This window comes from Streptomyces sp. R35, from assembly GCF_041053035.1.
Classification (GTDB): Bacteria; Actinomycetota; Actinomycetes; order Streptomycetales; family Streptomycetaceae; genus Streptomyces; species Streptomyces lutosisoli.
Genome location: NZ_CP163440.1, coordinates 1 through 115,343, shown reverse-complemented (window position 1 = coordinate 115,343; position 115,343 = coordinate 1). Strand labels below are relative to the sequence as shown.

Below are 115,343 nucleotides of genomic sequence, written 5' to 3'. Positions count from 1 at the left end.
GCCTCTGAGGCTCTCCACGGGATCTGATGTCCTTGTGTGCGTAGACCGCGACAGACTCATGTGGCGATGGGATGCGGCGACCGGCGAGTTGCTCGGAGCGCCTGTGCGGCTGGGGTCGGAGTCGGAGTATCCGACGTTGACGGCGGCAGTCGTGGAGGGTGTCTCGCGCCTGTTCGTCTCGGGGACGAGCGATGACATGGTGTGGGAGTGGGATCCTGTGACAGGGATGGCGGTCGACGCGATTCTGCCGGGGATCAGTTTTGACGTGCTGGTCCGTTCGGATGGCGCCGCGGTGTTCGCGGCAGGGACGCGTGAGGGCGATATCTCCCTGTATTCCTGAGCTGCGAGTTCATCTGTCGGCCATTTCAAACGGCTTCAGGAACTCCCAGCCTGCGTCGGAGGGCGAGGAGTTCGCCGTGCGCTGCAGCGAGGGCGTCCTGCAGTTGCTCAAGCTGCTCGCGGTGTTTGCGACGCTCTGTGGCGAGTTGGTGGGTGAGTCGGCGGACCAGGGTACTGGCCGCAGCTTCGGACTCGGCGTCGGGAGCCGTACTGGTTGAGCTGGTGTTGCGTCGTGCGCGCCGGAGGTCTTCGACTTGGGGGCGGAGGGTGGGGTGCCGGTAGATGAAATCGGTGGACACGCCGGCTGCCCGAGCGATGGAGGCGACGCTCACGGGTTGCTGTGACGTGCGGGCGTGTCGCAGTGCTTTCTCGACGGCGGTCTCGGCTTGCTTGTGACGCCGTTTGGTGGCCTTCGCAAGGGCCTCGATGCTGCGGCTCATGGCACCTCCGGGGTGTCGTCGTCGGAGTCCTGTTGAAGGCGTTTTTGCGGGGCGCCGGCGCCCCGGACGGTGGTGGTGGTGCCGTCGCTGTGGCGGATGCACTCGATCGCCAGCAGGACACCGTCCAGGGCGGCGATCTCTTCGCCGCGGCCGCGGAGCCAGATGTTGTCGTTGGTCATCGGCTGGCCGAAGCGCTGGGTGTGGGCCTGCTGGCGCCGGTCGATGAGTTCGACGGTCTGCTTGCGCTGTTGTTGGAGTACGTCGGTGAAGGTGGCGTCGGTGACGAACTTTATGCAGGACAGGCAGGCGTTTCCCTTGCCGCAGGACTGGCGGGGCGGCAGGGTGCAGTACCCGTTGGGAAGGATCCGGTCGGTGCGCTGGTCCAGAGCGAGGGCTTCGAACATCTCTCGCGGGTCACGGTCGTAGGCTCGGCCGTCGGCAGTGACCTTCTGGTAGCGCAGGAATTCCCGCTCGGCCGTCGCGGACAGGGTCCGGGCGTAGTGCAGGAACATCGCGGGGGTCTTGTGGCCCATGTAGCGCATGGCCACGTGCAGGGGGACGCCGGCGTTGAGGAGGCTGGTGGCCTTGGTGTGTCGGAAAGTGTGGGTCTTGGAGATCTTGATCAGGTGGCCCTGGTCGTCGCGCAGGTCGATGGCCGCGGCGAACGCGGTCAGGCGCGGGCGGGCTGTGGTCGCGGGGTAGGAGTGATCGCCGATGCGGTTGTTCCGCTCGCCCAGGAACAGGTACTTCGGGGCGATGCCGGCTCGGTTCTGGTCGGCCATGAAGGCACGCGCGTACTTCTGCTGCTCACGAACCAGGTCCAGGGTCTCCTGGTCGATCAGGATGGTGTTCTCATCCGTGATGATCTTCGTCTGCTGGTAGCGGAGTCGTGCGACGTGGCCATCCGGATCGGGGAAGGCGATGGCCACGATCGGGTCGAAGTCGAGCAAGGTGATCTCGCTGATCCTTCTCCCGGTCTTGATCAGCAGACCCACGATGCGGACCAGCTGTTCGTCGTCGAACCCGCCCTCGGCCTTGGGCTGAGCGAGCAGGCCGCTGTGCTCGGCGATCCGGCTGATCACGGCGTCGCTCAGGACGGCATCGGGCGGCGGAGCCTTGGGCCCGGTGGGCTTGTCGCCGTAGCGGAACAGCACCGTGTGCTGCGGGCCCAAGCGCAGCCAGCGAGGTTCACTCAGGGCCTCGGCGGCTTCCTGGCGTTCTTCGAACAAGAAACGGTAGAGCTGCTCCAGCCCCGTCATCGCCGCACGGCGCTGAATCTCGCCCAGCAGGGCGCCCTTGTTCGCTCCGCCCGTGCAGCGCTGCTGATTGAGCCACTGCCGGAACCCCTGGACCCACCGCCCGAGCTGGCGCTGGTCGTCCACGAGATGCGGGCCGTCGCAGCCCACGGCGTCGAGGTAGCGCTGGAACCACGAGAGGTTCACCTGGCGGGTGAAGGCGGTGCTCCAGGTGTAGACGCCGCGCTCCAACTGGCGCGACAGCCACCACTTGGCGGCTTCGCGCAGCCAGGGCGTGGTCAGGTGGCTGAAGTAGATCAGGTTGCGGCGCTTGGGCTCGTGCTCGCGCAGCGGGATGCGCGTGTCCAACTGCGGATTCCATACGTTCAGTTCCCACCACGGACCCTGGTGGTAGACGTGAACGAGCAGGTCAAGCGTGCGGCCCAGGACGCGGCCCATGGCCGTCATCTGATTGGCCGCGATCGGTTCGCCGATGAGCGTGCGGGCCTTGCGGATCCGGCGGGCCCACTCCTCCCGGGAAAGATCAGTCAAACTGACCAGATCCGACGAGCGGGGGTCGGCCAGGACCAGGGCGACCTGACGGGTCAGCTTCGTCGTGTACTCCGCTTGGATGCGCATGCCGAGCTGGACCTGCCGCTCGATCGACCAGGCGAACTCGGTGACCATGCTGGCCGGCAAGCCCCGCAGATCCAGGGCGACACTCTTTTCGCGGGCGCGGTAGGACGGCTGGTTCTCCAAGATCGCGTCCAGCCAGTGCCGTGGCATCGTCTCCCGGTTGAAGTAGGAGTGCCGCGTGGCAGCCGGCAGTTCTTCCGCCAGACGTGCATTGATCTCCGCGTCGAACATCCCGGTGTGGCCCAACCGTGGATCGGACCGGGCCGTGCGCCGCGGCCGATAGAGCAGAGCGTGGCTCATGCGACCGCACCCCAGCGTGCCGCCAGAGTCTTCCAGTCCGCGGCCGCCCGCATCGCGGCGTCCTCCGTGACGTGCGCGTAGGTCGTCATCAGCGTCTGAATGTCGGCGTGTCCCAGGCGGCGCTGCACAACGTGCTCAGGAACGCCGGCCAGGAGCAGCGCCGTGGCGTGGGTGTGCCGGAACCAGTGCGGGGTCCATCCCACCGGCAGCAGCGGGTGCCTGCGCTTGAAGCCCTCAATCCAGTCGTAGACCGTCTCCGGCCGCAGCGGCCGCCCGAACTCACCCCGGAAGACGTTGACGAACACCGGGTCGGCGTCGCGCAGTTCCTGGCCCAGGTCGACCAGCCAGAAAAGGTACTCCCCGTAGAGCTCGTCGAGGTCATCGCTGATGTAGACGCGCCGGTACTGCTGGTTCTTCACCCGCAGCCGCCTCCGCTGGTCCTCCCGCGGCTGCACCTCCACCCATGCTGTCGTGCCCGTGCCCGGATGCCAGTCGCCATGCTGCATCAGCAATGCCTCGGCCAGGCGGAGCCCGGTCTCCTCCAGCAGCATCCACAGCAACCGCATGCGCAGGTCCCCGACCCAGCGTTGGGCCTCAGTCTGGAAAGCGGCAGCATCCTGCTTGATCACCGTGATCTGCGGGGGCGTCAGGAATGGCGGAGATGACTTCGGGTCGCGGCGTCGGCCGACGACCCGACGGTTTTGGCCTCCGCCGAGGTGCCCGAGGAACGAGGCGTACCGGCCGCGTGATTCCATCGTGCCGCCCTTGACGTGGACGTAGAACTGCCGGGCCGCGGGCACGTCCGCGACGATCGCCTGGTAGCGGTAGAAGCTCATCACCGCAGTCAGGGCTGCGTCCACGGTGCTGTCCGGCACGGGCTTGCCCGGGCGAAGCCTGAGCACGGAGGGGTCGCTACCGCTATTGCGGAGCCGCTGCCTGAAGCCAGCCAGGTCCTGGACACCGACCTTCCACCAGTCCAGATGACGCTCCTCGAGCATCGACCACCACAACGCCAGGCCGTGCGCGTAGCTACGGACGGTATGCGGCGAGTACGACTCATGCCGCAAATGCTCCAGATACTCCTCGGCCGCTGCCACGACACGCCACTGCCGATCAAGGACAACGTACGTGACCTCGTCACCACACGTGACGCGCTGCCTGACTGCCATGCCCGCGACCGTAGGCAACCGGAACGTCCGGTGTGCATCGATCGTCATCGGCGTCACCGTCGCGAGCGAACAACCCCGGATAGTGCTCACGGAAGGGCCTCGGCGCCGGTACCTTGCGCCCGTCACTGACGTCAGCGGCGCCCAATCGCAACCCCGGATGTCACCTCATCAGCCTTCGGCTCGGCGGGGACCCCAACGACTCCCGCAACCTGTGGGTGGAGCCGGCCGACCCCGGCCACCGCAAGGGTTCCGGGGTCAACGCCAAGAAGGACCCGGTGGAGACGAAGCTGCACACCGCGGTCTGCAAGGGGCAGGTCACCCTCGCCGCCGCCCAGCAGGCGATCGTCACCGAGTGGACCACCGCCCTCAGCAGGCTCGGCCTGGCCTGAGGCACCGCGCAGGGCAGTCAAGCAGGCAATCGCCCCGGCGCAGAGGCGACTTCAGCGGAGACAGCGTGCCGGGGCGGCGGGTAGGACACCGTGGCGGTCAGCTGGCCCGTTGCAGCGGGCGAGGGCGGTGACAAGCTCACAGCCATACCCAAAACCCCCGGGCCCGACGATCTTACGAATGACCGCCTCAGACCCACGCTTGGAAGGTAGGACAAGCTCAACTTCCGTGGCAGAGACGGATTTCGCTCAGCGAAGCCGTCGCGCACAACACCCTGCGTGGCCATACTGCCGGGAGGTGCTCAACAGGACAGCGGTGACTGCCGGTCCGGCGGCACCACCTTTTCCAGCCAGTGATGGGGCCCTGGCCAGGTATAACGTGTCGGTGTTCTGACCCAGAACCGACGGTGCGGCACCGGCGGGTGATTCCCCGTCGGCGCCGCCGACAACCGTTGCGGCACAGCGAATCGGCGGGTGCTACACCGTGCTCGGTGGTTCGGCGCGGTCGAACACCACGAGGTCCCAACCGGTGCCGACCACGATCTCCCCGCGCGGGCCGACGCACAGTGCACCGCGGATCATGCCGGCTACATCGAGATTACAAGGCGTTAAGTGATGGGCCTAAGTTCAGCTCTTGCCGATTTCCCGGTGTTCGAGCGTGATCCGAGTCGACAGGCTGACGTTGGCGCCGCGGCCGGGCCAGCTGCTGGCTACTTGATCGCGCCGGTCCAGTGCGGATCTTCCGCCAGGAGATCCGCACTGGCGTCCATGCGGGTCATGGTGATGACGATCGTCGTGCCGTTGGTTTTGTCCAGGGCGCTCTCGTTGGTGAAGGTGCCGGTCTGTCCTGGGGCGATGCGGCCTGTCATCGACCGGGATCCCTTGTCCACGGACAACGTGGTGACCTCGCCGCCGTTCGTGGCGCCCTGTTCCGACTCGGACCATTGATCCATGTCGAGCGGCTTTTTCGTGCCGTTGAGGATGGTCCAGGTGACGCGGTAGCCGGTCTGGTTGGCGTCGGGCCGGTCGTCCCACTCGCCGAACGCGGTCAGGCGCCGGATGCTGGTGATGGTGACCTTCGCGCCGTCGTTGTAGGCGAACGTGTCGCCGACCGCGAGTTCGGTGTCCGGCTGCTTGTCGGTCGGCGTCGCGCTGGCGCACTGATCGATCCAGTCGGACTGCGAGAGCGTCGAGTCGGGGCCGCAGTCGGGCGACTTGGACGGACTGGGCGCGCCAGCCGTGGCTCGTTCGGCCTTGCCTTGCTGGTGGTCTGCTCCGGCGCAGGCGGTGAGTGTCGTTGCGAGGATGGCGACGGTGATGAGTGCGGATCTGGCGTACATGGTCCCCCCAAGGACGGTTTTGAGCCTCGCCATTCTGGCGCCTGTGTGACTTGGGGTGGATGGGCCGTGCACGCTTCGTGTCGCAGATGTGACACGAGCGGGCCGGACCCGAACCGGCGGGGCCTTCGCCGTTCCCGCCCCACTTGTCAACGGGTGGGGCTACGCTCCCGGCCACGCCAACCGTTCCGGGGGGAACCATGCGCCGCACCGCCACCGCCCTGCTGCTACTCGCCGTGCTCACTGCCTGTGGGAGCAACAGCGACGACAAGCCCACCGCGAAACCCTCTGCGAGCGCCACGCAATCTGTCGATCCACTGGTGAAGTTCACGTCGGCAGTCGACGATGCGCAGCTGAAGTCGTACGCGACGGGCATCCCGGCGTATCAGGACCTGGGGGCGTTCCCTCCGCAGTGGTGCAAGGCGCTCGATGTCGGTCACAGTGTGGAGTGGATGCTCGGTGACGGGGGCCTGTACCCGATCGGGCAGGACTGGGGCACTGAGAAGTCGGACGCCTACCAGCTGGTGCTGCTGGGGACGCGGGCGTACTGCCCGGAGCATGTGGGTGCGGTGACAGATGAGTTGAAGGCGGCGGGCGAGTACTGAGCACGTGGTGAGGCCCCGCTCCGGGAGGTGTCCGGGCAGGACCTTCGCCATGTGGTGGGGCGCGCGTCGTTGGGATCGGCCCACTTGCCGGGATTCCGTTGTGCTGGGGAGAGTTCGCGGGCGTGCTTCGGTACGGTCGTGGGGCTGACGTTGTACCCGGCCGGTCCGACGTAGCAGCGCGGGGTGGTGCCCGCGTACGGCGAGGTCCCCGTCGACCGACGGGGACCTCGCCTTTCTCAGTGGGCGGGGTGACAGGGTCCGCTCTTCAGGCTCGCGGCAGCCTCGCCGACTCAGGGGCCCGTAAGCCCGGGTCGACAACCCATCCCTTCACGTCACCCCTTAGACCCAATGCCGTTGCGTTAGCTTGCGGGCGTACGCTGATGTGCAGTGGTCCCGGGGGTGGTTCGGGTGGCTGCAAGCGTCTCTGAGTTATCGGGTTTAGGCCTGTTGACCTGGGTCTATCCGCCAGGTCTGGTGGATCGGGTGGTGGCTGCCTGTGGTCGTGTGGAGCAACGCAAGCGCCTGCTCCCGGCCCGGCTGGTGGTGTACTTCGTGCTGGGGATAGCCCTGTTCTCGCCCGCTCCGTATCTGGACGTGATGCGGCATCTGGTCGAGGGGCTGCGGGGCCTGGGCCTGCTGGGCACCTGGCATGTCCCGGCGAAGTCGTCGCTGTTTCGGGCCCGACAGCGGCTGGGCCCGGAGCCCCTGCGGGTGCTGTTCACCACGACCGCGAAACCGATGGGCACAGAAGCCACCCCGGGCGCCTTCTGGCGCGGACTGCGGCTGCTGGCGGTGGACGGGACCTGCTGGGACGTCGCCGACAGCCCCGCCAACGAGGCTGCCTTCGCACGCCCCGGAAACAGCCGCGGCAGCGACAAGAGCTCCTTTCCCCAGGTGCGGATGGCCTGCCTGGTGGAGGTCGGCACGCACCTCGTACGGGACGCCGAACTCGCCGGCTGCCGCACCGGGGAAGTGACCTTGGTGGGCCGTCTGCCCCGTTCCTGCGGCCCCGGCCAACTGGTCCTGGCCGACCGCGAGTTCCTCGGCGTGCCGTTGTGGCGGTCCTTCACCGCCACCGGCGCCCAGCTGCTGTGGCGGGTGCCCGCCAACCGGATCCTGCCCGTCGACCGGCAGTTGCGGGACGGATCCTGGCTCTCCCGCATCCACGCCCACACCGATCCGGCCCACACCGACCCGGTCACCGTGCGGGTCATGGCCTACCAGCTGGACGGCACCGGCCATGGGGCCGAGGGCTACCGGCTGGTGACCAGCCTGCTCGACGCCCGCCGTTATCCCGCCCGCCAGCTGGCCGCGCTCTACCAGGAGCGCTGGGAAGTGGAGACCGTCTTCGCCGAGATCAAGACCCATCAACGCGGAGCCCACGTCGTTCTCAGCTGCAAGACCCCCGACGGTGTCCTGCAGCAGATCTGGGCACATCTGCTGGTCCACCACGCCCTGCGCGAGCTGATGGTGAGAACGGCCGCGACCCGGGGCCTGGACCCCGACCGGATCTCCTTCACCGAAACCCTGCGCTCCGCCCGACGCAGTGTGACCGTCACGCCGGGCAGTTTTTCCCCCTGACCTCCTGGTCAGAACACTCGTCCTGCTCCAGCACGACCTGCTGGAACGACTCCTGCCGGTCAGACGCCTGCGCAGCCAGCCCCGCGTCGTCAAACGCAAGATGTCCAACTACCGGCTCAAACGGGCCGAACACCACACTTGGCCCCAACCCACCCGAACCGGCACCCGGGCAATCACCATTCAACGACCCCAACCCGCAAACCCGTAACGCAACGGCATTGCAGCTGAGGGCTTGCAGGGAATCAAGGTGTTGCTTCCCGTTCTGAAGCTCGTTGGTGTGGTATGCGCATCCCGGACGAGGCTCGTGATCAACTGGCTGTGAAGTTCGCGGTGTTGCTCCCGCATCTGGACGAGCGGCAGCGGCGGCTGCTGATGGCTGCGGAGGCCCGGGCGCTGGGGCACGGTGGTGTCCGGGCCGTGGCGCAGGCCGCTGCAGTCAGTGAGACGACGGTCCGCAAGGGTGTGTTCGAGCTGGAGGCGGGTGAGGAGCCTCTGGGGCGGGTCCGTCGTCCGGGCGGGGGCCGCAAACGGGTCGCGGATCTGGATCCGGGGCTGCGGCCGGCACTGTTGGCGCTGGTTGAGCCGGATGTGCGGGGTGACCCGATGTCGCCGCTGCGGTGGACGGTGAAGTCCACGCGAACGCTTGCGCGGGAGCTGACCCGGGCCGGGCACCGTGTCAGTGCCGACACCGTCGCCGACCTGTTGCGGGAGGAAGGCTTCAGCCTGCAGGCCAACGCCAAGACCATCGAGGGCAGCCAGCACCCGGACCGCGACGCCCAGTTCCGCTATCTCAACGAGCAGGCCCGCGAGCACCGGGACACCGGCCAGCCGGTCATCAGCGTGGACACCAAGAAGAAAGAGCTCGTCGGCGAGTTCAAGAACAACGGCCGCCAGTGGCGGCCGACCGGTGAGCCAGTGGCGGTGAACGTGCATGACTTCGCCGACCCGCAGCTGGGCAAGGCCGTCCCCTACGGCATCTACGATCTGGCGGCGGACACCGGCTGGGTCAACGTCGGCACCGATCACGACACCGCCGCGTTCGCGGTCGAGTCGATCCGCCGCTGGTGGCACGGCCAGGGCCGGGCTGCCTACCCGCAGGCGGCACGGCTGCTGATCACCGCCGATGCGAGCCTGGAAACTCGAACTGGCCCAGCTCGCCGCCGAAACCGGGTTGACGATCACCGTGTGTCATCTGCCGCCCGGCACATCGAAGTGGAACAAGATCGAGCACCGGCTCTTCTCGCACATCACCATGAACTGGCGCGGCCGCCCGCTGACCAGCCACGAAGTCATCGTCCAGTCCATCGCCGCGACCACCACCCGCACCGGGCTGCACGTGAGTGCCGCACTCGACACCAACACCTACCTCACCGGAGTCCGCATCGATGACGCAGAGATGGCGGCACTGCCGCTGACCCGGCACGCCTTCCACGGCGACTGGAACTATGCCCTGCACCCGCAGCCCCGTCCGGCCGTCCCGATGGCCCGGGCTCCGCAGGCTCCGGCCCCGCAGTGGGACCAGGCCCTGCTGTCCGATCCCGCCCTGACCGGCATGTCCCGGCAACAACTGGACGCCCTCACGGGGACTTTGGCCCTCGACGGCGATGCCCGGCGCGGCCGTCCGCCCCGGCTCGCCTTCCCCGAACAGGTCCTGGCCACCGTGCTCCATCTGCGGGTCGCCCTGGCCGCCGAACCTCTCGCCGTGCTGTTCGGCAGCAGCCGGACCGCGATGCACCGCACCCTTCTGAAGAACAGGAAACTACTCGAGGCACACGGCATCGTCATCCCACCCGCGACGACGCCACCCGTCGTCCTCACGGCCCTCCAGGCCCGGGTTCTCGCCCAAACTGGCGAGCCCCACAACAAGATCAAGACGACGTGTTAATGATCTGCAAGCCCTAAGGGCTGTCCCGTAACTGATCAGGTGAGTCGACAGCCCTCGTTCGGGCGGCGAGGATGTGTGCGTCGTTGATTCGTTCCGGACTCGTCTGGGGGCAGCTCGTGAGCCTGTCGTATCGAGCCCGGGTGGCGGCACTCCTTGAGGACTCGCCGCTCACCTCGGAGGCTGTCATCACGGACGTCCGCCATCTGCTCTCGCACGGCGAGGAGGCCCTGGCCTTCGACACCATGTGCTCGTGGATCTATGAGAACGCCCTGCCCATCACTCGCCAGTATCTGGACCGATTGGTGGCAATGGCCGACGAGATGGGCACCCCGCGATCTGTTCAGCGCCTTGACGAGCTACTGGTCGGCTGACGCCCGCCCTTCGGCGATCTTGCTGGGGGATGATCCTTCCGTGGCTGGACGGCACCGGGGTTCTAAGGAGCGCATGGGAGTGACCGACGGAGAACCAGTGCTGATCAAGCTCACGCGCGACCAGGCATTCGTCCTGTCTGACTGGCTCTACGAAGTCCTGATGCAGTCCGACAAACTGGAGGCCATCGTGCGGGACCGCGCGGTCTGGTCCGGGATCTACGTGATCTCGGGCACCCTCGAAACGACGCTGCCGGACGTCTTCATGCCGGACTACGGCCCCCGTGAGGCTCTTCCGGAGCTCCGGTCAGCGCGTCACGGTCACCAGCCCCAGGGTCACGGACGCGGCCCCCACGATCCCGAACGAGATCCTCATGTGGTCGAGGCTCTTCCAGGGTCCACCCCATCGGCTCCTACGCGTAGCCACTAGATCCGCCCAGTCCCATACCCATACGTCCACGCCGCGGTAGCCGCAGGCCACCACGATGAATCCGCTCCCCACGAGTAGTTCGAGCACCCCGCGAAAGATCAACGCCGCTCCCTTCCCCCTGCCCCACGACCAGCGTCGCCATCGCGGCATTGTCGCAGGCAGCGCCGGTTGACGCGCGCAGGGCGACCCGCCAGGATGCGCGTCATGTTGCAGCTCAGCGCGCAGGCCACCCACGGCGGTCAGCTGTTCCTGTTGGTCTGGGGGGGGCGCGCTAGCGATGGGGTCGGCGCTCGCCTCGAAGAAGGGGTCCAGCTGGTTTCGCGAAGTGATCTCGTCCGGGCTCCAGGGGAGACCTGTGGAGCGGGCCCGCGCGCAAAACTTCGGTGGCCTGCGACTGATAGCCACGGCGCTTGCCGTAGCAGGCCTGATCGGAACCGGAGCGGCCGTGGCCCTGCTGACACGAGGCTAGGCCTGCCGACCGCGCAGTACCGTGCGCCTGGGAGGGGACCTCATGATGGCGGTCGCCTCCTGCTGCTTGGTGCTGGTTGTCGGGTTCGTTGTCCTCGCAGTTGTCGGCGTGGGCGCCTTCGTTGCTCTCGAAAGGAGACGAGCCGTCGGTGAACGGGTTGCAGCGGGCCTACCTGAAGTTCGAACAACGCTTCGGGGTGAACGAGCTTCCCCCTCGGGCTCAGGTGTTCATGGCCCACCATCCGGTGGGCACGGGCACGCTGGTCGGTGTCGTCACCGGGGCCGTGCTCGCCTGGGCCCTGTCCGCCTTCGACGATCCCGGGCTCCTGTTCCAGGCCGCGTTGGTGGGGCTGGGCATGGGACTGTTCATCTGGCTCAGCTGCCGTGTCGAACGCTGGCGCCAGGCGCAGTACGCACGTTTGGAGCAGGCCCCGTCGTCGCCTCCTGCGCCGGTCGTGTCCAATCCGGACCCGCCGTGGTTCGGGGCAGCGTTGTGGATCTGTGTCTGGGTCATTGGCACGGCCTTTCTCTGGCTGGTCAGCAGGCTGAGCGGGACGCCGAACGTCTGGCTGTCCAGTGCGAGCATCGCCGCTCTCGCCACTGTGTCCGCCTGGGGCGCCCGGGTGGTGAAGCGGCGCTGGCGGAAGTGACCGTCGAGCCAGATCGCTGGGATGTCCGAGGACTTGACTAGGGCCTGTCCTGAGTCGTGGTCAAGGTGTGGATGTCTCTTCCGGTGATCGTTCGTGAGCCGGTGTCCTGTGACTGTGAACCTTGATCATGGCCATCGAAGGTTGGTGATCGTGGGGTCGTGCCGCCGAAGGTTGAGCATGCAGGCGTGCACCCATTGAGCTGCGACGCCCGGCATGCCGCTGACCTGGCATGATGCCCTCATGGAAATTGGTTTCCCATGGGGGTCCACGCCAACCGTCGATCTCCGCCTGTGGCGATCCGATGCCATCGTGCTATTCGACTGGCTGATGAGCACCGACCTGAACGCCGTACCGATCACGCATCCGGCTCAGAAGCAGGCTCTCGCAGACCTGCTGGCGCGCTTGGAGGAGGTGGACGTTATTGAGTCCACCGAGGAAGAGATCGCCGCAGCCCAGGAAGATGTGGCCAAGGATATGGGCTGGTAGGAGGCCGGAGACGATCAAGCGTCGCTGGCACGCGCTCAAGGTTCACTGGCACAGGACAGCTGGTAGAAGCCTGGTATGGCGCGTACAGAACTGTCGGACGACGAGTGGGAGTTGATCGAGCCGTTGCTGCCGGTAGGCAGGTTCGGCCCGTATCCGGAGCATCTGCGGGAGCAGTTCGAGGACGTGATCTGGAAGTTCCGCTCGGGCAGCCAGTGGCGGGAGATGCCAACGGAGTTCGGGGTCTGGCAGACCGTCTACAACCGTTTCCTCCAGTGGCGCGACGCGGGCGTCTTCCAGGCCCTGATGGACGCGATATCACCGAGGCGGCCCGGCGCGGGCAGGAGGACACTGTTCCGCCCGAGCGCTGTACAGCAGCGAAGTACAGCAACCACGCCAAGCGTCAGCGACCGCCCTGGATTTTCAAGGGCTGCCTGACCAGGCCCGCAGACTTCAACGACCAGCCCGCCCATAGTTCGCATCGAGGGGCAGGGAGGCCGGACCTTGAGCGGTGGCGGACGGAGATGGAAGGGGCGCCGTTCGCAAGTGCCGGCCAGAGCGTGGGCGACTGGCCGCTAGGGTTCAGAGTGGGGTGATCCAGTGCACGAAAGTCTGCCGGTTGAGAATGCGGGGAGCGTCCCGCTGTGCCTCTTCGTCGAACCGTACGGCGAAGACTTTTGGCTTGAGCCGGGGGAGGCCGTCACCGTCTCCGCGGTCAGCGACGGCACCAACGTCCAGTTCGCGGTGACCGTCGCGGCCGAACTGGTGAGCGTGTGGCTTTTCGAGAACGGTGATCCCAACAGGGTTGTCTCGGAATCCCATGTACTCGATGCGTCTGGCACCCCATTGGAGTGTGGACACCAGCGTTACGACCGGCGAATCCCCGGACCATTCTTGCGGCGGGCAGTCAAGCCCGATGAGTCTCCTGACATCAGTGCCTGACACCAACAAGGGCGACCGGCCGTGGTCGACACTGAACGTCAGCCGACAGCCAGTCGAGGCGCCGGGTGGGTGGACCGACACCGGCAGCGCCCCGTCATCGACCTGATAAAGATGAGGCCGCATCTCAAAGCTTGCCTCTACTCGCCGGAAACTTACGGGGCCGTGATCACTCGCCCCAAGGCAGCTCCAGCCCAAGGCCGTTCCGCCGACCTCACGTAGTGTCCGGCGCAGCTCTCTCGACCGGCTGGAGGACACCATGACGGACCCATTGCTGATCACGCTCGCCGATGCTCTGGCGAACCTCATGGTCTCCATCGACATGACTGATGACGATGACGTTGACCCGGACGTCTGCGTGCCGTGGTTCGAAGACGTCGCACACAAGCTCAGCCAGCTCTCCGCCGATGACCGGCACAGACTTGCCCAGGTGATCCGAGAGGTGGCCGACCGGGAGCCCGATGCCCAGAGACAGACGGCACTCCTCGAAACGCCGGACCACCTCGGCCTCGAAGATCCGGATGATGAATGAGTAGTCCGTGCCCCTCCCGTGCCCGTTCGGTCGGGATACAGCGGGGAGTCACAGTCGCTGGCGGACAGCGGGCATGAGAACGGCCCCTGACCGATCTACCTGGTCAGGGGCCGTTCACCAGCGCGGTGGGTGTGGGATTTGAACCCACGGTGACTCGCGCCACGACGGTTTTCAAGACCGCTTGCCGGTCGCGATGAGCAAGCCGGAAACCGCTCGTCAGATCGCGCTGGGCATGTATCTCGCTGCTGTGAGTCCGGCCATCATCCGCAGCCTCGCATAGTAGGACCTGCAGTACTCGTCGCCGATCAGGGGCAGGATCTTGTCGAGGCCCGTGATGCACGCCCAGAGGATCGCGACGTCCTCACCACTGAGCCCGCCCTTGAGCTCCCCTTGAACGACGCCGGCGACATCCGCATCGAGCAGGATCAGTTCCACGCCTTCAATGTTCACACCGCGGAAGCCTGCAGGGAACGGTGCCCGCATGTGCTCCTCATACAGTCGGGGAAGTTGGTCGTCACGGTGTGGTCCGCTCATGGTGGTAATCATTTCGTCCAGGACAGCCGGTGCGGAAGAGCGCGGGACGGGCGGGGGTGCGACGAGTGCCCCGGTCGGGGTTGAATCATTGCGGTCGGGGCCTCCGTGGTTCTGGTGCCTCTGGCGAGCAGTCGCGACGACGGGCTTCGATGACACGGCTCCTGACGGCAACGGATGACGGCAACGGAGTCGAACGCACGCGGACCTTGCCGGTTGCCGAGGGACCGCTTTGGGCTCCTGTCGTAGCAACGTGGCAGCGCGTCCGGAGCTATGAACGAACTCCTAACGTGGTGATCCAGGCTTCCAAACTGGTGCTGTACAGCAGCGAAGTACAGCAACCACCACACCCGCAGCCGACCGTGTCGGCCCTCAGACGACCGACTCGCCAGCCGGGCAGACCTCAGCGACCTTCGTGCCCGTAGTTCGCATTGAGGGGCACACCGCGACACCCCCGCTCGAGCCGTCTCTGGGCCGTGCGGGGGCGCTCAACGACGACCAACGCTGACAAGCATCGACAGCTAAGAGGTTGTCTCACGTGGTGTTGCCCCAGCTACTCGACCGTGCTCGTGAGAAACGTGTGGAGCTCGGCGGCGAGGTTTCGCATCTCCTCGCCGGCCGCGTGCACGGTGGTGGTCTCGAAGTGCCACTCCTCGGACGGAGGCCGATCGTGGATGCCCCACGTCAGTTGTACGTAGCCGCCCGAGTGGTGTTCCGCCGAGATCGTCAGGTCGCGTTCCAGAGAGCGCCAGGCGCGCGGGCCTTCCCAGCCGCGGAAATCCTCGGCCAGCGAGGAGAGGAAGGTGTCGAGGCCGTCGCCGTCCCACGTCCGAACCAGGGTCTCGATACTGACCCATTGCCCGCGAGCTTTCACGATGAAGTCGAGTGTGGGGTCGTCCCCGAACGGTCTTGCCAGCTCGGAGAAGAGCAGGTGGACCGGTCGCGGTCCAGTGTCCCCCACGCGTACCGCGGGGCCATCTTCGGTCATTTGTGCAGGTTAGAAGTCGTGGGGCTCGATGGCCAACTGCTATTCCCACACTGCCCCGATGACGGGCCACATGCCCCACGTGGGGCATGATCGTCCGCTATGGCTGTGGATCTTGCGCGGGACCTGGTCCCCGATGGGCTGTGGAAGATTGCCGCGCCACTGATGCCACCGTTCCGGCCCAGACTGTAGGGTGGCGGGACGGTACCGGTGGCGGATCGGAAGGTGTTCACGGCGGTGGTGTACGTGCTGACCAGCGGTTGCGCCTGGCGGTATCTGCCGCCGACGTTCGGCACTTCGCCTGCCACCGCGCATCGCCGGTTCGCGGCGTGGACCAGGGCCGGTCTGTGGCGTCGGCTGCACCGGGCGGTCCTGGACGAACTCGGTGCCAGAGGTGCGCTGGACTGGACCTCAGCGATCATCGACGCCGCGTCCGTCCGCGCGAAAAGGGGGGCTCGCTGACCGGGCCGAACCCGGTCGATCGCGGCAAGAAGGGCAGCAAGCTGCATGTGCTGTCCGAAGCGCAGGGCATCCCGCTGGCCGTCGCAGTGTCTGGTGCGAACGTGCATGACAGCCAGGCGTTCAAGCCGCTGCTCCTGGGCCTCCCCGCCATACGCTCCCGGCGCGGGCCACGACGACGGCGACCGGTCAAGGTCCGCGCCGATAAGGCGTACTACTCCGCCGAACACCTCGCCTGGCTCCGCTCACGAGGACTCATCCCGCGCATCGCGCGCCCGGGCATCGAGTCCGGCGAGCGGCTCGGCCGACACCGCTGGAAGATCGAGAGGTCGATTGCCTGGCTGTTCGGCTACCGCCGTCTCACCGTTCGCTATGAACGCAAGGGCAGCCACTTCCTCGCCTTCCTGGGCTTCGCCGCAGCTCTCACCTGCTACAAGAAACTCGCGAAACTCACCACGTGAGACAACCTCTAAGTCGCAGGTCGCAGCGCTGATCGATTACATGGACGCAGGTCAGAGAACCAGCCCTTCACTTCTCGATGTCATGGCCAAGGACGCTGCCGCCATTCGACTCTACGAGCGATTGGGGTGGCAGAGTCTCGGCGAGAACACACACGCCTACGGGGATGGGCAGCAAATCAACGCCATTTGCTACGTGTCGCCGTCCCGCTGAGAGAAGCAGTGCAGCGGCACTGTCGGATCCCAGCTGATGCCTGACGTTCTGGTCCCACGTGATGCTTGACGGTGGGCCTAAGACTTGTCCCGCAAGCGATGGTCGAGGCGGTTGAGATGGGGCGTGCGGGTCCCGTGTGTCCGCGGGTAGTCAAGGCGTGGTGGCAAGATGACGGCTTCGACGCTCATGAGAGGCCGGTCACGTCCGCGGGAGTGGTGTATTAACGGCCACTCGGTGATCTCGTTTTGAGGCTATGCGGTGAGTTCGGTGGGCGGGGCGGTCTCGTCGGTTTCTGACTCGATCGGGCGGAGGCGGGCCTTGGCCAGCAGATCGAGTCCCATGTAGCGGCGGGCCTCGGTCCATTCGTCGTTCTGCTCGGCCAGCACCGCGCCGACCAGGCGGATCAGGGCAGCACGGTCGGGGAAGATGCCGACCACGTCGGTGCGACGCCTGATCTCCTTGTTCAGGCGTTCTTGCGGATTGTTCGACCAGATCTGCCGCCAGCTCTCGCGCGGAAACGCGGTGAACGCCAGCAGCTCGTGCTGTGCGGTGTCCAAGTGGGCTGCGGCCTTGGGAAACTTGGCCTCCAGGGCGTCCAGCACGTGCCGCATCTGGGCCTGGACGGCGTCGGTGTCGGGTTGTTCGAAGACAGTCCGCAGCAGCGTGGCCACCCACGGCTGGGCGGACTTGGGGACCTGGCTGAGCAGGTTGCGGGCGTAGTGCGTGCGGCAGCGCTGCCACGAAGCGCCGGGCAGGACCGCGCCGATCGCTGCAACGAGGCCGGTGTGGGCGTCGGAGATGACGAGTTGGACGCCGGACAGGCCGCGGGCGATCAGCGAGCGCAGGAAAGCGAGCCAGCCGGCGCCGTCCTCGGCGGTGGCGACGTCGATGCCGAGAATCTCCCTGTGTCCATCGGCATTCACGCCGACCGCAATCAGCGCATGGACGTTGATGATGCGGCCGCCTTCGCGGACCTTCTGGGTCAGTGCGTCGACCCAGACGAACGTGTACGGGCCCTGGTCCAGGGGCCGGTTGCGGAATGCGGCGACCTGTTCGTCCAGGTGCTTGGCCATCGCAGAGACCTGGGACTTCGACAGTTGGGTGACGCCGAGAGACTCGGCGAGCTTCTCGACTCTGCGGGTGGAGACGCCGAGCAGGTAGGCGGTGGCGACCACCGAGATGAGGGCCTGCTCGGCCCGGCGGCGCCTCTCCAGCAGCCAGTGCGGGAAGTAACTCCCGGACCTGAGCTTGGGGATGGCCAGTTCGACGGTGCCTGCCCTCGTGTCCCACTCGCGCGGGCGATATCCGTTGCGGTGGTTGACTCGTTCGTCGCTGACCTGCCCGTATTCGGCATTGCAGAGGGCGTCGGCCTCCGCGGACATGAGTGCGTCGGCGAACGTCTTGACCATCGCGCGCAACAGATCGGGACTCGCCGAAGCGAGGTTGTCTTCGGCGAGGGCGTGCAGGGGCAGACTGTCCGGTGCGGTCATCGTGCTGATCTCCTTCGAGGCTTCGACACTTCGAAGATCAGCCGGTGGCCGTTCATCTATGCGGGCACCATCCCGATGCCGGAGCAAACCCCCGGATCAGGTCGAACCCGTACACCATCTCCATGGACGCAACCGAGAGGCCATCCTCGTGCCCACGCCTGCCGACTACCTCGCACTGGCGCATGCCGAGACAGACGGCCCTGTCCTGCAACGTCTCGCGCAATGTCCGTACCCCTTCGTCTGGCAGGCCCTGGCCACCAATCCCCACACCCCACACGTAGCTCTCCTGGAACTGAGCAAGGCCCGCGACAGCGTCTGGAATGACAACAAACTGCTGCGCCTGCTGGCAGAACATCCTGGCGCGGACCACATCGTTCTTCGAGCTGTCCTCGATGCCGTGGCAGCGAAGCTTGATGAGGGTGAACGGCCCTACGCCGCCGTGCTTGCTCTCGCAGCCCGGACGGAGCTTGAGGCGGACGAGGTGAGGAGGCTCGGTACTCATCGCGGGGAGCAATTGTCAAAAGCTGTGGATCAGTAGCCGTTCACCATGACTCGTGATTCAGGTGGACGAGCCCTTTGACGGACTCCAGCCGAGCTCGCAGTGCGGGGCTGGGGGCTGAGGTGGTCGTCAGCAACAGCACCTGAACGGTTGGGTGTTCGTCGGCATAGAGGTCGTCTTCACCATCGTCGCCGGGAATCGGGTTGGGCTGGATCTCGACTCGGCCGTCGGGACTGTCAGCGCGGTGGTAGATCCCCCGGAAGTAGCTGTCGCGCTCGGTGAAGACCAGCCCGAGGCGGCCGCCGACGAGGTGGACCAGCTCGCTGGCGGTGTGGCTGCTTGTGCCGTAGGTGTCGTAGTCGGTCATAGTGCACCAGACCCTATGCCGCGAGGGTCTCGGGGCGTTCGACGAGATGGCCGCGTTCGAAGCGGGCACCGGCCCGGACGAGGGCGACGAGGTGGGGTGCGTTCACGGCCCGCCAGCGTTGTTGTGCGGACTCGATGAGCTTGAAGACCATGGCCAGGGCGGCCGCTCGGGAGCCGGCGCCCTTGGTGACCTTGGTCCTTAGCCGCACCGTCGCGAAGGTCGACTCGATGGGGTTCGTGGTCCGCAGATGGATCCAGTGCTCGGCGGGGTAGTCGAAGAACGCCAGGAGCTCGTCCTCGTCATCGGTGATCCGCTTGACGACCTTGGGGTATTTCGCCTGGTAGGTCCGCTCGAAGTCGCGGATGGCCCGGACTGCGTGCTCCTTGTCCTCGGCGTTGTAGATCTCCTGGATCGCGCGCTTGGCCGCCGGCTGGGCCGATTTCGGCAGGGCGTCCAACACGTTTGCGGTCTTGTGCACCCAGCACCTTTGGCGGCGTGTGTCGGGGAAGACCTCGTTCAGCGCGTTCCAGAAGCCGAGCGCGCCATCGCCGACGGCCAGGATCGGGGCCCGCATGCCCCGGCGGGCGCAGTCCCGCAGCAAGCCGGCCCACGCCTCGGACGACTCGCGGTAACCGTCCGCCATCGCGATCAGCTCCTTTGTGCCATCCGCCCGCACCTCCATCAACACCAGGACCGCGGCCTTTGCCTCTTCGAGGCGAATCCGCAGGTGGACCCCGTCCGCCCACACGTAGACGTAGTCAGTGACGGACAGGTCGCGGTCCTGGAAGGCAGTGTGGTCGGCCTGCCACTGCGTGGTCAGCCGGGTCACCGTGGCGGGCGAGAGGCCGGCCGAGGAGCCCAGGAACTGCTCCAGGGCGGGCACGAAGTCACCGGTGGACAGGCCGTGGAGGTAGAGCAACGGCAGTACTTCGCTGATCTTCGGTGACTTGCGGCACCAAGGCGGCAAGATCGCCGAGGAGAACCGCTTGCGTTCCCCAGTCGCCTCATCGACGCGCTTGTCGTTCACGCGCGGGGCCGTGACCTCGACCGTCCCGGCCGCCGTGGTGACCTTCCTTGGCTGGTGGTAGCCGTTGCGCACGACCAGGCGACGGCCGTTGTCATCGACCTCACCGGCCAACTCGGCTATGTAGCTGTTGACTTCGGCTTCCAGGGCGGCGGCCAGCATCCGCCTCGCGCCCTCGCGGACGATCTCGTCAATCAGGGAGCCGTTCGAAGTGGTGCCATCGGCCTTGACTACGCTGAGCACGGGCGTGCCTTCCCGACCGACGTTCGCAGCGTCGGCCTACTCGGTGACCTTCAATCGATCACTCGGGAAGGTACGCACTTCGCACGCCAACCCGAGGTCGATCCACAGGTCTTGAGCATTGCTCCATCGCGGGGCCTCTGCTCGTCTACGCCGCCTGCTTGCCCTGCATCTGAGCTCCCGCATCTGGGTCATCTCGCCGGTGACGGTGCGATGATCTTGGTGTGGCTGGTGTAATCACGGCGTCGGAGTCGTCCTGGATAGCCCCGTTCACCGGGCTGAACCCGCGCAGTTTCGGGAAGTTGGTGACCGCACTGCGTCGCGAAGGTGCGGACGCGGTACGGCGGGGCCGGCCGTGGGGACTGCCGCTGGAGGACCGAATACTGCTGGTCGCGGCCTACTGGCGCACGAACTTGACGACGCGCACAGAAAACCCGATCACGGCCACTGTCAACCATCAGCTGGGACTGGAGTGTCAAGCATCACCCGGGATCGGACAAGTTCTCAATGAGTGGCTTTGACCAGCACTTGTCCATAGAGCCTAGGGGTGGATGAGCGTGCGGGCATGCGCGATCCACCCCAACACGGCCTTGGCACTGCACCCCTCGGCGACCGACTCGGCCTCATCGAGGTGGTCGAGCGCCGCCGATCGGTCGCCGGTCTCGGCCGAGAGGTAGGCCAGCGCCACCAGGCCGGCCGCTTCCCCGGGCCTGAAGCCGATCTCCCGGCGCAGCGTCACCGATTCGGTCAAACGCTCGCGGGCCTGATGGAACCGGCCTGCGTCCTTGTCGGCAAAGCCGAGATGGCGTATCGCGTAGGACATCGTCATCCGGTCGTCGACGGATTTCGCCAACGTGTATGACCGGTCGAAGTACGGCCTGCCGGTGGCGCCATCGCCCTTCACCACCTGATGCCAGCAGCCGACCCAGAACAACGCGTCCGCCTCACCCGGCGCGTCCCCGAGACGCTGGTACGAGCAGGTGGGGGCGCTGACCGGGGTGGCTAGGGCGGTGGAGCCGCGAGCAGCTGATCGACGCCCTCAGCCTCACCGGCACCGGACGCCGTCGGCCGAAGACGGCCGTCTGACCCTCCCCCCAAGCGCGCCGTGAGAAGTCACCCCTGCGGGGTGGGCCGCGGCACCGGCAGCCCCAGCAGCACCGGGCCGCCGGACGCCGTCGAGTCGATCTGGCTGATCTTGGATTCGGCCCCGGCGAGGCTGACGCGGAGGCCTTCGATCTCGCCGAGCCAGCCTTCTCGCTCGGCTTCGGCGATCCGGTCGAGCAGGTTGTCGCGGATCTCCACCAGCCGGCCGCGCTGGGCCGGGTCCGGCCGCAGGAGGGAGCAGCGTACGCAGGCTTAACCGAACTTGCAGTGTGTGCTGAGAGCCCGGCTGCGCGCCGGATCAGCTCACTCTGAGTCGACGCCAGCAAAGGTGCACCACCAGAGATTCCGGGCGTGTCGCCAATCGCGTTGTTGGTATCAACGCAGCAGCCGGTTGACCCATGGATGTGCTCCGTAAGCCTGGGTGATGGCGTGGACGAGCCAGTGTCGCTGGTCGTCGGTGAGCCTGGGCAGGGCTGCGGCGAGGTCTGCTTCGTCCTTGGGCCGAGGCTCCTTGGCCTTGTAGAAGAGTTGCACCTCCGGTGCGAGGTAGGGGATACCGTCGGTGGAGATCAAACCGAGTGTGTCGACCGGACGACGTACTCGCGGATCACGGCGTGACACCCACTCCTGGTCATGGGATTCGTCGAGCATGATCTGGATGCGCCAGGGTTCGCCTGGCCCTGGCTGGCACCAGATGTCATGCACACTCTCAGGAAGAGCCTCGTCAGACGCCCACGGACGAAGGCTCCCGGGTGGATCGGCGGCCCACCACTTCCAGTCCGGCAGAGCCTGTTGGACGGCGAGTTGGTCGCGTCGCAGTAGCAGGACATCAACGTCGTCGTGATCTCGGATGCGGTGGCCCACCGCGAGTTCAATCGCGAAGCCGCCCGCCACCCACCAGGGGGTCTTCAAATCGCTGAACCGGTCGGCGACTTCGGTAAGGGACGCGGGATCCCACCTGTGCAAGGGGGTGTGCTCGTAGGTCATGTCGTCCATCCTGTTCCGCAGCCAACCCCGGCGAACTCCAGGACACCGCGTCGAACCCACCCCGGATTCGCCATGATCAGCGGGACGTCCTCGCCCTGACCGCTTGAGTTGGCGAACCGCACGTCACGACCTCAGGCCCCCGCCACCCTCACGCGGGCAGGACAATGAGGAGACAGCGACACGCCCCGGACCGCCAGGGGCCCGATGGACGAGCCACGGGCGCTTGGCGGGAGGAGAAGCGGGCTGCCACTGTGGGGGCGCCAGCTCCATTTGCCGGGTGCGACAGGGGGAAGCGTGCTGCAGCGGATCGGGCTCTACTACCCGTACGTCAACTTCAGGGACGAGCAGTGGCTGAAGACGGCCGCGCTCTACTGGCCTCAGCTGGCCCGGATCGTTCCCGACCGCTTCCCGGTGACCGATTCGGACACCGCCCGCGCGCTCACGGCAGAACTCGACTTCGTCGTTCCCGTCGAGCCCTCCTCGTCCGCGCTGGGAGTCTCGTCCGTCTTCCTCGACGTCATCGCGGCTTACGCGGACGATCTGAGACAACGGTACGGATGGGCGGTCGCAGAACCGCAACCACCGGGACGGGCTTACCTTCACTGGGGTGAGGTCGCCCCGGACGTGCGGGAGGCCCTGTTCGCCGCCGACTTGGCCGTGCCTTCCCGGGGAACACGTTTCTCGGAGCCGGGCGTAGACGACTGGGTGGGCATGGATCCGGCGCTCGTGTGGGTCTACAAGTGCGCGCTGTCCGAGGAGGTTGCCCGCCGGGGCGACTTCGTCCCCACCACCGACCAGGCAGCAGCCCACGCGGCATCCCATGGCTGGGACGCCGAGCGCGTCGCAGATGCGCTGCTGGACAGGACGAGCGAGCTGAGGGAACCGAGGGAAGCACTTTCCGGCGATCTCGCGGACGTTGTGGGAATGCTGGCGGTGCGCATTGTCGTGCCCGAGGAGCTCGACGCGGTCCCAGTAGGGAAGATCGTCGAACTGCGCCGCCGCCACAAAGACGAGTTCGACACCTTCAACAGGGAGGTCACCGCTGCTGCAGCCGATCTCCGCGAGCATCTGGCCGATGTGACTCTGCCGACCGCCATCGACCGCTATGTCTCCATGGAGGTTGGGCGCAGATTCGAACGTCCCCTGGAGGAGCTGCGGCGAGCCATGCGAGGGCTCGGCATCGATACCGCGTTCAGCGCCGCGAATCTGAAGTTCGCGGTCCCGGCCACGCTGGCGGGCATGGCGGGCGGCGTGTACGCCGGCCCGCTGGTCAGCACGGCCACCGGCGTCACCTTCGCCCTAGCCGGCCTGGCCCGGACGGCGACCGGCGAACGCCAGGCCCTCCGCGCCTCCTCGCCCTCTGCATACCTGCTGTCCGTGGAGAAGGGTCTGGAGACCAGGTCCCTCGTCCGCCGCGTCTGCCGCCGGATCCCCGGCGCGGGCGGCGACATCGCCTGAGGACACTCCGCCTCCCCCCTGCCCTGTTCTACTCGCCTCCGGGCCCTCGGCGCCGCACGCCATAGGGCTCCGTCACGTAGTGCGCACCGCCAGTGGGTGTGAGCGCCGAGAGTTAGGTTCTGCTTGCGAGGGCCGCCATCGCGGCGGACCACCATGCAGGGAGGGCGGCTTGATGAACCGGAGACGTACGGAGAGCGGGCTGCGCTGGATAGCCAATGCCTACAACATCAGCTTCACGCTCACACTCAGCGAGGGTCTCTCGCCGTACGAGCTGCTGCGCAGCGTCGGCGCCGAGGAGCGTCACATTGTCCCGCTGACCCGTTCCGCGGCATACGAGCTGCTGCTCAGGGATGAGGAGGACCACATCAGTGACCTCGACTTCCTGGACTGGGAAGACGAAGCGGCGGTTGCCCGGCTGACGAACGGGGGTTTTCTGCCCGCCCCGCCGGACACCATCGTCCGAGCGGGCTCGGTGGCGGGCTGGGCGTATGCGCTGGAGGAATTCCACTGCCATACGGGGACCTACCTCGCGGCGCTGTCCCAGCGGGGGCGGGCGTTTTGCATGCATCGCAACGCGAAGGGCTTCAGCCGCGTCGACTACGCCCTCCACGGGGAGCCAGTGACGTCCTTCGAGCCCGGCCAGCCGCACCTTACGAACGACGCCCCAGCCGAAGTGGCGCTTGGCTTCGTTCACAGCGGTAACGAGGTGGGCGACGTCGCGTTCCTGCGGTTCCTGGAGGGCGAGCTTGGCATCTACCTCCCCTGGGAGGAGACGGAGGCAGAGCTGCCGGCAGCCGCGTTCACCTGACGGCGCCTTCCCGTAGCCACTTCACCCAAGAAGAGTCATGTCCCGCTACACCACTTGGCGGGACGCCATCACCGGCTGATCAACGCGAGCCACCAAGTCATCATGAACGGGCCCAGCTACGGTCCTAACAAGCGGCCCAAGAACCCCATCGACAAGCCGCCAGCCAGATAGGCCAGGGCTCTCTCATTCGGCCCCATGAGAGAGTCCTCCCCATGATCGAGACCTGGCTCCTCAACGACGGCGCCGTGCCGGCCACTGCCGCCGCGGCGCCGCAAATGCTGCGTGACCGGATCACAGCCGGCCAGCTCGAGACCTGGCTCCGTAGTTCCCGCGGCCGCTCGCTGGCCATCATCAGCAACGTGGACCGCGCCCTGGTGATGCTGCTCGACAGCGAAGACGATCCTGGCGAGCACGCCATCACCCCGGGAGCCGTCGGTTCAAGCACGGGCTTCGTGCTGGCGAACGGGCAGGTCGACCTCTGGTGCCATCGGCTGTGCAAGACGGGCCTGCGCACTCGCCTCGTTGTCGGTGCTGCTGTGCAGCCATGTGCTGAGGAACAGCTGCGCATAGCCGGCCGGGTCGGCGGCGGTCGCCGCGGTGCGCACGGAGGTGGGCGTGGCCAGGGTGGCCGCTGCGACCGTGGTCGGGGTGGAGGCGACGGCGACGGCCAGGGCGATGGGGCCGGCCGCGATGACGGTCCAGGCCGCCAGGCGCGAGAGGCGTACGCGGCGCCGCATCGCCTCCAGCCGGGCGCCGGCCGCCATCGGAGCGGCAGCCTCGCTCTGTGAGGCCTGCTTGCCAGGAGACATGGTCAAACTCCCAGGTCAGAACGGATGTTGCTGACCTTGAGGAAACCCGCCGACCTCGACCCGACCACCGACCAGGAAGGCCCGACCACGGTCACGAAGGGGACACGAAGTCCATGGTCGGGGTCATGGTCGGCCCGACCACAGGCCCGACCACGGGCCAGCGCGAGCATCCGAGAGGTCACCGGGTCCGGCACACGTGCCGCGGTCGAGGACTGCTGCGCGACCACCAGCCGTGCGGCCCCTGGAGCCCGTGAACCGATGCGCAGACGGACGCCGCCCGGGCCGCGGTGGGCACCTGCGCAGTGCGGCACCCGGACCTGCGCACCACAAAGATCGGAAGCCCCAGGGCGGACTGCGCAGTCGCACCGCGCACGGCGACTGCGCACGATCCTCGACCGGTTGCGCAGCCCGATTGCGCAACGTCCGTCCGGGGCTGCGCAATCGGGCTCCCGGCGCGACCGCGTGCCCGGCTGAAGGTGCGTGGTCGGCCCGACCACGTTGGTTCTAGTGGTCGTGGCAACACCTCAGCTCAGAGGTGGCAATGGACGTCGAAGCCTGTGGGACCCGTAATCGGGCTCCCGGTTGACGCGGTCGCTGCCGAGCTGGACAGCCGGCCTCGCAAGACACTTGGCTGGGCAACTCCCGCCGGGCGCCTGCACGGGCTGACGGCACCCCTGAGCTGACTTTCGTCTACTTGGGATCGTCGCTGGCCCAGGGATGGACGAAGAGGTCGGGCCGCACACCCCATGCCTTCAGCGAAGTGATCAGCTCTGACTCGTCCGTGGCGTCAGCGAATCCGATGAGGACAGCGTCGCTGTCGTAGTCGAAGCCGTCGATGCGCTGGCTGTCGTACTCCCAGTGCTCAAGCCGGAAGCTGCGTTCAACGTCCCTGCGGACCTATCCCTCGTCCCGCGCCTGGGCATCAGGCTTGCTCTGCTTGGGAGTGATGTCCACGAATGCCCGACGCTCTGGTCGCGATGCCGGGACTTCCGCAACCAACCTCCTGCCGAGGCGGAGCGCGGTCAGCTTGTCCGTCGGCCAGTTCGATCCGTCGTTCATGAGACTTCATTCTGTCCTGGCCATGCAGGGTTGAGGAGCGGGGCCAGGCGGTGCCTTCTGAGGGGATGCTTGCCCTTCCGCCCGCCGGAAGGGCAAACACAATCCCGCTGCCCACGACGCAACAGGGGCCCGGTCTAGAACTCCCAGCCGAGCCGTTGCTTACACTGCTCGCCTCACACGCCAGTGATCATGTGGTGCGACGATCCCCGAATCCACCTGGTCGGGCCGACCACAGGCCCGACCACGGGGCTGCCCGAGCTGGCGACAGGTCATCCGCGCCGGCACACGTGCCGCGGCCGAGGACCGCTGCGCGACCACCAGCCGTGCAGCCACTGGACCCCGCGAACCGATGCGCAGACGCAAGCCGCCCGGGCCGCGGCGGGCACCTGCGCAGTGCGGCACCCGGACCTGCGCACCAGAAGATCAGGAATCCTCGGGCCGACTGCGCAGCCGCACCGCGCAACCCGACTGCGCAGGATCGGCCGGTTGCGCAGCCTGACTGCGCCCTGCCCATCAGGGGGCGCAGTCGGGCTGCGCAATCGGGCTCCCGGGTGGACTGCGCACCGTGCCGGGGGAGACGTGGTCGGCCCGACCATGAGCCCGACCACGGCAGCTGGATGGCCGTGTTGCCGGTTTGTGACCGATGGTCGGGGCTGGTGGCCGTCGGTCTGGTCGGGGTCGGCGGGTGAGCTGACGGTATGGAACGCACGTACGCCTCCGTGCCCGTGCCCGCCGGCCGCCCCGCCCCGGTGGGCCCGGTGCGCTGTCCTGGACGCCGTGCGCGGCCCGCCTTGGAGACACCGCGGTGAGCCGCTTCGGGGCGGGGGTCCGCCGGGGTGTGATGGCGGTCGATCAGTTCACGCAGATTGCCAACGGCCTGTTCCGGGACTGCCGGTTGTCGTTCAAGGCGAAGGGGATCTTCGGGTACGTCAGCACACACCGGGACGGCTGGCCGGTCACCCTCGCCCACCTCGTCTCCGTGGGCCCTGACGGACGCGAGGCGGTCCGCGCCGGCCTGAAAGAGCTGGAGCGGTACGGCTACCTGATCCGCGAACGGCTGCGTCGCCCGACTGGAACGCTCGGCGAGGTCGTCTACTCGATCACCGACCGCCCCGCCACCCTCGACGCCGCCCTGCTGGAAGCCACCTCCACCCTCGTGATCGAAGACGAACACGACACTGGCCTCGGGGCAGGGATCCGCCGGGGTGTGATGGCGGCCGATGGTTTCACGCAGATCGCCAACGGCCTGTTCCGGGACTCCCGGTTGTCCTTCAAGGCGAAGGGGGTCTTCGGGTACGTCAGCACGCACCGGGACGGCTGGCAGGTCACCCTCGCCCACCTAGTCTCCGTGGGCCCTGACGGACGTGAGGCGGTCCGCGCAGGCCTGAAAGAGCTGGAGCGGTACGGCTACCTCATCCGCGAACGACTGCGCCGCACGGACGGAACGCTCGGCGAGGTCGTCTACTCGATCACCGATCGCCCCGCCACCCTCGACGTCGCCCTGCTGGAAGCCACGACCGGACTCGTGATCGAAGACGGACACGACACCGGCTTCGGGGCGGGGGTCCGCCGGGGTGTGATGGCGGCCGATGGTTTCACGCAGATCGCCAACGGCCTGTTCCGGGACTCCAGGTTGTCCTTCAAGGCGAAGGGGATCTTCGGGTACGTCAGCACGCACCGGGACGGCTGGCAGGTCACCGTCGCCGAACTGGTGCGCCGCGGCCGCGAGGGCGTTGACGCGGTCACCACGGGGCTCAAGCAGCTGGAACGGCACGGATTTCTCTACCGCACGCGCGAGCGGAACCCCGACGGCACGCTCGGCCAGGCCCGGTACGTCATCACCGACCTGCCCGCCCTGCAAAGCCCCAGGTCGCAACCAGAGTCGGGTTTTCCAGGATTGGCTGAGCCTGCGTTGGCTGATCCCGGCACTAAGAACACCATCGTTAAGAAGACCAACAAGCAGAACACCAACCCCCTCCGTCCATGCGGCCGCAGCGAAGCGCCGCGGGCACCGGCACGGACGGACCAGCCGCACACGCCGACGTCTCCGCCGGCCGCGCCCGCGGCGGATGAGATGCACCCAGGGATCCAACTGTTGCTCGAGCTCGGGGCTGCTTGCCCCGAGCTGCTGCTGACCGGGAAGGCGCTGACCGATCAAGGCCGCGTCGTGACCGTGATGCTGGAAGCGGGCTGGAGCTGTGAGCAGCTGCGGCACGTCATCGCCGGCCGGCCCCTGCCTCACCCGGTGCGCACCACGGTCGGCGCGATCGTCGCCGCCCGGCTCCGCGCAGCCCAGGCGTATCCGCCGCCCGCCACCGTCCGCCACGACGCGGCCTCGCTGGACGATCCGTTCGCGGCGGCGACCACGGAGCGGTCACCGGCGACGGCGGCCGCGCGCTCCGTGAGCGAGGCCCTCACCTATCGGGCCCTTGTCGAATGCGCTGGCTGCGGTGTGCCCGCAACCGCTCCCGGCGAGGACCTGTGCCCGGCCTGCCTCGGCTGGCCGCTGTGCCGCACCTGCCCGGGCCCCACACCCCGGCGCGCTAACCCCGACGGCGACGGCCGCTGCACCGCGTGCGCCTCCGTCTTGACCGACCCGATGGAAGGAAGCACCCCGTGACGGACACCCTCCGCACCGCGCCGCCGACCGCGGCCGCGCATCACGAGCGCCCCTTCGCCCGTGACCCGGGGCGGTGGGAGAAGGAAGCCTCCCGCGCCCTGCGCACCGGCCACGTCCGCGACCAGACCTGCTCGGCTGCCTGCGAACTCGTGCTCGTCCACGAACGCACCCGCTGGGGCTGGCTGGCCTGGACGGTTCCCGCTGACGGCAGCATGCCCGAACGGCCCCACCAGATCGGTGTTCTCCCGCCCTCCGCGACACGGGCGGACCGCTTGGCGGTCCGCTGGCTCGCCCGGCGCCCGGCTGGCCGCATGGCCCTGCACACCACGATCCCCGGGTCGCTGCGGTACTTCGCCGTCGTGGTGGCCGTCATCGGATGCTTCGCCGCTTTCCACGCGATCGCCCGCGGAGTACCCCTCGGCATCGCCCTGCCCGTGGCACTGCTGGCCCCGCTGCTCGCCGACCATCTGCCCGACCGGCTCGACCTGCGCGCCCGGCGGCGTGTCCGGGTCGCACACGGCGCACCCGCCACCGGGTACCTGCAGCGCCTCGGCGTCCTGCACACCGGTCTCCTCCAGGCCGCCGCCGGCAGCGACCGCTACGAGCTGCGCCGCTCGGCCGATGTCGGCCAGCAACTGCTGTGGGACGCCGCCGGCCTGCTCCAGACCCAGGACACCCGCTCGGCCTCACCTCGGCTGATCGCCTCTGAACGGCTGATGCTCCAACTCGCCGACCAGGTCGCCCAGATCATCGAGCGCACAGCCACCGAGGACGGCACAGCCGACGCGGACCAGGCCCATGCCCCCGGGCGACCCCTTGGTCCGTATCCCCCTGGGGTCCGGCCGACGACACCTCCGGCCCCTCAGAACGCCCACACCACGGCACCCCTGAAGGGATCCCTTCTCATGGCGGAGACCGAACCCGGCACGGCCGCACGCACGGCGGACGTCTACCTGCTCTTCGCGCACGAGCCGTACTACCCCGGCCCCGGAACCCAGGAGATCAACACCACCGTCGTTGCCGCCGGCTCTCTGCTCCACCCGCAGGTGCGCCAGCCCGACGGCGCCCGGATCCACGACCTCCTTACCCACGGACGGCAGCCGGGCGAGATCATCCCGCTGTCCACCCTCACCCACGAACTAAACGGAGGCGCCGAATGGCCGACGGTCGGCGACTGGGAGGGCGTCACCGCCGACCTGGTGCGGCTCGTCCACTCCGGGGACTGCGATGCCCTCAGCCTCGGCTTGCCCGAGATCACGCGGGCCCTCGTCTGCACCGGACCCCACGGCCACGTGCGTGCCTACGATGCCGCAGCCGACGAGTTCATCGACTACGGGCCTGCGGTACGGGCCGCCGTGCTGGCCGAAGTCGGCGCGTTCCTGGCCAGCCTCGTGGCCGAACAGGGTTTGTGGCCGGGCGATGGACTACTCGCCCGACGCCCGTGAGCCGGCCACAGACCCAAGTTGATACGGGCACCCCCCTTCAACTGCCCAGGCATCAAAGGGGAGTTCAGACGCTGATCGGATTCGAACCGCGGGCGGTGTGGGTCGGGCCTCCTGCGCCTGTTCCTCCGACTTATACAGCGAGCCCGTTGTCACAGGCGGTTCGTACGCTGACTGCTGCCGTTCCGTGCCACCGGCACCATCGAGGAGACAGTCACCATGTTGGCCATCACCGGACCTGGGGGAACCGAGGAAATGCGGTTCGTGGGGTGACGGAATGCGCGGACCGCAGTGGTGACTCTTCGAGAGGTGACGTCGAGTCGCGCTGACTGACACCGACTACATGCGCCGCCGACCGGTGTGCTGTTACCGCAGGGTGTACTTGCACATGTGCTTGCCGTCGGCGCCACCCGGGTCCTCGGCGACCTTCTTCCCATCGACGGTGATTGAGCAAGGAGCAGCGGCGAACTGGCCGTTGGACAGCATCACCGGCCCCGGCACGATGGACACGGTGATCCCGACCTTGCGTTCGGTGCTGTTCAAGGTGAGTTTGTTCGACTTCTTCCACGGCAGCGTGACTTGCTCGGAGCGGTTCGTGTCGAGGTTGTAGTAGACGCTGGACTTGCCCTTGCCGCCGACTTCGAAGGAGACCTCGTACGTCCTGTCCTGGCCGTCAGAGGCCGGCTTCGGCGACGACGTGGGCGTGCCCTTGTCGGCGCGCTCCGCCGTGTCGTCGCCGCTGTTGCCGCACGCGGTCATCAGCCCGGCTGCCGCGATGAGCGCCGTTGTGGTCATTGCCCTGCGCATGCGTGTACTCCCCGTTGTACGGATGTGACCTGCTGTGTTGAATGATCCCATCCTGACTGGGCCTTCGGTCGGCGGGGCTCCCCTGGCCAACAATGACGCTCACAGTGGCCAACTGAAGATTCATCGGGAAGCTCCATACCTCCACGCGGGACCTTCACTCGGCGGCGGCTGCATTTCAGCAGGCCAGCGAATTCCCTCGGTTGGCTTCACGGATGCCCGGGCTGGTGTCAGAGGGTGGTGGCACAGTGTCGGAGTCTGATCGCTATGAGGTGGGGACGATGGGGGACTTCTACGAGCGGATCGTCGATGTCGAGGTGAGCGCCGAGGAGGCGGGGCCGCTCGCGGAGCGGATGGTCGCCTGGATGGTCACCGAGGGTCTGATCGCGCGTGAGCTGTCCAGCGAGGGGGTGTACAGCCTGACCGTGGACGAAGGTTATGTGCCAGGTCCCAACTGGGCGCAGGCGGTTGCCGATTCATCGGACCCGACCTGGCTGCCGGGCCCGGTGGCCGTCATCGTGGGGCGCGACTGCCACGTCGGCGGTCAGGGAGCGGACGATGCGGAATACGCCGTCTGTCCGCGGTGCCGAACCAGGACCGTGATCATCAACTACCCGGAGGAGTTCGAGGCGAACGAGGAGGTGTGGCAGCCGTTCAAGGACGGCATCGCCGCCTGGAAGGAGACGGGTGAGGGGAGTGCCCCCTGCTCCACCTGCGGTGCCTCGGTCTCGGTCACCGAGTGGCAGTGGGAGACCAATTTCGCGGTGGGAGCACTTGCCTTCGACTTCTGGGGCTGGCCGCCGCTCTCCACTACCTTCTGTGCGACGTTCAGCAAGCAGCTGGGGAACCACCGCACGGTGGAGCATATGGGCAAGCTCTGACGGGAACCCTCACACCTGAGCGGGGGAGGTGGACACGCCGCGAACTGCGTTTTTCGCAGGTCAGGGGTCCTGAAAGTACAGACGAACGGCTGCCGCCCCAGGGTTGGTGTCCTGGGGCGGCAGGGTGATCAACAACTATTGCTCGCGCTGGGGACTCACAGGTCGGTCCATGGGCGGGGTTTGCCGCCGGTCAGCGGCAGCCATACGTCCTGGGCGGGGCCGTGTTGCTCGAGGTCTTCCAGTACGGCGGCTCCGAGGGGGACTTCGCGGGCGAGGGCTGTTACGAGTGGGTGCTGGGCAACCATCGCCTGCAGGTCGCTCATCCGGTTCTCCAGCCTGTTTCGGGAGGCACTGGTGAGGACGAAGAGCACGCGGGGGAAGACCGGATACCAGCGCAGCCAGGTGGGACCTGTGGCGGCCGGTCTGCGTCGGCCGACGGGCTGGGCTTCGTAGTGGAACAGGCGGGCGTACTCGATGAGTTTCACGGCGAGCCGTTCGCTGCTCATGGTGGTGCGGTCGACTTCCATGAACGCGCGCAGTTTCCGGCGGTGCTCGCTGTCGATGGCGGTGTAGTACATGAGGGCGTCGGCGACGGTCCGCTCGCCCTCGCCGATGGAGTGGGATACCTCGGGGGTCCAGTCCCAGGGGCCGTGTTCGTGTCCGAGCCGGCGTGCGTCTTCGGCGAAGGCGAGGTGGGTGCGTACGACGGCGAGCGTGTGCGGGGTCTTGAGCGATGCTGCGGTGGTCGAGGTGATGGGGTAGGGCGGCCGCCCCCGCAGGACGGGCAGGTCCCGGGTCAGCCGCGCGCCGTCCTGGGTGAGGTACCAGGCGTTGGTACGGGTACGGTTCGCGTCCGGCAGCACCGTGGAGTCGACGAAGCCGTCGGAGCGCAGTCTGTTCAGAACGCGGGACAGCAGCTGCCGTGTGCCGTTTGGTCGCAGCATCCGGCGCAACTGGCTGGTGGTGGCGATGCGGTGCTGGGCGAGCCCGGCCAGCACCTGGTGGGCCAGGGGCTCGGCGGGGCTGGGGGCCGGTCTCGTCGCCGGAGTACTCCGTGCGGCGCTGCTCATGGGGGTGTTTCCTTCCGCTGCCGGGGCGGTCTCCGACGGAAACCTTCGGTTGCACTTGAGGAAACCCGCGGGCCCCGACCAGGACCCCGACCATGAAGCCCCGACCATGGTCACGGACTCGAAACAGCCTCGCGGTCTGCACCGTGGCCGACCTCCATGGCCCCGACCACGGCCGGGCAGGCGCACGAGTACGGCTTGTTCGTGCAGTGGAGTGTGGAGTCCGGGAGCAAGTTGGGCGATGGCCGGTCCGCAGCAGCCGGGGCTGCTGCGGGGCGTGGTGGCGAGCCACGCCGTGCCGGCCATCGTGCGACACCCGGTCCGCAAGGGACCAACGGCCCGTAACCGGATGCCGCGTCTGTGGGGCGGTGGGCTGCTGTGCGCTCACCACCGTTTTCTACTTGGTGCGTTGGGCGGCCTGCTCGAGGATTCGTCGGCGCGTCCACCGCCGGCGCCCGCCGTTCTCCGTGAGCGCGTCGGGGGTCTCCAGCAGGGGCAGGTTGCCCTGGGACAGGCTGCTGGAGAAGGAGTTGACGCTCTTGAACTTCAGCAGCGCCGCGGCCTGAGTCGCTCCCAGGAGTTCGTCGGGGTCGCCGTCGACGGGGACGTCGGGCAGTGCGGGGGCGGTGCGCTGCGCGCCGGCGTGCTTGCCGCGGCCGGGCCGTGTGGCCATCCAGTCCAGCAGGGTCTGCACGCGCCACTGCTGGCGGCGGTAGGGGTTTTCGGCGGTGCCCAGTTCTTCGACGACGTCCGGGGCGGGGAAGTACCCGGGGTGGTCGCGGACGAAGGTGGTGACCTGGTTGGGGTTCTTGTAGCCCAGGAACCTCGAGGCCTCCGCCGCGTTCAGCAGGTCCTGCGGGTCACGGGCGGGCGGCGTGTGCTTGCGCAGTCGTGCCGGCTGGCGGTTGGCGAACCATTCGGTGACCTTGGCGTGGTCCCACAGGCGGGCGCGGCCGCGCATGTCGGCGACTTCGGGGAACGGCACGCCGGCCGCGTTTTCGGCGCGCTCGGTGTAGAGGCCGCTGATCCGGGCGGGCGTCAGGCCCTGTTCGGCCGCGATCTCGGCAGCGTCGGCCAGGCGAGGCTCGCGGCGCGAGGTCATGGCAGAACCGTCCTGTCGGAGGCGAGCCGGCCTGCCCGGCTCGCAACTCACATAATGGCAGGAGTCTGGGATGGGGGTCCAGTGCGCTGCCCAGGTTTTCCCGGGCTGCGCGAGGAAGAGGTTATTCCTCCGGGATCAGGCACACGCCGCGGCGGGCCGCGTCCTCGGCCATCTCCGTGTAGGCCAGGGCCGCCGGGGTCATCTCCCACTCGGCGAGGGCGAGCAGCAGGAGCAGCTCGGCACGGTCCTGGTAGGCGTCGCACGGCATGCCGGCCGCGGTCGCGGCCTCCACCAGATCCGGCGTGGGCAGCCCGGCGAAGCGGGCCGCCACCGTGTCGCGCAGGACTTCAAAACCCTGCTGGTACAGCTCGCTCGCTTCGGACAGGAGCAGCACCAGGTCCTCGTCATGGCGGGCCGGTGCGGCCGCTGCGAGGTTGAGGAGGCGCTGGGTCGTCGTCATCATCAGCAGTATGCCTTTCAAAAAGATCAGAGGCGCCGGGAAATCTCAGAGCGGAGCGGCACAGCCGTCGCACGGCGATCGCCGTCCACGCCGTGCCGTGCGGGCCAGGTCGGGTTCCTTGCGGGGCTCCAGCTGAAGGGCCGCGCGGACCTGCTCCTCGAGGGCGATGAACTCCGGGCCGTTGTCCGGGCAGACGACGCCAGGGTCGGGCGCCCCGCAGGTTTTGGCATGGTGGATCAGGTCGGTGATGCGCCAGCCGGCGCGGAAGCTGTCGCCCCGCACCTGCTCGACCTCGGCGTACAGGTTGGCCGGCCGCGGACGCCGGCTGACGGAGAGCAGCATGTCGTGGCGGGAGGCGAAGACACACAGTGAGCACGAGCAGCGGGAGGTGCCTGCCCAGTCGTCCGCATCGGGCACCGAGTCGTACGTCCAGCAGTACGGCACCGGCGCGTCGGCGTGCCACTCCTTGACCGCGTCGGTCGACCAGTCCTTGACGGGCAGCCACTCGTCGACAACCCGCGCACTGTTGGCCTGCACCGTACGGAAGGCCGCATGCTGGCGGGGAGCAATACTCCGCGCGGATGAATGAGTCCCTCAGTCACCGCGCAGTGTCATGACGACAGGGCCAGCCCACCGTCATGGTGAGAGCTATGGGGCGATCATGGAAATCCGGTTCGAGGAGGGATGCCCTTGAGTCCGCTTACAATCGGGCGTCCGCGAGCTATGAGGCGATCACGGAGTTTCGAGGAAAGCTCTTGACCCTGCTTCCTCTGGCAACGGGCACGGGGGCGTTCCTTTTGTTGGAGCGGGATGGAACACACCAGGACCGAGGGATGCTGGGGCCGATCGGACTTCTGGGTTTGGCCGTAACGGCGGGGCTCTTCGCCTACTAAGGCTTGTCCCGTAACGATCTTCGAGTCGGAAGAGGCAAGGCCGGTTGTGGGCCCCTTCTGTTCGCCTATCCGGCGAGGGTGAGGTTGTGCAGGCGGGCGATGCCGAGCATCGCGTGGTGGACACCATCGCCCTTGAGCCGGCAGTCGCGTAGGATCTTCCAGCCCTTCAGGTGGGCGAATGTGTGCTCGACGCGGGCCCTGACCTGCTTGTGGGACCGGTTGTGTTCCTTCTTCCAGGCCGGGAGTTCCTCGCCCTTGCGTCGACGGTGTGGCATAACCAGTCCGGTCCCTTGGTAGCCGCCGTCGGCAATGGTCATGGTGTTGCCGACGCCGCCCTTGGCGCCGGACTCCTCCCAGCCGCGGGAGTCGTGTCGGTTGCCCGGCAGGGGCCGGCCGACCACGACGACCAGGCGGGTGTCGGCATCGATGACGACCTGGTGGGCCGTGGAGTAGCGGTAGTTCTTTGACTGCTCGGCCACCGTATGGTCGCGGGTGGGCACCAGGGTTCCGTCCACGATCAGCACGGTGTCCTTGCGGAACCGCTTGCGCGGTTGCATGGCCAGCACTGGTCCGAGGTGGTTGATGATCCGGTCCGCCGCAGATTTTGAGATGCCGAACAGCGGAGCAATCTGTCGCATCGTCAAATTTGTGCGCCAATAGGTCGCGACCAACAGAATGCGGTCCTCGAGCGGGAGTCCCCAGGGTCGCCCACGCTGGAGCTCGGCAGCGGTCTTGCGCCGCACGGAGGTCACCAACTTGCCGAAGCAGCGCGCGCTCAGCCCGGTGAAGGGGCCTATCCAGGACGGCTCCGACGCCGTGATCACTGAAGTCACAGCAAGATCGTTCCATCCGGAGCCGACCGCGGTGGGCATTGGATCAGGTGCGGAGCTCGAGGTGCTGTTCAAGCCGACTGCGCAGACGCGCAGAAGCTCCACGAAGAGCCCCGAGTTGTCGCACTTCTGCCGCCGCAAGTTCCGTCCGTCCTGCCAGCGCAAGCACCGCGGCATAGGGCCGTTCGCCCTCGGCGAGCTTCGCCGCCACGGCGTCACGGACGGCTCGCAGCACTATTCGGTTCGCGCTCGGATGCTCCGCCAGCAGGCGAAGGAGCCTGTTGTCGTTCCAGGCACTGTCTTGGGCCGTGCTCAGCTCCAGCAGAGTGCCAAGCGCCGTGGCGGGATTGGCGGCCAGCGCCTGCCAGACAAAGGGGTACGGACAACGCGCGAGTCGATGCAGAACGGCGCTGTCGTTCTCGGCACGCGCCAGTTCGAGGTAGTCGGCAGGCGTGTGCACGGACATGGCCCCTCGGGTTCGTCGGGGCAATCATCCTGTCATCAGGACTCGGTCACCCGTGTGCGGGGGCTCTAACCCCAACCGGCCAAGATCGTTACGGGACAGCCCTTAGCTGCGCGGTATGCAGCGATGCAGCAGATTGGAAGTTCAGGCCTGCACGCTGGAGGAGCGGCTCGGATTGAAGGTGGGGGAGGGGCCATTCAAAGGCCAACCCAAGAGGTCGCTCGGAGGCATGCTCGGTCCGCCGGCGGCTGGTTTGATAGTCTACCTCGCCACCGCGCTCACCTGGTTCTATGTTGCAGGCTCCGGGTTTTCCTGGTGGTCGGAGACTTCGGAAGCATGGTGGCTGCTAATCGTCTACGCAGGGGTGCTACTGGTCACTTGGCCTGTGCTTTCGTGCTGGCTCAGCAAGGCTGCCAATGGTCTTCAGACAGAAGGTGACTGTCATCCGCGCCGCCAACGTTCCCTCAGAGAGCGGCTACACGAGGCGTATCGCCGCCTACTCGACTTTGTCCGACGTCATCGAGGTGCGGAACGGCCTGAGGACAAGCCGCCGGGCTCGAGTTCCTGAACGATGGGTCGTGTCCCGCGGGGTGGTGTAGTCACGGCAGCTGTTTCGGTTCCGGTTGTGGGGTGATCTGCGGTTCGGGTTCGGGTGGCTTGGTGGTGAAGAGCTCTGCCATGGAGGCTTCGGAGAGGTAGCGGCGGTCGAAGACCTGCCATTCGTCGTGGAGTTCGGCCAGGACCGCGGCGGCGAGCCGGTCCAGGGCGGCGGGGTTGGGAAAGACCTGGACGACGTCGGCCCGCCGTTTGATCTCCCGATTCAGCCGCTCCAGCGGGTTGGTGGACCAGATCTTCTTCCAGTGCGCCGGCGGGAAGTCGGCGAACGCGGTGATGTCTGTTGCCGCATCCAGCAGCATCTTCTTGACCTGCGGGAACTGCCGTCCGAGCATGTCGGCGACCACATCCAGCTGGGTGCGGACCTGCTCGCCGGTGGTCTGCGCGAAGATGGTGCGGATGGTGGCGGCGACCATCTCCCCGGAACCCCTCTCGATCACCGAGAACACGTCCCGGACGAAGTGAACCCGGCACCTTTGCCAGGCCGCGCCGAGGAAAACGGTGCGGATCGCGGCCACCAGACCGCTGTGGCTGTCGGAGATGACCAGCTGGACGTTGTCCAGGCCGCGGGCCCGCAGGCTGCGCAGGAACTTCGTCCAGAACGGCTTCGACTCACTGTCGCCGACCATCAGCCCGAGGATCTCGCGGTGTCCGGTGGCGGAGATCCCGGTCGCGATGACCACGGCCTGCGAGGCGATCCGGTGGTTGACCCTCGCCTTGCAGTAGGTGGCGTCCAGGAAGACGTAGGGGAAGACGGTGTGGTCCAGCGGCCGTTCCTTGAACGCGGTCAGTTCCTCGTCCAGCTCGCCGCAGATGCGCGAGACCTCGGACTTGGAGATCCCGCTGTCCGCACCCAGTGCTTTGACCAGGTCATCGACCGAGCGGGTCGACACCCCGTGCACGTATGCCTCCATCACCACGGCGAACAACGCCCGGTCGATCCGCCGCCGGCGTTCCAGCAACGACGGGAAGAACGACCCGCTCCGCACCTTCGGGATCTTCAGATCCAGGTCACCGGCCTGCGTGGTCAGCAGCCTCTCCCGGTGTCCGTTGCGCCAGGTCGTGCGCGTCTCGGTGTGCTCACGCGGCCCGGCACCGATCACATCGGTGGCCTCGGCCTCGATCAGCTCCTGCAGGATGCGCTCGCACACCACCCTGATTGCCTCAACTCCATCGGCCCGACGTAGTGACTCAAGCAGCCGCATCAGCTCAGACTGGGACAAGGCCATCGCGTGCTCCTCCGGTCGAACTGCCGGTTCACCAGGGAGACTTGCGCGATGGCCTGCCCTTGCTCAGGGAGCATGCACCGCCAGCGGATGCACGCCCCGGGCAGACACCCGCGCGTTCCGGGACCCTGCCCGGCTACACCACTTCATGGGACGCGATCTGACGAATGTGGGCCATGGCACCTCAGCTACTGCGCGCTTACTGTCGAGGACCGTCTCTGCTCGACCACAAGCAGTTCCTATTGGCGTGAATTCTTACCCCGGAAAATGACTCGGAGCGCTTCTTGCGGTCGGGCTCCTCGTCGCTGCGCAGCCCCATGTCCTTCAGGATCCGTACCGGGCGGCCGAGTTCGCGCTTGAGGCGGTCGACGATCGGCGTCCAGGCGCTGGAGACCACGCTCTCCTTGGCGCTCTAGCGGCAGTACGGGCTGCCCATCCGGGGGGAAGCGTCCGTACGTCGCGGTCTCGGTCAGCAGACTGCGCGGCATCCGGGTGCCATCCGGGCCCGGCATGGTGCGGGTGACCTCCCGGTGCCGGTCGGCTGGCACCCCGAAGGCAGCGCTCTGCAGTGCGGCGAGCTCGGACATCCCGGGATATCGGATGCCGTTGGAGACGACCGGAGGCCACTCCAGCACGGCGAGGCTGGAGTGGTAGGAGATCACCCGGTCGTCCACACCGGCGGCCTGGGCGGCTTCCATGAACGCGGCCATCATGACCGCGCTGTCCTTGCCACCGGACACCTGGGGCGCCGACAGGTCGTAGGAGGTCAGATCGGGCGCGGCGGGCAGGCGGTGGGCGTAACGCGAAGACATGGCAGCTCCAAGGAGACGAGAACGGGAGGGCGGTTGGACTGGGCGCCCGATCGCGGACGCGGTGCCGGCGCACTGGTTACGCCGCTGCAGGCTCGGGGTCGGGACGCTTGGGGTAGGGCCGCAGCACGGGGAGACCAAGCTCGATCTCCTCCCGCTCGCGGCGGGTTCGGCCGAGCCGGAACACGTAGCGGCACGCACCGAGGTGCCGGATGTTGCGGGCGCCGACCGCCGCAGGGCCTCACGCAGCCAAAGGGCCGGGTCGCAGCCGGGCCGCGGCCGCGGAGTGCCGAGCGCCACGAGCTGGGCGGCGGCGTACTCGTGCCCCTGCTCCCGGCGGCGGATCTTCTGCGTCGCCCGGGCGGAAGCGCGCAGGTTCGTGGATTCTCGGAAGGTCGGGACCGGCAACCCGCACGGGTACAGGCCATTTCCCAGGATTGCGCGGTGGGTTCGGCTCGTACCCGACGAATGGGCTACTAGCTGATGCGAGAACGATTTCTGGTTCTCGGGTCGTGTCTGATCGTGTGCGCGCAGAATGAAGTATGGGGACAGACCAGGTCGAGGAGATTGAGGAGCCGGAACCCGGCGGCGTCCGCCTGCGCCAGGGCGTGGTGGAGATCTTCGACGGCGAGGAGCGGCTGCTCTACACAGACGACGGCGAGTCGGCCGCGTCGCGGGCCCGGCGGTCTTCAACGCGCGCCGGAACATCGATCGACTGCGTCACTGCCAGACCCGGTCCGCGTCAGGCTGGCTGTGGTCGTTGTCAGGCTGGGCCGGCGTCGGCTGTACCACTGACAGATGACTCCTGGATTCACCGACGGCACGGCAGATTGACGGAACGCCGTGGTTGTTGTGTCTCGTGAGCAATCGCTACCCGCTGGGAGGACCATCGTCTCCCGCTCGGCTTCGCCAGCGAGCGAGGTTGTCTCGTGTGGCAAGAGTGTCGAGGTGATCAGGGCCTAGCACTCGTAATTGATCTTCTAGTACCTCGGCGCATCCGCTGACAGCGGTAGACACATCGCCTGACATTCCCTGGTAGTGAGCTAGACGTCCCCGAATCCCCAGTGTGTCGGGATGATCAGGCCCCACCACTCGAATCAGGTTGGGAAGTAGTTCAGTGAGCATGGTGGCAGCACCGACTGCATCTCCTGTCTCGCCTCGCCAGTGAGCAAGGTTCCCCTGGTCTGAGAGAGTGTGAGGGTGGTCAGGGCCCAGTATCCGCATCCTGTCTTCCACCAGCTCGGCGAACAAAGCAGCCGCACCGACTGCATCACCCGATACCCCTGTCCACCATGCGAGGATCGCGCGGCTGGACAGGGTTTGGGGGTGATCTGCGCCCATCACACGGACCAAATCGGGCAGTAGTTCTGCCATGGCAGAGGCAGCGCCAGGGGCATCCCCCGCACCTCCCCTCCATCGAGCGAGTCTGCTCCGGGCGGTGAGCGTGTCAGGGTGATCTGCGCCCATCACGCGAACCAAGTCAGGTAGCAGCTCTGCGTACGCGGTAGCAGCGCTAGTCGCATCTCCTGACATCCCCCGGTAGTTAGCAAGATAGCTCCGGGTGGCGAGCGTATCGCGGTGATAGGGACCCAACACCTTTGTCATGGTCCCCAATAGCTGCGCAAAGGTCGCCGCAGCACCTGCCGCGTCCCCGGCCTCCGCCCGCCATAAGGCCTGGCCGCGCCGGGCGATTAGGACTTGGGGATGCTCCGCGCCCAGACGGGCTTCGGCAGCGTCAGCAAGATGAGCGTAATGATCGCGGGCCTCGATGGTTTGTCCGATTTCACCAAGGCTCAGTCCAACGCGATATAGCAATGAATGTACATCAGGTAGGTAGAGGGAATCTTCGGCGCAGCGCGCGAGTGCAGTCGCATTGGCGCGCAGGATCTGGGCAAGGGTGGTGTCGCGCTCAACGGCGGGCCAGGCGGTGACCAAGGCATCGGCGGCGGTACGCGCGAGCTGATTGCGTTGGTGAACAGTGAGGGTGTCACGAGTGGCGCGCTGAATGAGCTGGTGAACACGGACGGCCTGGTTCGGAGTGGCAGATGTGTGGTCGATGAGGTTGAGCCGGTGCAGGGCCCGCAGGGCGCGCATCGCGTCCCGGGGGGAGATCGGGCTCGTTTCCTTGGCGATCTGCGGGCCGGTTGGGGTGCGGTGTGCGGTGAGGCAGGTGAGGACGGGGGGACTGGTCAATACATGCTGAGGGATGCCGTTGGGGTCGAGCAGGGCGGCTATTTCGAGCATGGGGCGGGCCAGGCCCGTGGGACGCAGGGTGTCGGCGCGGTCGATGGAGAGGGACCAGGCTGCGGCGAGGGGGAGAGTCTGTTCGTCGGGGAGGTGGTCGGGCGCGGTGTCGGCGAGCGTGGTTGTGCGGTCGGCGAGTAGTGCGCGGTAGATGGACAGGTCCTCGCCGGAGTCGATGAGGTAGGCAGATGCCTGGGCGAGGGCCAGGGGCAGATTTCCAAGTTCGTTGGCCAGGATGGCGAGTTGGCCGGGGGGCTCTTTTCGGCCGTGGGCGGCCAGGGACGTGGTGAGGTAGGCGAGCGCTTCGCTTTCCCTGAACAGACCGACCTCGATCAGGCGGCGGGTGTCTCCGGTCAGGGCGGCGTCGCGGCGGCGGGTGGTGACTAGAGTCCGGCCGTGGGGGCTGGTAGGCGGCCATAGGCCGCGTAGGTCGTCGGGGTCAGCAATGTCGTCCAGGACGATCAGCCACCGACACGGCTTGGCTCGAGCCTTCGGTGTCAGCCAGGCAAGAAAGGCCTGGGCAGCTTGTTCGGGGTCGTCAGGATCGGCCTGGCATAATTCGGCGCCAGCTTGCGCGTAGCCAGTCACGATCGGCGAGCGGGCGCTCGCGGTGACCCAAACCAAAACGTCGAGGCTGCCGTCCTGCCAGGCGGTGCGGGCGTAGTCGGCGGCGAGCTGGGTTTTGCCTACCCCGCCCATCCCGGTCAAGACCTGGCCCAGCACGGTGGTGCCACTGCTCTCGACCACGGTCCGCAGATGGCTCACCTCGACGCGGTGCTGGAAGGACTGCGCCCTGGAAGGGATGACACCGACTTGGTGCGGCCAGGGGACCGGCTCCCGGGGCACCCTCTGCTGCACCACGGTCAGTTGATTGATGCTCACCTGGTGGATGTAGCCGGTGTTGGCCAGCCCACCCTCGGATGCTGTTGCGTCCCCGGTACCTGATACCCGTATGGGAGGGGTGGGGACGCCGTCGGTACGTGGCGCTGGTCCCTGGTAGCCGGTCACCGCGGTGGCTCCGAATACAGCCGCAGCGTTCCCTGTGTCGGTCACCGCTGCCTCTGTGTCGGCGGTGTCTATGTGGTCGACTGGACGCTTGCGCATTCCGGCCACGCGACCGTTCCTCCTTGGCTTTCCGTCCTGTGCCTGGGCCGAATCGGTCAGGTGTAGTCGATGCCGCTGACAGCGCTACTACCGTCGCCGGTGGCGGTGGCGTCCCCGGTGTTTCCCGACCGAGCCGATCCGCCGCCCCGGCCCTTCGGACGCCTGACACCTGTGACGGCTCTTCCTCCACGGCTTGCTCGGGCCTGTCCAGTCCTGACCGCCGTGTCATCCGTGTGGTTTTCCGGGGACTGGAACAACGCCCACAGCAGCGCGGCGATGCCAACGGCCGCCTGGATGGAGGCCCCGGTCAGCTGCCCCCTATCAGGGTTGTTCAGGAGCCAGACCACTGGCGTGGATACGACGCCGACTGCTGCCAGCACGATGACCGTGATCTTCCACCACTGCGACACGATGGCCCTTCCCTCGCCGCGACACGCCCTCCGACCGGCTGGCGGCCCGCCACTTCGTGATGTCCCGTGACGGTTTGTCTGAAACAAGCACGCCTCTCGGTAGCACGGTGGTTCCCGCGTACATGGCCTGGAATTGGCTGAGACAGGATCCGATGCCGAGCGCGGCGCCTCCGCCCCAGGGCTGTGTCCAATGTGGTGAGGCGGACGAGCCGTTTGCAGCAGCAGATGGAGGCTGCGAGGCCGAGAAAGGAAGGGTAGTTGCTGGCCAGTCCTGGTTGCCTTCTGGGCGGAGTGGGCCGGCCCGTGCAAGTGATGATGCCCGTCCTGGAGGCGATCTCAGCGCAGCACGCGGAGACGATCGAGGTCATCAGGCTCACCATCGACCAGAACTATCTGACTCCCCAGCAATACGAGGGCGAGACCGTCCCGACATTGTTCGTCTTCTAGGGCGGAAAGGTCGTCAAGTCCACGGTCGGGGCCACGCCGCAGAGCAAGATCAAGAGCGAGCTCCGCGACCTCGTCCTGGCGTAGGAGGAAGACGTGAAGGGCCTCGCCCCAGTGCGCCCCGACCTTCGACACCGAAGGCAAGACTTCGTCGGCCTGCCCGCCGAGTAGACGGTGCGTGCGACCGTTGCTGAGGCCGCGCGGCGAAGCTCCCCCGGCTACCGGGGCAGCTTGGCGGTGCGTTCGGGGTGGGCGGCGGTGACATAGCGCATGGCGGTCTGCTCGGTGATGCCGAACAGGCGCATCAGCCGGAGGGGATCGGCGCTCTCGGCTGCTTCGTTGAGGATGCGGTCCTGACGCAGACCGCTCAGGGTCAGCCCACGGGGCAGGGCCCCGCTCAGCAAGCCGATGCTGACGGGCGGATGGTCGGGGTCGACCGCGGACTTCTGGCTGACCAGCAGATGGGGGTTGGAGGAGGCGGGCCAGCGCTGGTGGCGGTAGACCGTCCAGTCGGCGGCGAGTTGGTGGGTGAGTTCCTCCAGGTAGAGGGTGTGGCGCAGCAGACCGCGCCGTACTTCGAGGGTGCCGCGGGAGAGATCGAGGCCCGTGGTGTGCAGGGTCCGGATCTCCTTGCCGGGCAGCGCGTGGACGGCGGCGAGGGCCACGACGAGGCGGCCGAGCGGTGTCGTGGCCTGATCGAGCAGCCCCATCAGGAGGTCGGAGGGGATGGACTTCGGGATGCCCTTGATGTCGCCGACCGGGAGGTCCCGGGCGGGGTTGCGGAAGATCATACGTTCGCGCTTCAGCGCGCGGAACAGGCTGCGCAGTGCCGTGGCCAGCCCTCGGCGGGCGTAACCGGACACCCCGTCCACGACGGCCTCCACTTGGTCCTTGGTGATCTCCCTCAGTGAGGTCACGCCGTCGGTCGTGGTCCAGGAGGCGAGGGTGGGTTGGAGGTTGGTGAGGTAGCGGCGGATGCCGTCGTACCCGCGCGGCTCGCCCTCGCGGGGGCCCTGTTCGCGCATGGCCTTAACCCAGGTGCTCACTTCGCTCGCGACGGGCTCCGGCAGCGCGGTGAGGGCCGACTTGATCCACGCCAGATCCGCGTCCCGATGCAAGGTGGGGTCCTCCACCAGCAGGCCACGAACGCGCAGGAACTGGCAGACGGGCTTGGCGGCGAGGTTCACGTCGATCCCAGCCAGGTCGTAGACGTCGCGCTCGAAGACCGCCGTGTCGGCGCCGAGCCAGTACAACAGGATCGTGAGCGTGCGTGTGTTCTTCCGGTAGTCCGGCCGCTGCCCCGGCCGAGTGCGGGTGAAGTCCTCGGCCAAGCGGCGAGCGGTCGCGGTCAGCGGCGGCTCGCCCAGAGGCATGCTCCGTAGCCGGGCCAGCACCGGGGCCCAGTCACGCCGGATCGTGAACAGCAGCATCTGCCCGTGGCTCGTATGCAGAGCAGGTCGTCGCTCGTCGTAGTTCGGGACCTCGCTGTCGCCAACCGGAAACGCCTCGAACGGCCCGCCCTTGCCGGTCGGCATCGAGATCACCAGCTGCGTGAACCGCTGGGAGGCGGGACGGGCTTCGTCGAGGAGACGGTAGGGGTGGCAGCTGCGGCAGCGGCCGTCGCGCAGTGCCAGCCCGTCGCGACTACAGCGGCAGCACCGGCCCCGCTCCGTCCGCTCCCGCCAGTGCCGGCACGGATCACAGACGAATCCTGCCCGCCGACCGGCGGGAATCCAGGCGTGGCAGTCGGCGCACTGGCGCGGTGCCCGAGGCGGAAGCGGCGCCAGATCTGTGCTGTATGGGGTGCGAGCGGGCTGATTCCTCCCGGAAAACCGCATGGGCTTGGGCGCCTCGTGCAGGAGACCGGCCCGCAGCAGGATCAGGCGGACTACGTCCCCGTTTGCTGGCAGGTCCCGCAGCATGGCCTCGGGGAGCCGCTCGGCACCCTCGGCCTCGCGCACGGCCAGGGCGAGGCGGACCATCTCGGCGACCTTGCGGCGCCAGCCCGCGGTCAACCCGTGCTCGGCCTCCATCGCCTCGATCACTGGGCGGACTTGCTCCCACCCGGCGACCGGCCGACCTACGATCGCGCTGATCGTGGCGTCGCCCAGCACCCGGGGCACGGTGAAGAGCGGGACCTGACCGTGTACCTGTGCCTCCAGCACCGGCGGGCCGACGGGAGCGGCCCGCTGCTGCCGGAGCTTGGTCCACCACTCAACCCCCACACTCCGACCATTCTTGGTGGGCCGGCGCAGCGGCCGAGCCGACGCCGACCGGTCGGCGTACGTGCCGCCGACCGTGAGTTGGACCGGCCGCGGCCGCGCCTCCTCCAGACCCAGGGCCCACTCGGCGTCTTCCTCAACTCGGATCGCCATGAGGCACGGCTTGCACAGCCCGTCCGTGTTTAGGTGTGCCTCGTGCCGGCACCGCGGGCACGCCCCGCGCTTGGGGTACTTCCTCGCCCAGGGTCGGCACCCGTCACACACCCGATACCAATGCACCACCAGCCACCCCAGGCACACCGGACAACTCCGCGCCAGCCCCTCCCCACGATCCCCCGCCACCGGACAGCCCCCTCAACTCGGCGGGAGTGAGCGCGGCCCGGCACCACGACGGCCGCGCGGCACCGGCCGTACCGGGCCCGCTCCCGGCCCTTCTTCGGCGCCGACCGCGCGCTGACCGGACTCCGGCGCCGCCTGGCCCGCCGCGAGCGGCTCGGCCTGGAGCAGGTCAGCGACCGTGCAGTTCAGCGCGGCGCACATCTTGTCCAGGTCATCGAGGCGCACCGTGACCGGCGTGCCGCTCCACAGTGCGGCCACCTTGCTCAGCGACGGGTTGAACCCGACCTGCTGAAAGGCGGCGAGCACCTCGGTCGGCCGCCACAGGTCCCGCTGGGCGGCCACCATCCGCAGATTCCATTTCACCGAAGGTTCCCCTTGTCCATCACCAGTCGCTGGGCCGCCCGGGAGCTGGCCGCCAGATTCGCGAGCTCCGGGTCAGCGTGCGCAGTCGCCATGTACCGAAGAGTCGTAGTTGCCCAGTCGTGTCCGAGGACCTTCTGGACCTCCCAAAGTGTCATCCCACGCTCGTAGTTGTGGGTCGCGCAGGCATGGCGCAGCAGGTGCGGAAACAGGTCGGTGACTGGGCCCGTCAGGTAGTGCGCGGCCGCGGTGTGCAACGCCTTGCGGAACGTCGAAGACACGATCGCCGGCGCGATCGGCACGTTCAGGTCGGCGATCGCCTTCGACTTGCGCTCCGAGGGCCACAGCGGTGCCCGCGGGTGCTCCGCGTCGTCTCCGAACTCGCCCCGAATCTCCTCGATATACCACCACAGCAGGGCACGGCCCTCCTGGAACAGATACGCCTCCCTCGGGCGGGGACCGGAGCCCCGGGCGCCCTTGCCTAGGACGACGAAGCGACCCCACTGGCCGTGCTCCCAGTGGATGTCACCCAAACACACCCCGCACAACTCCGCTGCCCGGACGCCGGAGAGGTAGGCGACCTTCGTCATCACGTAGTCGCGACAGGCGACCGCGTACTTCCGTGCGTTCGGCAGGTCCTCGCGCCAACGGCCGAAGAAGTCTTTCATCGCCCTCTGGGACGGCGGGATGCGCAGCCCGAAGTCCCCGCGGTGACGCGGCCGGTTGAACGGGTCAATTGGCGACTCGACGGAGGTACCGAAGCGGCGCATGATCTCACCGGCGTAGCGCTGCTCCAGGAATGCGAAGTACGCGTCGATCTTGTTGATCTTGCCGCGCAGGGTCGACTGGGCCCGCTTGCCCGGTCCTGCGAAGTATCGGTCGACCTCGCGGGAAGTCAGCTGCCACGGAACGGTGCCGTAGAACTCGCAGACCTCGATCACCGGTTTGATCAGCCCGTCCAGCGTCGTGGGCGCCAGACCTGCGGCATCGCGCGCCCACTGGTACTCGGACAGCGTGTCGAGGAAAAAGCTCTCCTCGTCGTGCACCGAGATCCGGGCCTGGCGCCGCCGTTGCAGCGTGACCACGTCCGCGAGCCCGGTTTCCACCGACACGTCGGCGGGGTCTATCACGACCGCCGGGTCCTGAGCCGGGGGCACGAGAGTCAGCACGCGACTTTCGGAATCTGCCACGAGAACGCATATTACAGCGATCACTCGCAGATTTTGCGAGTTACTGCCGAGATGTCACGTCAGAGGTCGGGGCGAGCCGATGCGGTGGTCTACCTGCTGAGATGCGGCTTCGCGGTCGTCGGTCGTCCCACGGGAACCCGCGCATACTCCACTATTGAAGACGGTGCCGTCCGGCAGGAGCTTCACCGTCCGCGCGGTGGCCCGGCCGGCGTACACGGCGTTCGTAGCGGCGTAGATCGTCCCCACGTGCCCGGGCATGACCAGGACCCCGGTAGAGGTCCGCCGCGGGACGGGATCGGCGAAGGAGACGACGCCCCGTACCCCGTCGGCGTGCAGGGTGCGGAAGCAGCGCGCGAGGAACCAGCTCTCCGAATTTCCGGGGCATTCCGGCAGGAGCACGAACCGGGAGCACTCGACGGACTGGCTGAAGGGGGTGTTCTGCGCACCGGAAACAGCCATCACCACAGCACAAGGCCCAGTTTTCCTACAGGTCTATGGGTTGACCCACTGGGGCAGGGCTCCTTCGTGCCTGTCCGCCGGTCTTGCCGCCAGTGAGGGCGATGTCCAGGTGAGCGAGCAGCGCGTCGAGCGTGGCCAGTTGCTGCGGTTCGAGCTGGCCGAAGTGCTGGCGCAGTACATGCGCGCCCGCTTCTTCCGCGGCCGTCAGTGCCGCGCGGCCCGTCTCGGTGAGGGAGACGGTCTTGCGGCGGCGGTCTTCGGGGTCGCCGGTCCGGGCGACCATGCCGAGGCGCTCCAGGCCTTCGACGATCTGGGTGACGGAGCGCGGTGCCTGGCCGAGGGAAGTGGCCAGCTCCGCCTGGTGGAGTACACCGCGGCCAGCCAGTGCCTGAAGGACTTTGGTGCGGGAGAGGGACAGGCCGGCGGTTGCCAGCATGCGCTGGTCGACCTGTTCGCGCAGGGTGTACGCGAGGGTGAGGAAGGCCAGTCCCACCTGCTCCGGGGCGCTGCCCGGCGTCGTTGATTCGTGCTGCTCCATGGTTCGGGTATCCTCGCACAACATAATCGTGAGGTACCTCATGAAAGGGGTTGTGGGATGGATCGTCCCGTCGCCGTGATCACCGGAGCCACCTCCGGACTGGGCCGCATCGCCGCCTTCGAGCTGGCCCGCCAGGGCTACCGCATCGGCACCGTTGCCCGCTCCCGCAGCAAAGCGGAAGCCCTCGTCACCGCCCTCAAGGCGGTGACCGACGAGTCCGTCGACGTCTTCCACGCCGACCTCGGCCTGCTCTCCGACGCCCGCCGCGCGGGCGAGGAGATCGCCGCGCACTACCCGCGTCTGGACGTCCTCGTCAACAACGCCGGCCTGCACGCTTTCGCGCAGCGCGTCACCACCGAGGGCCTCGCGGACATGACGGCGGTGAACTACCTCGGCCCGTTCGTCATGACCGACGCGCTGACGGCGAAGCTCGGTGCCTCGGCGCCGGCCCGGATCGTCAACGTCGCCTCCGAAGCGGCCCAGCAGGCGAAAACGATCGCCCCGGCCGAGGACCTGCGGCGCACCGAGGCCTACACCCGCCGGGAGTCGATGGCCCTGTACGGGCGCACGAAGCTGATGACGATCATGTGGACGCAGGAGCTGGCCCGCCGCCTGGATGCGGACAAGGTGACCGTGAACTGCTGCGACCCCGGTTTCAACGCCACCGGCCTGGGCCGGGACCTGCCCGGCTCTGCCGTTCTTCAGCGGGTGCTGAACATCCTGAGGATCGGTGATCCCCGCAAGGGGGCCGGCATCATCGTGCGGCTCGCCACCGACCCGGCGTTCGCGGGCACCACCGGCGGTTACTTCTCCGCCCGCGACGCCCGCCCCCTGCAGTGCCCCGAGCCCGGCAGGGACGCGCGCGTGCAGCGGGAGCTGTGGGACGCGACCGCGGCGCTTCTCGCCGCCCGCCCGGCCGCCTGAGACCCGGCACACCCGCCTCAAGGAGGACACCGCCCGGTACCGGGGTACCGCCCCGGGCACGGATTCGTCCTCCAGTAGCTCTTTTCGGCCGCACCCGGCTCCTACGTTCATGGGCGGAGCCTGTCGGGCTCGCCCTCACACATCCGTCTTTCTCCTGGTGGGAGTAATTTTCGTGGCCACCTTTCTCTACCGGCTCGGCCGGCTCGCCTTCCGGCGGCGCCGGCTGGTGCTGCTGGCCTGGATCGCGGTGCTCGTCGCCGCGGTCATCGGCGTCAGCAGCGTGTCGGGCAGTACGACGGACGACTTCACGCTTCCCGGAACCCAGTCGCAGCAGGCCATCGACCTGCTGGAGAAGGAGTTCCCGCAGGCCTCGGCCGCCGGCGCCACGGCCCGGGTGGTCATCGAGGCTCCGGACGGGCAGAAGCTGACGTCCGCCGCCCACAAGCAGGAGGTGGAGTTCCTGGTCGCCGACCTGCGCAAGGCACCGCAGGTGGCGAGCGTCACCGACCCCTTCACCGCCGGCCTGGTCAGCTCCTCGGCCAGCATCGCCTACGCCCAGGTGACCTACTCCGTCCCGCAGGCCGACATCACTCCCGCCGCGTCGGACGCCCTGCACGCGGTGGCGGACAAGGGCGAGGAGGCGGACCTGAAGATCAGCCTCGGCGGCAACGCGGTGCTGGAGGAGGAAGAGAGCAACGCCGCCGAACTGATCGGCCTGCTGGTCGCCGCCTTCGTCCTGGTCATCACCTTCGGCTCGCTGGTCGCGGCAGGGCTGCCCCTGCTGTCCGCGATCGTCGGCGTCGGCATCGCCCTGTGCGCCATCACCGTCGCCTCGTCGTTCGTCGACATGGCCTCCAACGCGCAGACCCTGGCGCTCATGCTGGGTCTGGCGGTGGCCATCGACTACGCCCTGTTCATCGTCTCCCGCTACCGCACAGAGCTGCGTGAGGGGCACGCCCCCGAGGAAGCAGCCGGGCGCGCCCTGGGGACCGCGGGCTCGGCGGTGGTCTTCGCCGGACTGACCGTCGTCATCGCGCTGGCCGGTCTGAGCGTCATCGGCATCGCGATGCTCACCACCATGGGCCTGGCCGCGGCCTTCGCCATCACCGTCGCCGTCCTGGTCGCGCTCACCCTGCTGCCGGCGACGCTGGGCTTCACCGGGACCCGCGTGGCCAACGGCCGCCTCACCACACGTCGCGTGCGGGCCGAGCAGCACGGCCGGCGCGTCACGATGGGCGTTCGCTGGGGCCGCTTCGTCACCCGCCATCCCTGGAAGATGCTGCTGGCGTCGGTCGTCGGTCTGGGCGTGCTGGCCATCCCGGCACTGTCGCTGCGGCTGACCCTGCCCGACGACAGCATGGCCGCCCCCGGCAGCACCCAGCGCGTGGCCTACGACACGCTCAGCAAGGGCTTCGGTCCGGGCTTCAGCGGCCCGCTCACCATCGTTGTCGACGCACGGGACAGCGACGACGCGAAGAGGGCGGCCACGGACACCTCCGCCATGCTGGACGGCCTCGACGACGTCGCCACCGTACGACCCCCGGTCTTCAACGAGGCCGGTGACGTCGCCCTGATCACCGCGGTGCCGAGCAGCCCGCCCACCAGCCAGGAGACCGTCGACCTGGTCGCCGACATCCGCGACCGCAGCGACGCGGTGGAGAAGGACAGCGGCACGCAGGTGATGGTGACCGGCACAACCGCGCTCAACATCGACGTCTCCGCCAAGCTCGGCGAGGCCATGGTGCCCTACCTCGCCATCGTCGTCGGCCTCGCGCTGGTCCTGCTGCTCCTCGTGTTCCGCTCGGTCCTGATCCCGATCAAGGCCGCGGCCGGCTTCCTGCTCAGCGTCGTCGCCACTCTCGGCGTGCTGGTCGCCGTGTTCCAGTGGGGCTGGCTCAAGGACGTCTTCGGCGTCGACGAGACCGCCCCCATCGTCAGCCTGCTGCCCATCCTGCTGATCGGCGTGGTCTTCGGCCTGGCCATGGACTACGAGGTGTTCCTCGTCTCCGGGATGCGCGAGGCATACGTCCACGGCGCCGGCCCCACCGAAGCGATCGTCACCGGGTTCCGCCACGGCGCCCGTGTGGTCACCGCCGCCGCCATCATCATGATCTCAGTGTTCGCCGGGTTCCTCCTCGACGACATCGCCCTGGTGAAATCCATCGGCATGGGCCTGGCCACCGCGGTCCTCTTCGACGCCTTCGTCATCCGCATGACCCTCGTCCCCGCGGTCATGACCCTGCTCGGCGCACGGGCCTGGGCACTTCCCCGCTGGCTCGATCGCATCCTGCCCAACGTCGACGTGGAAGGCGAGAAACTGCGCCAGGTCCTGGCGGAGCGCGACCGCCCCGCACACGTCCCCGCACAGAGCGACCAGGAGCCGACGGCACCCGCCCCCCTCGGGTAGGCACACCCCCGGCACACCCCGACCCCGCCTGCCGGCCCCTATCCCCCGAGGGGCGGCAGGCGGTCCCCAGGGGGCCCGGACAGCACACCGTGCACCGCACAGCGGCTGTCCGGGCCCCTTTTGCCCCCGCCCGCCGGTTCACGCTCCAGGACCGGCGAGCGGCCTGCCCGGACAGCGAAAAGGCCCCCACCTGCCATGAGCGAGCCGACCACCCGAGAACCCGTACGCGACACCTCGTCCCATGCTTCCCGGCTTCCGCGTTCCCTTACGAGCGACCCCGACCACCGCGTCACCGTGTCGATCATCAGCGGGCTGGCCGCGTGGCGGATCCTCGACCGCGACCACCCCCGGCTGCGACTGTGGGCCGTTCCAGTCTTCTGCGCCGCCCTTGGACTGCCCTCCCTGCTCAACCCGGCCAACCGCACCCACCTGCCCAGCGAGATCGTCCTCACGCTCGCCTACACCGTTCCTCTGCTGTGGCGAGAACGACACCCCGGCCTGGTGTTCGCGATCACCACAGCCGTCTCCGTCCTCGCGCTGCCGCTGAACGTCCTCAACGGCGCCGACGCGGCCCGGATCGTCGCGCTCTACAACGTCGGCCGCTACGGCAGGCACCGCCATCTGGTCATCGCCTGCACGGTCACCGCCGCCCAACTCATCGTCTGGGTCGCGGCGTTCTGGGGAAACGGCCAGCTGCAACACGCCAAGCGCCCGGAAATCGTCACGCTGCTGGCCATGCTCGCCGTGACCGCCTGCGCCGGACTGGCCCTCACCGGACGGCTGGCTAAGGCCTACATCGTGGCCCTGGAGACCGAGAGGGACCAGCAGACCCGCCTGGCCGCGGCCTGGGAACGCACCCGCGTCTCCCACGAGATGCACGACATCCTCGGCCACACCCTCGCCGTGATCATCGGCCTCGCCGACGGAGCCGCCGCCCTGGCCAGATCCCGCTCGGAGAGATCCGCCGACGCCCTCGACCTCATCGGCGACAGCGGCCGCGAGGCCCTCGCCGAACTGCGCCGCCTGCTCATCGTGGTCGACAACCCCGCGCCACAGCGGGACACCACCCCGCTCGCCCCGCAGCCCACCCTCCAGGACCTGCCCGCGCTGCTCCACCGCGTCCGCGCCGCAGGCCCCACCGCCGACCTGCACACCGACGGGGACCTGACACCGCTCAGTCCCGGCCTCCAGCTCACCGTCTACCGCATCGTGCAGGAAGCCCTCACCAACACCCTCAAACACGCCGCGGCCGACACCACCGTGTCCGTCAACCTGCACACGAACGAGGAGTCCATACACGTCACGGTGGAGGACACAGGCCCGGCGCGCGCGGCAGGCAGCGAACGGCACGGCAGGCACAGCGGGCAGGGCCTGGTCGGCATGCGCCACCGCGCCGCCCTCTACCAGGGCCGCATCAGCGCCGGCCCGACCCGCGCCGGCGGCTGGCGCGTCCACACCGTCCTCAGCACCTCCCGCACCCTGCCCAGCGCCGTCACGGAGAAGCACCGCATATGACCACCGTCCTCATCGTCGACGACCAGACCCTGCAACGCCTGGGCTTTCGCATGCTCCTCGAAGCACAGCCGGACATCTCGGTCGTCGGCGAAGCCTCCCAGGGCCAGGAGGCCGTCCGCCTGACCGCGGAACTCCGCCCGGACGTCGTCCTGATGGACGTCCGGATGCCCGGCGTCAACGGCATCGAAGCCACCCGGCGCATCGTCGAGTCCGGCGGCCGTTCGCGGGTCCTGGTCCTGACCACCTTCGACCTCGACGAATACGCCTACGAGGCCCTGCGGGCCGGCGCGGCCGGCTTCTTCCTCAAAGACGCACGCCCCGAGGAACTCGTCGTCGGTATCCGGACCGTGGCGGCCGGCGACAGCGTCATCTCCCCGAGCCTGACACGCAGACTCATCGACGCCTTCACCACCTCGCACCCACAGCGAACGTTCGGCTCTCCCGTCCTCAGCCCCGAACAGCGACGACAACTGACCGCCCTGACCGAACGCGAACGCGAAGTCCTTGCCGCCATCGCCACGGGATGGTCCAACACCGAGATAGCCGCCCACCTCCACCTCGCCGAGTCGACGGTCAAATCCCACGTCAGCCGCATCCTGGCAAAGATCGATGTCCGCGACCGCGTACAAGCCGTCATCTTCGCCTACGACGTGGGCCTGGCCCACCCCCACTGAACCCTAACGAGCAGGCATACGCCCCCTCAGATGCCGTCGTCCGACGCGCCCGTCCCGCCGCCGACCCCGACCGTTCGATAACCCTCCCGGAGCACTCCGCCGTCATGCACCGACACCTCAACCCCAGCACCCACTACGGGCAATGCCCCTCCAGCCCGTTCCCACCGGCTGAGGCAGCGGCATGAGCACCCTCGCGCAGACAGTCACCGTCGCCGCGGCGAGCATCGTCACCTCGGCCGCCACACACCGCTACCTCTACCTGAGGCTCGTCAAAGACGTCACAGCGTCCGCCCGGCTGCGCCGCGCGGGCCGGGCCGCGGCAGTCGCCCTGACGATCCTGGTCCCCACCGGTGTCCTCGCCGCCCAGTACGCGAACCCGACACACATCGCCTGGCTGGCCTGGCCGACCTTCGTCTGGGTCGCCCTGGCCGCCTACCTGCTGATGACGCTCGTCGTCCTGGAGATCCCCGTACGCCTCACCGCGCATGCACTGCGGCGCCGCACCGGATCCGGCCTCGTAGTTCCCACGCAGGCACCCCGAGTACCGGTCGGTCAACAAGGCCACTCCGTCGCGGCTCCGGTCACAGCCGACCCGCAGCCCCAACCGGCCCAGGGCGCACTGCGGATGATGGACCGCCGTCTCGTCCTGGCTCGCTCAGTCGCGCTGCTCGCCACCGGAACCGCCGTAGCCGCTACCGGCTACGGCTTCCACCGCGGCCTGGGAGCACCCGACGTGAAAGTCGTACCCGTAGCCCTGCGCCGACTGCACCCCTCACTCGACGGCCTGCGCATCACCATGGCCAGCGACCTCCACCTCGGGCCGTTCTTCGGCCGCGCCCACACCGCCCGCATGGTCCGCATGATCAACGACACCTCGCCCGACATCGTCGCCATCGTGGGAGACCTCTCCGACGGCAGCGCCCAAGACCTGGCCACCCACGCCGCACCGCTCACCCGGCTGTCCTCGACCCACGGCGCCTTCTTCGTCACGGGCAACCACGACTACCGCCACGACATCGACGCCTGGATCGACACACTCGCCGACTTCCGCGTCACCACCCTGCGCAACACCCGCACACTGATCGAACATCGACACGGAGCCATCGACCTCGCCGGCGTCACCGACGTCACAGGCGAGCAGAACCACGACGCACCCGACTACGACAGGGCCCTCGGCGACCGCGACGCCTCCCACCCCGTCGTCCTGCTCGCCCATCAACCCGTACAGGTCCACGAAGCCGCCCGGCACAAAGTCGATCTGCAACTGTCCGGACACACCCACGGCGGAGCCTTCTTCCCCGGCAACCTGCTCGTGCCACTGACCCAGCCCCTCACAGCAGGTCTGGCCACCATCGACCACACACAGCTCTACGTCTCCCGCGGAGTCGGAGCATCCCTGCCACCCATCAGAGTCGGAGCACCACCCGACATCACAGTCATCGAACTGCGCAAGCAATAACGCACGCGTGGCGTCGGTGATCAGAACCAGCACAGCCCGGCCGTTCCGGCCCGGCTTCGGCAGCCGTGCCGCTGGCACCGACAGCGCGGGAGCCGAAGCACGCGTCACCTCGAAGAAGCCGTAACCAACACCCCTGACACGGCGTGCTCTTGTGTCACATCGGCACCCATGGACTTCGTCTGAGGGGCACTGGCCCAGCTGGAATGGCGATGGCGTGTGGGCACCCCTGCCGGGAAGATCCCGTACCGGACCGTCCCCAGGTACGGTCTCCAGGTCGCGACGGTCTGACGGCCTCACCCTGCCGGGGCGCCCCGGCTTCTGCGTACACGGGCTACCCTGCGGGTGGTTCCGCCGCATCCGCAGAGATCAGCCAGCTGTTTTCGACCATCAGCCGCTGGTTGACGTTGCGGAGTGCTTGCATGGCGGCTTCTACTTGGCGGCCGGCTGCCAGTGCTGCGTCTCGTTGCTTGCGCAGTTCCTCGTCCGTTGCAGGGCGGCGTTCTGTTCGAGGAGCATGCGGTTCTCGACTTCGAGGGCCGCGTCGTTGCGGGCGGTCGCTGTTGCCGCCGCCCGCGGCCGGTCTTGGGCTAGGTGGGCGCGGACGGTCTCGGCTTCGGCTTTGAGGTCGCCGCTACGGCGAGGGGTCGGCACGTTTGCGTGGCTGTGAGCTGTGACCCGTACTTTCGAGGAGCCTGGTGTTGTCGGTCATGAGGCGCTGTGTGATGTTGCGCTGGGCCGCGAGGTCTGCCTCACAACGCCGCACGGTGGCCAGGGCCTGGTCCCGCTCGTTGCACAGTGCCTCGACTTCGGCGTCGCGGTGCGGCAGGGCGGCGAGGTCCCCGTGCGCGGCGGCCGCGAGGTCGCGGGTGCGGATCGCGCGCAGCTCGGATCGCGCCGTCTCCAGGTCGCGGCGCAGTGCTTTGTTCTGTTCGAGCAGCATGCGGTTCTCTACCTCCAGAGCGGCCTCCTTGCGGGCCTGGGCTGCGGCCTCGACACGGGGGCGGTGGTCGGCGAGGTGGGCGCGTACGACTTCCGCTTCCGCTTTCAGGTCCCGGTGGCGTTGCAGGTACTGCGGGTTGACCGCGGCCCGGCGGGTGATCTCCGCGTCGGACAGGGGTATGCGGGTCGTGCGCATGCCGGCGATGATGTCGAGCACGCGCCGCCGGCACGCCTGACTGTCGGCACGGCGGCGTGCGGCGGCAGCCAGGCGCCCCGCGTCCAGCGTGTTCTTGCGTATGGGTTTCGAGGCCGTTCCGGGCGGCGCCTGCGGTGGGCGCGCGGTCACGGTGCCTGCCTGGTGAGGAGGATCGGGTCGGTGGTCGGCCGGTCCAGATACTGGCGGCCGGCCAGCACCGCCGCGACGGGAATGACCGTGACGAACCGGTCTCGGCTGTGCATCCAGGACTCGACCGTCGCCCTCTCGCCGTCGGCGAGCGACCCGAGGTCCGTTTCGCACTTGGTGATCAGCTCGTCGCACGGTGCCGTAGGCGGCCTCCAGCAGCGCGAGCTGCTGGGCTTTCGTGTCGCGCAGTTGGCGCAGTTCGGGCAGCTGGGAGAAGTCGGTGGTGAAGAACTTGCAGGAGAAGCAGCGGTAGTAGACCGGGCAGCCGCGCCCGTCGGCACGGACGTTGTTCATCTCGTGGCAGCTGCCACCGGGTACGGGGACCGAGCCGACGCCCGCGCGGGCCCGGTCGGCGAGGTCCTCGTCGCCGCTGCGGCGCCGCAGCCGGCCGCCGGCGATGTCGAACTGGTACTTCGTCGCGATGGCGCGAACCGCCTCGACCCGGCGGGGGTGGGAGACCCGGTAGTACATCTGGGTGGTGGACGGGTCCTGGTGCGCCATCAGGACTTGCAGGATCTCCAATGGGACCCCGGCGTCGGCGCGCAGCTGGGCGTAGGTGTGCCGGAACGAGTAGGGGAACACCCGGGAGCGGTCGAAGTCGTTGTCGTGCTCGTCCACCAGGACGGTGAGCGCGGCCATCCACACTCCGAGCCAATAGCCGACCGAGCTGGAGTCGTAGGGCCGCTCGCCGAGCCGGTTGGCGCGCGAGAGCCGGATAGTGGGAAACAGTGCCATCCGCGGCGACAGTGGGCGGCCGTCTGCGTCGAACCACTGCGGGAAATCCTGCCGCAAGTGCTCTTGCTGACGGGTAATCACCGTGACGTCGGAGGGGTGCAGCGGCAGTTTGTGCCGTCGTCGGACCTTTTGCATCCAGTACACCAGGAATGGGTACCGGCGGCGCTGCACACTGCCGTCGAGAGCCTCGACGTCGATGTCGTGCCACTGGACGCAGTCGAACTCCAGGTGGCGGATCTCCCACGGGCGCCGGCCGACCCGCAGGGCCAGCTCCACGTAGTTGCGCGGCGTGCCGGGCGTGAGTAGCGCGAGGCTGTCCTCCGCCATCAGCTGAAGGAACACCGCCTCCGGCAGGGCGTCCTGGGAGCGGCCCTCCAGCTCGCTCTCCGAGTCGTCGCGCTCCGGGTACGGGGGCACGTCCTGGGCCAGCAGGTGCACATCCCCGGCCCCGTTGCCGGCCAGCCACGAACGGCCCTGGTCGAGGATCTCGCGCAGGGTGTGCAGCAATTCGTAGTAGCGCGGTGGTGTCACCAGCAGCGGACCTTTTCCGCTGACCAGCGACTGAAGGAGGCGTTCTGCGATCACGGTCCGAGCGGGGTCGTCGCGCGGCAAGGACTCGTAGCGGCCGGTATCGCGGGCCCGCTCCGCCAGCCACCGCAGGTACCCGGTCATACCGGCCCGTCCGACCGCCGCCGGCCGGCGTCCTTCCCCGGGCAGAGTGCGCAGGAACATCGCGAACCACCGCACCGTGTAGCCCACCAGCATCAGCCGTGCGCCCGAGGCGCCCGAGGCCGCCAACTGCAGCACGCGCTCCTGGCCGAGGTGGAGCAGCCAGGGCGCGTGGACGTCGCTGAAGTCGACGGTGCCGCCGCGAAACCGCGGGTCCAGCACGTTCAGGCGCACCACCGCGCGGGTGTGCTCCGCCGCCCTGTCCGCGCTCCGCAGCTCGACGTACTGCCGCCAGGTGCGCACATACGTCGTGGTCTGCCCCTTCGGCGGCAGGTCGGCCTGCAGCAGATCGCCGACCGCGTGGGCAACGAGCCACAGCACCGCGGACTTGACCTGACTGGGGCTGATGCGGCCCCCGTTGCGCAGCTGCACCTCGTAGCCCACGAGCACCTGGGTACGCAGAAACGGATCAAGGTCTGAGAGCGGCACCGTACCCAGGGTGGTGTACACCGCCGGGGCGTCCCGAGCCCACGCTCCGAGGTCGGGCCGGCCCTCTTTGGCCCAGCGGCGCTGGTGGGCCGGGCAGAGGCGGGTCCGCCGCAGGTGCGCCCAGCGCGAGCAGACCCGGACCACGCACTCGCCCAGGGTGGGGCGCGGCGGCGGGTTGGTGGCCAGATACTCCTCGACCGTCAGCCCGGCGTAGGCCCGCGTCCGCGCACAGGTCTTGCACAAGCCGCTCGCCTCGGCCGGCCGGAGGCAGCCCACCCGGCACGGGACCTGACGGTACTGGCGTGCCGGAGACGGGGCCGGCGCTGTCGCACACCAGGCGCGGACGTCGACGGGCGAGCCGGCTGCCTTCCATGCGGCATGACAGGTGAAGCACAGCCAGGGGGAATGGGCCGAGGCGCGATCGCAGGACGGGTGTGCGCACGGCCGCAGGGTGTGCCAGCTGGCGCCGAACGGGAAGTGCAGCTCCCACACTGCCCGGTCCACGCCATGCTGGGCGAGGTACGGCCAGTCGGGCTCGACCGGCGCGGACGCCGGCACCCGCTCCCGTCCCGGTGTGGCGGTCATGAGGTGCCAAAGAGGTGATCGGCGACGCTGGTGGCCGCGACGGCCACCTTGGCCTCGGCGACGGTTCGGTAGACATCCTGGCTGCTGATGTCCCGGTGACCGAACAGACTCTGCAGGACGTCCCGGGCGACGTCGAGATCCGCCGCTGTCTCACCGACCAGGTGGCGGAACATGTGCGGGAACAGGTGACGCAGCCCGGCATGAGCGGCCAGATCGGACACGAGGTCCTGCACACGGCGGGCACTGAGTGCTTCGCCGCCGGGCTCACCGGTGGGCCCGGGGAAGGTGACGAAGGCCCAGGGGCTCTCGGCGGCCGGCCGGATCCCGGTGCGCTCGCGCATCCAGTCCGCGTAGAGCATCTCGACGGGGCTGGGGACAGGAACGATCACCGTGTCGCGGTTCTTGTTCGCTGCTCCCTTCGGGTGCCCGCCCCGCTTACGCAGGTGGAGGTGCGGGCCGTGGCGATAGGCACATCCCGGCATCGTGCTGCCGGCCGGAACGAGGTGGATGTCCTCCCGCATCAACGACACCAGTTGGCCCACCCGCAGAGCGCAGCAGGCCATGATCGCCACCATGCAGCGGTCCCTGGCCGTGGCCGCAGCACGCAGGACGGAGGCGAACTCGCGACGGGTGGCGGCTGCCGGCCGCGCGGATGCCCGGCTGGGGCGCCCGTCCACGCGGGTCCGCGGCCGGGCCAGGATGGCCCTGCCGCCGGAGGCGGACGGCACCGTGGTGAACAGCGCGGCAAGGACATCCGCGTCAACCAACTGGAGGTCGGCCAGGTGCAGGTAGAACCCGTGGATGGCGGCCAGCACCGGCACTAGGGTCGACTCCCGGGGCAGGCATCCGTAACCGCGGCCACGGGTCTCGCGCTCCGTGGTCCGCAGATGCATCACGAACGTCGCCAGTTGGAGCGCAGTTTCACTCCGGGACAGCCCACGCTCCTCCGACCAGACGTGAAGCCGCTTCAGATGGCCGGCATAGGTCTTGGTGGTGGACTCCGCGAACGACCTGCCGAAGCGCAGATGCCGCAGGTGCCCGTCGATGTCGTCGACCACCGCGAGGGTGGGGCCGGCCAGTACCGTCCAGTACGCCAGCTCCTCGCTTACAGCAACGCGCACGACCTCCGCGTGCGGCAGAGCCACGGTGCCCACATCGGCAAGCTAGCCGTTCTTGCCTCAGACCTTGGCAAAATGGGCGATCCCGAGACGCCGACGGCCTCGGTCAGCTACGACGATCCATTGCCGCCTGTGGATCCGCCCAGGACCGGGAACTTAGACCCATAGGACTGCCGGACCGGGATCTGTACGAGTGAGTCAACGCGATCGACCGGCGCGCAGAAGGGCGCAGGTGAGGCAGGGACTTGGTGAGGACGGCGGTGCTGACCGGAACCCCGAACACAGCCGCCGCTTCCTGCCGGAGACGTCGTACAGACCGAACTGCACCTTCACCGCGGGCCTTATCTACACCTGTCAAGTAGCTCAGCTGGTCACAGGCTTGGAGCCCCGGCAGGCATGTAAGGCGCATTTCTCGTCAACTCGTCGGCTCCACGGATCGCGCCGCTGGAACTGGTGTGTCAGGGGAACAACCAGAGTGCGGGTCGGCGTGTTCGCGAGGCGCTGATGGGCCCAACACATTCCTGGGGGTAGCGGTGACCGGATCCACCAGCGGGGACTCGCCACTCAAACGCGCCCGCCTGGCACGGAACTTGACGCAGGAGGAAGCTGCCGACGAGCTCAATGCGATCACAGGCGGCTCGACGGACGGCAGTGCCATCAGCGCCTGGGAGGCGGGGCGCAAGCGCACAGGCGCAAAGAACCGCCGGGGCCTGAGTCAGGTCTACCGTGAGCGCCCCGAGATCCTCTTCGCCCATCAGGACGGGACCGACAGCGCGAGCGACCTGGAAGCCGCCGGCACAGACGTGGTCGTGCGGGTGCTCACCCGATATACGGACCTCGTCGAGGCCATGGTCGAGGTGGTCGCCGGAGCGCAGGAGCATCTGGTCGTCACCGGCTCACGCAGTAGAGAGAAGGCCTATCTCGCCGCGATCGAGACAGCGGTGGCTCAGCGGCCTGATCTCGTGCACTACCGGATTCTGTACGGGCCGCCGCGGCATCTGGCGCTGTCCGAGCACCTGGTGCGGCTTCTGGAACTTCGTGATCCGGCCGAGCGCCGCAATGGGGTCAAGACGCTGCACATCCGGATCGTCGAGCCGCTGCAGGCGATGGAACGGTACTTCGTGGCCTCGGAGAACGCGGCGGTGGTCCCCTTGCCTTCATTTCATGGCGCGGAAGGCTTCGACTGCGGAATTCTGTTGGGCCGCGAAGCCGCGGTCGGACTGGTGCAGCATGGCCGGGAGGCGTGCGCGTCCGCGCGGCCGGTGGAGACGTTGGAGGCCGTTCACGCCTTGCCCGTTCGGCACGGCGGAACGTCATGGCAAGGAGACACGTGAGCGAAGACCTGGTGGCGCAGGCCGCCCAGCGATCGGCATCCGTCATCGAACTGGCCCAGGAGCTGATCCGCCGGCCAAGCCGCGGCGGGATCGACGACTACGCGCCCGTGCTCGGGGCCCTGGAGGACTGGCTGTCCGGCCGGGCATTGCCGCACCGGCGCCTGCACGACGAGGCGGGTCAACTTGTCGGCCTGCTGGTGGAGATCACGGGTGGACGGCCCGGCTCCTGGTGGACGCTGGACGCCTGCGTGGATACCGCCTCCTTCGGCGACGAGAGCGCCTGGTCGTTCTCGCCCACGGCCGGCGACGTGGAGTCGGGGTGGCTCCGGGGACGAGGGGCGGCCGACTCGAAGCTGGCGGCGTCGGCCTTCGTGCACATCGCCGCTGACGTTTACGCCCGCGCCGAATCGCTGCACGGTGGCCTGGCCGTTCTCCTCGACGTCGACGAACACACGGGGGGCTTCGGGGGCGCCCGCGCCTACCTGGCCGACCCCGAGGCCGCCCGGCCCGCCGGCGTGATGATCGGCTACCCCGGCATGGACGAGGTAGTCGTCGGCGGCCGCGGCCTCTGGCGCGCCACGATCACCGTCTACGCGCCGTCCGGGCACTCTGGGTCCAGTCGCAGTGTGCTCGGCGCCGTCTCCCGCGCCGCCCGTCTGGTCCAGCTTCTCGACTCGGCCGACCTGCCCGGTAGTCCGATCGACGGCTCGGGTTTCCCGTTGCCACCGAAGCTGTCCATCACCGCGATCCACGGCGGGCAGGGCTTCTCGGTGTCCCCGGACCGGTGCGAGCTGAATCTCGACATTCGCACCACTCCCGCCTTCGACGACCAGGACGCCGAGACCCTGGTCCGCAAGGCCGTCGACGAGCTCGACGCCGAGCTCCCCGGCCCCGCTCCCACCCGCGTCGAGCCGATCGCCTGCTGGCCACCGTTCCGCCTCCAGGACGATGAGCAGCCCGCCGCCGCGCTGATCCAGGCCGCCACGTCTCTGGGGATCGCCGTGCGAACCAAGACGGCGGGCCCGTCGAACATCGGCAACCTCCTCGCCGGCGAGGGAGGGATTCCCGCGACGGCCGGCTTCGGCGTGCCGTATGTGGGGCTCCACGGGATCGACGAGCGCGCCCACCTCGCCGAGCTTCCGCAGGTGTACGCGGTGTACCACCAGGCCGTCCTCGACTTGCTCACCGGCCGCTGACGGCGGTACTTCCTAGTTGGAACCCAGTTTTGTCCTACCCCACGAACCAGGAAGTCCCCAACTCCTGATCTGTTGGGGCGCGTTGCTCCGCGCTCTCATAGAGGAGTCCAAGAGGCCGCACGGGAGCCTGCACCGCCCCGTGCGGCCGACGGACCAACCCGACAGACCGACTCGTGGAGGTATCCCGTGGAGCACGCCGAGTTCGAGACCGTCAGCTACACCGCGCCCGTCATCAGCATCCTGGGCACCGTCACCGGCGCCACCTTCGGCAGCGCCAGCGCCAACAACGCGGACGACACCGAGTACTGGCAGTAGTAGCGCCCCGCGAACAGGGAGTACGCCGGTGAGCGAGTGCCCGGGACACCTTCGGCTTTCAGCCGGTGTCCCGGGCGCTCGCCCGTGAAAGGCACCATCAGCGACGGGCGGACGAAGGGACCGAGGTGGGCACCATGCGGTTCACTGCGGGAAGGTTCACCACGCGCAGGGGCGACGAGGGCCTGCACGGCTGGCAGCCCCGCCAGGCAACCATCGCGTACGACCACGGTGCGGGACGGATTTGGACGACCGGGTACGCGCCCGGAGAGATCCGCACCCGTAGCGACGGTCACAGCGATGTGCTCGTGATCGGCTGCTGCCTGGCCACCGACCAGGAGCTCGCTGCGGCCCAGCAGGAGGCGGGCGGGCGCGACAACTGGGCGGCCGCCACCCGGCTTTCGGGCAGCTACCTGAGCGTCGTACGGACCGGGCCGACATGGCGCATCACCGGCACCCGGGCCGCCACGGTCACCGTGTACTGGCTGCCGCTCGACGACGGCGTGCTGTGGGCGACCGCGGCCGCGCCGCTGGCCGCCTACTCCGGTGCGGAGCCCGACCCGGCGGTCCTGCTGGCGGCCTTCATGCTGCGGGGCCTCGACGCCGCTGAGGCGAGCCACTTCCGCACGGTGCGGCGCGTCCCGCCCGACCACGCGCTTGTCCTGGAAGCCGGAGCCGATCCGCGTATCGAACCCGTGCCGCATCGGGCCCGCGAGCGTTCCTTGCCCGAGGGCGCACCGCTTGTCCGTGAGACGGTGACCTCTGCGGTCACCCGGCGCGCGGTGAGCACCGACCGGCTCTCCGCAGACCTGTCCGGCGGCATCGACAGCTCGGCCCTGACCAGCCTCGCCGCCGCGCGCACCCCGCTGCTGGCCGTCACCTACACCGATGGCCGGATGAGCCAGCAGGACGACGTGCAGTACGCGGAGCGGATCGCCGCCGGCAATCCGGCCATCGACCACGTCCGGGTGCACGGTACCCACGACAAGGTTCAGCATTTCGATGCCCTGGACGACCCCGCGGCGCTGCCGTTCACCGACAGCCCCTCGCTCACGCTCGGTCTGCTCGCCATCAAGACGGCCCAGCTCGCGCCGGCCCGCGCGTACGGCTCGCACCTGCACCTGACCGGGCGCGGCGGCGACAACGTCCTGGACGCGCTGCCCATGACGGTGATCGACCAGTACCGGGCCGGAGAGTGTCTTGCCGCCGTCGGCCGGACGGCCAAGCTCGCCCGTGCCCGCCACACCGCGCTGTGGCCGATGCTGCGGCAGGCCGCACATACCCAACACACCAACCAGTCCCAGGCGTTACGTGTCCTCGCCGAACTGCTCGACGGGCCCGCCGTCCTGCGTCATCCCGGCTGGGCCCCGCCGCGGGAGATGATGAGCTGGTGCGGCATCACCGCGGCCGCGACCTGGCTCACCCGGGCCGGGCGGACCCTCGTCGCCGAGCTGGTCACCTCCCGAGCCGACGGCGCTGACCCGCACGTGAGCCCCGGTGTCCTGCACGAACGCCTGGCGCTGGAGTTCATGGGTGCCGGGCACGCGACCTTCGACCAGATCGCCCGCCAGCAGTGGCACCTGCCCGTCCACGCCCCGTTCCTGGACACCGCCGTCGTCGACGCCTGCCTCGCGATCCCCGGCTATGAACGCCTCCAGCCGGGCGACTACAAGCCGCTCGCTCGCGCCGCGTTCACCGGGCACCTCCCCGGCTTCCTCCTGCAGCGACGCACCAAGACCGCCTTCACCAGCAGCCTGTACGCCGGCCTGCGCACCAACGCCCCGACCCTGCGCCGCCTCCTCACTAACTCCGGCCTGGCCCAGGCCGGGCTGCTCGACGCGGCAGCGGCCGCCGCGGCCCTGGACGGCGCCGCCCGCGGCGAGCTCGCCCCGCTCGCGGCCCTGCACACGCTGATCGTCACCGAGCTGTGGCTCGCGACCCTGCCCACCACCCGCGACTCCTGGTGGGAGAAGGCCCCCGCCCGCCAGGCTCAGGAGGCAACGACATGAGGAACACTGCCGGAATCTACGCCGCCACCGGCCCAGAGGGCGTCGCGTTGATGGACCTGCGCACTGGCCGGGGCCAGTGGCGGTTCCTCGAGCCGATCGGCGCCGAGCTGTGGCGCACGATCACCGACGGAGCCACACCGGCCGACGCGATCGAGAAGCTCACCTGCTACTGGTCGAGTCGTGGCGCCGACCCGCAGCAGGTGCGGGTCGATCTCACCGCCCTGGTCGACGAGTTGGAGCGCGCCGACCTCCTCCACTCCGCCCCGCGGACCATCCAGCACGAGCGCCTCGAGGTGCGGTTCGCCGCTTCCGTTCCAGCGAGTACCACCCAGAGTCTGGCCGGACACGTTGGGCTGTTCCTGGCCGTCGTTCTGCTCAGGCTCTTGCCGATCCGCGCCGCCGTCGCGGTCGCGCATGCCGCCGTCCGCCTACCTGGGAGCCCGGCCACCCCCGAGGAGGCGCAGTCCGCCCACGCCGCCGTCTGTCGTGCCACCCGATGGTGGCCCGGTCGCGCCGCGTGCTTGGAGACGTCCCTGGGCGCGTACTTCGCCGCCGCGTTCACCGGGCACCGGGTGCGCTGGGCGGTCGGGGCCCGCTTCACCCCGCAGGGCGCGCACGCCTGGATCGAAGCCGGGCACACCATCGTCGGCCAGAACGAGATGGACCGCGTCTGGCCGTACGTCCCCGCGCTCCAGGTAGCAGCGGGCTGACGCTGACCACCAAGGTCCTGCTCCGCTCCCCTCGGCCGTGCCCGATACTGGATCGGTGACCGAACGCCTGCCCCTCATGACGACACGGGAGACCCGCGCCGTGGTGACCGCCGCGCTCGCAGACTCGCACGTCGACCTCGCCATCCCGCTCGGAATGTCGCCCGCGCTCCGCGAGGGCCTGCGCACCGAAGTCCTCACCGCTCTGTCCCGCGCGGACTACCACCCGGCCGTGGACGATGTGCCCGGGAGTCTGACCTACCGCGACGGCGACCAGCTCCGCGTCGCCACCCTCTCCCCGGAGTCAGAACTCCTCCTTCGCGCATAATTGGAACGCTGAACACGCCTCCACCCACGGCGTACCACTCGCACTGAAATTCGCCACCCTTCGCCACGATGTCCACCCGTATGGGTGACGCGTTGCCCAGGATGTGACCGATACCCGAGCCCGCAGCGGCTCCCGCGAGACCCCCGCACCTCCCGCCCCCGGGCGGATCCTTCGCCTGCCGTGGCCCCGACGGCGACCGGCCGGGGCCGGCGAGATGCTGCCGCAGTACACGGTCAGCGCCGAGCGGCACGACAACGCCCTGGCCGACGACTTCACCACGATCGCGCGGCGCTTGCCCGCCCTGACGGTGACCGCGCTCCGCCTGGCCTGGGACGCCGACCGGCGCGCCGTCCTGCTCGCCGCCGTCCTGCAGCTGGCGACCGGCGCCATCACCGCGATCGGCCTCTACGCCACCCGCGGCGCCCTTGCTCCGCTGTTCGCGCCCGGACCGACCGCCGAGCGCATCCACACGGCGCTGCCCTCGCTCGCCCTGATCACCGTCGCCGCCGTCGGCCGCTCCCTGATCGCCGCCACCACCCTGGCCATCACCGCGCGGATCGGCCCCCGTGTGGACGCGATCGCCGAGCTGCGCTACCTGAGCGCCGCCACCCGCGTCCCGCTCGCCGCCTACGACGACGCGGCCTGGTGCGACCACAGCGAGGCCGCCAACCGGGCCTCCAAGGACGCCCACCTGATGATCGAAGCGCTCACCGCGCTCACCGCAGCGCTGCTCGGCCTGATCGCTGCCGCCGGCATCCTCACCGCTCTCCACCCGGTACTGCTGCCGCTGCTGCTCCTCGCAGTCATCCCGCGCGGTGCGGCCGCCGTCCGCGCCGCCCGCGCCGCCCACCTCGCCGAGCGGCACACGCTCTCCGACCGCCGCCTGCGCCACAACCTCATCTACTGCACCGCCGGCCGCGCCACCGCTCTGGATGTCCGGGCCAACACCATGCGCGGCTGGCTCCTGGGCCAGTTCACCACCGTCACCGACCGGCTGACCGAGCACGCCGCCCGCGTCGGCCGACAAACTGCCCGCTACCAGCTGCTCGGCGACACCATGGCCGGAGGCGCCGCGCTCCTCGTGTACGGGGCGCTGCTCTGGCTCGTGCTCAGCGGCCACATCCCGGCGGCCGCGGCGGGCACCGCGTTCATCGCCGTCCAGACCTGCCGCCTGCTCCTCAACCAGCTGGTCACCGGCATCAATTCCACCTACAAGACCGGCCTGTACCTCGGCGACTGGGCCAGCTTCCTCACCGACGCCGCACACCGTGCCCAGCTCCCCGCCGAGCCCGTCCCGGTGCCCGACCGCCCGGCCGTCATCGCCGCGCACAACATCAGTTTCCGCTACCCCGGCAGCGAACTGCCCGTGCTCGAGAACGTCAGCGTCACCGTCCGCCGCGGCGAAGTGCTGGCGATCGTGGGCGCCAACGGCGCGGGCAAGTCGACCCTCGCCAAACTCCTCGCCGGCCTCTACACCCCCACCACCGGCACGGTCACCTGGGACGACGTGGATCTGACCACGGCCGACCCAGAACAGGTGTGGTCACGGCTCGCGCTGCTGCCCCAGGACATCGCCCGCTGGCAGGTATCGGCCCGCGAGAACATCACCCTCGGCCAGGGCGACGGCTCGGACCGTGCCGTGATGGACGCGGCCCGCGCTTCCGGCGCCGACGACGTCATCGCGCGCCTGCCCGACGGTCTCGACACCAACCTGGCGCCCTCCCAGTGGGGCGGCCGCGACCTATCCGGCGGCCAGTGGCAGCGCCTCGCAGGCGCGAGGGCCTTCCACCGCAAGGACGCCCCCCTGCTGATCTGCGACGAACCCACTTCCGCGCTCGACCCCCGCGCCGAGGAAGCCGTCTACGACCGCATCCGGGCCCTCAGCGAAGGGCGCACCGTCGTCCTGATCACCCACCGCCTCGGCTCCACCCGCGCCGCGGACCGCATCATCGTCCTCGACGGCGGCCGCCTCCTGGAGGAAGGCACGCACGAGCAACTCCTGGCAGCCGACGGCGAGTACGCCGGGCTGTGGCGTACTCAGGCGCGGACCTACGCCGACCAGCCTCAAGGGTGAGGCCCCGGAAAATCCACCCGCACGGCGGGCGAACCGGTGCTGCGGGCGGGCGAGTGAAGGGGGAGAGGGGAGGAGGGGAAGGAGGGGAGGGCGTCAGCGGCCGAGGTGAAGGGGAGTGCCGTCGGCGGCGGAGGTTCTGGTATCGGACCAGCCGGAGGATCTGTGCTCCTCCCACCAGGCGGGCGGGCTGCCGGGCCCCGTGGCGGGAGGGCGGGGTGCGCTCGGAGGGTCGGGCTGAGGGGTCGGGGGAGGGGTGACGGGAGCGGTGGCGGCCGGGCTGGGCAGGCTGGCTTGGGTGTAGGCGATGCGCTGGCGCAGGCTGATGCCGATGTCATCGACGCTCAGGTAGATGGAGTTGTCCTTGATCTCGGTGATGCGGCCTTTGGCCAGGATGGTGACCCCGGCTGTGAGGGATTCGGCGGTGTTGCGGGCGAGGTTGCGCCAGGCGGTGCACACGTAGGAGATCGGGGTCCCGTCCCGCCACTGCCGGGTGCCGGCGTCCCACTGGCTGGGGGTCTGGGTGAGGCGGAACCGGCAGACGGCGATGCCGGATTCGGTGAAGCGGCATTCGGCGTCGCTGGTGACGGTGCCGGACACGTGCGTGATCGACGGGGCCATACGAACACTTCCTATCTGAAATAATAGTGTGTCCCGGGGTTGGTCAATCCCCCCTCGCCCCCCTCGCCCACTGCACCGGGCGGACCAGCCGTCGCAGCCACTGCCGCCACCCTCCGGCCGCGGCCCGTTCCAGCACGGCACCCGCGCTGAACACCGTGGAGCTCCCGACCTCCACGTGCAGCGGCACCGTTGCGTCGGACCGGATCAGCGGCTCGTCGGTGGTGTCGAGATGCACCGACACCCGTACGGCCTGCATGTCGGCGTCGAGGTAGGCGAAGACCAGAACGCCGGCGATCTCGATGCACGGCAGGCCTTCGTCGTCGGGTCCGGCCATCGGGTGGAAGACCGCTGCGCTGTTGACTGCGGCGCAGACCTCCTCGTCCGGGAAGCGGAAGCCGTCCGGAGCAGGCTGGGTCCGCACCAGCCGGCCGATGTCGTCGGCGTACAGCGAGTAGTGCTCGTCTGCCCGTTCAGCCTCCGGCCCGTAGTACAGGTCGACGGCCTCACGGTCGCTCAGGGGCGGACACTCCGGGATGCCGTCGTCCCCGAGTAGATTGTCCCAGCTGCTGCGCACGTGCTGTGCCAGAGTGGCCAGCGCGGAATCCTCATCGGCCCAGAGCGTCACCTCGTCCTCGTGGCGGTCCTGACGGCGCAGCACCCAGACGCTGCCCGCGACCTGCCGCGCGCGCGTTACCGGTCGCGTGAAGTCGAACCGAGCGAGCCACGTGTCGAGGACGCTGACGGTGTCGGCGCCGGGCCACTCGCCGGCGCGCTCCTCAAGGTCGTTCATCTTCTCGTGCAGGTCGATGACAGCTGCGCCCTCGGGCGTGGCGGGGTCGGGGGTGATCACGGTGATGCCTCTCTTCTCTCTTCTTCTCGGTGTGACGTGCTTGGGTCCGGCCCAGAACTTGCCGAGAACGCGGAGGCTGACGTGCCAGATGACGTCCGGTCATCAGCTGCCGTCCGGTGGGGGAGGGGCGGGCAGGAGTGCTTCCCAGTGGGCGTGGTGGCAGTCGGTTGCGGCGTGCAGGCGCAGGTGTAGCCAGGCCAGGTCTTGTCCGGCCCGCAGGACGGCCTCGGCGCCGATGGCCACGGCCCGGGGGTACGCCGTGCCGTCGTCGGGGTCGGCGCCCGTGACGATCAGGCCCGGGCGGTGGGGCATGTGGCGGAGCGTGAAGTTGGTGTAGCTGCGGTCGTCCAGGAGCACGAGCGGGGCACCGTGGTACTCGTCGGCGTTGAACAGAGGTGACGGTAAGTGCCTCAGGGGGACCGGGCACGGCAGCAGACCGATCGGGTCGTCCTGGGGGCTGTCGCTGATGACCAGCACCGGCTGGTGAGGTCTCTCCTCAAAGGCTTGTGCGGAGGCGGACATGGTGGGTGACACGTCGCTTTCGTGAGGGGGCGGGACAGCCCGTCCGGGCTGTCCCGCCCCGCGGGTCCGGTCAGCCGAGCGGGTAGAGCACCAGGGCCGGAGCGGCGCTGTCCGGGACGTCGGCGAACAGCTCGCGCAGCTCCTTGTCCTTCTTCAGCTCCTCCGGCAGCGGGAAGACCTCGCCGACGGAGTCGTTGTAGGTCGGCGCGTACCGGGAGCGGCTGTAGCTGGCGAACGGCGAGTAGGCGTTGCCCTCGACGTCGCGGGACAGCACGATCAGCGTGCTGCCGGGCAGGCCGCGCCAGTCGCTGCGGACCAGCTGGCGCAGCACGGCCAGCGTCAGGGGACGGTCGGGGACGTCGGCGTCCGGATCGGACGACGTCGCTTGGCTGTTCTCGGGCATGACGGCCTTTCGCATGGCGGCCGGGCGACGGGATCGCGCAGCCGGTCGGGAAGGGTGTGAGGTTTCATCGGGGTTGCGGTTGTTGTGCGCCTCTGGCCTGCGGTGCCGCAGATAGGTTGCGACGGACTTTGGAACCTGTGCGGGCCGTATGACCTGCAATCGTGCAGGTTGGATGAGACTGCCGCATTTGCAGTGAGAACGCTTATGTGATGGCGTCGGGGGAGTGGCGTTGGGATCCGCTGGCGGGTCACCGCCCGGGAATGCGTCCTCTCAAGCGCTTTTGATGGCCGGACTGATGAGGTTGCGAAGCACTGGCCAAAGTCCAGGGCGATCGTGCCTTGAGTAGTCCGAGGTGTGGATTACGCCCTGGCCGGGGCCTGCGGCTGCTGTCCAGCTTCTGCAGGACCAGCCCGACGGCTAGCGCGGCCTCAGATCTCCCACTCCCTCGACGGCGGCGACATCCGCGTCCTGCGACGTGGTCTCCGAGACGACCGACCTCACGTGGCGGGGGGCTTGTACCCACACCATGTAACTGCTTGAGCCGTGCGTTAGGCCCAGGCGCCAAGCGGATCGCGGCGCACGCCAACCGGCGGCCGCCTCGGGGTCGTCCGTCTCGGCGAAGTACGGTGCCGCCGGGGCGCGGGGTGAGACGCGCGCCGGATTCCCGCACGTGCGACGGGTGTTGAACCCGCTCGCCAGCGTCCGCTCGGCTGGGGCGCCCGAACCGTACGCCCGGCTCGACGCCCTCCTCTGATGCGGCCCGGGCCGCATCAGACCAGCACTGAGTCAGTGCCGTAGGTGCGGCTCCATGGCCGGCGGGATTTTCCGGGCACGATGTTCGTTGACGAGGAATGTGAGCTGAACTGCTCGCTGTGGCGCCTTGGGGGGGAAGACGGTCTCCGTTGCGCGCGGATGCGCGTGGCTTCGTTGATGGTGAGGTGTCATCCGCGCACGTGGCGCCGAAGTGGCCGATCCATCTGGACAGCGGCCTGCACCTGACGGCCTCGCCGGACACTGTGCTGGCCGCAGTTGCCGTGCGCCCAGCCGACGTCCAGGCCCCGCCCATACGTCTTGCAGGGCCGCTGGCGTGATTCCTGCACCCTACCCAGCGAGAGGCCAGCGTGTACGACGAGCGTGGCTCCCCTGCTCCAGGGAAGCTGGGAGAACGGAGTCCTGGTCTACATCCCGGTCAGGAGCCGCCTGCTCGGAAGGGGGCATGGGATGAAGCCGGTGGTCTTGGTGCACGGGATCTTCAACCACGTCCCGGGGGCGACGCCCGAGAAGGCAGCGTGCCTCAAAGCCAAGGAGTGTCGTTCGAAGCTGGCGGAAGGACTGGCTAAGGCACGGCTGGGGCAAGCGAGTCCCGAGGTGGTGATGGCTTACTACGCAGACCTGCTCCGTACCGAGCCGCCCGCCCAGGCGCACGCCACCGATGTCGATCCGCGTTTCGAGGACCTCACACGCAAACAGCGTGCTGAGGCCGCTGAATGGCTGGCGGAAGCAGGCGCCTTTTCGCCCCAAGACCCCCAGAATATCGGGCTTGTACCGTTGCGCCAGATGCTGGGATGGCTGGTCAGGAAGCGTGGCGGCTGGCTGGCTCAGACGATGCAAGAGCATACGGTGGGTGTGCTGGAACGCATCATGGTCGCGCTTCTGCGAGACGTTGAGGCATACACTGCCTGGCCTGATAGGCGCAGGCTCACACGCGAGCGCGTGGGCAAGACGATCCGCGACTATCGACCGACCGTTGTAGTTGCACACTCGCTCGGCTCCGTCGTCGTCTACGAAACCCTCCTCGATGAGGCCTATTCGGATCTGGACGTTGAGCTGTTGCTGACGGTGGGCTCCCCCCTGGGACTGCCGGGGCTGGCACGGCGTTTGGACCCCGCACTGCGTGCCGGGCGGGGGACACGGCCCGCCGGTGTGCGGCGGTGGGTGAACATCGCAGATGTCGGCGATATCGTCGCGATCCCACCGGGGCTCTCAGACGTGTTCCCCATTGATCAAGATGAGACCACGGACACCGGCCTGGGATTCCACGCCTTCGGCGGGTACCTCGCCGATGGGCTGACGGCGACTGCCCTCACCGCATACCTGGATTACCCAGGCGATGACCCTCCAGAATCGAACGGCAACGAGCAGTGATCGACGCCTTGGGGTGGAAAGGAAACACGGTCCTCAGGACTCTTCGCCAAGGCATGCAGCGTCGCCCACCACGATCACCACACTCGCGGAAGGCCTCTGCTTGCGGCTCCGCGAAATGCAAGCTTGGCCGCCGATGCGTGGACGATGGGCGTCTCACGATGGCCACGGGTCTGCACGGTGCCGATGCCCCAGTCGCTTGGGCGCGAAGGTGCAGCATCCCAGGCCAGCGTCCTACCGTTGAAATGATCGGGGTAACCGGACCGCAGCCAGCAGCGCGCCCGAAACGATACGAGTAGTTCAGCGGTCTACGCCTGGCTGGCGACACGACCGATCGAGTCCCCGACTTTTCATGTCCGGCTCGCGGCAGCGAGCGATGCGTTAAAAGCATCGACCGTGAGGAGGCTGAGACCCATGGTGCGGGCGCTGGTGGCAGGAGTGGGCGACTTCCCCGAGGCATACCTTACCGAGGAGGACCGAGCTGCTGGACGGGTCATCTTCGGGCCGCTTCCCGCCGTTCGCGACGCCGTGGAAAAACTTGCCCGCTCGCTGCAAGACAACGGCGTGATCTTCGCTAGCGCACCGTTGGAGGAGCCCGACGGCGACGCTCTACGCAAGGCCTGGAAAGACCTGCGTGACGCTTCCCGCAGTGAGCCGCTGATCATGCATTTTGCTGGACACGGCATCCGGGCGTCGGCCAGTGGCGTCCTGTATCTGGTCTGCAAGGGCGGCGACCCGGAGGCCCTTGGCGATACGTGCCTGCCCTTCACCCATCTCCTGGAGACTGCCGAGGAAGGCGGACGACCGGTGCTGCTCTTGTTGGACGTGTGCGGGGGCGGCCATGCCATCACCGAGCAGTACTTCCAGGAACAGCTCGCTCAACGGCCTCAGGATGCCCACCGCAACCTCTGGGTGATCGCGGCCTGCGCCGGCGACCAGATCACCTACGGCGCGCGCTTCACTACCGCCGCCACCAGTGTCCTGGATCGCCTCGCCGAGGGTCTCCTTGATGTTTCTCCCGACCAGGAGTACGTCCCCGTCGACACCCTCGCTAAAGCAATCGACCGGGAGATGAAGCGGTCCGATCGCGCGGACAAAGGACTGGGTCAGTCCGTCGTCCGTACCCCGCACGCGCAGGCCGTATCGGAACCCCAGCCGTTCCTCCCTAATCCGACCCATAGCACCGACCCCCACGCACAGCTGGTAGCCAGACTCCGTAACTCACTCCTGGAGTTCGCTCTAAACTGCGACCCGGGCCTGGACCCGCTGCACTTCGCCGCCCACGCCGCAGGCAACGCCCGCGCCGATGCCATCCAGTTCTCTGGCCGCAAGGCCGAGCTCGAGCGCATCAGGGCGTGGATAGACAACACTGACGGAACCCAGGATCGATTGCTGGTCGCCATCGGAAGCCCGGGCAGCGGTAAATCTGCCCTGCTCGGTGTGATCACCTGCATGACCCACCCGGAAATTCCTGAGCCGCTGCGGGCCAAGGTCCGCTCGGTCGTCACTACGTTCCGCCCCCACCAGCCCGACGTCGTGCTCGCCGTCCACGCCCGCCAGCGCGACCTCGAACAAGTTACCGAGACACTGCACAGGCAGCTCGACCTTCAGCTCGCATCTGCCCCTGCGGCGACACCCGGCGGCGAACCCGACGACGATCATGACTGCGACACCGGTCGGCACGCCCAGCCCGTGCCCAACACCCCAGAAGCCCTCATGCGTCGCCTAGACAACGTTGGTGACGTACTTGTGATCGTTGATGCGCTGGACGAGGCGGCTGATCCCGCCATCATCCTCGACCAACTCCTGTTCCCGCTGTCAGGCACGACCGGTGGCGGGCCGCGCTCCGGTTGCCGCGTCACTATCGGCACCCGCCCGTGGTGGGACACCTTGCCTACCCTGCACCAGCAGCTTGTCCAACACCGCGACCGCGTCCTCGATCTCGATCCCGTCAACGAAGACGACTTTGCTCACCTCGCCTGCGACCTTCGCGAGTACCTCGATCGGCTCCTAGATCGGCGCTGCACGCCCGACGAACTCGACCGCATAGCCGACCAGCTCGCGCGATACAGCGACAGCGGAGCCTTCCTCGTCGCTGCCTTGTATGCCAACCATCTCCTGGCCTGCCCGGAAGCGATCGTGGACCCGCCCCGCAGCATTACCGAGGTCTTCGATCTCGAGCAAAGAACGCTCGCCAGCGCCGAGCCCTGGACGGATCCGGTTCTCGCCGTCCTTGGCCAGGCCCGCGGCCAAGGTATGCCCCTTGAGCTCATCCACGAAGCCGCCTGCGCACATGCACCCGAGCGCGCCCAGCAGCAGCTACCGCCAAACCTCAAGAACACTCGTCGTGCCCTCACGAAAGCCGCGTTCTACCTGCGCACCACCCCCGATACCGACCGTCGCCTCCTTTACCGCTACTTCCACCAAGCACTCACCGACCACACCGCCCCTCTCACCGACCCGGCCACCCTTTACACCGCGCTGCTTGACACTGCCTCGCACAACTGGGCCCAGGCCCACCCCTACCTCCTACGGCACGCAGCCGATCACGCCGCCGCCGTTAACGCCGAGGCACTCGACCAACTCCTCGAAAACCCGTGCTACCTCCTACGCGCTGAACCCGACACGCTCACACCCCACCTCCACCACGCCGCCACCGAACAGGCAATCCTCCACGCCCGCATCTACCGCACCACCACCGCACACCACCCCGAGCGCCACCAACGCAAAGCACGCCGCGACCTCCTGGCTCTCGATGCAGTCTGCTGGCAGCAACCCCAGTTGGCTCACACCTTCGCCACCCTCCCAATAGCAGACCGGACCAACCTGGCCGAACCGCGATGGGCCACCAACCGAACCGCAGATCCAGCCCTCCTCCACATCCTCAAGGGCCACAGGCAATGGGTAATCGCCGTGGCCACTTTGGAGCTACGCGACGGCACTCCGGTGGCGGTCACTGCCAGCGGCGACGGTACTGCCATCGTGTGGAATCTGGTTACCGGACAGCGAGTTCACACTCTCGAAGGCCACTCCAACTGGGTGAACGCCGTGGCCACCGCGGTACTCACTGACGGCACTCCGGTGGCGGTCACTGCCAGCGGCGACGGTACTGCCATCGTGTGGAATCTGGTTACCGGACAGCGAGTTCACACTCTCGAAGGCCACTCCAACTCGGTGAACGCCGTGGCCACCGCGCTACTCACTGACGGCACTCCGGTGGCGGTCACTGCCAGCGACGATCACACCGCGATCGTCTGGAACCTGGATACCGGAAGATCTCGAGGTTCCTTTGAAGAACACGAGAAATCAGTAGTGGCCGTGGCCACCTTGGTGCAGCCGAACGGCATCCGGGTTGCGGTTACCGCCAGTGCCGACGGCGCTACCCTCGTCTGGAAGCTGGACAACTGCACACGCCGCCGCACCCTCGAGGTTCCCTCCAGGTGGGTGCATGCCGTGGCCACCGCAGTACTTCCTGACCGCGTCCCCGCGGCGGTCACCACCACCGACAAGCGGACCGCCATCGTCTGGAACCTGAACAACAGGCGGCGCATCCATACCCTCGAAGGGCACCAGGAGTCGCTGAATGGTGTCGCCACCACTCAACTGAGCGACGGTACACCTGTAGCAGTCACTGTCAGCGCCGATCACACCGCGATCGTCTGGGACATGGACTCTGGCCAATGCAGGCGTGCCCTCGAAGCACACACAAAGTCCGTGACCGCCGTAGCCACTTCGGAGCTCCCCAATGGCACACCCCTGGCGATCACCGTCAGCGACGACCGCACTGCCATCGTGTGGAACTTGGACACCAACGAACCCCGCTGCGCGCTCGAAGGCCACACGAAGTTCGTGCACGGAGTCGCCACTGGAGCGCTGCGTGACGGCACCCGCGTGGCGGTCACTGCCAGCGACGACGAAAGGGCCATCATCTGGAACTTGGACAACGGCCAGCGCCTCGGACGTCTCGAAGGCCACGCGCGTTCGGTGCGCGCGGTAGCCACCTCGGTGTTGAACGGCGAAACCCGGGTGGCGGTAACTGCTCATGATGATCGCATCGCCATCGTCTGGGACCTGGACACCGGACAGCGCATCCGAGCTCTCCCGGGCCACTCCGCCAGGCTGAATGATGTTGCCACCGGGATTCGTGATGATGCTCGGGTGGCAGTCACGGCTAGTGACGATGGCACCGCCATCGTCTCGAATCTGGCCAACGGGGAGTGCATTCACACCCTCAAGAGCCGTAAGACGTCGGTGAATGCCGTAGCCACCTTGATGCCGCGTCACGGCCCGCCTGTGGCAGTCACCGCCCACAGCGACGGCACTGCCATGATCTGGGACCTGGACAACGGTGACTGCATCCGCACCCTCGAGGGCGGCCACGTGAAGCCGGTGCGCACCGTGGCCGCCTTGAAGTTGCCTACAAACATCCTCGCAGCCGTCACCGCCGGAGATGACGGCACCACCATCGTCTGGAACCTGGACAACGGCGAGCGCATCCACACCCTCAGAGGCCACAACGGTCCGGTGAACGACCTAGCCACCCTGGCATTGCCGGAGGGCACTCTCGCAGTCGTCACCGTCAGCGAAGACCGCACGGCCATTGTCTGGAATCTGGAAAACGGACAGCAGGTGTGGCAATTGGCGCTGCCAGCCGAAGGACGGTGCATTTCGGCAACGGATGCGGGATTTGTCGTCTGCTACGGTCGCGAGGTAGCTCATTTCCAATGGACCCCCCAGGTACTTGGCAGGAGCCAACGCAACGCTACGCTGTAGGCGAGGAAGAGCCTCGCTAACGACCTCGGTGGGCTCGGAGTCCCGAGCGGCCTCCGGCCCCGGGTTGGACAGCCACACCTGCCCGGAGCGGGCGCGCAGCAGGGCCGCCAGATGCTCGGTGGCAGGAGTATTTAACTGGTCACCAAAGTCATCTGCCAGCACCACTGCTCCGGGCTACTGTGGCCAGCAAGATCGTCTCGGCCATGGACAACACCGCGCTGACCGTGCTGTCGTGTTGTGCTAGCCCCAGCATGCCGCCTGCGTCCAGATCCAGCGCTGCGCGCAGGGTTCGCAGCAACGCGGCCACCGACCCATCCTCGGCGCGAAAGCCGACCTGCTCAGCGGGGACCGGGGCGTCGCCGAGCCGTTCCCCTGTCCCGGCCGACCACGAGTACCGTGTTGACGGCTTCAGCCACAGCCGGGGTGGCCGACAGTGCTGACACGGCCTTCGCGACGGCCTGGGCCAGCGCATCAAACGCCGCAGCACCGGCCTTGGCGTCCCGCTCGTCGAGGATGCGCCGCAAGCCAGCACCGGCACGCAACTGCACGGGCTGGCCGGCATCGAGGGTGACCACCGGCAGCATCCGCCGGGTGGCGGCCGGAACCCGGGAGTACTGGCCGAGCGCCGGGTTGCTGCGCGCCGGGAAGTACACCACCGACTCCAGCGTCTCGGCTTCCTCGTCATAGCTCAGGCGATAGGCCAGCCGCGCGCACAGCGGAGCATCCGCCGACGCATCAGGATCCTCACTCGCGCACCCGGAGTCCTCCAGTGGCTCCAGGACCCCATCGAGCAACTGCTGCACATCGGGATCGAAATCGGTCAGTGTCACCTCGACCTGGGCGGCCTTCACCCGCTGCAGCACCGCAGAGGGAGCTCGCGGTGTGGCGCCGTTGTCGCCAGACGCGTCCTCTTCTGCCGCACCTTCCGCGCCGACAACATCGGCGGCTGGGGCGGCTTCAACGACGGCTTCTGCCCGTCCCTCGGCCACGTCATCGTCCGCTTCAGCCGGTGCAGAGTCGGCGCCGTCGGGGATGACCGGCCGCTGATGCAGATCGGACAGTGCGGCGCCACGCGCGGCATCCGGATCCAGGACCCGGGCAAGAGCGGTGATCAGGTCGGTGCGTCCTGCACGGGGGACCCCCGCCACCAACACATGGCTGCCGGGACGCACATCAAGGTGTCCCCAACCTCTGAAGCCTTCAATCAGCACCCGTGTTACACGCACACAGGCATCTTTAACACGGCATGTACCTGCAGTCTGCCCATTACATGAAATCACCCGGACACGAACGTGCTTCCTCGGTACGGGACTTGGCTCTCTCCAGCCGCTGTGGGTACCCGGCAGCACACCCGGCCCATGGACGGCCATTGTCAGTGACGGCTGTCAGGATCTGCAGCCATGGGTAAACGGCGAAGTGCTACCGAGGTGGCTGCAGTTCGGGCTCGGCTGAAGGTCGAGTTCGTGTCCAACCTGTCCAGCCCGGGTATGGCGCTGGAAGACATGCCGCTGTCCTCCACGGACCGGTGCCAGTGGCGCTGCCCGGCGGAAGGATGCGGTCACCAGTGGCCCGCCCGGTTGCAGCTTCGGACCCGTACCGTCAAACCCTCGGGGTGCCCTGAGTGCTGGAAGCGCCGCAACCGGGCCCCCGGTCCGGGAGAATCGCTGGCCGATCTGAATCCTGCTCTGACACGGCAGTTCCGCCGCAACCTCAGCCGTCCCGAGCGTGGTCCGGACACCCTGTGCCCGCAGTCTCATGACCTGTGCGAGTGGGAGTGCGCTCAAGGGCATTTCTGGCCGGCGACGCTCGCCAACCGCACCAATGGACGCGGGTGCCCGGACTGCACCGGCCATGGCCGCTCCCCCTTCGAGTGCAACGTCGCCATACTCGTCGAGGCCGCCTCCGGGCTCAGCGTGGAACTGGACCACCGCCTCCGCCTGCCCGGGCGCGGTCAGGACCGCTTCGACCTGTACTTGCCCGGGCTGGACCCGGGCCTGCTCATCGATTTGGACCCGGAATGGACCCACAGCAGGCAGTGATCGACGAACCGAACTTGACCGGGAAGGAACTGAGGCCGAGCTCCACCAAACCGTGCCGATGGGCCTGCTCCAAGCCCGGCTGCCCGGGACGTTGGGAAGCCACGCCCGATCAGCGCTCCCGCCGCGGCGGGACCGGCAAACGCTGCCCGGTGTGCCACCCGCCGCGCAAGAGCCGCACCCGGCCGTGATCCCGGCAGGCCGAGTTCCCACACACACGCACGGACACCGGCGTCAGGCCTCGATGATGTCTGTAGTCCGTGAGGGCCTGCCAGGCCGGTGTCGTAGCCCTGGCCGACATCACACGCTGTTCAGTCCGCACCGTGCCGATAGATCTCGATGGCGATGGTGACGCTTTCGCCCGAGACGAAGAGGGTCGGTTCGAAGGACAGACGGGTGCCGGAGGGTTCGATGATCTCCGCGCGCTGACCGAAGACAGCGGTGGGTTGGGCTTCAAGATCGATGCTTGGTGATCACGGCCACGAAGTGGATGTCGTCGGGAATCGCGGACAGATCCGCAAAGACGCTGTCACCGCTGGTGCGGACCCGGTCGTGACGGGGGTGGTTGTAGAGGACGAGATCGTGGTCGCCGGGGACCGCGACTCCTGCGCAGGGCGCTTCGTGCTTCACATGTGAAAACACTTGCGCGACCGCGCCAGAAGGCCGACACAACGAACAGGAGGTGAGGCTCATCGGCTCGCAGGGCACGGTACGCGGCGTCCCTCCGTTCGGCCGCGGACCACCGGGCCGTGCTTCGGCTGCGTCACCGACACGGCCGAGGGCTTCGCGGTGCCCGGCCGGCGAGACCGGTGCTGACCGAGAGCCCCGACGGAGCCGCCGTACCACTTCGCCGAGGCGCGGACGTCGCGCACGCCGATCGCCCTGAGCGCGAGCGGGTGGCCCGGATCGGGTACTGACCCTGCTCACCGGGGAGCTTCTGTGCCCTTCGCTAAGCGAGGCGCGGGGTTCTGGGTTCGTAGAAGGCGCCGTCGCGGAGCATGGCGAACAGCACGCTGACGCGGTGGGGGGCGAGGCTGAGGAGGACTTGGGCGTAGGTCTTTCCGCAGGCCCGGCATCGGTCGCAGTAGGTGCGGGAGGCGGGATCCTGGGCCCGCCGCGGGAGGCGCCCCGGCCGGCCAGGGCAGCGAACGCGGACAGGAACACCGCGTTCGCTGCCGGTTGCCGCCTCTAGGGCATGTTCGCCGTGGATCGTCACCGGTGCTGGCCGCCACATCGGATGGTGCCCGAGCTGATGCAGGCCGGTCACGAAGTTGTCGGCCTCGCACGGTCCGACGCCTTCAACGCCATGGGTACCGAGGCGCGCCGCGGCGACGTCGACGACCTGGACGGTCTATGCGAGGCCGCGGCCGGAACCGACGCGATCATCCACCTCGCGTACAAACAACACCATCGACGTCGGCAGGTTCGCCGACGCGCTGGCCGCCGACCTGGCCACAGCGCAAGTGCTCGGCGAGGTGCTGGTCGGCACGGGCAAGGCGCTCATCGGCGCTGGCCGGACCCATCGGCGACGCTGAGCGCGACGCGGCGATCGACGCCGGCCCCCGCTCTGCCGTCGCCCGCGCGATCTCCGGGGTAACCGAACGCGGCGCGGACCGCGCTCGTCGCGACCCCGCCGGTCACGCACAGCACGCGGGACAGGACCGGCTTCATCCCCAGGCGGATCGGGATCGCCTGCGACACGGGCGCGTCCGGCTACGCCGGCGACTGTACGCCGCGATCGAAGAGGGCATCACGGTGCGCGGGATCGCCGAGGCGATCGGCCGCCACCTGGACGTCCCGGCGGTGAGCAGCCCGGCCGAGCAGGCAGCGGACCACTTCAGGATCTTCCCGTTCATCACACCCGACATCACGGTGCCCAATGTGGGCAGCAGGCGACTGCTGGGCGGGGAGCCGGCCGCCCCGGTCTTCATCACCGACGCACTCCCGGCCGGCGGTGTGGCCGTCACCGGGCGCAGTCGAGGTGCCCGGCTCGGGGGGTCAGTCGGGGAAGGGGGCGGGGTCGGCGTGCCAGTCGGTGGCGATGGGCCTGTCGACTGTGACGTGCGGGGAGGGCGATGGCGTTGGCCAGGGACGGTCGGCCCCAAAGGTGCCCGACCGGCGCCGTCGCGGCCGTTGTGCGACGCGCACGCAAAAGCAGGTGGGGCCGGAGCAGCGGACGCTGCTCCGGCCCCACCTGCCGGGATGGTGCTTTACCGGCGGCGCTTGCGGTTCTTGCGTTTCTTGACGGCCTTGGAGGCCCTGGCCGGTTTGCCGACCGGAGGCCTGGTCTCCGGAGCGTGGTTGGCGCCCTTGCTCGTGAAGACGAAGATGATCACCCCGATGGCCACGACAGCGGCCGCACCGGCAGCGATCATGCAGCCCATCGGGCCCACGCCCACCCAATTGGCCAGGGCGCCGATGCTGGCCGCGCATCCGAGTATCGCGGCCAGGATCAGAAGGGAGACCGCGCCCGCGCCGAGGCGGGAGTCGTGACGCATCGCGGTCAGGAGGCGCAGCCGCTTGGGGCTCACCTCGAGGTCCATCGTCTCCAACGTGATCACGGGGTCGGCCCGCAGACCGGGCTCCTCGTGCGACAGATCGACGTGCTTACGGCGCGCCATCGGCGGCCCCTCTCACTCGTGTTCCCACACGCCCGCGTGCGCGAGCGCCTCGTTATCCCGCCACGATCCTATCAGCCGTACGCGTGACATCTGAATGAGTGCTGCATCATCGCTATAAGATCATGCAGCTAATTGTGTAGCGATGTGCGGATGCAAGCTGTACGTACCGGCTCAGCAAATGGCGTGACCATGACATTTGTTCGGGCACGATCGACAAGCGGAATGTGTGGTTCCCTCAAGTGGGGCTCGCGATCTGCCTGCTGGTGCGGTAGATTTGCGTCTCATTAGGGGATTGATCTTCGGAAGGTCTGACAGCCTCTCCAGGGTCGCCCTGGCGGATCCGGAAGGGATGCTCGATGAAGTCCTGAACTGTGTTGTAGTTCGCTTGACTCTGCGGAGCATGAGGAGCATTCTGTACATACAAAGTGCGCATCGAGGGAAGGTCAGGAGCGTGCTTGCGGGTAATGAAAGCTGCGGGAAGGAAGACTCATGTCCAGAACTGCTGGCACCACTGTTGACGGAGGGCGCCCAGTTGCTTCAGGACGGGGAGCCAGCCCTCTGGAGCGGGTCACCGTCAACCTCACGAGCAGGGCATCCAGGGCGCTGGAAGCGACAGTGGGGCTGACCGGAGACAGTAAGACCGACAGCATCAACCGGGCACTGACCGTGTACGCCTACATTGAGCAGGTGCTCCAGCAGGGCGGATCGATCACGGTCCAGGAGACGCCCGACGCCCCTCCGCAGAAGCTGGTCATCTTCTAGCTGCTGGCGCCCTGCGCCCTTCTCGTCGTTCGCCTGCCGGCAGCCCGAGCGCGCGTTTTCACTGCCTCGTTATCCCAAGCTATGGCAGCCTTCCGCGCTCAGTCGTGCCCTCAAGGTCCCGTCCAGGGGCAGTCGGTAAAAATGAGTGCGCAGGTGGTGTGCAGGCTTCTGCCTGCACACCACCTCGCTCTTCGCAGGAACCAGCAAGCCTCCGTGTTGCCCGGCCGGGCAACACGGAGCCACCAGGCAAACCCATCCCGTGTGAGGGAACCTCAGCGGGCGCCCCTGAGGGCAGGTCAGCTCCATCAACTGCGTGACAGCAGAGCGAGCCGTACACCGCAGGGGCAAACATCATGGAAGCACCGCCGTTACTGCGACGGCGCAGTACCGTGCTGGGCTGCAGGGCCTTGACCGCGAGCTGGTAGCCGTCCGACCCGTCGTCACAGGATCCGAAGCCCGAGGGAGTACGGAAGATGACGGGTTCCGCCTGGGCCTCGATGACGTAACCGCGTCTGCAATACCAGCGCATAGTCGCGTAGCAGGCAGACTCGATCGCGGCAACGTCTCGAGCTTCGGCGGGCAGTCTCGCCCGCGTTACGCGTCGTTGAGGGCCGTTGTCTGGGCGGATGCTCTCAGGGCCTGAACGAAGGCAGGTGCCCAAGAGGCAGCCGAGTCGGCACGGCCGGTGCCGATCACGTCGAGCCGTCGCTTGACATGTCGAGGCGGAGAGCCTTGTCCACCAACTCCTTCTGCTCGTCGCGAAGGTGCTGTTGCGATTCCTGCTGCGTATGGAGCCACTGCTGGGCCTGAGCCTCGTCTGGTGCGCCGGGCCACCACACCATGCCTTCGGGCAGGCCGTGGAGGTGATGGCGGGCGGCCCAGTAGGAACGCTGCCAGTCCAGGGGCCAGGGCGGGTTCCACCAGGTGTCCAGGGAAGTGAGCTGCCGGCCGAGACGCGTGGGCTGGGTGGCGGCGCGCTGGCGGTGGCGCACTTGGTTGAGCCACTTGCCCAGGGCGAACCCGTCGTGGGTGGTGGGCTGGGAGACGGCCAGGTGGCCGTGGAGGGCGGCGTAGTCGTGAGCAGCCTCCAGACCGTGAAGCATGCTTCGGCGCCGCGCGGGCCAGGCGTGGAACCGGTCGATCTCGGCGGGTGTGAGGCCGAGCTGGGCGAGTAGTTGCTGTTGTTCTGCGGCCAGCTGAGAAGACTCGGCGATCTGGCGGCGCAGCCACCGCTCGAGCCAGCGCGGCAGCCCCGCCAGATTGTCACCACCGCTGACGGGGCCGTGTGCGAGAGTGTGAGTACGGGCCCGGTACCAGGCCCGCTGCCAGCTGATCGGCCAGGGCGGGTTCCACCACGAGTCCAGCTCCGCCAGCATCCGCACGTGCTCAGGCGGCAAGCCGGCAGAAGCGTCGCGCAGATTCGCCAGCCATCGGCCCAGGTCGAACCCATCCTGTGGGGCGCTGGCGTGCGGGACGGCCAGATGCCCATGCCGGGCCACATACCTGCGTGCGTGACCTAGGCCCTCCACGAACCGCTCCTTGGATACCGCCTTCAACCCAGCGCCCTGCCCCACGCGTCGAGGCACCCACAACTCGGCCCGCCACCCCGTCGACCCGACGTGCCCCCGGGAGGCGACCGGGGGAGTGGTACCCAACAGACGTAGCCCCGCCCCCACTTCGACAGGCCGGTGAGCCACCTGCACCCACCACAGCCCGCCATCCGCCGAACCAGACAACGACGGCGAGCGGCCTTCGCGGGCCAGAGCCCCCAACCATGCCTGCAGGGCACTAGGCCTATCCGGCCGCTCCACCTCTCCCAGCCAGCCGCGCCCCAGACGGTCGCCGAGCGCGGCCACGAAACGGCCATCGTGCCCGGCCCGGCGCACCAGCGACCGCTCACCCGCCACCAGCAGCCGCAGGGCCGGATCCACCAAAGCGGCCGCCACCGCCACCACCTCCGGAAAGACAACCGCGTCCCGCGCAACCAGCCGCCACCACGCCACCGGCCGCCCCGACACCGCCTCATCCCTGCGACCGGTGTCAACAGTCACCCGCTCAAGACGCTGCCCCCACACCTGTTCCCGCTGCCAGAACGCTTCCTGTTGCCACCACCCGCACACCACCGCCCGCGCCACCGTGAACACAGAACCCGGCTCCGCACCTGTGCTCGCCGCCCGCCGGGCCACCCGCGGCCACCGCGCCTGGGCGGCAGCCAGCTCCTGGCACCCGCCCACGTCCAGATACTCCAGATCGTGGCCATCGCCGACGTCCAGCAGCCACCGCCCATGCCGGGCACACACCCGACCCCACCGCTGCCCGTACCGCCACACCCGCTGCCCCCGGCCGCTGCGCCGGGCGGTGCACAACCGGCAGCCGAACGACACCGGCCCCCATTCCTGCACTCCCACCCGCCACCGTGCCCACCCCTGTTCCCCCGTGGCCCGCTCAGCGAAGGACGCCGGCCCGGCCGCCCAGGAGGGCAAAGCCCGCGCCAGATGCGTAGCCGGGATCCCGGACCATGCCGCGACCTGTGCCTGGGCCGCGCTGCTCAGGAGTACATCGCCGTCCGGACGGCGGCCGCGGCTCTGGGCGACCGGATTCACCCACTGCCACCACCCCCACGCCAACAGCTCGCCCACCTCAAGGCCATAGCAGACGGCGACACGATGCAGGAACGACCATGTCGTCTCGCCCCGTACCGGCACCGCACCACTCGGAGCACACCAGGCACCGAGCTCGTCATCCTGGAGGCCCATCTAGGTCTGTTCCCGGCGACGATGGTTAGGGCATTTGAGTAATCGGCCCAGGTCTGCGGGATATCCGATCGGCCGCCTATCGAGGGACGGCGCACGCAGCCGTGACCTTATGGCGTTTGGTGGCGTTGACCGGGTCACTGAAGAGACTCGGGTGAGAAACCGGAACTGACTCAGCGTCACCTCCTGCCGCGGATGCGTCCGGGAGAGCGTACGGACGGCAGGTCGTCGCGCGTGTTGTCCGCTTCGAGGGCGTCGGCGGACATCTGGCGGTAGGAGTGGAGGAGTTCGGCTATGACGGCGGGACGGACCTCGGCCGCCGTCACGAGTGCGGCCAGCACCTGCGAACGAGACGTCTGCTCCCCGGCCGCCGCCGCGGCCCGGACCAGGACGTCCAGTCTTGCGTCCACGTCCTCCGGCCAGTCGACCAGCGTCTTGCGTCGTGGACGCTGCCACAGCAATTCCACACGTCCCCCTCGCTAACCCATCTATATTGAATATATATTGAGCCCATGGTGACGGTGCTGCAAGAGCGTTCAGAGCAGAGGGTCTTAGACCGCGACCCGGCGAGGAAGATCCGTGTGGCAGGCCGCACGCTGACCTTGACGCCGGTGTTCGACACCTACTGGCGCTTCGCGGCGGCGCGCCAGAAGGTCTACGAGGCGCGACTTGCCGGGGGAGCAGGACCGTTCACGGACGATCCGATCCTGCAGCGACACCGCTTCACCAACTGCTTCAGGGCCGCCGACCGAGTCAGCCAGGACCTGATCGGCGGCGTGATCTACCGGGGCGACCAGGCGTGGGAGGAAGTCTTCTTCCGAACCCTGCTGTTCAAGATCTTCAACAAGACCTCGACATGGCGGCTACTGAACGGCGCACTGGGAGAGGTGCGGTGGGACGCCTACGACTACCGGGCCTTTGACCGGGTGCTCTCACAGGCCTTCACGGAAGGCCAACGGTTGTACTCGGCCGCCTACATCGTGCCCCCACCGCAGCTCGGCGAGCAGCGCAAGCACCAGAACCATCTGCGGCTGCTGGAGATGATGATGAAGGCGGACGCGCCGCAGCGCCTGCTGTCCGCGCCGACGCTGCAGGGCGCCTACCAGGTTCTGCTGGGCTTCCCGGCGATCGGGCCGTTCCTGGCCTACCAGTTCGTGATCGACCTCAACTACGCGGCCGAGATGCCATTTTCGGAGATGGACTTCGTCGTCCCCGGGCCCGGCGCGCGCGACGGAATCCGCAAGTGCTTCGGGCCGGCGGCCGACGGCATCGAGGCGGACGTCATCCGCTACATGGCCGACACCCAGGACGAGCACTTCGCCCGCCTGGGCCTTGCCTTCGCGGGACTGCGCGGGCGCCCGCTGCAGTTGATCGACTGCCAGAACCTGTTCTGCGAGGTCGACAAGTACGCCCGGGTCGCCCACCCGGACATCGCCGGGATCAGCGGCCGCAGCCGCATCAAGCAGACCTACCGGCAGCAAGCCGATGTGATGCCGGCCTGGTTTCCTCCCAAGTGGCAGCTCAACGGCCCGCCCGGACACTGAGCTTGCCGCATGCGACGCTGGCCGCCTTGCGGCGGCTGCCGTCATGCCGCGAGACGGCTGGTGCCGGTCAGCAGGGGGCGCAGCTGTGTGATGGGGCCGTCCAGCCGGGCGTGGCCAGCCACCACGGTCAGGGTCCCGCAGGCCAGTTCGGCCTGCTGGGCGATGTAGGCCAGCAAGCGGCCCAGGCCGAGGTAGTTGCCGTAGGCACGCTCGAACATGAAATGGCTGCGGTACAGGGCCGCGGCGTGCACCCGCAGGTCCCGGTCCAGTTGGACGGAGATGTGGCTCAGGCAGGGGAAGCCGATGTAGCTGTTGTCCTTCCCGGCAGTGTGGACCAGCAGTTCGCTGCCGTTCTCCTCCTCCGTGTCCGTGGCTGCGGCCAGGTCGATCTCGTAGGCGGCGGCTATTTTGGTGCCCGCGGCCTGGGCCCGCAGTCGGGTGATGACGGTGCCGAGTTGGTCGATGCCGGTCTTCGACGCCGCAGGGTAGGACACCAGGCGGCCGAAGTAGGTGCCGCGGTGATTGCCTGGGTACCGCTTGAGCACCGGATACATCCGCCGGTAGCGCTCGGCGAGGTCATCCGGGCTGGGACACCGTGCCGCCAGGGCCGCGGGGAACAGGGTGCTGGCCACGGTCTCCAGCGGCCAGAGCCCGCGAGCGGTGCGCAGCCGGTCCAACTCGGCGCGGAACACCGGGTCGTCACTCGTCGGATCGGCGATGCGCACTACCGTGTGCAGGCCGGTCCGGTCCGGATTGTCCTTGCGGTCCAGCTTGTTGCAGGCGGCGACCCAGGCCTGGGTGACGTCGCGTTCGGTCACTGTAAAGGTGTGCATCAGTCCTCCTGACACATACGGGTGTGATCCGGGGAGTCGGGCTCAGGCGGGCCAGGTCTCGTCGACCCCGGCACGCGGGGCTTCACGCACCACCGTCAGCCGCAGCGGACGGCTGTGCGGGGGCACAGTGACCTCGACCAGGCCCTGCTCGCCCGGGGGGAGTTCGTCGGTCACCACGGCGCTCGTCAGCGGCTGCGCGCCGTCACTGGTCCACGGCTCAAGTCCCTTGGGCAGGACGTCGAAGACCGCGTTCTCCAGGTGCAGCATCAGCACATCACCCGCGTCGGCGTACACCGTCTGCCCCGCGGAGGCTGCCGTGATCACGTGCACCTGGGCGTGCGCGGGCAGCGAGGCCCCGCCCGCCAGCGAGCTGCGCAGGCCGGCAGGAGGGATCCTGGACCACTGGCCGGCCCGGCCGGCATCCAGCAGCCGGAGGTTGACCAGGTGGCGTACCGTCCCGGCGTACGACGTACCCAGCTCGCGCGCCACCCGGTAGACATGCTCGGGACGCGACGGCCGGCCGCCGCAGATCCGCTTCAGGGCCGCCCGCACCGCCGGCAGGGGCATCAGGAACCACGCCGCGAACGCCTCAGCTGTCTTCTCCTCCTCGGGCCAGCTGCCGTTGCCCCAGCGCAGCGCGGGATCGAGCTCCTCGTCGGCCGCGGTGCGATGGCCCAGCCGGTGGTGCCCCAACTCGTGCGCGGCCGTGTGCCGCTGGGTGATGGCGTTCAGCGAGGCGTTCAGTAGCACGGCCGGCCCCTTGTCGGCGGGGGAGAGGTACACGCCGAACAGGCGGGGCATCGGCTGCGCCATCCCGATCACGTCCGCCGCTCCCAGTGCCCGGTGCACGTGAACGTATTGCGTGCGGTCGATGCCGAGGTCGCGGTGCGCCTGAACGGCGGCGATCGACGCGATCCGGTGTGCTAAGGCCCAGTTCACGCCGTCGGACTCCCGCCGTCGGCGCCCTGCTCCTCGCGTTCTGCTGCGCGCCGGAGGGTGAGGTACTCGGCGAACTCCAGCACGGTCTTGGCATCCCCGTCAGTGAGCTGGGCCAGCGCCCGCGGCAGACCGGCCAGCGAGTACTCGCCGGCGTCGGCGTCCTTCTCCTCGGCCAGGAAATAGGCGACCGGCTGCCGGTACAGGCGCGCCAGCTTCTTCAACTCCAGGCTGTCCACCCGCCGCTCGCCGCGCTCGATGTCGCTGATGGCCGAGCGGGGGATGCCGGTGGAGTCCGAGACGAATTGCTGGGACATGTTCAGGTAGTCGCGGGTCTTCTTCAGTCGTTCACCGAGCCGCACCAGCTCGGGATCGCGGTCACGGCTGTCGGAGGGGGGAGGGGTCATGACTGCTGCCTTTCATCGATGGCGTCCAGGACCGCCGCGGCGAATGCCCGCACCGACCGGGTGGCCTGGGCCGCTTCCCGGTCCGCGGGAATCGCGACGTGGAAACGCTCCTCAATACGCGTGAGAATCTCGACCACCAGAAGAGAGTCCACGGGCAACTCCCGACCTCCCTGCTCCAGTTCAGAGCGGAGTTTGTCGGGCGAGACGCCCTCGTACTCGGCGAGGAAGTCGATGACGACCGAGGTGATGTCGTCCATGCTCGGTGTGTCTGTGTTCGACAACTCTCCCCAATCGTCTGCATTTCCAACGACGTTGTCGTAGCCTACGACATGCTGTCGGGAAAGCCAACGGGGCTGTCCCAAGATCAGACAGGTGTGCGTGTGGACTTCAAGCGCTACCAGGAAGCGGCCGTCAAAACCCTCCAACCCCCCGCGGACGGCACCGACCCCGTCCTCGTCCCCCTCCTCGGCCTCGCCGGCGAAGTCGGATCCCTGACCACCGCCTACAAGAAGTTCCTGCGCGACGGGCCGGCCTTCGAGCAGGGCAAGCACCAGTTACGCGAAGAACTCGGCGACGTCCTGTGGTACATCGCCGCTCTCACCCACCGCTTCGGACTCGACCTCGACGACGTAGCCGCAGCCAACCTGGAGAAGGTCAAAGACCGCTGGCGCACCACCCCCCAAGAGGAACACGCCCCCTTCGACGCAGGCTTCCCCGCCCACGAACAGCTGCCCCGGCAGACCACACTCACCTTCACGCCCACCAAGACCGACGACGGCCGCACCGTCATCGTCCTCACCCGCGAAGACGGAACCCCCGCCGGCGACCCCCTCACCAGCGCCTCCCACGTCGAAGACGACTACCGCTTCCACGACATCTTCCACCTCGCCCACGCCACCGTCCTCGGCTGGTCCCCGGTCACCCGCTTCCTGCTGGGCCGCAAACGCAAAAGCGACCCCCGCGCCGACGAAGCCGAAGACGGCGGCCGCGCCATCGCCATCGAGGAAGGCATCTCAGCCCTCGTCTTCTCCTACGCCGCCCGCCACCGCTACCTCACCGACATCAAGCACATCGACCACGAACTCCTCGCCACCATCGGCCACATGACCGCCCACCTCGAGGTCAGCATCTGCCGCGCCGCCGACTGGGAACACGCCATCCTCACCGGCTATGCCGCCTGGCGCCAGCTCCGCGATCACAACGGCGGCATCGTCCAGCTCGACCTCGACCAGCGAACTCTCACCGTTACCCAGGACTGACACTCCGGCGGTTCGGAACGCCCTGGCCGCGGGCATTCCGAACCGCCAGCAGCGCTGTCGGAGGCAGTCGAGCAGTTCCCGCTGTTCGGGCATAGGGACGACCGCACGGTTTGCCGCACCTGGAGCAACACCGCGATCTGCCCTCCCCTCTTGCTGCCTTTGCCATGATGCGCGCTGCCGCATAGATGTGGGCCAAAGAGCACAGCGGGGACTCCCGCGCTTCCTGGCCTCACGCCAGGGCAGGCCGAAGGCGCCGTGGAACTACTCGCAGGGACTGCTGGCTTCACGCTTCCCGTGTGCGCGTCTCTGTCAGCACGTCTTGTCGTTCTCGTCTGCCGCGGGCAGGTCGAGGTAGCCGGCGGCGTCGCGCAGGACCTCGCGGGTGAGGGCTTCGGTGCGGTCGAGGATGGCGAGTTGGGCGGCCATGCCGACCAGGGGGGTGAGGTGTTCCATGAGTCCGTCGGTGATGCGGTAGAGGTATTCCTCGTGGTCCAAGAGGCTGCCGGGCTGGTGATGGCGCAGCCGCAGCCGCCCGTCGAAGGTGGCCAGGGTGCTGACCCATTCCTCGGGGTGTTCCTTGCAGCGGGGCGGCAGCCGGTTGACCCACAGCGTGGGCACCGAGCGTTGCCGGATCTGCGCGGTGGCCTCGGTAGGGCGCCGCAAGGCGGGGAAGCGAGCTGTGCGGGCTTCACGGAGGATGTCGCTGGAGCCGATGCCGCTCCAGAAGACGGTTAGGTTCAACTCGTCGGCGAGGTAGTCGAAGTAGTCGAAGGTCGGCTGCAGGTCCTCGGGCCGCAGCCGGTCGATGCCGTCGACCAGGCAGACCTCCGTGTGGGCGTGGCGCATCATGTGGACGGCGGGGCCGGTGAAGTCTTTCATGCGCTGCACGGGCCGCTGCTGGGTGTCGGGGCGGTAGAGGTCCCAGCCGAGGAAGACTGCCAGGGCCGCGGACCAGTCGGCGGGTGCGCCGGGTTCAGGCGGGGCGTTGATGCAGACGACGGGGACACGGCTGTCGTCGATGCCGTGCAGCTTCTCACGGCGGCCCTGGTGACCCAGTCCGATGTGGTGCAGCAGGGTGCGCTTACCCGTGCCGCGGCAGTCGCTGTCGATGGCGACGTGCGGGCAGGGATGGCGGCGTTCTCCGTTGAGGCGCAGCAGCCGCCGGGCGGTGAGCGATCCCTTGGTGATGTCGGTGGTTTCGACGAGTCCGAGCTGGGCGTGGTAGCGCACGCGGGGGTCGTTCTCGTCGACACGGTCCTTGTCGGTGGGCGTGGTGTCGTCTGCCGGTGGGATCGGGGGAGGGGAGGGCTTGTACCGCACACGGGTGCGCCAGCCGTGCAGGGTGGTCGGTGGCCCGGGAGGCAGGACCGGGGCCGCTGTAGGGGGCGAGGCGCTTTGCGGGTCGCGTACTGGGGTCTTCACCGTTCGTCTCCTTGCCGTCCGCTGCCTGGCCCCCCGCCAGGCGGGGGAGGGCTGGTGCTGTTGTCTCCCGGGGTGTCTGAGCCGGGCTCGTTGCCGCTGCCGGGGCTTTCGGGGCCGGGCGGTTGCAGGCCGGGCAAGGAGGCCAGGAAGTCATCGAGGGTCTGTTCTTCGCCCCGGACGGGCTCGGGCATGTCGAAAAGTTCTCCGGCGGGGCGGTCGAGCGTGCGGAACGGGCGGACGGTGTTCGGGTCCAATGGCGGCATGTCGGCGGCGTAGGGCTTGGCGGGCGCTGGCAGCGCGGGGCGGGATGCCGTGGCCGCGCGGGGGCCCGGTGACGCGCTGCCGGGCGGGGGCCCGGCGGCCGCGGTGCGCAGCAGCTGATCGGTGGCCCGGGCGATGGCCGCCTCGTTATGGCGGCTGCCACCGGCATCGAGGTGGATGCGCAGGTCCTCGGCCCAGGCCTCTTCGGTCCACCGGTCGCTCAGCAACCGGCGGTGGATGAAGGGCACTTCGGTCCATGGGTCGCTACCCGGCTCGGCCCGGTGGTTGAACAGCCAGGCGACCTCCGGGTGGTCGGGGGAGTAGTGCACTTCCCAGCGTCCCTGCTGCGCTGTGATGCCGGAGGGCCCACGGAAGAGATCCAGTTTCCCCCGGTCCAGGTTGTAGGTGCGGTTGTTGATCTGGAAGCCCTTGCGGCTGACCCGGACCCACACCGCCGGCAGCAGTTTGCGGTTCTCCTGCGCGGTCAGCGCGGTGGACCGGTAGCCGCGCAGGGAAATCAGGGCCGCGTACATCTGATTGGGGGTCAGGCACAGCCCGGGAGTGAAGGGGGAGCGGAGCGCTCCGTGGGGAGTCTGCTGCCAGTGAAGGACCACCCACTGCTCGAACAGCTCCTGGAGTTCGCGGATTGTCCAGAGCGGCTGTTTGCGGACGCGTTTGCCTCGCAGGTGAAGGCGGTGGTGGGTGTAGGAGGCCAGGTACTGGCTGAAGCCGGTCTTCACCGCCCGCATGGCGCGCTCCACGATTGCCTTGTCGACGGCGGTACGCAGCCGTGCCTCGCGTACCTCGATACCCAGGGAGTGGCAGGCGCGGGTGAAGTCCGCGGAGATGAACGGTGAGCCGTGGTCGATGACGAGTGTTTCGGGCTTGATGACGGGCCGGGCGGCGGAACCGGCGAATCGGGGGTCGGCCGCCAGGAGGTCCTCGAAGGGCAGGTCCGAGCCTTCCATGAAGGTTTCCTGCGCCCAGCCAGGGCGCGCGGGAAGCGGGGCCGTGGTCTGGGCAACGACCTGCATGGTGTCGAACGAGCGGGTGGCCCGCCCGGCCGCCCATCGCCCCGTCCCGCCGGTGCGGCCGGTGCGCTTGGGCACGATCAGAGAGCCCACAATGCTGCGGGTAGCCACGTCGACGGCGATGGTGAGCTCCACGGAAATGACCCGTCCGTCGTCGCCGAGGACGAGGACGTCCAGTCCGGTGGTGTCGATCTGCACCAGTTCCCCGGGCCAGCGGGCCCAGGTCGCCCGCCGGGCGCCGGGCCGCTCTGCGGATGTGGCTGGTCCGGCCGCGTGGCGGGCCGCTGCGCCATGCGAGTTCTCCGCCGTGATCCCCAGCCGCTCCAGCAGCCGGTAGAACGTCGCCGGACTGATCACCAGGCCCCGGGCGGTTCGCGGATCGGCCAGCAGATGCGCATAGCGGGCCCGAACCGTCTGCTGCACCCGGTCGATCAACCGGGACAGGGTTCCCGGAGACAAGCCCCTGTCGCGCTCGTCGTCCAGGATCTCCCACACGAGGTCGACCACCCGCGCATCGACGCGCCCGTGCGGGGTCGCATGACGCAGGCTGCGTTTGTCGACCAGGCCCATCAGGCCGTCCGTGCGCCAGGCCGCACACTTTCGTTCGACAGTGGCCGCGGACACCGGGGCTCCGGCCAGCGTCAACTGGTCGGCCTTGGCCTGGTAGCGCTGCCGCAAGGTGCGCCGCTGCGGGTCGAAGGCCGCTCTGGGCGGGGCGGTGGAGGGAATGTTCGGGGCCTGCTGGTGCAGTACTTCCTTGACATGCCGTTCCCATGCCAAGGCGGCCTTGCGTACGTCGCGCGGCAGCGCACGGAACTCGCCGAGGCGGCCGGGCAGCGAACTGCGCGGCGCCGCCCGGCTCAGCACGGCGAAGTCGAGAGCAGAGGTCACTGCCGTCTGCAGGATGATCAGCGGCTCCACAGACTCCACAGGCTCTGCGGCGTCGAGGAAGAGACGCGATCCGTGGAAGGCGGTGACCACCCAGAGGGCACCGCGGAAGCGGATGGTGTCCCCCAAAGCCAGGGTGTCAGCAGCGGCGGGCGCTACGGCGCCTGCGGCGGGCCGTGACGCCGAGGTCACGCGACCTCCCCGGACCACGCCCTCGACGACGGGGTGAGCGGGATACTCATGTCGGTGTGCAGTCGCCGCGCCCAGATCAGGTGGTAGGCAAGGTCCACCCCCAGGTACAGGGGCAGGGCGGCGGCGCGTACCCCGGAGCGGATGGTTCGTGGTGAGGTGAACTGCTGTGCCAGCAACTGGTCCTGCCCGGCCGTGAGCCACCGTGGACTGCGGGCGGCGTAGAGGAGCGTGAGGTTGTCTAGTTCCGCCCCGGCGGGAGGTTCCATCCCCCGGATCCGCCAGCCTGCCGCTGCCGCTGCCACGGACAGCACTTCCTGCTCGGATTGCCACCGGGCGGTGCGTTCCTCCGGCTGTACGCAGATCACCTCGCGCTGCCCCGCCCGTAGGGCAACGAAGGCCGGCCGCAGACGGTGGCGGCGCCCCAGACGGCTCCAGCGCAGTTCCATGGGCCCCGCACTACGCAGCCCGACTGCCGGGTCGCGGTCCAGGAGCATGGCGCAGTGCTGCTGCCGCAGTGAACCGCAGGCCAGCAACTGGTCGGTGGCCGAGGCCCACGCATTGGTGACGAACGACTGCCGTCCCGGGTAGGGCACGGGCCGCTCCAGAGGGGCAAGCTCCTCGAACGCCACCGCACCAGCTTCTGCCACCGGATGTTCGCGCCGCCGTCCGAACCGGTCGAGGTAGCAGACGGCGATCTCGCGTGCGTTGACCGGGCCCCCTGGCACATCCGTCCCCTTCGGTCTCCGCGGCGGGCCGCGCTATGCGTACCCCCGCTCCAGCATCGGGGCACGGACATGGCTGGCGCAGCCGCAACCGTCTTCATCCCACGATCGAGGAACGGGCCGAATGTGTGTGCGAGTGACGGGGTGTGCCACTCCGGGCCGGGGCGCTCATATGGCGGTGAACGGGTCGCTCCAGTCCCAGGGCAGGCAGCAGAGGTTCTCCTGTGGCGCCTGGTGCTCGTCGTCGCGGTGGATCAGTGCCGTGACCGGCTGCCGGTCACGGCGGCGGCCGCTCCCCTCGTCGCAGGGTGCGGCTGGCGCGCACCGGTAGTGCCGGGCGAGCCACTCCGCCACCGGGATCTGCCAGCTGCCCAGGGGCAGTTCGAGCGCACCCGCCAGCTGAGACAGCTCGGCCACCAGCCGGGACTCGGCCACAGCCCACGGCCCGTCGGGCAGAGCGGCGCGCTGCTGCTCGTAGCGCAGCAGAGCCCGGGCCACTTGAAGCGCCTCCGGATACACCAGCAGCCATGCCGTCTCGATGTCTCCGGCCTGCAGCCCGGCCCGCCCGGCGCGCTCGGCCCACCAGCGGGCGAGCGGGGTGCATCGCCACCACCATCCGGTCACAGCGAAGGCGTCCGCGACCAACACGGCTGCGGCGGGTCCGAAGCGCCGTTCAAGCCGGCCCCGCCTGCGGTGCGCGCGCACCGACTCCGGCAGCCGGGCCAGATCGACCCCTCCCGGCCCGGCCTGGCGCACGTGGGTGAACCGGCCGTGCCGCTCGCAGATCCTCCACCTTTCCGGCCAGAGCAGCCATACCTCACCCCAGCCCCCGCCTCGTGCCGCCGCGCACAACCCGCAGGCCGGCACCAGCCAGTGCGCCAGAGGCTGCCACGGCCACTCCCACCGTGCCTGCTCGCCTGGCAAGAGGTGCGGTGCACGCAGATGCGGCAGGGCCCACCGCAGCCGGGCGGACGGCACATCGATCATCCGCGCGAGCCGGTCTGCCGCCGCGCCGCTCAGCAGAACTTCTGCCAGATGCGGTCTCAGGGCCTGCTGTTCGGGCGGCCCGTGACCCAACTCGGCGAGCAGGAAGTCGACCTCCACCCCCTGTACTGCTGCCACTCGCCACAAGAACGAGCAGTTCGACTCATGCGCCACGAACCGCACCGGTTGCCGTGCCAGGCTCCTGCCCCACACCACGTTCCCCAATGTCCCACTCCCGCCCCGGGCTCAGCGGCCGCCCGGACACGGGCACCACCCCCGTGCAGCCCTTGTTGATCCTTGCTGCCCGCCCCCGTCTCCGGGGCCGGGCGGCGCCGCGCGGCTATCGCGGCCCGTGGGGATCTCGACGTCCGTGCGGCACTGCGCTCTCTACCACGGCGCACCCCTGCCCCGACGAGAGAGTTCACCCCCAGGGGTGAGGAAGCCCGGATTGAGCATCCGCGCCGTACACCCGTCCGCATCCTGCCCCTTGAAGCATCATCAGTTTGAGCGGGGGAGCCATCCTGTGCTGCACGACCTGCCTGCCGAACGCCTGCCCAGCCAACTGTGGACGCGCCAGCGCACTGCGGCGGACTGCGTGCTCAACGCGTTCGCCATGGGCCACGAACGCCAGCAGGTCATCATGCCGTGCGGCACGGGGAAGACCCACCTCGCCGTCCACATCGCCCACGAAATCACCTCCAACAGCCGCAGCCTGACCGTGATGCCGACTCTGGAGCTGCTCAACCAGACCGCCCGCGTCTGGCACACCTCCGGCCGGACGGGCCACTACTTCGGTCTGTGCTCCGACAAGCAGACCAGCGAGCCCCTCCTCAGCGGCGTGCTCACCATGACCAATGACCCAGCCTGGCTGGCCGCCGCCGTGCGCGGCGCGGAGGGGCCCGTCAGCGTCTTCGCCACCTACGCGTCGCTGCCCAAACTCGTCGAAGCCCACCAGCGCCACCTGCTGCCCCGCTGGGACACCGTGGTCGTCGACGAAGCCCACCGCACCGCCGGCGCCCGCGGCAAACCCTGGGCCGTCATCCACGACAACGACGCCATCCCCGCACGCCATAGGCTCTACCTCACCGCCACACCCCGCATCTGGGACGTCAACCGCGGCATCACCACCGAGCCGATCGCCTCCATGGACGACGTCGACCTCTTCGGCCACATCGCCTACCGCTACTCACTGGCCGAAGCCATCCACGAGGGGCGGCTCGCCGACTACCGCATCGCCGCTCCCGAAATCCACGACCCGCAGCTGCACGCCTTCCTGGCCGGACGCACACGCAGGGGAGCCAGCCGTACCCCCCAGGCCGACGCCATGCGCGTAGCGGCGGCCCAGTTGGCCCTGCTCAAAGCACGCGAAGAGCACGAGATTCGCCGCGCGGTTGTCTTCAGCCGCAGCATCGTCCAAAGTGAGGCCTTCGCCGAAACCCTGCCCGAAACCGCCGCAGCCATCCCCGGCGGCCACGCCGACGACCTGTGGGTCGCCAGCGTCCACTCCCGTAACGGCCGCCGCACGAGGCGTGAGCGCCTGGCACGATTCGCCCAGCCCCTGCGAGAGAAGCACGCCAGCGGGCTGGCGGAGCTGAGCGTGTTGTGCAATGTCCGTCTGTGCGTCGAAGGCGTCGACTTCCCGCTGGCTGACTCCGTACTCTTCGCCGACCCCAAACAGAGCACCATCGACATCGTCCAGGCGATCGGCCGCGCACTGCGCATCGGCCCCGGCATGAACAAGATCTCAACTCTGGTCATCCCGGTATTCTTTGGGCCCGGGCAACGTGCCGAGGAAGCGGCGTTCGGCACCCCGTACCACCTGCTGCACCAGGTCATGATCGCGCTCAAGGCGTACGACGAGCACTACTTCTACCGCCTCCCGGTCAGCGGCACCCGACTGCTGTTGCCCACACCGGCGTTCGCCATCCGGCCCGCACGCGCCCCGGAGATCGCCCCGCACCTGATGCTGCGGATCATGGAGCCCGAGCCCGACGTCTGGGAGACCGGGATGGCCTGCGCGCAGCACTTCTTCGACACCCACGGACACCTGAACGTCCCCAGCAACCACATCACCCCCGACGGATTCCACCTCGGCTGCTGGCTCGGCTACCAGCGTGCCCTCAAGGCCGCCGGAAACCTCTCCGCGGCGCGCGCCGCAGCGCTGGCCACCTGCAACATGCCCTGGGCACACGCCAAGGACAGCACGGAGACCTTCTTGGAACTCGCCCAGGCCTACGCCCGCGAGCACGGCCACCTACTGCCAGAACCAACACAGACCTATCAGCTCCGCCCGCTGGGCCGGTGGCTGGCCGAGCAGCGCCGCCAGGCAGGCGAGGGCACCCTTCCCACCCCCTACCGGCGCGCCCTGCAGGACATCGACCGCTGGTGGAACCCCGCCTGGCCCGAAGCGTGGCAGCGCATGTGCGCCCGCGTACGCGCCCAAGGCACGGCCCTGACCATTCCGCCCGGCCCCTTGCCGGCAGATGCGGACGAGATCACCCGATGGCTGGACGAGCAGTTCGACGTCCTCCTCCATCTCGCCAAGGGACAGCAGGCGCAACTGGCCGCGCTGCCGCTCACGCACGACCCCCTGGCCCTCGGACTGCGCCGCCCCTTCGGCAGCCAGAGCACCGCCCACGCACACGGACTGCGCGCCGCCCGGCGCTTCTACCGCGCACACCAGCACCTGCGTGTCCCCGCCGACTACGTCGACGAACACATGGGCAGCCGATTCTCACTGGGCCAGTGGATCGCCGACCTACGGACGCTCGCGGGCACGGGTCGCCTCAGCCGCGAAGAGATCGAATCCGTCGAAGCCCTGGCCATGGAATGGCTCCCAGGACTCCAATGCGAGGACACCCCGGCCGCGTTCCCCGGGACAGCTACGCCCGCCCCCCAGACGGCTGGCACCGACGACACCGAAGCGCCCCGCCGATCCGACCAGGTCTTCTGGATCGCAAGCGGCGAACCATCACCGCCCGGACTGCCCGACGTCCTGCTTCATGGTGGCAGGCGCGTGCTGCTCAGCATGCCAGCCGGGGGAGGCAAGACCATGACCGCAGCGACGGCGGTCCACGAAACCGGGAACGGGGCTGCATGCCTGCTGCTCGGCCCCAGCCAGGCCTATCTCCACCAAGCGGTCACGACCTGGCGCATGGTCCGCAAAAGGCCGCTCGCCGGCATCAACATCAACCCCACCCGCAGCGGCAAGGGCGGCATCAGACTGACCAGCGCGGGCGAACTGGCCGACTGGATGGCACAGCAGTCCGAAGAAGCCCTCGTCGTAGCCCGCTACCGCGACGTCGAACTCATCGTCCGTTCCCATAGCGACCACCATCTGCCCCCGTGGGAACACCTCATCATCGAAGAAGCCCACCGCACCGCCGAAGGCATCATCGACCCACAGCACCCGCACGCCGCCATCCACTACGACGACGGCATCCTCGCCCACAGACGCCTCTACCTGACGGCCACTCCCCGCATCCCCCGCGAACTGCCCGACCCCACAGACCACGCGACCGAGGTGGCCTGGGCCGTCGACATGCTCGCCCAGCCGATCTTCGGCACTCACCAATCGACCATGGAACGCCAGAAACTTGTAGACAAGGGCCTGCTCAGCCCCTACCAAGTGATTCGGATCCAAGTGCCTGAGCCGCGCGGCTTCCCGCAATGGCGTGCCCAAGCCGTAGGCACCGCCCATGTCGTCGAACAGCACAACCTGCGCCGTGTGGTGGCCGTATTCGAGAACACGAAGCAGGCAGAAGCCTTCGCCTGCCAACTGGCCGTGCAGATGCTCCACGCGGAGATCCTCCTGCCCCAAGAGAGAGCCGTGCGCTACCAGCACAACCAGCCGGTCATCCGGTGCCAGCGCGCGACAGACCCGATGCCCCCCGACCTCGACGCGGTCGTGCTGCCCTGCGCCATCTACACCACGGTGGACCTGGTCAACGCTCTCTCGCCCCTGATGGGCCAACACGCTTACCGTGCCGCGCAGACAGCGATCATCGTTCCCGAACCCATCGCCCCCCATGACGACGCGCCGGCTGCTGCACCCCCTGCCGTCCTGCGCCGCATTGCAGCAGCACTCTGGGCCCACGACCCCGCCAGTCTGTGACAAAACCGTTGGCGATCACTGAGTGAGTGATGCGCTGACCTGCAGATACAGTGATCGACTGCCCGCTGGGGTCTGATCACCGGTGGCGAAGGACCCTGGCGCCGCAGGCAACGGCCACCGGATCCGGCCCGCGCGTCCCGGAGGATGGGGACCCGGCAACTGCCGGAGCAGGGACGGACAGAACCGTCGGCCGCGCCGCCTGCGGTGCGCGCGGCCGACTCGGCCCGCGGCAGGTGTCCGCTCTCGTTGCCCGTCTGCGGATCGCGTCCGTCCACCAGGCGTTCGACTCGCTCGAGGACTTCGAGGCGGCGATCGCGGAGTCCCGGAGCAGACGGGACGCCTTGCCGCAGACGGCGACCGCGACGACGCTGAAGGCGCTGCCGCCGGAAGCAAGGGGAGGACGGCGGCGGGCTCCCAGGGCGGGCGCAGGTCCCTGACCCCCGCCCGCACCGCCGACGGACGGCTCGCAGCGGACTCCGGGCCGCGGGCGAGCGGGCCGCGGCCAGAGGCCTGAACGCTCCACCGTGCGATCACGGCGGTGTTGTCAGTGGCGCGTGGTACATCTGGCCTGAAGTGAACTTGTCTGCTTTTACCGCTAGTTGATCAACATCGAGTGAAGAGGTAGGACATGGTGGAGACGGAACTTCCCGGACAGGGGGTGGTGTTCTGGCCGGTGGGCACGGGGGACTCCACCACGATCGTGGTCGGCGACAACCTGGTCATGCAGGTGGACCTGCGGGACATGAAGGCCGCCGACGAGGACGACGCGGTGGTCGCCGCTGTCATCGACCGCCTGGAGGAGACCCTCCCGCAACCCGACGACAAGACGCCCTACCTGGCGGTCTTCGCCCTGACCCACGCCGACTCGGACCACTGCTGCGGCTTCGGCGACCTTCTGGAGAGCTCCATCCTGATCGGAGAGATCTGGGCGACGCCTCGGCTATGGCGCGAACTGTCCGAGGACAAGCCCATGTGCGAGGACGCGCAACGCTTCCAGGACGAGGTTGAGCGACGCGTGGACGCCACCCTCAAGGCGGTCAAGGACGGCAAGGAGCCGGCCAGCGGAGACCGGGTGCGCATCATCGGCTACGACGAGGACCGCGAACTGCACTCCTACGCCGAACTGCCTGACGAGTACTTCACCTTCCCCGGCGATGTGATCACCAAGGTCGACGGCCAGGACGCCGCGGACCGCTTCGAGGCGTTCGTCCACGCACCGTTCAAGGACCACTGCGCAGGCGACCGCAACGACACGTCCTTGGCCCTGCAGGTACAGCTGAAAGCCAGTGACGGCACCGTCGGCCGGCTGCTGTTCCTGGGCGACCTCGCCTACCCCATCATCAAGATGATCTTCGAGAACAGTGAGGCCGCGGGCAACTCGGACCGGGTGGAATGGGACGTGCTGCTCTCCCCGCACCACTGTTCCAAGAAGGCCATGTACGCCGAGGGCGAGGACGGCGAGGAGGAGCTCAAGCAGGACCTTCTCGACCTGCTCCAGGCGCATGCCAGTCCGGACGCCCGGGTGATCGCCAGCTCGTTGCCCTTCCGCGAGAAGGATGAGAAGGGCAACAACCCGCCGCACCTGCTGGCCCGGGACGCCTACGAGTCGATCACCGACTACGAGGTGCTGTGCACGGGGGAGTATCCCTCCAAGGATGAACCCCGTCCGGTGGTCTTCGCCCTGGAGTCGGGCCTGGGCCTCGAACTTGTGGACGTCGCCGACCTGGAGAACAAGGCCCGAGCGCTGGAGGCCGCGGGCGGGGGACGCCGGCTGCTGGCCGCACTGGGTACCTCCCGCTTCCCGGCCGCCGCCTTCGCTGCCGGTGTCGGCCTGCCGCACCCGCGGGGTACGGACGCCGCACGCACCGGTGTGCAGCAGGCCAGGGGTGACAAGGCCGAGCCGGCGGTGCAGATCGGATTCGGTGCCGCGTGAAGGACAGCACTACCCTGGAACTCACTGAAGGCCAGCAACTCGGCCTCGACCAGCTGCACCGGATCGTCCAGGCCTCGCAAGGATCGGTGGCGGCCACGCACGTGGCCGCCACTGCCGACGGGTACGTCGAGGCCCGCGTCAGCGTCGGCTGCGCCAACCTGCCGCGCACACAGGGCGGCCTGCGGCTGCGCAGCGTGGAGGCGGTCACCCTGCGGATCCCTCCGAACTTCCCCTTCACCGCCCCCAGCGTGCAAACTCGGCACACCCGCTTCGCTGGTGCCCCGCACGTCAACTGGGGCCGCCACCTGTGCCTGTACCGCTCGACGGCGACCGAGTGGGATCCGGCCGACGGCATGTACGGGTTCATCACCCGTCTTCTGGACTGGTTCGAGGCGGCCGCTGCGGGACAACTGGACCGGCCCGGTGAACCCTTGCACCCTCCGAACGCCTTGACCGACCACACGGCGGGCCTCCTCGTGATCCGCCGCGACGCGCCCGTCGCAAGGCCGGACGGGCCGTGGCTGGGCGCCGCCGTACTGCACCAGGTCAACGACATCAGATGCGACGTCGTGGGCTGGCTTGCTGCCGAGGACTCCTGGCCCGACAGCCTGGAAGAGTTGCGGGAGAGCGCCGCGCTGCCGGCCGGCGCCCGCGCCTTCCTCGCCCCCGTCGTCGTCACCACGAAGCACCTGACGTTCGAATACCCGCTCACCGCGAGGGAACTGGTGGAGTCCCTGGCCCGCGACCACATCACGCCGCGCCTGCTGCTGGGGCTGACGGGATTCGTCGCGGGCCGCAACCGCACCCTGCTCTGCCCCGACGCCGACGCGTCGACCGGGGACGACGAGGACACCCCGGCCGCGCCGGTGCACCTGCTGCTGGGCACCCCTTCGCGGGGTATCGCCGGCGATGGGCCGCGCCGGACGCACCTGGTGGCCTGGCACCTGCCCGACTTCGCCGATCAGGTCGGGCGCCTGGCCGTCCGCACCGCCTTCAGCGGACATGCGTACCTGGCCGAACTCGGCGACGATGTCGTCCGGTTCGGCACCAACTGGCTCGACCGCCAGAGCACCCGGTGGATGCGCGTCTACGAAGCCCGGCCCGAGGTCACGGTCCGCCGCGACCACGCCACCCCCGCGGCCTGGCTACGCGGCAAACGCGTCCTCGTCCTGGGCGCGGGCGCCCTGGGAGCCCCCGTCGCTGACATGTGCGCCCGCGCGGGCGCCGCGCACCTCACTTTGGCCGACCACGGACTCGTCCACCCGGGAATCCTGGCCCGCCAGCCCTACGCGGACGCCGACATCGGCTTTCCCAAGGCGAGGGTCCTGGCCGACCGCCTCAACCGGATCGACCCCCACATCACCTGCGTCGAAGCCTTCGTCGGCAACGTCACCACCCGGCTGTCCGCCCTCGACCTGCACGCCTTCGACCTGATCTGGGACTGCACCGCCAACCGCATCGTCCGCGCCCACCTCGAACGCGCCCGCCGCGCCGACACTGCCCCCTGGCCCCACCTGGCCACACTGATGATCGGCCACCACGCCACCCGCGGCATCGCCGCCCTCTCACCCCGCGGTGCCACCGGCGGTGGCACGCATGTCCTGCGCCGCACCGCGCTGGCCGCGCACGCCGATGCCACGCACGCCTTCGACGACCTGATCGACGACTTCTTCCCCACCGAGCCCCGCACCGACCTCTTCCAGCCCGAACCCGGCTGCTCGGACTCCACCTTCACCGGATCGGCCGCCGACGTCACCGCACTGGCCGGACAACTGGCGACCGGCATCCTCCACGCCCTGGCCGAGCCCGCCGACCAGCACACCATGGCCGCCCTCATCGTCCGGATGCCCGCCGGCCCCACCAGCACCCAGCCCGCCGGGCCGCGCTGGCTGACCTGGCCCAACGACACCCTCACCACGGACGAGGCCACCGGCTACGACGTGCGCATCACCCCCGCCGCACTGGCCGAGATGCGCGCGGAAGCCCGCCGCGGCGCCCGCCTGCGGGGCCCGCGCGTGGAAACCGGCGGCACCCTGCTCGGCGCCGTCGACGACGCCACCGGCGTGATCTTCATCGACGAGGCCACCGGCCCGCCCCCCGACTCCCTGCTGACCGAGGCCTACTTCCAGCACGGCCTGGACGGCGTCAGCGGCCACCTCGCCGCCCGCCGGAAGGCGACCGGCAACATCAGCCGCTTCCTGGGCATGTGGCACACCCACCCGCACACCGCCGCCCAGCCCAGCGCCACCGACCGCGCCGCCATGACCAGCCTCACCCTCCCGCTAGACGACGCCCCCACCCGCGCCCTCGTCCTCATCGCCGGAGGACCGGCCCTCGTCTGGCACAAGTGGCTCGCCACCGGTGACGGCCCCGACCTCTACGCCCACCTCGCCGCCCGCACCGCCACCGCCGCACTGCCCCCGTCGGCACTACCCGCCCACCTCGGCCCCGTGACCTGGTGGCCCGGCGGCTACACCACCCGCCCCCACGGCCCCGTTCCCTTCCCACGCAAGGGCTTCCGCTCATGACCCGCACCATCGGCCTCGCCCTGTCCGGCGGCGGCTCCCGCGCCGCCGCCTTCCACCTCGGCTGCCTGCGCGCCCTGCACGACCGCGATCTCCTCGACCGCATCCGCGTCGTCTCCGGCATCTCCGGCGGATCCCTTCTCGCCGCCCTGTGGGCCTACGGCCCGCCAGACTTCACCGACTTCGACAGCCGCACCACCGACCTGCTGCGCTCCGGCCTCCAACTGGACATCGCACGACAGGCGTTCAAGCCCTCCGCGGCCGTACGCAACCTCACCGCGGCCGCCCGCGCAGGCACCCGCGGACTGTTCACCCGCGGCACCCAGGTCACCGTCGCCCGCCCCGCCAACCGCACCGACGCCCTGGCCGCCGTCCTCACCCACAAGGCGTTCGGCACCACCATCATGGCCGACGTCACCCACCCAGGCCTCGACGTCGTCCTCACCGCCACCGACCTGGCCACTACCAACGCCGTCCGCTTCGGGAGCACCCGCAGCGGCTGCTCCCGCTACGGCACCATCACCGAGCCCATCCACGTCGCCACCGCCGTCGCCGCTTCCGCCGCCTACCCCGCCCTCCTGCCGGCCCTGGAACGCACCTTCACCTTCCAGCACCGCGACGGACACCAACAGCAGCACACCGTGCTGCTCACCGACGGCGGCGTCTACGACAACCTTGGCCTGTCCGTCCTCGAGCCCGGTCGCTCACCGCACCACACCCAGCATGTCTACGAGGTGCCCTTCATCATCTCCTGCGACGCCGGTCTGGGCGAACTCGCTGTGAAGGCACCGCACTTCATGTTCGGACGCCTCAGCCGCTCCTTCGCCACCGTCCACCGCAAGGCACAGGACTCCGCCCGAGCCCGCCTGCACGAATGGGCCGCGAGTGGACGCATCGACGGGTTCGCCCTCGCATACCTCGGCATGAAGGACGATCGTCTGCCCGCACCGCCAGCCGACCTCGTCCCGCGCAGCGCGGTCGCCGCCTACCCGACCAACTTCGCCGCCATGGCCCGCAGCGACTTCGAAGCCATTACCACTCGCGGTGAACAGCTCATGCGCACCGTCCTTCCGATGTACCTGCGGCCCGCCCACAGCTGAGGCAGCAGCGAAGCAAGCGGGTAGGGGATGCCTCTCCTGTACGAAGGTGCGGTCGGCTGCCAGGCCCTGGGGGAGACGAAGATCCGCCTGCGGCGCATGGTCGGTGAACTGTGCCAGTGGGGGCCAGGACTGGCGCGCAAAATGGCTGATCGGGCTGATCTGCGACGAGGCCGCCCAGTGATCGCCGCGACTGGTGTCCAGGTAGGCGGGAGAAACTGGAGAGGCTCTCCGCCCACGCCGACGCGGCGGCCTACGGCGGCACTTCGGAAGCGCCGCGCCGCTCGCCCAGCAAGACGGGTCTCATGAAGTGTGCAGCTACCCGTTTCGGGGTTGCCGGTGCCGCGCTTCTCCGTTGGCGATCATGATGGAGTGATCAGACCACGCGGCGTGGCAGTCCTCGCACACCGCCTTGATCCAGCCTGCTGCGTCGTCGTTGCGCCGTCGGCCGGGGCTTCCGCAGAACTCACAGGTCGTGGCGGACTGTTCCTCGGCTGCAGTGAGAAGGCTTCGGATCTCGGGGCGTACGGGAGCAGGCGAGGCGGTGATGTGGATGCGGACCGCGCCGAGCTTTTCCTTCACGTCATAGATGCGGTAGTCCGGCTCAAGGGCAAGCAGGTGCGTGTGCAGTCGCATGAGCAAGGAGTGCCATCCCGGCCCGACCGCCCGTAGCCGATCCGGCAGCTGACGAGCAGGGAGTTCGCTTCCGGTTTGGTGACCTTGCACGTGTCCATCCTGATTGCTTTTCACCGGGCGCGAACTCCAGCCGCTCATGGAGCTCGTCGGTCACCAGCAGATCCTTCTCCAGTTTCCTCCAGCCGGTCCCGGCAGTGGGCGCCGGCACGGTCCCCTCGCGAGTGCGTCCGGGGGTCTGAGAGTGCAGCGGCAGGAGGATCCTGGCCGGGCGTACGGGCCGGGTCACTGTGCCTCCTTTACGCGTCGGCCTCTTGGGCGGCGTCTTCACCGGGCGGAGAGTGCGCGGGCAGCTTCCACCGGGTCTCGTCGCTGTCGTGATGGTGGTGCCAGGCGGTCACGAGGCGGGCGCGGACCAGTTGGTCGAGGAGGTCCTCAAGTTGCTGGGGCGGCTGCCCGCACTGGCGAGTGAGGGTCTCGAGCTCGCCCCCGCCCGCCCCGGCGGTGCTGTGGGCGGCCAGGACAAGTGCGGCCAGCCGCAGGGCGGAGGGCAGGGCGGGCGAGACGGTCAGGGGGGTGGGGCGCAGGGCCCAGTGGGCGGCGCGGATGCGTGCGGTGCGTCCGGGGGCCTGGTGGAGGACGGCGGTATCGAGCAGCTGTGCCTGGACGGGGGAGCATCTGCGGCTGGGGCGGTGCAGCCAGCCGGCGTGCTCCAGCTCGAGCCACAGCTCCGCGCGGCCGTGCAGCCGCATGCCGCGCAGGAACCCGCGGGGCATGCGGATCTGTCCGTGATGGTCGGCGCGCAGCGCGCACTGCAGGGCGAGCAGCCGGGCGGCGGGGGAGGCGAAGCGGGGCAGCGCTGTGGCGAGGTAGGTGAGCATTTCGCGTACGCGCTGCTGTTCTGCCGGCCCGAACGGAGGTGTGCTGCGCGCCGAGCGCGACGTGGCGGGGGTCGGCTGGGCGCGGCCGGTGTGGAGCAGGGTGGGCGGTACGACGGCGGTGTGGCTCATCGCCGCCGCGCAGGCGGCGCAGGCATCGGCCAGCCGCCACGCGCGGCCGCTGCGGTCGCAGGTCAGGGCGAGCAGGACGGGTCCCGCGCAGCCGCGGTGGCGGGGGTGCCAGTGGCAGCCCCTCGTCCGGCACTGGCAGGTGCGCAGGTGTCCGGGCAGCGCGTCGGCGCGGGCGTGGCGGGCCAGATGGGTGAGGGCGGCCGAGCGGGCGGAGGCGGCCGGCAGGACAGGACCGGGTGTGCAGCGGGGACAGGCCAGGGCCGGTCCGCCCGTCTGCGGGCGTAGGTGCACTGTCCAGATGCGCTGCACCGTGGCGTGTGTGCTGGCAAGCCGCATCGCCTCGTTGTCCCTTCCGGTCTGGTCCGCGCCGGCCTCGTGCGGGGTCTCCCGGCAACAGGTACGTGGGAGTCGGCCGCACCGTAGTGCAGACCTCTGCACTCGTGCAGTGCGGGCGCCCGGCGCGCTCACCTGTGCCGATAGTGCAGAGGTCTGCACTGACAGGGCAGGGGTCTGCACCGTCGGATGGTGGGGTGACGATCTTGCCGCCCGACCCCGACCTCCCCGCGCTGCGTGTGACGCTGGCGCGGCTGAGGAACGAGCGCGGGTGGACCTTCGATGAACTCGCCGGCCGTAGCGGCCTGGCCCGACGCACATTGATCGATCTCGAACACGGCCGTACCACCGGCAGCGTCACCACCTGGCACGCCCTCGCGCACGCCTTCGACGTCCCCATCGAGCAGCTGCTCGGCCCGCTCTGTGACGACCACACCCCGCCCGGGTCCAAGGGCGCCTGACCCCGTCTGTCCCGGCCCGGCACGCGGCGTAAATCACCCGGACCGGCGAACCCGCATGGAACGTACGTGCGACACGCCGTCCTGGTATTCGATATCACTGGGCTGCCCGGGGGACCGCCCTCCCGTCAGCCCCGCTCTCACGGTGTGTCGCCTGGCACGGTCCTTGCCATGCGCCCCAACTCCGCCCCCACCGGCTGCTACTGGGACAGCAGCACCCGCACCGTGCCGGTGCGCCGTCCGCTGCGGGTGGCCGCCACCAGCCCCAGCCGCCTGCTGCGCGCCGGCCAGAGCGGTCGCTGCCGCCGCTGCGGCAACCGCATTGACCTCTACCAGCGTGCCGACGGGCGGCCCATCGCCCTGCATCCCATCGAACTGGCCACCGCCCACATTCCCGACCCCTGCCGCTGGCACCTGAGCTCCGGTATCGCCCACCCGCACGGCGACGGCAGCGCCTGGTGCCGTATTCCGCACGCCGTGCTCTGCCCGCAGCGCACGCCCATCTGCCGGATCAACCTGCCTCTCGCGTCGGCGCGCCGCCAACTCGCCGTACGGACCCGCCGCCTGATCGACATCGGCGCCTTCACTCCCACGGCTTCCACCACCAGCGCAGCGACTGCCGACACCGGCGAGCGCCCGGTCGTGCGGATGCTGCTGGGCCTCTACCTCGCAGACGGCCTCGTGGAGGGCATCCGCTGCGTAGCCCAGACAAACCACCGCCGCCGTTGCCCCAGCCCCCTCCTGGCCCCGGACGGTCCGGCCGGATCCTGGAAACAGCTGTCTGTCGGCCCCCGACACGGCCAACTCACCCTTCCCGAACAGACGATGGCCGTCTATGACCTCAGCCGGCTGCCCCACGCCGAACAACGGCGCTGGCGCCTCCAGCGCTGCCCCGCGCACGCCGCCTCCCACGGCGCCGCCGACCTGGCGCTGGCCGGATGGCAGATCTTCGACCCCCTCCTGCACGCACAGCACCTCCGCACCGGTCTGCCCTATCCACCGGCACACGGCAGCGGAGAGAGATGACGATGCCGCACCACGCCCTGGAAATCCTCCTGACCTGCCCCCTGGCCCCGGCCGAACTCCGCGACGCCGCCCGCGTGCTGCCGCTCGCGACCAACCACGACACCACCCGCCTCATGACCCTCGTACGCGCCAAAACCCCCGGCCGCGCCGCGCACCGGCTGCGCCAGCACCTCGCCACGCGGCTCCCCGTGGACGTGATCACCACCCACTACCCGGACACCGGCGGGCAGGTCCTGCTCAACCTCGCCTTCCCGCCCGCCGTCCATGCCACGATCCGCCAGGCCGCCCATCAAGTGGGGCAGAGCCCGGAACTCTTCGTGAAGCTGGCCCTGCACCGCGCGATGGCCCAGCACGCCAGTGACGAGTCCGACCGGCTCGACCGGGCCGTGCAGCAACTGCTCGCCGGCACCACGGCCGCACACCTCCTGGCGGCCGTCGGCCACGCCCTGACCCGCACCCCCGGAGCGGCCCCCGCATGAACCCGACCGACGAACAGGCCGCCGCTGCCGACGCCTTCCACGCCGACCAGCACCTCGCTCTGCAGGCCGGCGCAGGCACGGGCAAGACCACCACCCTGGCCCTGCTCGCCCGCACCACGAAACGCCGCGGCCGCTACCTCGCCTACAACCGGGCCATCGCCCAGGACGCTCGAACCCGCTTCCCCGACACCGTCCAGTGCAAAACCGCCCATGCCCTGGCCTACGCGGCCGTCGGCCACCGCTACACCCGCCGCCTGGGCGCCCCACGACGCCCCGCCTGGCAGACCGGACAAGCCCTCGGCCTGACCAAAGCCGTCCGCGTCGGCGACCGCGAGGTGACACAACGAGCTCTCTCCAACGCCACCCTGCGCACCGTCACCCGCTTCTGCCACACTGCGGACGAGGCCATCACCCACCACCACGTGCCCCGGCTGCGTGGCCTGGACGCCCCAGACCTCCACACCCAACTCGCCGCCCACATTGTGCCGTTCGCTCGCAAGGCGTGGGCCGACCTGCAGCACTCCGACGACGGCGCCGTCCGCTTCGACCACGATCACTACCTGAAAATTTGGGCCCTCACCCGGCCGAGAATCGACGCCGATTTCCTGCTGCTGGACGAAGCCCAGGACACCAACCCCGTCGTCGAACAGATCTTCCTCAGCCAGCGCGGCCACGCCCAGCTCGTCATGGTCGGCGACTCCGCCCAGGCCATCTACCACTGGCGCGGCGCCAAGGACATCATGACCGGCTTCGACGGCACCCGGCTCGCCCTGTCCCAGTCCTTCCGCTTCGGCCCCGACCTCGCCGCCGAGGCCAACCGCTGGCTGCGCCTCGCCGACGCACCGATCCGCCTCACTGGCACCCCAACGGTGGCCACCGAAATCGGCCCCGTCACACAGCCGGACGCCGTCCTGTGCCGCACTAACGTCGGCGCCATGGCCCAGGTCATGGCCCACATGGCCGCCGGACACCGAGTCGCCCTGGCCGGAGGAGGAGACAGCCTGCACGCCCTGGCCCTGGCCGCCCGCGACCTCAAAGAAGGCCGCCGCACCCACCACCCAGAACTGCTCCTCTTCCCCTGCTGGGGCGACCTGCAGGACTACGCCGCCCACGACCCCGCTGGCCGGGACCTCCAGCCTTTGGTCGGCCTCGTCGACACCCACGGCGCTGACGCCATCCTCGGCGCCATCACCCGGCTCGCCCCGGAATCGCACGCACACGTCACCGTCTCCACGGCCCACAAGTCCAAGGGACGCGAATGGCCCTGTGTCCTGATCGCCGATGACTTCGCCCGCTCTCAGAACGACACCGCTGATGACCAGACAGGAACCGCGCTGGCGCCCGCTCCTGACCCCGTCGATGATGCCGAAGCCCGTCTCGCCTACGTCGCCGTCACCCGTACCCGCCAACGCCTCGACTTGGGAGGTCTCTCCTGGATCTACGACCACCCCGACGGCACACTGCCAAGCTAGGGGCCGTCTTCAACGATCATCTGGACGGCGGGTCATGATGGAGTGACCCGTCGTCATGAACTCGCCCGTCAGGAGCGGAAGCCGTTCGCTGCACTGACGCTGAGGACCGAGACAGGCGGCCTCGGGTGGCGGACCGGCAGCTCATCAACGGGGCAGCAGCGGAGCCACCCGCTCCCACAGGTCGTCAGGAACAAGATCAGCACGCAGCCCGGACACCCTGCCGACCAAGATCGCCGAGCACAAGACCGCAGCTCAACTCATTCTGAAACGATCAGTTAGGTGGAGGCGGGTGGGAGGAGGCGGTTCAGAACGGTGTCGTATTCTTGGAACATCACCCGCCCCACGTCGCGCAGTTTGCGGGCGAGTTGCAGGTCGATGTCTTTGGTGGGGAGCGGGCCCAGCAGCACTGCGGACGGGTGGGTTCCCGCGTCGTGGAGTGTGGCCAGGTCCATGGCGACGAGTCTGGCGCCCTGGCGGGCGGACGGTGTGCGCGATGCCGAGCCCTGGCCCGTCCAGGTCGCCTGCGTATCGCAGCGCCACGCCCTGGTCGACAGCGAGTTGCAGCAGGGCGTGGTCGACGGCGCGCAGCTGTCCGCTGGTGCACGCCAGCGGCGCAGTGTGGCCGCAGGCGAGGGCGGCTTCGAGGACGGAGGGGTTCTCCACCACGGTGAGCGACTGGATCGGGTCTAGACGCGGGGGAGTGCGGGTCAGGTCGAGCAGGTGCAGCGCGACCGGCGCGGCGGCGTCGCAAGCACCACCCACCAGCACTTCGCCGTCCCGGCCGCCTACCAAGGCAACGAAGGAGGAGACCTGCCCCTGCTTAGCCGCTGGCTGCTCGAGCGGCGCCACAATGTCACAGCGCAGATCAACGCCCGTCAGGAACTGAACATGCGCTGGCGCTGACCAAACGCCATGTACAACGCCCTCGAACCAGCGCAGCGCCGAGAGGCAGCGGACACCGCAGTCACCCTCGTCGATGGACTCGACCGGTGCCAGCGTCAAGACACGATGTGCCAGGATCGCCATGTAAAAGGAGGGTGCGCGGTGAGTTCGCTACAGGTAGACGTGCTGGCGTACGAGGCGCCGTGCGAGCGGTGTTCCTTCTCTCTGTGGTGGGTGTTCGGGCTGCTGCCGTCGTACCGGCCGCGCGGCGAGGAGTTCACCACCACCGACTTCCCCGAGGCCGTCGCCATAGCGCGCCGCATCCTGGCGGCACCGGACGGTGACATGGCGGACGTCGCGGCACAACTGCACGACCGGCCCGCCTGGCAGCGGGGACACAGCTTTAATCCAAACCGATGTGGCGCCTGCGGACATCACGCCGACTGGCACGTCCTCGACAAGATCCTCAACCGCGTCTACCACCACAAGGGCTGGATCTATGCCGCCGCCGGCCGGGTCCCCGTCCCTGAATGGCGTGCGATCAGAGGCGGCGGACAAGGAATCCACTGGCCGTACTGCTGACCACCGCTCCAGCCTCAACGTCTCCTGCTGTGCACCTCGAGGAACCACCGATGCCCACCGACCCCAGCCCCGAGGGCTCACCCACCCTGGTTCGCCCCGAACGCCGGACGCTCCGCTCCGATCAGCAGGCCGCAGTGGACAGCGCAGCCCGGCACCTGAAGAACCCGGGTTCGCGCGGTCACATCGTCTCCGCGTGCGGGACCGGCAAGACCCTGATCGCGCTACGTACGGCAGACCAACTCGACGCCCGCCATCTCCTAGTGGCGGTGCCGAGCCTGGACTTGATCGGCCAATGGGCAGCCGCAGCCCGCGCCGACGGACGCAGCGAGCCGCTGATGGCGGTCTCCTCCCTCGACGCCGGCAAGCACCCGCTGCTCGCCGACACGGGGGCGGTGAGTACGGGTTCGGGGGAGTACCTGGCGTACTGGCTCAGCCAGCGCAGGAAACGGCGTGAGCGGGCGACCGTGTTCGTCACCCTTGATTCCCTCCCCCGGATCGAGGAGACCCAGCACACGATCTTCCCTGTCCCCGTCTTCGACTTCCTGGTCGTGGATGAGGCGCACCGCACCGCGGGCAGCTGGGACAAGCAGTGGACGATGATCCACGACCAGACCCGGATCCTGGCCGACCGCCGTCTCTACCTGACCGCAACCCCCTACGAGTGGGAAGCCCCCCGCCTGACAGAGGCCCCGGACAAGCGCCCACAGCCCATGCGCACTGCGGCCACCGCCCCAGCCTGGGAAGCCCCGTACCTGATCGCGTCGATGGACGACCCGAAAGTCTTCGGCAAGCGCCTGCACACCTACTCCCACGCGGATGCGATCGACGACGGCGTCCTGGCCGACTACCAACTCCTCATCCCCACCATCACCGACACCGACCTGCGCAGCGCTCTCACCGACACTGACCTTCAAACCGGCTTCGGCCCCACGGCCCAGCGTACGAGCGCGCTGCACCTGGCCGTCCTCAAAGCCATGCGCGAGCACGACCTGCACCACGTGATCGTTTACTTCCAGCAGATCGCGGATGCCGCAGACTTCGCCCGCCAGTTCCCGCACACCCTGCGCACCCTCCCCGCAGGCCAACGTCCCGCCTGGGCAGCCGACTTGAGCGTGCAGTCGATCAACGGCACCCACACCCCCGACCAGCGCCAGAAGATCCAGGACCGCTTCATCGCCGCCAACCGCGGCATCCTGACCAACGCGCAGGTGCTGGGCGAGGGCGTCGACCTGCCGGCCGTGGACGCGATCGTGTTCGCGGACCGCACCGCGAGCGTGCGCCGCATCGTCCAGGCCCTCGGCCGCGCCCTGCGCAAACCACCCACCCTCGACCACAAAACAGCGAGCCTGGTCATCCCCGCCTACACTCCGCCCGACGCCGACCCCACCGACCTCCTCGGCACCCCCTACGAGGCGCTCTGGCTCGTCACCGCGGCACTGCGCCACCACGACCAGTCCATCGCCGCCCGCGCCCCACGCAAAAACACCAAGCGCCGCCTGGAGACCGACACTCACCAACTGCTCGCACGCCGCTTCCGCTTCGACTTCACCCTCGACGCCGACCACATCGCCCGCGCCATGGACCTGATCGCCTGGCCCGCAGCTGGCGCCGTCCTCTCCGCGCCCCGCCGCGCTGGCCTCGCGGCCGCCGCCCGCTACCACGCCGAACACAACCACCTGCGCGTCCCGACCGACTACGAAGACGCCTACGGCTACCGCCTCGGCTCGTTCATCGACGGACAGCGCACCGCCTACCACCAAGACGCGCTCACCGCCGAATGGATCGCTGAACTCGAAGACCTGGGCATGATCTGGGACGCCCACGAGGCCGCCTGGGCTGGCCACATGGCCACCGTCGAAGCCTTCCACACCACCCACGGCCACCTCGCCGTCCCCGCAACCGATCCCGGCGGCCAATTCCTCGTCGACCAGCGCGCCCTGGCCCGCAAAGGCCACCTCGACTCCACACGCGAAGCCCAACTCGCGGCCCTCGACGCCAACTGGACACTCCCTCATGGCCCGGACTGGCACCGCAAATACCACCTGCTGCGCCGCCACATCGAAACCGGCCACGACCTCGCCACCCTGCACCGGGACTTGGTGATTGACGGCGTGAAAGCCGGCAGCTGGCTACACCGCCAGTTCACTACCTGGACCCGGCTCGAGG

99 protein-coding genes, 1 tRNA gene and 10 pseudogenes (1 of these 110 running past the window's edge) are annotated in these 115,343 nt (G+C 68.7%); 54 read left to right on the top strand and 56 right to left on the bottom strand.

From position 1 onward, the window contains the following. A protein-coding gene (locus AB5J50_RS00550) for a WD40 repeat domain-containing protein (protein ID WP_369253840.1) crosses the window boundary here: on the top strand, positions 1-340 show its end. It extends 617 nt beyond the left edge of the window; 340 of the gene's 957 nt are visible here — the last part of the coding sequence; its start codon lies beyond the left edge, outside the window; the stop codon is at positions 338-340. A gap of 25 nt (positions 341-365) precedes the next feature. On the opposite strand, the gene AB5J50_RS00545 is transcribed toward AB5J50_RS00550, so the two are convergent. The 3 genes from AB5J50_RS00545 to AB5J50_RS00535 are packed head-to-tail and all read right to left on the bottom strand — an operon-like array spanning position 366 to position 4,167. Further along, positions 366-779 carry a DUF6262 family protein gene (locus AB5J50_RS00545; protein WP_369253838.1) on the bottom strand — a complete coding sequence of 138 codons (414 nt, stop codon included), beginning with the start codon at positions 777-779 and terminating at the stop codon, positions 366-368. Then, entirely contained in the window at positions 776-2,950 is a 2,175-nt protein-coding gene (locus AB5J50_RS00540) for a tyrosine-type recombinase/integrase (RefSeq protein WP_369253836.1), read from the bottom strand. The genes AB5J50_RS00545 and AB5J50_RS00540 overlap by 4 nt, the downstream gene beginning before the upstream one ends. Further along, positions 2,947-4,167, bottom strand: coding sequence for a tyrosine-type recombinase/integrase (locus AB5J50_RS00535; protein ID WP_369265263.1), 1,221 nt, complete (start codon positions 4,165-4,167; stop codon positions 2,947-2,949). Before AB5J50_RS00535 ends, AB5J50_RS00540 begins: the two co-directional genes overlap by 4 nt. Before the next feature lie 113 nt (positions 4,168-4,280). Here AB5J50_RS00535 and AB5J50_RS00530 point away from each other — a divergent pair. Beyond that, positions 4,281-4,508, top strand: a pseudogene (locus AB5J50_RS00530) (hypothetical protein); the annotation flags it as partial. Positions 4,509-5,215: 707 nt separating this feature from the next. Here the strand turns inward: AB5J50_RS00530 and AB5J50_RS00525 are convergent. Next, complete coding sequence (locus AB5J50_RS00525) at positions 5,216-5,845, bottom strand: hypothetical protein (RefSeq protein ID WP_369253835.1); 630 nt, start codon at positions 5,843-5,845, stop codon at positions 5,216-5,218. A gap of 197 nt (positions 5,846-6,042) precedes the next feature. Between AB5J50_RS00525 and AB5J50_RS00520 the strand changes: the two genes are divergently transcribed. The 10 genes and pseudogenes from AB5J50_RS00520 (at position 6,043) to AB5J50_RS00475 (ending at position 13,783) form a co-directional block, all read left to right on the top strand. Beyond that, positions 6,043-6,447, top strand: coding sequence for a hypothetical protein (locus AB5J50_RS00520; RefSeq protein WP_369253833.1), 405 nt, complete (start codon positions 6,043-6,045; stop codon positions 6,445-6,447). A 387-nt stretch (positions 6,448-6,834) separates the two neighbouring features. Further along, on the top strand, positions 6,835-8,028 hold the full coding sequence (locus AB5J50_RS00515) for an IS4 family transposase (protein ID WP_369253831.1): 1,194 nt from the start codon (positions 6,835-6,837) through the stop codon (positions 8,026-8,028). A 282-nt stretch (positions 8,029-8,310) separates the two neighbouring features. Next, positions 8,311-9,913 (top strand): annotated as a pseudogene (locus AB5J50_RS00510) (ISAzo13 family transposase). A gap of 83 nt (positions 9,914-9,996) precedes the next feature. Next, positions 9,997-10,284, top strand: a complete 288-nt coding sequence (locus tag AB5J50_RS00505) for a MafI family immunity protein (RefSeq protein ID WP_369253829.1) — start codon at positions 9,997-9,999, stop codon at positions 10,282-10,284. Positions 10,285-10,363: 79 nt separating this feature from the next. Beyond that, positions 10,364-10,711 carry a hypothetical protein gene (locus tag AB5J50_RS00500; protein WP_369253827.1) on the top strand — a complete coding sequence of 116 codons (348 nt, stop codon included), beginning with the start codon at positions 10,364-10,366 and terminating at the stop codon, positions 10,709-10,711. A 617-nt stretch (positions 10,712-11,328) separates the two neighbouring features. Next, positions 11,329-11,829 carry a hypothetical protein gene (locus AB5J50_RS00495; RefSeq protein ID WP_369253825.1) on the top strand — a complete coding sequence of 167 codons (501 nt, stop codon included), beginning with the start codon at positions 11,329-11,331 and terminating at the stop codon, positions 11,827-11,829. Positions 11,830-12,042: 213 nt separating this feature from the next. Further along, a complete protein-coding gene (locus AB5J50_RS00490) occupies positions 12,043-12,315 on the top strand; it encodes a hypothetical protein (protein WP_369253823.1) in 273 nt (90 codons plus the stop codon). A gap of 75 nt (positions 12,316-12,390) precedes the next feature. Next, a pseudogene (locus AB5J50_RS00485) lies at positions 12,391-12,630 on the top strand (transposase); the annotation flags it as partial. Between the two features lie 282 nt (positions 12,631-12,912). Next, a complete protein-coding gene (locus AB5J50_RS00480) occupies positions 12,913-13,254 on the top strand; it encodes a hypothetical protein (RefSeq protein ID WP_369253821.1) in 342 nt (113 codons plus the stop codon). A 256-nt stretch (positions 13,255-13,510) separates the two neighbouring features. Beyond that, positions 13,511-13,783 (top strand): hypothetical protein, encoded by a 273-nt coding sequence (locus AB5J50_RS00475; RefSeq protein WP_369253820.1) that lies wholly within the window; start codon positions 13,511-13,513, stop codon positions 13,781-13,783. 121 nt (positions 13,784-13,904) lie between these two features. Here AB5J50_RS00475 and AB5J50_RS00470 read toward each other — a convergent pair. The 3 genes from AB5J50_RS00470 to AB5J50_RS00460 form a co-directional block, all read right to left on the bottom strand. Then, positions 13,905-13,996, bottom strand: a tRNA-OTHER gene (locus AB5J50_RS00470). 3 nt (positions 13,997-13,999) lie between these two features. Beyond that, on the bottom strand, positions 14,000-14,329 hold the full coding sequence (locus tag AB5J50_RS00465) for a hypothetical protein (RefSeq protein ID WP_369253818.1): 330 nt from the start codon (positions 14,327-14,329) through the stop codon (positions 14,000-14,002). Between the two features lie 538 nt (positions 14,330-14,867). Further along, positions 14,868-15,302: a DUF6228 family protein gene (locus tag AB5J50_RS00460; RefSeq protein ID WP_369253816.1), complete on the bottom strand. Its 435-nt coding sequence runs from the start codon at positions 15,300-15,302 to the stop codon at positions 14,868-14,870. Positions 15,303-15,401: 99 nt separating this feature from the next. On the opposite strand from AB5J50_RS00460, the pseudogene AB5J50_RS00455 reads away from it, so the two are divergent. Further along, positions 15,402-16,219, top strand: a pseudogene (locus AB5J50_RS00455) (IS5 family transposase). A gap of 462 nt (positions 16,220-16,681) precedes the next feature. On the opposite strand, the gene AB5J50_RS00450 reads toward AB5J50_RS00455, so the two are convergent. Further along, positions 16,682-17,920, bottom strand: coding sequence for an IS256 family transposase (locus AB5J50_RS00450; RefSeq protein ID WP_369253814.1), 1,239 nt, complete (start codon positions 17,918-17,920; stop codon positions 16,682-16,684). Between the two features lie 148 nt (positions 17,921-18,068). Here AB5J50_RS00450 and AB5J50_RS00445 point away from each other — a divergent pair, with 148 nt between their 5' ends. Then, positions 18,069-18,458: a hypothetical protein gene (locus AB5J50_RS00445; RefSeq protein ID WP_369253812.1), complete on the top strand. Its 390-nt coding sequence runs from the start codon at positions 18,069-18,071 to the stop codon at positions 18,456-18,458. A 4-nt stretch (positions 18,459-18,462) separates the two neighbouring features. On the opposite strand, the gene AB5J50_RS00440 is transcribed toward AB5J50_RS00445, so the two are convergent. Beyond that, the gene (locus AB5J50_RS00440; RefSeq protein ID WP_369253811.1) at positions 18,463-18,786 is read right to left on the bottom strand and encodes a hypothetical protein; all 324 of its coding nucleotides are present in this window, start codon (positions 18,784-18,786) and stop codon (positions 18,463-18,465) included. Further along, positions 18,783-20,053, bottom strand: a pseudogene (locus tag AB5J50_RS00435) (IS256 family transposase). Before AB5J50_RS00435 ends, AB5J50_RS00440 begins: the two are co-directional and overlap by 4 nt. A 221-nt stretch (positions 20,054-20,274) precedes the next feature. On the opposite strand from AB5J50_RS00435, the pseudogene AB5J50_RS00430 reads away from it, so the two are divergent. After that, positions 20,275-20,475: pseudogene (locus tag AB5J50_RS00430) on the top strand (IS5/IS1182 family transposase); the annotation flags it as partial. A 116-nt stretch (positions 20,476-20,591) separates the two neighbouring features. On the opposite strand, the gene AB5J50_RS00425 reads toward AB5J50_RS00430, so the two are convergent. From AB5J50_RS00425 to AB5J50_RS00415, 3 genes are all read right to left on the bottom strand, one after another. Further along, positions 20,592-20,984, bottom strand: coding sequence for a tetratricopeptide repeat protein (locus AB5J50_RS00425; protein ID WP_369253809.1), 393 nt, complete (start codon positions 20,982-20,984; stop codon positions 20,592-20,594). Positions 20,985-21,163: 179 nt separating this feature from the next. Beyond that, complete coding sequence (locus tag AB5J50_RS00420) at positions 21,164-21,352, bottom strand: hypothetical protein (RefSeq protein WP_369253807.1); 189 nt, start codon at positions 21,350-21,352, stop codon at positions 21,164-21,166. Positions 21,353-21,529: 177 nt separating this feature from the next. Next, positions 21,530-22,141 carry an amino acid transporter gene (locus tag AB5J50_RS00415; RefSeq protein WP_369253805.1) on the bottom strand — a complete coding sequence of 204 codons (612 nt, stop codon included), beginning with the start codon at positions 22,139-22,141 and terminating at the stop codon, positions 21,530-21,532. Positions 22,142-22,435: 294 nt separating this feature from the next. Here AB5J50_RS00415 and AB5J50_RS00410 point away from each other — a divergent pair, with 294 nt between their 5' ends. Both AB5J50_RS00410 and AB5J50_RS00405 read left to right on the top strand, forming a co-directional pair. Further along, positions 22,436-23,599, top strand: coding sequence for a DUF6236 family protein (locus AB5J50_RS00410; RefSeq protein ID WP_369253803.1), 1,164 nt, complete (start codon positions 22,436-22,438; stop codon positions 23,597-23,599). 172 nt (positions 23,600-23,771) lie between these two features. After that, positions 23,772-24,407: a DUF6461 domain-containing protein gene (locus AB5J50_RS00405; protein ID WP_369253801.1), complete on the top strand. Its 636-nt coding sequence runs from the start codon at positions 23,772-23,774 to the stop codon at positions 24,405-24,407. Positions 24,408-24,844: 437 nt separating this feature from the next. Here AB5J50_RS00405 and AB5J50_RS00400 read toward each other — a convergent pair whose 3' ends face one another. Further along, the gene (locus tag AB5J50_RS00400) at positions 24,845-25,216 is read right to left on the bottom strand and encodes a hypothetical protein (protein ID WP_369253799.1); all 372 of its coding nucleotides are present in this window, start codon (positions 25,214-25,216) and stop codon (positions 24,845-24,847) included. A 1,864-nt stretch (positions 25,217-27,080) separates the two neighbouring features. Here AB5J50_RS00400 and AB5J50_RS00395 point away from each other — a divergent pair. Next, complete coding sequence (locus AB5J50_RS00395; protein WP_369253797.1) at positions 27,081-28,895, top strand: hypothetical protein; 1,815 nt, start codon at positions 27,081-27,083, stop codon at positions 28,893-28,895. Beyond that, positions 28,892-30,340, top strand: coding sequence for a hypothetical protein (locus AB5J50_RS00390; RefSeq protein WP_369253795.1), 1,449 nt, complete (start codon positions 28,892-28,894; stop codon positions 30,338-30,340). Before AB5J50_RS00395 ends, AB5J50_RS00390 begins: the two co-directional genes overlap by 4 nt. Before the next feature lie 363 nt (positions 30,341-30,703). Here the strand turns inward: AB5J50_RS00390 and AB5J50_RS00385 are convergent, their stop codons facing one another. Continuing rightward, positions 30,704-31,144 (bottom strand): hypothetical protein, encoded by a 441-nt coding sequence (locus AB5J50_RS00385; protein WP_369253793.1) that lies wholly within the window; start codon positions 31,142-31,144, stop codon positions 30,704-30,706. Between the two features lie 278 nt (positions 31,145-31,422). On the opposite strand from AB5J50_RS00385, the gene AB5J50_RS00380 reads away from it, so the two are divergent. Then, positions 31,423-32,022, top strand: a complete 600-nt coding sequence (locus AB5J50_RS00380; RefSeq protein WP_369253791.1) for a hypothetical protein — start codon at positions 31,423-31,425, stop codon at positions 32,020-32,022. Positions 32,023-32,177: 155 nt separating this feature from the next. On the opposite strand, the gene AB5J50_RS00375 is transcribed toward AB5J50_RS00380, so the two are convergent. The 10 genes from AB5J50_RS00375 to AB5J50_RS00330 form a co-directional block, all read right to left on the bottom strand. Then, positions 32,178-33,092, bottom strand: coding sequence for a replication-relaxation family protein (locus AB5J50_RS00375; RefSeq protein ID WP_369253789.1), 915 nt, complete (start codon positions 33,090-33,092; stop codon positions 32,178-32,180). A gap of 394 nt (positions 33,093-33,486) precedes the next feature. Next, a complete protein-coding gene (locus tag AB5J50_RS00370) occupies positions 33,487-34,191 on the bottom strand; it encodes a hypothetical protein (protein ID WP_369253787.1) in 705 nt (234 codons plus the stop codon). Positions 34,192-34,312: 121 nt separating this feature from the next. Further along, on the bottom strand, positions 34,313-34,651 hold the full coding sequence (locus AB5J50_RS00365) for a hypothetical protein (protein WP_369253785.1): 339 nt from the start codon (positions 34,649-34,651) through the stop codon (positions 34,313-34,315). Positions 34,652-34,696: 45 nt separating this feature from the next. Further along, on the bottom strand, positions 34,697-35,188 hold the full coding sequence (locus tag AB5J50_RS00360; protein ID WP_369253783.1) for a hypothetical protein: 492 nt from the start codon (positions 35,186-35,188) through the stop codon (positions 34,697-34,699). A 421-nt stretch (positions 35,189-35,609) separates the two neighbouring features. After that, positions 35,610-36,377, bottom strand: coding sequence for a transposase (locus AB5J50_RS00355; protein WP_369253781.1), 768 nt, complete (start codon positions 36,375-36,377; stop codon positions 35,610-35,612). Between the two features lie 43 nt (positions 36,378-36,420). Next, positions 36,421-36,840 carry a hypothetical protein gene (locus tag AB5J50_RS00350; RefSeq protein ID WP_369253779.1) on the bottom strand — a complete coding sequence of 140 codons (420 nt, stop codon included), beginning with the start codon at positions 36,838-36,840 and terminating at the stop codon, positions 36,421-36,423. 596 nt (positions 36,841-37,436) lie between these two features. Beyond that, on the bottom strand, positions 37,437-38,681 hold the full coding sequence (locus tag AB5J50_RS00345; RefSeq protein ID WP_369253777.1) for an IS256 family transposase: 1,245 nt from the start codon (positions 38,679-38,681) through the stop codon (positions 37,437-37,439). Between the two features lie 236 nt (positions 38,682-38,917). Further along, positions 38,918-39,490 carry a hypothetical protein gene (locus AB5J50_RS00340; RefSeq protein WP_369253775.1) on the bottom strand — a complete coding sequence of 191 codons (573 nt, stop codon included), beginning with the start codon at positions 39,488-39,490 and terminating at the stop codon, positions 38,918-38,920. A gap of 867 nt (positions 39,491-40,357) precedes the next feature. Beyond that, positions 40,358-42,613, bottom strand: a complete 2,256-nt coding sequence (locus tag AB5J50_RS00335; protein ID WP_369253773.1) for an NB-ARC domain-containing protein — start codon at positions 42,611-42,613, stop codon at positions 40,358-40,360. A 278-nt stretch (positions 42,614-42,891) separates the two neighbouring features. Beyond that, positions 42,892-43,245 carry a hypothetical protein gene (locus AB5J50_RS00330; RefSeq protein WP_369253771.1) on the bottom strand — a complete coding sequence of 118 codons (354 nt, stop codon included), beginning with the start codon at positions 43,243-43,245 and terminating at the stop codon, positions 42,892-42,894. 303 nt (positions 43,246-43,548) lie between these two features. On the opposite strand from AB5J50_RS00330, the gene AB5J50_RS00325 reads away from it, so the two are divergent. After that, positions 43,549-43,692, top strand: coding sequence for a hypothetical protein (locus AB5J50_RS00325; RefSeq protein ID WP_369253769.1), 144 nt, complete (start codon positions 43,549-43,551; stop codon positions 43,690-43,692). A gap of 215 nt (positions 43,693-43,907) precedes the next feature. On the opposite strand, the gene AB5J50_RS00320 is transcribed toward AB5J50_RS00325, so the two are convergent. The 5 genes from AB5J50_RS00320 to AB5J50_RS00300 form a co-directional block, all read right to left on the bottom strand. Further along, positions 43,908-46,064: a hypothetical protein gene (locus AB5J50_RS00320; RefSeq protein ID WP_369253767.1), complete on the bottom strand. Its 2,157-nt coding sequence runs from the start codon at positions 46,062-46,064 to the stop codon at positions 43,908-43,910. A 201-nt stretch (positions 46,065-46,265) separates the two neighbouring features. Then, positions 46,266-46,613, bottom strand: a complete 348-nt coding sequence (locus AB5J50_RS00315; protein WP_369253765.1) for a helix-turn-helix domain-containing protein — start codon at positions 46,611-46,613, stop codon at positions 46,266-46,268. Continuing rightward, positions 46,610-47,737 carry a tyrosine-type recombinase/integrase gene (locus tag AB5J50_RS00310; RefSeq protein ID WP_369265262.1) on the bottom strand — a complete coding sequence of 376 codons (1,128 nt, stop codon included), beginning with the start codon at positions 47,735-47,737 and terminating at the stop codon, positions 46,610-46,612. Before AB5J50_RS00310 ends, AB5J50_RS00315 begins: the two co-directional genes overlap by 4 nt. A gap of 117 nt (positions 47,738-47,854) precedes the next feature. Further along, positions 47,855-48,259 carry a hypothetical protein gene (locus tag AB5J50_RS00305; protein WP_369253763.1) on the bottom strand — a complete coding sequence of 135 codons (405 nt, stop codon included), beginning with the start codon at positions 48,257-48,259 and terminating at the stop codon, positions 47,855-47,857. Between the two features lie 25 nt (positions 48,260-48,284). Beyond that, positions 48,285-48,797, bottom strand: a complete 513-nt coding sequence (locus tag AB5J50_RS00300; protein ID WP_266594097.1) for a MarR family winged helix-turn-helix transcriptional regulator — start codon at positions 48,795-48,797, stop codon at positions 48,285-48,287. Positions 48,798-48,854: 57 nt separating this feature from the next. On the opposite strand from AB5J50_RS00300, the gene AB5J50_RS00295 reads away from it, so the two are divergent. The 5 genes from AB5J50_RS00295 to AB5J50_RS00275 all read left to right on the top strand — a co-directional run bounded on the left by AB5J50_RS00295 (position 48,855) and on the right by AB5J50_RS00275 (position 55,776). Continuing rightward, a complete protein-coding gene (locus AB5J50_RS00295) occupies positions 48,855-49,721 on the top strand; it encodes an SDR family NAD(P)-dependent oxidoreductase (protein WP_369253761.1) in 867 nt (288 codons plus the stop codon). Positions 49,722-49,893: 172 nt separating this feature from the next. Further along, positions 49,894-52,128, top strand: a complete 2,235-nt coding sequence (locus AB5J50_RS00290) for an MMPL family transporter (protein WP_369253759.1) — start codon at positions 49,894-49,896, stop codon at positions 52,126-52,128. 195 nt (positions 52,129-52,323) lie between these two features. Then, positions 52,324-53,643, top strand: coding sequence for a sensor histidine kinase (locus AB5J50_RS00285; protein ID WP_369253757.1), 1,320 nt, complete (start codon positions 52,324-52,326; stop codon positions 53,641-53,643). Then, positions 53,640-54,317 (top strand): response regulator, encoded by a 678-nt coding sequence (locus tag AB5J50_RS00280; RefSeq protein ID WP_369253756.1) that lies wholly within the window; start codon positions 53,640-53,642, stop codon positions 54,315-54,317. The genes AB5J50_RS00285 and AB5J50_RS00280 overlap by 4 nt, the downstream gene beginning before the upstream one ends. A gap of 181 nt (positions 54,318-54,498) precedes the next feature. Next, entirely contained in the window at positions 54,499-55,776 is a 1,278-nt protein-coding gene (locus tag AB5J50_RS00275) for a metallophosphoesterase (protein WP_369253754.1), read from the top strand. 429 nt (positions 55,777-56,205) lie between these two features. On the opposite strand, the gene AB5J50_RS00270 is transcribed toward AB5J50_RS00275, so the two are convergent. Genes AB5J50_RS00270 through AB5J50_RS00260 form a run of 3 tightly spaced genes read right to left on the bottom strand, consistent with a single transcriptional unit; the run spans position 56,206 to position 60,750 of the window. Next, entirely contained in the window at positions 56,206-56,427 is a 222-nt protein-coding gene (locus AB5J50_RS00270; protein ID WP_369253752.1) for a hypothetical protein, read from the bottom strand. Beyond that, on the bottom strand, positions 56,408-59,596 hold the full coding sequence (locus AB5J50_RS00265; RefSeq protein ID WP_369253750.1) for a tyrosine-type recombinase/integrase: 3,189 nt from the start codon (positions 59,594-59,596) through the stop codon (positions 56,408-56,410). Before AB5J50_RS00265 ends, AB5J50_RS00270 begins: the two co-directional genes overlap by 20 nt. Continuing rightward, complete coding sequence (locus AB5J50_RS00260) at positions 59,593-60,750, bottom strand: tyrosine-type recombinase/integrase (RefSeq protein ID WP_369253748.1); 1,158 nt, start codon at positions 60,748-60,750, stop codon at positions 59,593-59,595. The genes AB5J50_RS00265 and AB5J50_RS00260 overlap by 4 nt, the downstream gene beginning before the upstream one ends. Before the next feature lie 497 nt (positions 60,751-61,247). On the opposite strand from AB5J50_RS00260, the gene AB5J50_RS00255 reads away from it, so the two are divergent. The 7 genes from AB5J50_RS00255 to AB5J50_RS00225 all read left to right on the top strand — a co-directional run bounded on the left by AB5J50_RS00255 (position 61,248) and on the right by AB5J50_RS00225 (position 68,674). Continuing rightward, positions 61,248-62,048: a helix-turn-helix transcriptional regulator gene (locus AB5J50_RS00255; RefSeq protein ID WP_369253746.1), complete on the top strand. Its 801-nt coding sequence runs from the start codon at positions 61,248-61,250 to the stop codon at positions 62,046-62,048. Further along, positions 62,045-63,244, top strand: coding sequence for a M20 family metallopeptidase (locus AB5J50_RS00250; RefSeq protein ID WP_369253745.1), 1,200 nt, complete (start codon positions 62,045-62,047; stop codon positions 63,242-63,244). The genes AB5J50_RS00255 and AB5J50_RS00250 overlap by 4 nt, the downstream gene beginning before the upstream one ends. Positions 63,245-63,430: 186 nt before the next feature. Next, positions 63,431-63,559: a hypothetical protein gene (locus AB5J50_RS00245; protein ID WP_369253743.1), complete on the top strand. Its 129-nt coding sequence runs from the start codon at positions 63,431-63,433 to the stop codon at positions 63,557-63,559. Positions 63,560-63,693: 134 nt separating this feature from the next. After that, the gene (locus AB5J50_RS00240; protein ID WP_369253741.1) at positions 63,694-65,565 is read left to right on the top strand and encodes an asparagine synthase-related protein; all 1,872 of its coding nucleotides are present in this window, start codon (positions 63,694-63,696) and stop codon (positions 65,563-65,565) included. Next, the gene (locus tag AB5J50_RS00235; RefSeq protein WP_369253740.1) at positions 65,562-66,275 is read left to right on the top strand and encodes a lasso peptide biosynthesis B2 protein; all 714 of its coding nucleotides are present in this window, start codon (positions 65,562-65,564) and stop codon (positions 66,273-66,275) included. Before AB5J50_RS00240 ends, AB5J50_RS00235 begins: the two co-directional genes overlap by 4 nt. Before the next feature lie 55 nt (positions 66,276-66,330). Then, positions 66,331-66,600: a hypothetical protein gene (locus AB5J50_RS00230; protein ID WP_369253738.1), complete on the top strand. Its 270-nt coding sequence runs from the start codon at positions 66,331-66,333 to the stop codon at positions 66,598-66,600. A gap of 103 nt (positions 66,601-66,703) precedes the next feature. Continuing rightward, on the top strand, positions 66,704-68,674 hold the full coding sequence (locus AB5J50_RS00225; RefSeq protein WP_369253736.1) for an ABC transporter ATP-binding protein: 1,971 nt from the start codon (positions 66,704-66,706) through the stop codon (positions 68,672-68,674). 93 nt (positions 68,675-68,767) lie between these two features. Here the strand turns inward: AB5J50_RS00225 and AB5J50_RS00220 are convergent, their stop codons facing one another. From AB5J50_RS00220 to AB5J50_RS00205, 4 genes are all read right to left on the bottom strand, one after another. Then, complete coding sequence (locus tag AB5J50_RS00220; RefSeq protein WP_369253734.1) at positions 68,768-69,292, bottom strand: single-stranded DNA-binding protein; 525 nt, start codon at positions 69,290-69,292, stop codon at positions 68,768-68,770. Between the two features lie 43 nt (positions 69,293-69,335). Beyond that, positions 69,336-70,142, bottom strand: coding sequence for a hypothetical protein (locus AB5J50_RS00215; protein ID WP_369253732.1), 807 nt, complete (start codon positions 70,140-70,142; stop codon positions 69,336-69,338). 102 nt (positions 70,143-70,244) lie between these two features. Then, complete coding sequence (locus AB5J50_RS00210) at positions 70,245-70,676, bottom strand: hypothetical protein (protein WP_369253730.1); 432 nt, start codon at positions 70,674-70,676, stop codon at positions 70,245-70,247. 58 nt (positions 70,677-70,734) lie between these two features. Next, on the bottom strand, positions 70,735-71,067 hold the full coding sequence (locus AB5J50_RS00205) for a hypothetical protein (protein ID WP_369253729.1): 333 nt from the start codon (positions 71,065-71,067) through the stop codon (positions 70,735-70,737). Between the two features lie 560 nt (positions 71,068-71,627). On the opposite strand from AB5J50_RS00205, the pseudogene AB5J50_RS00200 reads away from it, so the two are divergent. The 3 genes and pseudogenes from AB5J50_RS00200 to AB5J50_RS00190 all read left to right on the top strand — a co-directional run. After that, positions 71,628-71,818, top strand: a pseudogene (locus tag AB5J50_RS00200) (2-(5'-triphosphoribosyl)-3'-dephospho CoA synthase); the annotation flags it as partial. Positions 71,819-72,288: 470 nt separating this feature from the next. Continuing rightward, positions 72,289-73,212, top strand: coding sequence for a hypothetical protein (locus AB5J50_RS00195; RefSeq protein ID WP_369253727.1), 924 nt, complete (start codon positions 72,289-72,291; stop codon positions 73,210-73,212). Positions 73,213-73,623: 411 nt separating this feature from the next. Beyond that, positions 73,624-77,982, top strand: coding sequence for a hypothetical protein (locus AB5J50_RS00190; protein ID WP_369253725.1), 4,359 nt, complete (start codon positions 73,624-73,626; stop codon positions 77,980-77,982). 338 nt (positions 77,983-78,320) lie between these two features. Here the strand turns inward: AB5J50_RS00190 and AB5J50_RS00185 are convergent, their stop codons facing one another. Beyond that, entirely contained in the window at positions 78,321-79,208 is an 888-nt protein-coding gene (locus tag AB5J50_RS00185; protein WP_369253723.1) for a hypothetical protein, read from the bottom strand. A gap of 201 nt (positions 79,209-79,409) precedes the next feature. Here AB5J50_RS00185 and AB5J50_RS00180 point away from each other — a divergent pair, with 201 nt between their 5' ends. Then, a complete protein-coding gene (locus tag AB5J50_RS00180) occupies positions 79,410-80,021 on the top strand; it encodes a zinc-ribbon domain-containing protein (RefSeq protein WP_369253721.1) in 612 nt (203 codons plus the stop codon). Then, positions 80,000-80,209: a zinc-ribbon domain-containing protein gene (locus AB5J50_RS00175; protein WP_369253719.1), complete on the top strand. Its 210-nt coding sequence runs from the start codon at positions 80,000-80,002 to the stop codon at positions 80,207-80,209. The genes AB5J50_RS00180 and AB5J50_RS00175 overlap by 22 nt, the downstream gene beginning before the upstream one ends. 262 nt (positions 80,210-80,471) lie before the next feature. On the opposite strand, the gene AB5J50_RS00170 is transcribed toward AB5J50_RS00175, so the two are convergent. After that, entirely contained in the window at positions 80,472-80,648 is a 177-nt protein-coding gene (locus tag AB5J50_RS00170) for a hypothetical protein (RefSeq protein ID WP_369253717.1), read from the bottom strand. Between the two features lie 319 nt (positions 80,649-80,967). Next, positions 80,968-81,231, bottom strand: a pseudogene (locus tag AB5J50_RS00165) (IS110 family transposase); the annotation flags it as partial. Between AB5J50_RS00165 and AB5J50_RS00160 the strand changes: the two are divergent. Next, positions 81,214-81,615, top strand: coding sequence for an NAD-dependent epimerase/dehydratase family protein (locus tag AB5J50_RS00160; RefSeq protein ID WP_369253715.1), 402 nt, complete (start codon positions 81,214-81,216; stop codon positions 81,613-81,615). The pseudogene AB5J50_RS00165 and the gene AB5J50_RS00160 sit on opposite strands and share 18 nt — an antisense overlap. Here the strand turns inward: AB5J50_RS00160 and AB5J50_RS00155 are convergent. Both AB5J50_RS00155 and AB5J50_RS00150 read right to left on the bottom strand, forming a co-directional pair. Then, positions 81,519-81,719 carry a hypothetical protein gene (locus AB5J50_RS00155; RefSeq protein ID WP_369265753.1) on the bottom strand — a complete coding sequence of 67 codons (201 nt, stop codon included), beginning with the start codon at positions 81,717-81,719 and terminating at the stop codon, positions 81,519-81,521. The genes AB5J50_RS00160 and AB5J50_RS00155 overlap by 97 nt on opposite strands. A 509-nt stretch (positions 81,720-82,228) precedes the next feature. After that, on the bottom strand, positions 82,229-82,639 hold the full coding sequence (locus tag AB5J50_RS00150; RefSeq protein WP_369253713.1) for a hypothetical protein: 411 nt from the start codon (positions 82,637-82,639) through the stop codon (positions 82,229-82,231). Between the two features lie 489 nt (positions 82,640-83,128). Here AB5J50_RS00150 and AB5J50_RS00145 point away from each other — a divergent pair, with 489 nt between their 5' ends. Further along, positions 83,129-83,401, top strand: coding sequence for a hypothetical protein (locus AB5J50_RS00145; protein WP_369253711.1), 273 nt, complete (start codon positions 83,129-83,131; stop codon positions 83,399-83,401). A 692-nt stretch (positions 83,402-84,093) separates the two neighbouring features. Here the strand turns inward: AB5J50_RS00145 and AB5J50_RS00140 are convergent. Both AB5J50_RS00140 and AB5J50_RS00135 read right to left on the bottom strand, forming a co-directional pair. Then, the gene (locus AB5J50_RS00140; protein ID WP_369253709.1) at positions 84,094-86,157 is read right to left on the bottom strand and encodes a Helicase associated domain protein; all 2,064 of its coding nucleotides are present in this window, start codon (positions 86,155-86,157) and stop codon (positions 84,094-84,096) included. Between the two features lie 176 nt (positions 86,158-86,333). Next, entirely contained in the window at positions 86,334-86,621 is a 288-nt protein-coding gene (locus AB5J50_RS00135) for a hypothetical protein (RefSeq protein WP_369253707.1), read from the bottom strand. 45 nt (positions 86,622-86,666) lie between these two features. On the opposite strand from AB5J50_RS00135, the gene AB5J50_RS00130 reads away from it, so the two are divergent. Next, positions 86,667-87,698, top strand: coding sequence for a nucleotide kinase domain-containing protein (locus AB5J50_RS00130; protein ID WP_369253705.1), 1,032 nt, complete (start codon positions 86,667-86,669; stop codon positions 87,696-87,698). Between the two features lie 41 nt (positions 87,699-87,739). On the opposite strand, the gene AB5J50_RS00125 is transcribed toward AB5J50_RS00130, so the two are convergent. From AB5J50_RS00125 to AB5J50_RS00110, 4 genes are read right to left on the bottom strand one after another with little or no spacing between them, the layout of a single operon-like run. After that, the gene (locus tag AB5J50_RS00125) at positions 87,740-88,531 is read right to left on the bottom strand and encodes a hypothetical protein (protein WP_369253703.1); all 792 of its coding nucleotides are present in this window, start codon (positions 88,529-88,531) and stop codon (positions 87,740-87,742) included. Between the two features lie 42 nt (positions 88,532-88,573). Further along, positions 88,574-89,470 (bottom strand): ImmA/IrrE family metallo-endopeptidase, encoded by an 897-nt coding sequence (locus AB5J50_RS00120; RefSeq protein WP_369253701.1) that lies wholly within the window; start codon positions 89,468-89,470, stop codon positions 88,574-88,576. Beyond that, complete coding sequence (locus AB5J50_RS00115) at positions 89,467-89,874, bottom strand: helix-turn-helix domain-containing protein (protein ID WP_369253699.1); 408 nt, start codon at positions 89,872-89,874, stop codon at positions 89,467-89,469. Before AB5J50_RS00115 ends, AB5J50_RS00120 begins: the two co-directional genes overlap by 4 nt. Further along, positions 89,871-90,131 carry an acyl carrier protein gene (locus AB5J50_RS00110; protein ID WP_369253697.1) on the bottom strand — a complete coding sequence of 87 codons (261 nt, stop codon included), beginning with the start codon at positions 90,129-90,131 and terminating at the stop codon, positions 89,871-89,873. Before AB5J50_RS00110 ends, AB5J50_RS00115 begins: the two co-directional genes overlap by 4 nt. Before the next feature lie 123 nt (positions 90,132-90,254). Between AB5J50_RS00110 and AB5J50_RS00105 the strand changes: the two genes are divergently transcribed. Further along, positions 90,255-91,133 (top strand): nucleoside triphosphate pyrophosphohydrolase family protein, encoded by an 879-nt coding sequence (locus tag AB5J50_RS00105; RefSeq protein ID WP_369253695.1) that lies wholly within the window; start codon positions 90,255-90,257, stop codon positions 91,131-91,133. A gap of 309 nt (positions 91,134-91,442) precedes the next feature. Here AB5J50_RS00105 and AB5J50_RS00100 read toward each other — a convergent pair whose 3' ends face one another. The 4 genes from AB5J50_RS00100 to AB5J50_RS00085 form a co-directional block, all read right to left on the bottom strand. Next, the gene (locus AB5J50_RS00100; RefSeq protein WP_369253693.1) at positions 91,443-92,555 is read right to left on the bottom strand and encodes a hypothetical protein; all 1,113 of its coding nucleotides are present in this window, start codon (positions 92,553-92,555) and stop codon (positions 91,443-91,445) included. Continuing rightward, positions 92,552-94,927, bottom strand: coding sequence for an integrase (locus AB5J50_RS00095; protein ID WP_369253691.1), 2,376 nt, complete (start codon positions 94,925-94,927; stop codon positions 92,552-92,554). Before AB5J50_RS00095 ends, AB5J50_RS00100 begins: the two co-directional genes overlap by 4 nt. Next, positions 94,924-95,652: a hypothetical protein gene (locus AB5J50_RS00090; protein ID WP_369253689.1), complete on the bottom strand. Its 729-nt coding sequence runs from the start codon at positions 95,650-95,652 to the stop codon at positions 94,924-94,926. Before AB5J50_RS00090 ends, AB5J50_RS00095 begins: the two co-directional genes overlap by 4 nt. Before the next feature lie 165 nt (positions 95,653-95,817). Continuing rightward, complete coding sequence (locus AB5J50_RS00085) at positions 95,818-96,771, bottom strand: hypothetical protein (RefSeq protein WP_369253687.1); 954 nt, start codon at positions 96,769-96,771, stop codon at positions 95,818-95,820. 385 nt (positions 96,772-97,156) lie between these two features. Here AB5J50_RS00085 and AB5J50_RS00080 point away from each other — a divergent pair, with 385 nt between their 5' ends. From AB5J50_RS00080 to AB5J50_RS00060, 5 genes and pseudogenes are all read left to right on the top strand, one after another. Further along, a complete protein-coding gene (locus AB5J50_RS00080; protein ID WP_369253685.1) occupies positions 97,157-100,747 on the top strand; it encodes a Helicase associated domain protein in 3,591 nt (1,196 codons plus the stop codon). Positions 100,748-100,965: 218 nt separating this feature from the next. Continuing rightward, positions 100,966-101,184, top strand: a pseudogene (locus tag AB5J50_RS00075) (transcriptional regulator NrdR); the annotation flags it as partial. Positions 101,185-101,375: 191 nt separating this feature from the next. Continuing rightward, positions 101,376-102,680, top strand: coding sequence for a hypothetical protein (locus AB5J50_RS00070; RefSeq protein ID WP_369253683.1), 1,305 nt, complete (start codon positions 101,376-101,378; stop codon positions 102,678-102,680). Continuing rightward, positions 102,677-105,208 carry a ThiF family adenylyltransferase gene (locus AB5J50_RS00065; RefSeq protein ID WP_369253681.1) on the top strand — a complete coding sequence of 844 codons (2,532 nt, stop codon included), beginning with the start codon at positions 102,677-102,679 and terminating at the stop codon, positions 105,206-105,208. The genes AB5J50_RS00070 and AB5J50_RS00065 overlap by 4 nt, the downstream gene beginning before the upstream one ends. Beyond that, positions 105,205-106,305 carry a patatin-like phospholipase family protein gene (locus AB5J50_RS00060; RefSeq protein WP_369253679.1) on the top strand — a complete coding sequence of 367 codons (1,101 nt, stop codon included), beginning with the start codon at positions 105,205-105,207 and terminating at the stop codon, positions 106,303-106,305. The genes AB5J50_RS00065 and AB5J50_RS00060 overlap by 4 nt, the downstream gene beginning before the upstream one ends. Before the next feature lie 315 nt (positions 106,306-106,620). Here the strand turns inward: AB5J50_RS00060 and AB5J50_RS00055 are convergent, their stop codons facing one another. After that, complete coding sequence (locus tag AB5J50_RS00055; protein ID WP_369253677.1) at positions 106,621-106,938, bottom strand: hypothetical protein; 318 nt, start codon at positions 106,936-106,938, stop codon at positions 106,621-106,623. Positions 106,939-107,234: 296 nt separating this feature from the next. Further along, positions 107,235-108,281 carry a hypothetical protein gene (locus tag AB5J50_RS00050; RefSeq protein ID WP_369253675.1) on the bottom strand — a complete coding sequence of 349 codons (1,047 nt, stop codon included), beginning with the start codon at positions 108,279-108,281 and terminating at the stop codon, positions 107,235-107,237. Between the two features lie 194 nt (positions 108,282-108,475). On the opposite strand from AB5J50_RS00050, the gene AB5J50_RS00045 reads away from it, so the two are divergent. The 4 genes from AB5J50_RS00045 (at position 108,476) to AB5J50_RS00030 (ending at position 111,713) form a co-directional block, all read left to right on the top strand. Further along, positions 108,476-108,739, top strand: coding sequence for a helix-turn-helix transcriptional regulator (locus AB5J50_RS00045; RefSeq protein WP_369253673.1), 264 nt, complete (start codon positions 108,476-108,478; stop codon positions 108,737-108,739). A 168-nt stretch (positions 108,740-108,907) separates the two neighbouring features. Further along, positions 108,908-109,762: a DUF6083 domain-containing protein gene (locus AB5J50_RS00040; protein ID WP_369253671.1), complete on the top strand. Its 855-nt coding sequence runs from the start codon at positions 108,908-108,910 to the stop codon at positions 109,760-109,762. Continuing rightward, complete coding sequence (locus AB5J50_RS00035; protein ID WP_369253669.1) at positions 109,759-110,241, top strand: hypothetical protein; 483 nt, start codon at positions 109,759-109,761, stop codon at positions 110,239-110,241. The genes AB5J50_RS00040 and AB5J50_RS00035 overlap by 4 nt, the downstream gene beginning before the upstream one ends. Next, positions 110,238-111,713 carry a UvrD-helicase domain-containing protein gene (locus tag AB5J50_RS00030; protein ID WP_369253667.1) on the top strand — a complete coding sequence of 492 codons (1,476 nt, stop codon included), beginning with the start codon at positions 110,238-110,240 and terminating at the stop codon, positions 111,711-111,713. The genes AB5J50_RS00035 and AB5J50_RS00030 overlap by 4 nt, the downstream gene beginning before the upstream one ends. Positions 111,714-111,988: 275 nt before the next feature. Here AB5J50_RS00030 and AB5J50_RS00025 read toward each other — a convergent pair whose 3' ends face one another. Further along, complete coding sequence (locus AB5J50_RS00025; RefSeq protein ID WP_369265752.1) at positions 111,989-112,165, bottom strand: hypothetical protein; 177 nt, start codon at positions 112,163-112,165, stop codon at positions 111,989-111,991. An 85-nt stretch (positions 112,166-112,250) separates the two neighbouring features. Continuing rightward, positions 112,251-112,379: pseudogene (locus AB5J50_RS00020) on the bottom strand (DUF2399 domain-containing protein); the annotation flags it as partial. Positions 112,380-112,433: 54 nt separating this feature from the next. Here AB5J50_RS00020 and AB5J50_RS00015 point away from each other — a divergent pair. The 3 genes from AB5J50_RS00015 to AB5J50_RS00005 all read left to right on the top strand — a co-directional run. Beyond that, positions 112,434-112,616, top strand: coding sequence for a hypothetical protein (locus tag AB5J50_RS00015; protein WP_369265750.1), 183 nt, complete (start codon positions 112,434-112,436; stop codon positions 112,614-112,616). 141 nt (positions 112,617-112,757) lie between these two features. Continuing rightward, positions 112,758-113,177: a hypothetical protein gene (locus AB5J50_RS00010; protein WP_369253665.1), complete on the top strand. Its 420-nt coding sequence runs from the start codon at positions 112,758-112,760 to the stop codon at positions 113,175-113,177. A gap of 50 nt (positions 113,178-113,227) precedes the next feature. Continuing rightward, positions 113,228-115,343: Helicase associated domain protein (locus tag AB5J50_RS00005; protein ID WP_369253663.1), on the top strand; the 2,116-nt coding region annotated here is incomplete at its 3' end.

Coding starts and splice junctions, on each gene's coding strand:
- AB5J50_RS00545 (WP_369253838.1), bottom strand. CDS start 779: ATGAGCCGCAGCATCGAGGCCCTTGCGAAGGCCACCAAACGGCGTCAC.
- AB5J50_RS00540 (WP_369253836.1), bottom strand. CDS start 2,950: ATGAGCCACGCTCTGCTCTATCGGCCGCGGCGCACGGCCCGGTCCGAT.
- AB5J50_RS00535 (WP_369265263.1), bottom strand. CDS start 4,167: ATGACGATCGATGCACACCGGACGTTCCGGTTGCCTACGGTCGCGGGC.
- AB5J50_RS00525 (WP_369253835.1), bottom strand. CDS start 5,845: ATGTACGCCAGATCCGCACTCATCACCGTCGCCATCCTCGCAACGACA.
- AB5J50_RS00520 (WP_369253833.1), top strand. CDS start 6,043: ATGCGCCGCACCGCCACCGCCCTGCTGCTACTCGCCGTGCTCACTGCC.
- AB5J50_RS00490 (WP_369253823.1), top strand. CDS start 12,043: ATGCCGCTGACCTGGCATGATGCCCTCATGGAAATTGGTTTCCCATGG.
- AB5J50_RS00475 (WP_369253820.1), top strand. CDS start 13,511: ATGACGGACCCATTGCTGATCACGCTCGCCGATGCTCTGGCGAACCTC.
- AB5J50_RS00465 (WP_369253818.1), bottom strand. CDS start 14,329: ATGATTACCACCATGAGCGGACCACACCGTGACGACCAACTTCCCCGA.
- AB5J50_RS00460 (WP_369253816.1), bottom strand. CDS start 15,302: ATGACCGAAGATGGCCCCGCGGTACGCGTGGGGGACACTGGACCGCGA.
- AB5J50_RS00450 (WP_369253814.1), bottom strand. CDS start 17,920: ATGACCGCACCGGACAGTCTGCCCCTGCACGCCCTCGCCGAAGACAAC.
- AB5J50_RS00440 (WP_369253811.1), bottom strand. CDS start 18,786: ATGACCGACTACGACACCTACGGCACAAGCAGCCACACCGCCAGCGAG.
- AB5J50_RS00415 (WP_369253805.1), bottom strand. CDS start 22,141: ATGACCTACGAGCACACCCCCTTGCACAGGTGGGATCCCGCGTCCCTT.
- AB5J50_RS00405 (WP_369253801.1), top strand. CDS start 23,772: ATGAACCGGAGACGTACGGAGAGCGGGCTGCGCTGGATAGCCAATGCC.
- AB5J50_RS00400 (WP_369253799.1), bottom strand. CDS start 25,216: ATGTCTCCTGGCAAGCAGGCCTCACAGAGCGAGGCTGCCGCTCCGATG.
- AB5J50_RS00385 (WP_369253793.1), bottom strand. CDS start 31,144: ATGCGCAGGGCAATGACCACAACGGCGCTCATCGCGGCAGCCGGGCTG.
- AB5J50_RS00380 (WP_369253791.1), top strand. CDS start 31,423: ATGGGGGACTTCTACGAGCGGATCGTCGATGTCGAGGTGAGCGCCGAG.
- AB5J50_RS00375 (WP_369253789.1), bottom strand. CDS start 33,092: ATGAGCAGCGCCGCACGGAGTACTCCGGCGACGAGACCGGCCCCCAGC.
- AB5J50_RS00370 (WP_369253787.1), bottom strand. CDS start 34,191: ATGACCTCGCGCCGCGAGCCTCGCCTGGCCGACGCTGCCGAGATCGCG.
- AB5J50_RS00365 (WP_369253785.1), bottom strand. CDS start 34,651: ATGACGACGACCCAGCGCCTCCTCAACCTCGCAGCGGCCGCACCGGCC.
- AB5J50_RS00350 (WP_369253779.1), bottom strand. CDS start 36,840: ATGTCCGTGCACACGCCTGCCGACTACCTCGAACTGGCGCGTGCCGAG.
- AB5J50_RS00345 (WP_369253777.1), bottom strand. CDS start 38,681: ATGGCCTTGTCCCAGTCTGAGCTGATGCGGCTGCTTGAGTCACTACGT.
- AB5J50_RS00340 (WP_369253775.1), bottom strand. CDS start 39,490: ATGTCTTCGCGTTACGCCCACCGCCTGCCCGCCGCGCCCGATCTGACC.
- AB5J50_RS00320 (WP_369253767.1), bottom strand. CDS start 46,064: ATGGCGATCCGAGTTGAGGAAGACGCCGAGTGGGCCCTGGGTCTGGAG.
- AB5J50_RS00305 (WP_369253763.1), bottom strand. CDS start 48,259: ATGGCTGTTTCCGGTGCGCAGAACACCCCCTTCAGCCAGTCCGTCGAG.
- AB5J50_RS00300 (WP_266594097.1), bottom strand. CDS start 48,797: ATGGAGCAGCACGAATCAACGACGCCGGGCAGCGCCCCGGAGCAGGTG.
- AB5J50_RS00295 (WP_369253761.1), top strand. CDS start 48,855: ATGGATCGTCCCGTCGCCGTGATCACCGGAGCCACCTCCGGACTGGGC.
- AB5J50_RS00285 (WP_369253757.1), top strand. CDS start 52,324: ATGAGCGAGCCGACCACCCGAGAACCCGTACGCGACACCTCGTCCCAT.
- AB5J50_RS00280 (WP_369253756.1), top strand. CDS start 53,640: ATGACCACCGTCCTCATCGTCGACGACCAGACCCTGCAACGCCTGGGC.
- AB5J50_RS00275 (WP_369253754.1), top strand. CDS start 54,499: ATGAGCACCCTCGCGCAGACAGTCACCGTCGCCGCGGCGAGCATCGTC.
- AB5J50_RS00265 (WP_369253750.1), bottom strand. CDS start 59,596: ATGACCGCCACACCGGGACGGGAGCGGGTGCCGGCGTCCGCGCCGGTC.
- AB5J50_RS00240 (WP_369253741.1), top strand. CDS start 63,694: ATGCGGTTCACTGCGGGAAGGTTCACCACGCGCAGGGGCGACGAGGGC.
- AB5J50_RS00235 (WP_369253740.1), top strand. CDS start 65,562: ATGAGGAACACTGCCGGAATCTACGCCGCCACCGGCCCAGAGGGCGTC.
- AB5J50_RS00220 (WP_369253734.1), bottom strand. CDS start 69,292: ATGGCCCCGTCGATCACGCACGTGTCCGGCACCGTCACCAGCGACGCC.
- AB5J50_RS00205 (WP_369253729.1), bottom strand. CDS start 71,067: ATGCCCGAGAACAGCCAAGCGACGTCGTCCGATCCGGACGCCGACGTC.
- AB5J50_RS00195 (WP_369253727.1), top strand. CDS start 72,289: ATGAAGCCGGTGGTCTTGGTGCACGGGATCTTCAACCACGTCCCGGGG.
- AB5J50_RS00190 (WP_369253725.1), top strand. CDS start 73,624: ATGGTGCGGGCGCTGGTGGCAGGAGTGGGCGACTTCCCCGAGGCATAC.
- AB5J50_RS00175 (WP_369253719.1), top strand. CDS start 80,000: ATGGACCCACAGCAGGCAGTGATCGACGAACCGAACTTGACCGGGAAG.
- AB5J50_RS00160 (WP_369253715.1), top strand. CDS start 81,214: ATGTTCGCCGTGGATCGTCACCGGTGCTGGCCGCCACATCGGATGGTG.
- AB5J50_RS00150 (WP_369253713.1), bottom strand. CDS start 82,639: ATGGCGCGCCGTAAGCACGTCGATCTGTCGCACGAGGAGCCCGGTCTG.
- AB5J50_RS00145 (WP_369253711.1), top strand. CDS start 83,129: ATGTCCAGAACTGCTGGCACCACTGTTGACGGAGGGCGCCCAGTTGCT.
- AB5J50_RS00140 (WP_369253709.1), bottom strand. CDS start 86,157: ATGGGCCTCCAGGATGACGAGCTCGGTGCCTGGTGTGCTCCGAGTGGT.
- AB5J50_RS00130 (WP_369253705.1), top strand. CDS start 86,667: ATGGTGACGGTGCTGCAAGAGCGTTCAGAGCAGAGGGTCTTAGACCGC.
- AB5J50_RS00125 (WP_369253703.1), bottom strand. CDS start 88,531: ATGCACACCTTTACAGTGACCGAACGCGACGTCACCCAGGCCTGGGTC.
- AB5J50_RS00115 (WP_369253699.1), bottom strand. CDS start 89,874: ATGACCCCTCCCCCCTCCGACAGCCGTGACCGCGATCCCGAGCTGGTG.
- AB5J50_RS00110 (WP_369253697.1), bottom strand. CDS start 90,131: ATGGACGACATCACCTCGGTCGTCATCGACTTCCTCGCCGAGTACGAG.
- AB5J50_RS00070 (WP_369253683.1), top strand. CDS start 101,376: ATGGTGGAGACGGAACTTCCCGGACAGGGGGTGGTGTTCTGGCCGGTG.
- AB5J50_RS00060 (WP_369253679.1), top strand. CDS start 105,205: ATGACCCGCACCATCGGCCTCGCCCTGTCCGGCGGCGGCTCCCGCGCC.
- AB5J50_RS00055 (WP_369253677.1), bottom strand. CDS start 106,938: ATGCGACTGCACACGCACCTGCTTGCCCTTGAGCCGGACTACCGCATC.
- AB5J50_RS00050 (WP_369253675.1), bottom strand. CDS start 108,281: ATGCGGCTTGCCAGCACACACGCCACGGTGCAGCGCATCTGGACAGTG.
- AB5J50_RS00040 (WP_369253671.1), top strand. CDS start 108,908: ATGCGCCCCAACTCCGCCCCCACCGGCTGCTACTGGGACAGCAGCACC.
- AB5J50_RS00035 (WP_369253669.1), top strand. CDS start 109,759: ATGACGATGCCGCACCACGCCCTGGAAATCCTCCTGACCTGCCCCCTG.
- AB5J50_RS00030 (WP_369253667.1), top strand. CDS start 110,238: ATGAACCCGACCGACGAACAGGCCGCCGCTGCCGACGCCTTCCACGCC.
- AB5J50_RS00025 (WP_369265752.1), bottom strand. CDS start 112,165: ATGGACCTGGCCACACTCCACGACGCGGGAACCCACCCGTCCGCAGTG.